Annotated in this window: 84 protein-coding genes, 1 tRNA gene and 1 pseudogene (1 of these 86 cut by a window edge); 51 read left to right on the forward strand and 35 right to left on the reverse strand. The window is 71.2% G+C overall.

The genetic code is table 11. From position 1 onward, the window contains the following. The 5 genes from CG740_RS22370 to CG740_RS22390 form a co-directional block, all read left to right on the forward strand. Positions 1-391: the 3' portion of a TetR/AcrR family transcriptional regulator gene (locus tag CG740_RS22370; protein ID WP_100577013.1), read on the forward strand. 230 nt of this gene lie to the left of the window's left edge; only the last 391 of its 621 coding nucleotides appear in the window; the start codon falls outside the window, past its left edge; it ends in the stop codon at positions 389-391. A gap of 78 nt (positions 392-469) precedes the next feature. Next, positions 470-2,695 (forward strand): molybdopterin oxidoreductase family protein, encoded by a 2,226-nt coding sequence (locus tag CG740_RS22375; protein ID WP_100577014.1) that lies wholly within the window; start codon positions 470-472, stop codon positions 2,693-2,695. A gap of 122 nt (positions 2,696-2,817) precedes the next feature. Further along, the gene (locus tag CG740_RS22380; RefSeq protein ID WP_100577015.1) at positions 2,818-4,200 is read left to right on the forward strand and encodes a CitMHS family transporter; all 1,383 of its coding nucleotides are present in this window, start codon (positions 2,818-2,820) and stop codon (positions 4,198-4,200) included. 91 nt (positions 4,201-4,291) lie between these two features. Beyond that, positions 4,292-5,686 (forward strand): aldehyde dehydrogenase family protein, encoded by a 1,395-nt coding sequence (locus CG740_RS22385; RefSeq protein ID WP_100577016.1) that lies wholly within the window; start codon positions 4,292-4,294, stop codon positions 5,684-5,686. A gap of 47 nt (positions 5,687-5,733) precedes the next feature. Beyond that, on the forward strand, positions 5,734-6,813 hold the full coding sequence (locus CG740_RS22390) for a Zn-dependent alcohol dehydrogenase (protein WP_100577017.1): 1,080 nt from the start codon (positions 5,734-5,736) through the stop codon (positions 6,811-6,813). A gap of 65 nt (positions 6,814-6,878) precedes the next feature. Here CG740_RS22390 and CG740_RS22395 read toward each other — a convergent pair whose 3' ends face one another. Further along, positions 6,879-7,529: a TetR/AcrR family transcriptional regulator gene (locus CG740_RS22395; protein WP_234376455.1), complete on the reverse strand. Its 651-nt coding sequence runs from the start codon at positions 7,527-7,529 to the stop codon at positions 6,879-6,881. A gap of 57 nt (positions 7,530-7,586) precedes the next feature. Here CG740_RS22395 and CG740_RS22400 point away from each other — a divergent pair, with 57 nt between their 5' ends. The 3 genes from CG740_RS22400 to CG740_RS22410 all read left to right on the forward strand — a co-directional run bounded on the left by CG740_RS22400 (position 7,587) and on the right by CG740_RS22410 (position 9,881). Next, the gene (locus CG740_RS22400; protein ID WP_100577019.1) at positions 7,587-8,738 is read left to right on the forward strand and encodes an acyl-CoA dehydrogenase family protein; all 1,152 of its coding nucleotides are present in this window, start codon (positions 7,587-7,589) and stop codon (positions 8,736-8,738) included. Positions 8,739-8,842: 104 nt separating this feature from the next. Continuing rightward, the gene (locus CG740_RS22405) at positions 8,843-9,130 is read left to right on the forward strand and encodes a YiaA/YiaB family inner membrane protein (protein WP_100577020.1); all 288 of its coding nucleotides are present in this window, start codon (positions 8,843-8,845) and stop codon (positions 9,128-9,130) included. A 115-nt stretch (positions 9,131-9,245) separates the two neighbouring features. Next, positions 9,246-9,881: a TetR/AcrR family transcriptional regulator gene (locus tag CG740_RS22410; RefSeq protein WP_100577021.1), complete on the forward strand. Its 636-nt coding sequence runs from the start codon at positions 9,246-9,248 to the stop codon at positions 9,879-9,881. A 55-nt stretch (positions 9,882-9,936) separates the two neighbouring features. On the opposite strand, the gene CG740_RS22415 is transcribed toward CG740_RS22410, so the two are convergent. Beyond that, positions 9,937-10,398 carry a MaoC family dehydratase gene (locus tag CG740_RS22415; RefSeq protein WP_100577022.1) on the reverse strand — a complete coding sequence of 154 codons (462 nt, stop codon included), beginning with the start codon at positions 10,396-10,398 and terminating at the stop codon, positions 9,937-9,939. A 188-nt stretch (positions 10,399-10,586) separates the two neighbouring features. On the opposite strand from CG740_RS22415, the gene soxR reads away from it, so the two are divergent. Next, positions 10,587-11,048 carry a redox-sensitive transcriptional activator SoxR gene (soxR, locus tag CG740_RS22420; protein WP_100577023.1) on the forward strand — a complete coding sequence of 154 codons (462 nt, stop codon included), beginning with the start codon at positions 10,587-10,589 and terminating at the stop codon, positions 11,046-11,048. A gap of 132 nt (positions 11,049-11,180) precedes the next feature. Here the strand turns inward: soxR and CG740_RS22425 are convergent, their stop codons facing one another. Continuing rightward, positions 11,181-11,888, reverse strand: coding sequence for a 3-keto-5-aminohexanoate cleavage protein (locus tag CG740_RS22425; RefSeq protein WP_100577024.1), 708 nt, complete (start codon positions 11,886-11,888; stop codon positions 11,181-11,183). Between the two features lie 104 nt (positions 11,889-11,992). Beyond that, positions 11,993-12,604 (reverse strand): hypothetical protein, encoded by a 612-nt coding sequence (locus tag CG740_RS22430; RefSeq protein WP_100577025.1) that lies wholly within the window; start codon positions 12,602-12,604, stop codon positions 11,993-11,995. A 540-nt stretch (positions 12,605-13,144) separates the two neighbouring features. On the opposite strand from CG740_RS22430, the gene CG740_RS22435 reads away from it, so the two are divergent. After that, a complete protein-coding gene (locus tag CG740_RS22435; RefSeq protein ID WP_100577026.1) occupies positions 13,145-15,979 on the forward strand; it encodes a penicillin acylase family protein in 2,835 nt (944 codons plus the stop codon). 18 nt (positions 15,980-15,997) lie between these two features. Here the strand turns inward: CG740_RS22435 and CG740_RS22440 are convergent, their stop codons facing one another. Both CG740_RS22440 and CG740_RS22445 read right to left on the reverse strand, forming a co-directional pair. After that, positions 15,998-17,314: a serine-threonine protein kinase gene (locus tag CG740_RS22440; protein WP_199846543.1), complete on the reverse strand. Its 1,317-nt coding sequence runs from the start codon at positions 17,312-17,314 to the stop codon at positions 15,998-16,000. A gap of 146 nt (positions 17,315-17,460) precedes the next feature. Continuing rightward, positions 17,461-18,717: an exo-beta-N-acetylmuramidase NamZ family protein gene (locus CG740_RS22445; RefSeq protein WP_100577027.1), complete on the reverse strand. Its 1,257-nt coding sequence runs from the start codon at positions 18,715-18,717 to the stop codon at positions 17,461-17,463. A gap of 597 nt (positions 18,718-19,314) precedes the next feature. Between CG740_RS22445 and CG740_RS22450 the strand changes: the two genes are divergently transcribed. The 3 genes from CG740_RS22450 to CG740_RS22460 all read left to right on the forward strand — a co-directional run bounded on the left by CG740_RS22450 (position 19,315) and on the right by CG740_RS22460 (position 22,419). Further along, positions 19,315-20,088, forward strand: coding sequence for an SDR family oxidoreductase (locus CG740_RS22450; protein ID WP_100577028.1), 774 nt, complete (start codon positions 19,315-19,317; stop codon positions 20,086-20,088). Next, positions 20,085-21,740, forward strand: coding sequence for a class I adenylate-forming enzyme family protein (locus tag CG740_RS22455; RefSeq protein ID WP_100577029.1), 1,656 nt, complete (start codon positions 20,085-20,087; stop codon positions 21,738-21,740). Before CG740_RS22450 ends, CG740_RS22455 begins: the two co-directional genes overlap by 4 nt. Before the next feature lie 82 nt (positions 21,741-21,822). Then, entirely contained in the window at positions 21,823-22,419 is a 597-nt protein-coding gene (locus tag CG740_RS22460) for a TetR/AcrR family transcriptional regulator (protein WP_100577030.1), read from the forward strand. Positions 22,420-22,437: 18 nt separating this feature from the next. Here CG740_RS22460 and CG740_RS22465 read toward each other — a convergent pair whose 3' ends face one another. The 8 genes from CG740_RS22465 to CG740_RS22500 all read right to left on the reverse strand — a co-directional run bounded on the left by CG740_RS22465 (position 22,438) and on the right by CG740_RS22500 (position 28,609). Beyond that, positions 22,438-23,652, reverse strand: a complete 1,215-nt coding sequence (locus CG740_RS22465) for an acyl-CoA dehydrogenase family protein (protein WP_100577031.1) — start codon at positions 23,650-23,652, stop codon at positions 22,438-22,440. 9 nt (positions 23,653-23,661) lie between these two features. Then, on the reverse strand, positions 23,662-24,684 hold the full coding sequence (locus CG740_RS22470) for a phosphotransferase family protein (RefSeq protein ID WP_100577032.1): 1,023 nt from the start codon (positions 24,682-24,684) through the stop codon (positions 23,662-23,664). 165 nt (positions 24,685-24,849) lie between these two features. Next, positions 24,850-25,158, reverse strand: coding sequence for a DUF202 domain-containing protein (locus tag CG740_RS22475; RefSeq protein WP_234376428.1), 309 nt, complete (start codon positions 25,156-25,158; stop codon positions 24,850-24,852). Positions 25,159-25,169: 11 nt separating this feature from the next. After that, positions 25,170-25,562, reverse strand: coding sequence for a YidH family protein (locus CG740_RS22480; protein ID WP_100577397.1), 393 nt, complete (start codon positions 25,560-25,562; stop codon positions 25,170-25,172). A 25-nt stretch (positions 25,563-25,587) separates the two neighbouring features. Continuing rightward, complete coding sequence (locus CG740_RS22485) at positions 25,588-26,103, reverse strand: NUDIX hydrolase (RefSeq protein ID WP_100577034.1); 516 nt, start codon at positions 26,101-26,103, stop codon at positions 25,588-25,590. Positions 26,104-26,165: 62 nt separating this feature from the next. Then, the gene (locus tag CG740_RS22490; protein WP_100577035.1) at positions 26,166-26,930 is read right to left on the reverse strand and encodes a glucose 1-dehydrogenase; all 765 of its coding nucleotides are present in this window, start codon (positions 26,928-26,930) and stop codon (positions 26,166-26,168) included. Further along, positions 26,927-27,625 carry a TetR/AcrR family transcriptional regulator gene (locus tag CG740_RS22495; protein ID WP_100577036.1) on the reverse strand — a complete coding sequence of 233 codons (699 nt, stop codon included), beginning with the start codon at positions 27,623-27,625 and terminating at the stop codon, positions 26,927-26,929. The genes CG740_RS22490 and CG740_RS22495 overlap by 4 nt, the downstream gene beginning before the upstream one ends. 87 nt (positions 27,626-27,712) lie before the next feature. Beyond that, entirely contained in the window at positions 27,713-28,609 is an 897-nt protein-coding gene (locus CG740_RS22500) for a DMT family transporter (protein WP_100577398.1), read from the reverse strand. A gap of 166 nt (positions 28,610-28,775) precedes the next feature. Between CG740_RS22500 and CG740_RS22505 the strand changes: the two genes are divergently transcribed. From CG740_RS22505 to CG740_RS22520, 4 genes are all read left to right on the forward strand, one after another. After that, entirely contained in the window at positions 28,776-30,431 is a 1,656-nt protein-coding gene (locus tag CG740_RS22505) for an FAD-binding dehydrogenase (RefSeq protein WP_100577037.1), read from the forward strand. 255 nt (positions 30,432-30,686) lie between these two features. Further along, positions 30,687-32,249 carry an APC family permease gene (locus CG740_RS22510; RefSeq protein WP_100577038.1) on the forward strand — a complete coding sequence of 521 codons (1,563 nt, stop codon included), beginning with the start codon at positions 30,687-30,689 and terminating at the stop codon, positions 32,247-32,249. Between the two features lie 149 nt (positions 32,250-32,398). Next, on the forward strand, positions 32,399-33,064 hold the full coding sequence (locus CG740_RS22515) for a molybdopterin-dependent oxidoreductase (RefSeq protein ID WP_100577399.1): 666 nt from the start codon (positions 32,399-32,401) through the stop codon (positions 33,062-33,064). Continuing rightward, positions 33,006-33,689 (forward strand): cytochrome b/b6 domain-containing protein, encoded by a 684-nt coding sequence (locus CG740_RS22520; protein ID WP_100577039.1) that lies wholly within the window; start codon positions 33,006-33,008, stop codon positions 33,687-33,689. Before CG740_RS22515 ends, CG740_RS22520 begins: the two co-directional genes overlap by 59 nt. Positions 33,690-33,700: 11 nt before the next feature. On the opposite strand, the gene CG740_RS22525 is transcribed toward CG740_RS22520, so the two are convergent. Both CG740_RS22525 and CG740_RS22530 read right to left on the reverse strand, forming a co-directional pair. Beyond that, positions 33,701-35,107 carry a GntT/GntP/DsdX family permease gene (locus CG740_RS22525; RefSeq protein WP_100577040.1) on the reverse strand — a complete coding sequence of 469 codons (1,407 nt, stop codon included), beginning with the start codon at positions 35,105-35,107 and terminating at the stop codon, positions 33,701-33,703. Between the two features lie 11 nt (positions 35,108-35,118). Beyond that, a complete protein-coding gene (locus CG740_RS22530; protein ID WP_100577400.1) occupies positions 35,119-35,628 on the reverse strand; it encodes a gluconokinase in 510 nt (169 codons plus the stop codon). A gap of 140 nt (positions 35,629-35,768) precedes the next feature. Between CG740_RS22530 and CG740_RS22535 the strand changes: the two genes are divergently transcribed. Both CG740_RS22535 and CG740_RS22540 read left to right on the forward strand, forming a co-directional pair. Beyond that, positions 35,769-36,470, forward strand: a complete 702-nt coding sequence (locus CG740_RS22535; RefSeq protein ID WP_100577041.1) for a FadR/GntR family transcriptional regulator — start codon at positions 35,769-35,771, stop codon at positions 36,468-36,470. A gap of 238 nt (positions 36,471-36,708) precedes the next feature. Further along, positions 36,709-38,172 carry an amino acid permease gene (locus CG740_RS22540; RefSeq protein ID WP_100577042.1) on the forward strand — a complete coding sequence of 488 codons (1,464 nt, stop codon included), beginning with the start codon at positions 36,709-36,711 and terminating at the stop codon, positions 38,170-38,172. A gap of 87 nt (positions 38,173-38,259) precedes the next feature. Here CG740_RS22540 and CG740_RS22545 read toward each other — a convergent pair whose 3' ends face one another. Then, the gene (locus tag CG740_RS22545; protein WP_100577043.1) at positions 38,260-38,967 is read right to left on the reverse strand and encodes a TetR/AcrR family transcriptional regulator; all 708 of its coding nucleotides are present in this window, start codon (positions 38,965-38,967) and stop codon (positions 38,260-38,262) included. Between the two features lie 117 nt (positions 38,968-39,084). Between CG740_RS22545 and CG740_RS22550 the strand changes: the two genes are divergently transcribed. The 4 genes from CG740_RS22550 to CG740_RS22565 all read left to right on the forward strand — a co-directional run bounded on the left by CG740_RS22550 (position 39,085) and on the right by CG740_RS22565 (position 44,103). Beyond that, positions 39,085-40,584, forward strand: a complete 1,500-nt coding sequence (locus tag CG740_RS22550) for an APC family permease (protein ID WP_376214377.1) — start codon at positions 39,085-39,087, stop codon at positions 40,582-40,584. Between the two features lie 98 nt (positions 40,585-40,682). Beyond that, positions 40,683-42,326 (forward strand): amidohydrolase, encoded by a 1,644-nt coding sequence (locus tag CG740_RS22555; RefSeq protein ID WP_100577045.1) that lies wholly within the window; start codon positions 40,683-40,685, stop codon positions 42,324-42,326. Positions 42,327-42,382: 56 nt separating this feature from the next. Next, positions 42,383-43,468, forward strand: coding sequence for an S-(hydroxymethyl)mycothiol dehydrogenase (locus CG740_RS22560; protein ID WP_100577046.1), 1,086 nt, complete (start codon positions 42,383-42,385; stop codon positions 43,466-43,468). Then, positions 43,468-44,103 carry an MBL fold metallo-hydrolase gene (locus CG740_RS22565; protein ID WP_100577047.1) on the forward strand — a complete coding sequence of 212 codons (636 nt, stop codon included), beginning with the start codon at positions 43,468-43,470 and terminating at the stop codon, positions 44,101-44,103. The genes CG740_RS22560 and CG740_RS22565 overlap by 1 nt, the downstream gene beginning before the upstream one ends. 207 nt (positions 44,104-44,310) lie before the next feature. Here the strand turns inward: CG740_RS22565 and CG740_RS22570 are convergent, their stop codons facing one another. Further along, positions 44,311-45,381 carry a pseudouridine synthase gene (locus tag CG740_RS22570; RefSeq protein WP_234376430.1) on the reverse strand — a complete coding sequence of 357 codons (1,071 nt, stop codon included), beginning with the start codon at positions 45,379-45,381 and terminating at the stop codon, positions 44,311-44,313. Positions 45,382-45,577: 196 nt separating this feature from the next. Between CG740_RS22570 and CG740_RS22575 the strand changes: the two genes are divergently transcribed. Further along, positions 45,578-47,104: a beta-ketoacyl-[acyl-carrier-protein] synthase family protein gene (locus CG740_RS22575; RefSeq protein ID WP_100577048.1), complete on the forward strand. Its 1,527-nt coding sequence runs from the start codon at positions 45,578-45,580 to the stop codon at positions 47,102-47,104. 49 nt (positions 47,105-47,153) lie between these two features. On the opposite strand, the gene CG740_RS22580 is transcribed toward CG740_RS22575, so the two are convergent. Further along, positions 47,154-47,241: transfer RNA gene (locus CG740_RS22580), tRNA-Leu, on the reverse strand. A gap of 187 nt (positions 47,242-47,428) precedes the next feature. On the opposite strand from CG740_RS22580, the gene CG740_RS22585 reads away from it, so the two are divergent. The 3 genes from CG740_RS22585 (at position 47,429) to CG740_RS41765 (ending at position 50,226) form a co-directional block, all read left to right on the forward strand. Then, on the forward strand, positions 47,429-48,760 hold the full coding sequence (locus CG740_RS22585; protein ID WP_100577049.1) for a M20/M25/M40 family metallo-hydrolase: 1,332 nt from the start codon (positions 47,429-47,431) through the stop codon (positions 48,758-48,760). Positions 48,761-48,953: 193 nt separating this feature from the next. Beyond that, a complete protein-coding gene (locus CG740_RS22590; protein WP_100577050.1) occupies positions 48,954-49,187 on the forward strand; it encodes a chaplin in 234 nt (77 codons plus the stop codon). Positions 49,188-49,326: 139 nt separating this feature from the next. After that, positions 49,327-50,226 (forward strand): chaplin, encoded by a 900-nt coding sequence (locus tag CG740_RS41765; protein ID WP_100577051.1) that lies wholly within the window; start codon positions 49,327-49,329, stop codon positions 50,224-50,226. 89 nt (positions 50,227-50,315) lie between these two features. Here the strand turns inward: CG740_RS41765 and CG740_RS22600 are convergent, their stop codons facing one another. Next, positions 50,316-50,504, reverse strand: a complete 189-nt coding sequence (locus CG740_RS22600; RefSeq protein ID WP_100577052.1) for a DUF5703 family protein — start codon at positions 50,502-50,504, stop codon at positions 50,316-50,318. Positions 50,505-50,551: 47 nt separating this feature from the next. On the opposite strand from CG740_RS22600, the gene CG740_RS22605 reads away from it, so the two are divergent. Next, positions 50,552-51,220, forward strand: a complete 669-nt coding sequence (locus tag CG740_RS22605) for a hypothetical protein (protein ID WP_100577053.1) — start codon at positions 50,552-50,554, stop codon at positions 51,218-51,220. A gap of 71 nt (positions 51,221-51,291) precedes the next feature. On the opposite strand, the gene CG740_RS22610 is transcribed toward CG740_RS22605, so the two are convergent. Continuing rightward, positions 51,292-53,703 carry a helix-hairpin-helix domain-containing protein gene (locus CG740_RS22610; RefSeq protein WP_100577054.1) on the reverse strand — a complete coding sequence of 804 codons (2,412 nt, stop codon included), beginning with the start codon at positions 53,701-53,703 and terminating at the stop codon, positions 51,292-51,294. Continuing rightward, the gene (locus CG740_RS22615) at positions 53,700-54,683 is read right to left on the reverse strand and encodes an aldo/keto reductase (protein WP_100577055.1); all 984 of its coding nucleotides are present in this window, start codon (positions 54,681-54,683) and stop codon (positions 53,700-53,702) included. Before CG740_RS22615 ends, CG740_RS22610 begins: the two co-directional genes overlap by 4 nt. Positions 54,684-54,852: 169 nt before the next feature. Here CG740_RS22615 and CG740_RS22620 point away from each other — a divergent pair, with 169 nt between their 5' ends. Both CG740_RS22620 and CG740_RS22625 read left to right on the forward strand, forming a co-directional pair. Further along, a complete protein-coding gene (locus CG740_RS22620) occupies positions 54,853-55,908 on the forward strand; it encodes an LLM class F420-dependent oxidoreductase (RefSeq protein WP_100577056.1) in 1,056 nt (351 codons plus the stop codon). Positions 55,909-56,133: 225 nt separating this feature from the next. After that, positions 56,134-56,922: a hypothetical protein gene (locus CG740_RS22625; RefSeq protein WP_100577057.1), complete on the forward strand. Its 789-nt coding sequence runs from the start codon at positions 56,134-56,136 to the stop codon at positions 56,920-56,922. 30 nt (positions 56,923-56,952) lie between these two features. On the opposite strand, the gene corA is transcribed toward CG740_RS22625, so the two are convergent. Continuing rightward, positions 56,953-57,951 (reverse strand): magnesium/cobalt transporter CorA, encoded by a 999-nt coding sequence (corA, locus tag CG740_RS22630; protein ID WP_100577058.1) that lies wholly within the window; start codon positions 57,949-57,951, stop codon positions 56,953-56,955. A gap of 59 nt (positions 57,952-58,010) precedes the next feature. On the opposite strand from corA, the gene CG740_RS22635 reads away from it, so the two are divergent. The 5 genes from CG740_RS22635 (at position 58,011) to CG740_RS22655 (ending at position 65,016) form a co-directional block, all read left to right on the forward strand. Then, positions 58,011-58,697 (forward strand): histidine phosphatase family protein, encoded by a 687-nt coding sequence (locus tag CG740_RS22635; protein ID WP_100577059.1) that lies wholly within the window; start codon positions 58,011-58,013, stop codon positions 58,695-58,697. Positions 58,698-58,765: 68 nt separating this feature from the next. Beyond that, positions 58,766-59,356 (forward strand): DUF3090 domain-containing protein, encoded by a 591-nt coding sequence (locus CG740_RS22640; protein WP_100577060.1) that lies wholly within the window; start codon positions 58,766-58,768, stop codon positions 59,354-59,356. Next, positions 59,320-60,141 carry an SCO1664 family protein gene (locus CG740_RS22645; RefSeq protein ID WP_100577061.1) on the forward strand — a complete coding sequence of 274 codons (822 nt, stop codon included), beginning with the start codon at positions 59,320-59,322 and terminating at the stop codon, positions 60,139-60,141. Before CG740_RS22640 ends, CG740_RS22645 begins: the two co-directional genes overlap by 37 nt. A gap of 444 nt (positions 60,142-60,585) precedes the next feature. Next, on the forward strand, positions 60,586-61,815 hold the full coding sequence (mshC, locus tag CG740_RS22650) for a cysteine--1-D-myo-inosityl 2-amino-2-deoxy-alpha-D-glucopyranoside ligase (RefSeq protein ID WP_100577062.1): 1,230 nt from the start codon (positions 60,586-60,588) through the stop codon (positions 61,813-61,815). 147 nt (positions 61,816-61,962) lie between these two features. After that, positions 61,963-65,016: an NPCBM/NEW2 domain-containing protein gene (locus CG740_RS22655; RefSeq protein ID WP_100577063.1), complete on the forward strand. Its 3,054-nt coding sequence runs from the start codon at positions 61,963-61,965 to the stop codon at positions 65,014-65,016. Between the two features lie 112 nt (positions 65,017-65,128). On the opposite strand, the gene CG740_RS22660 is transcribed toward CG740_RS22655, so the two are convergent. From CG740_RS22660 to CG740_RS22695, 8 genes are all read right to left on the reverse strand, one after another. Continuing rightward, positions 65,129-66,535: an NADP-dependent succinic semialdehyde dehydrogenase gene (locus tag CG740_RS22660; RefSeq protein WP_100577064.1), complete on the reverse strand. Its 1,407-nt coding sequence runs from the start codon at positions 66,533-66,535 to the stop codon at positions 65,129-65,131. Between the two features lie 92 nt (positions 66,536-66,627). After that, positions 66,628-67,611 carry a PAC2 family protein gene (locus CG740_RS22665; RefSeq protein WP_100577065.1) on the reverse strand — a complete coding sequence of 328 codons (984 nt, stop codon included), beginning with the start codon at positions 67,609-67,611 and terminating at the stop codon, positions 66,628-66,630. Between the two features lie 309 nt (positions 67,612-67,920). Further along, positions 67,921-68,589: a FadR/GntR family transcriptional regulator gene (locus CG740_RS22670; RefSeq protein ID WP_100577066.1), complete on the reverse strand. Its 669-nt coding sequence runs from the start codon at positions 68,587-68,589 to the stop codon at positions 67,921-67,923. Positions 68,590-68,654: 65 nt separating this feature from the next. Further along, positions 68,655-69,713 (reverse strand): LLM class flavin-dependent oxidoreductase, encoded by a 1,059-nt coding sequence (locus CG740_RS22675; RefSeq protein ID WP_100577067.1) that lies wholly within the window; start codon positions 69,711-69,713, stop codon positions 68,655-68,657. Between the two features lie 119 nt (positions 69,714-69,832). Continuing rightward, positions 69,833-71,461 carry a glycerol-3-phosphate dehydrogenase/oxidase gene (locus CG740_RS22680; protein WP_100577068.1) on the reverse strand — a complete coding sequence of 543 codons (1,629 nt, stop codon included), beginning with the start codon at positions 71,459-71,461 and terminating at the stop codon, positions 69,833-69,835. Positions 71,462-71,467: 6 nt separating this feature from the next. Beyond that, positions 71,468-72,994 (reverse strand): glycerol kinase GlpK, encoded by a 1,527-nt coding sequence (glpK, locus tag CG740_RS22685; RefSeq protein WP_100577069.1) that lies wholly within the window; start codon positions 72,992-72,994, stop codon positions 71,468-71,470. A gap of 46 nt (positions 72,995-73,040) precedes the next feature. Continuing rightward, positions 73,041-73,823 carry an MIP/aquaporin family protein gene (locus tag CG740_RS22690; protein ID WP_100577070.1) on the reverse strand — a complete coding sequence of 261 codons (783 nt, stop codon included), beginning with the start codon at positions 73,821-73,823 and terminating at the stop codon, positions 73,041-73,043. Positions 73,824-74,215: 392 nt separating this feature from the next. After that, positions 74,216-74,980, reverse strand: a complete 765-nt coding sequence (locus CG740_RS22695; RefSeq protein WP_100577071.1) for an IclR family transcriptional regulator — start codon at positions 74,978-74,980, stop codon at positions 74,216-74,218. Between the two features lie 288 nt (positions 74,981-75,268). Here CG740_RS22695 and metH point away from each other — a divergent pair, with 288 nt between their 5' ends. The 4 genes from metH to CG740_RS22715 all read left to right on the forward strand — a co-directional run bounded on the left by metH (position 75,269) and on the right by CG740_RS22715 (position 83,364). After that, positions 75,269-78,778, forward strand: a complete 3,510-nt coding sequence (gene metH / locus CG740_RS22700) for a methionine synthase (RefSeq protein ID WP_100577072.1) — start codon at positions 75,269-75,271, stop codon at positions 78,776-78,778. Positions 78,779-78,908: 130 nt separating this feature from the next. Beyond that, positions 78,909-79,610 carry an HAD family hydrolase gene (locus tag CG740_RS22705; RefSeq protein ID WP_100577073.1) on the forward strand — a complete coding sequence of 234 codons (702 nt, stop codon included), beginning with the start codon at positions 78,909-78,911 and terminating at the stop codon, positions 79,608-79,610. A gap of 489 nt (positions 79,611-80,099) precedes the next feature. Continuing rightward, positions 80,100-81,701, forward strand: a complete 1,602-nt coding sequence (locus CG740_RS22710; RefSeq protein WP_100577074.1) for an ABC transporter substrate-binding protein — start codon at positions 80,100-80,102, stop codon at positions 81,699-81,701. Positions 81,702-81,771: 70 nt separating this feature from the next. Then, on the forward strand, positions 81,772-83,364 hold the full coding sequence (locus CG740_RS22715; RefSeq protein WP_100577401.1) for an ABC transporter substrate-binding protein: 1,593 nt from the start codon (positions 81,772-81,774) through the stop codon (positions 83,362-83,364). A gap of 283 nt (positions 83,365-83,647) precedes the next feature. Here CG740_RS22715 and CG740_RS22720 read toward each other — a convergent pair whose 3' ends face one another. After that, positions 83,648-84,319 (reverse strand): response regulator, encoded by a 672-nt coding sequence (locus tag CG740_RS22720; protein WP_100577075.1) that lies wholly within the window; start codon positions 84,317-84,319, stop codon positions 83,648-83,650. Positions 84,320-84,446: 127 nt separating this feature from the next. Next, on the reverse strand, positions 84,447-85,304 hold the full coding sequence (locus CG740_RS22725; RefSeq protein ID WP_229892868.1) for a RecB family exonuclease: 858 nt from the start codon (positions 85,302-85,304) through the stop codon (positions 84,447-84,449). Positions 85,305-85,482: 178 nt separating this feature from the next. Here CG740_RS22725 and CG740_RS22730 point away from each other — a divergent pair, with 178 nt between their 5' ends. From CG740_RS22730 to CG740_RS22740, 3 genes are all read left to right on the forward strand, one after another. Beyond that, positions 85,483-86,742 carry a site-2 protease family protein gene (locus tag CG740_RS22730; protein ID WP_100577077.1) on the forward strand — a complete coding sequence of 420 codons (1,260 nt, stop codon included), beginning with the start codon at positions 85,483-85,485 and terminating at the stop codon, positions 86,740-86,742. 82 nt (positions 86,743-86,824) lie between these two features. Further along, on the forward strand, positions 86,825-87,712 hold the full coding sequence (locus CG740_RS22735; protein WP_100577078.1) for a tRNA (adenine-N1)-methyltransferase: 888 nt from the start codon (positions 86,825-86,827) through the stop codon (positions 87,710-87,712). A gap of 185 nt (positions 87,713-87,897) precedes the next feature. Further along, positions 87,898-88,476: a hypothetical protein gene (locus CG740_RS22740; protein ID WP_100577079.1), complete on the forward strand. Its 579-nt coding sequence runs from the start codon at positions 87,898-87,900 to the stop codon at positions 88,474-88,476. A 71-nt stretch (positions 88,477-88,547) separates the two neighbouring features. Here CG740_RS22740 and CG740_RS22745 read toward each other — a convergent pair whose 3' ends face one another. After that, the gene (locus CG740_RS22745) at positions 88,548-88,826 is read right to left on the reverse strand and encodes a ferredoxin (RefSeq protein WP_100577080.1); all 279 of its coding nucleotides are present in this window, start codon (positions 88,824-88,826) and stop codon (positions 88,548-88,550) included. A gap of 240 nt (positions 88,827-89,066) precedes the next feature. Here CG740_RS22745 and arc point away from each other — a divergent pair, with 240 nt between their 5' ends. The 6 genes from arc (at position 89,067) to prcA (ending at position 95,129) form a co-directional block, all read left to right on the forward strand. Then, a complete protein-coding gene (gene arc / locus CG740_RS22750; protein ID WP_100577081.1) occupies positions 89,067-90,833 on the forward strand; it encodes a proteasome ATPase in 1,767 nt (588 codons plus the stop codon). A gap of 234 nt (positions 90,834-91,067) precedes the next feature. Continuing rightward, positions 91,068-92,579, forward strand: a complete 1,512-nt coding sequence (gene dop / locus CG740_RS22755; protein WP_100577082.1) for a depupylase/deamidase Dop — start codon at positions 91,068-91,070, stop codon at positions 92,577-92,579. Positions 92,580-92,699: 120 nt separating this feature from the next. Then, positions 92,700-92,918 carry a ubiquitin-like protein Pup gene (locus CG740_RS22760; protein ID WP_016325855.1) on the forward strand — a complete coding sequence of 73 codons (219 nt, stop codon included), beginning with the start codon at positions 92,700-92,702 and terminating at the stop codon, positions 92,916-92,918. Positions 92,919-92,942: 24 nt separating this feature from the next. After that, entirely contained in the window at positions 92,943-93,518 is a 576-nt protein-coding gene (locus CG740_RS22765) for an endonuclease VII domain-containing protein (protein ID WP_100577083.1), read from the forward strand. Then, positions 93,470-94,315, forward strand: a complete 846-nt coding sequence (prcB, locus tag CG740_RS22770; protein WP_100577084.1) for a proteasome subunit beta — start codon at positions 93,470-93,472, stop codon at positions 94,313-94,315. Before CG740_RS22765 ends, prcB begins: the two co-directional genes overlap by 49 nt. 55 nt (positions 94,316-94,370) lie before the next feature. Continuing rightward, positions 94,371-95,129, forward strand: coding sequence for a proteasome subunit alpha (gene prcA, locus CG740_RS22775; protein WP_100577085.1), 759 nt, complete (start codon positions 94,371-94,373; stop codon positions 95,127-95,129). A gap of 34 nt (positions 95,130-95,163) precedes the next feature. On the opposite strand, the gene CG740_RS22780 is transcribed toward prcA, so the two are convergent. Beyond that, a complete protein-coding gene (locus tag CG740_RS22780) occupies positions 95,164-96,189 on the reverse strand; it encodes a LacI family DNA-binding transcriptional regulator (RefSeq protein ID WP_234376457.1) in 1,026 nt (341 codons plus the stop codon). 186 nt (positions 96,190-96,375) lie between these two features. Between CG740_RS22780 and CG740_RS22785 the strand changes: the two genes are divergently transcribed. From CG740_RS22785 to CG740_RS41090, 3 genes and pseudogenes are all read left to right on the forward strand, one after another. Next, positions 96,376-97,635 (forward strand): MFS transporter, encoded by a 1,260-nt coding sequence (locus CG740_RS22785; protein WP_100577087.1) that lies wholly within the window; start codon positions 96,376-96,378, stop codon positions 97,633-97,635. Positions 97,636-97,644: 9 nt separating this feature from the next. Continuing rightward, positions 97,645-99,006 (forward strand): Pup--protein ligase, encoded by a 1,362-nt coding sequence (gene pafA / locus CG740_RS22790; protein WP_100577088.1) that lies wholly within the window; start codon positions 97,645-97,647, stop codon positions 99,004-99,006. A 136-nt stretch (positions 99,007-99,142) separates the two neighbouring features. Continuing rightward, positions 99,143-99,459, forward strand: a pseudogene (locus CG740_RS41090) (FKBP-type peptidyl-prolyl cis-trans isomerase); the annotation flags it as partial.

Here is a 99,459-nt window from a genome sequence, read left to right on the forward strand (position 1 = left end):
TCTCGACCGCTACGCCGGGATGATCAACGCTCGCCTCGAAGCGATCGAGGCGGCCGACTGGCGCGGGGCCGTCGACGCGGTCCTGGACGAATACCTCGTCCTGAAGCAGACCGTGCCCGGTTTCAACCTGGTCGACTTCGGCGGCCCCCAGCCGGTGCCCGACCCGGACGCGGACGCCAACCACCTGCTGGCCGCCCGCCTCGCCGAACTGCTCCCGGCCCAGTTCGGCCGCACCCTGGACGCGGAGCTGCGCCGGGTGATCCTGGTCGCGGTGGAGGCGGCCGACGCCACGCTGCGCCTCGCCTTCCGCACCGACCCGCAGGGCGACCCGAAGATCGTCGAGGAGACCCGGCAGCTGCTCCACGCCTATCTCGCCCGCACCCTGGACTGACCCCGGCCGGGACCTCCCGGACATGCCTACCGGTCGGTATGCTCCAGGGGCTCGCGCGCCGTCGCCCCGGGAGGACGAATGTCCCGCACCGCCCTGCGTATCTGCCCGCTCTGCGAAGCCACCTGCGGGCTGAGCCTCACCGTGGAGGGCGCGCGCGTCACCGGCGCCCGGGGGGACGCCGACGACGTGTTCAGCCAGGGGTTCATCTGCCCCAAGGGCGCCTCGTTCGGGGAGATCGACGCCGACCCCGACCGGCTGACCACGCCCCTCGTGCGCCGCGACGGCACGCTGGTGCCGGCCACGTGGGACGAGGCCTTCGACCTGATAGCGGCCCGACTGCCCGCACTCGTCGAGGAGCACGGGCCGAACGCGGTCGGCGTGGTCCTCGGCAACCCCAATGTGCACACCATGGCCGGCGCCCTCTACCCGCCCGCCCTGCTCGGCGCGCTGCGCACCCGCAACCTGTTCACCGCGAGCACCCTCGACCAGATGCCCAAGCACGTCTCCAGCGGGCTCCTGTTCGGCGACCCGTTCGCCATCCCGGTGCCCGACCTCGACCGCACCGACCACCTGCTGCTGCTCGGCGCCAACCCGCTGGAGTCCAACGGCAGCCTGTGCACGGCCCCGGACTTCCCCGGAAAACTCCGGGCCCTGCGCCGGCGCGGCGGCAGCCTCACCGTCGTCGACCCGCGCCGCACCCGCACCGCGAAGCTCGCCGACCGGCACGTGGCGATCCGGCCCGGCACCGATGCCCTGCTGCTCGCCGCGATCGCCCAGGTGCTCTTCGCGGAGCAGCTCACCGCCCTCGGCGCGCTCGAAGCGCAGGCCGAGGGAGTGGCCGAAGTGGCGCATGCCATAGGGGAGTTCACGCCCGAGACGGTCGGCCCCGTCTGCGATGTGGAGCCGGACGCGATCCGGGACATCGCCCGGGAACTGGCCGCCGCACCCACCGCCGCCGTATACGGCCGGATCGGCAGCTGCACCGTCGAGCACGGCACCCTGGCCAGCTGGCTCGTCGACGTACTCAACGTGCTGACCGGCAACCTCGACCGGCCCGGCGGCGCGCTCTTCCCGCTCTCCGCCACCGACCGGGCACCGCGCCCGGCCGGGCCCGGCAAGGGCTTCTCGCTCGGGCGCTGGCACAGCCGGGTCGGCGGCCACCCCGAGGTGAAGTCCGAACTTCCGCTCGCCGCGCTCGCCGAGGAGATCGAGACGCCGGGCGAGGGGCGGATCCGCGCGCTCATCGCCTCCGCCGCGAACCCGGTGCTCTCCGCGCCCGACGGGGACCGGCTCGACCGGGCGCTCGCCGGGCTCGACTTCATGGTCAGCATCGACCCGTATCTGAACGAGACCTCGCTGCACGCCGATGTCGTGCTGCCCCCGCCGCCGCCCGCGCAGAGCGCCCACTTCGACTTCGCCTTCAACGGCTTCGCGGTCCGCAACCAGGTCCGCTACACCCGGCCCGCCGTGCCGCTCGCCGAGGGGCGCATGGACGAGTGCGAGATCCACGCCCGGCTCGTGCTCGCCGTCAGCGGACTGCACGGCGCCGAACCCGCCGCCGTGGACGCGATGGTCGTCGAGCGCACCCTGGCCAAGGCCGTCGCCGACCCGCACTCACCCGTGCACGGCCGCGACGCGACGGTGCTCGCCGCCCGACTCACCGGCGCCGGCGGCCCCGAGCGCCGCCTGGACCTCATGCTCCGGCTCGGCCCCTACGGCGACGGATTCGGCGCCGACCCCGAGGGCCTCACCCTGGAACGCGTGCTCTCCCACCCCCACGGCATCGACCTGGGCGAGCTGAAGCCGCGCCTGCCGCAGGTGCTGCGCACCCGCACCGGCCGCATCGAACTGCTCCCCGCGCCCGTCGCCGCCGACCTGCCCCGGCTGCGGGCCGCCCTCGACGAACGGCCCGCGGCCCTGGTCCTGGTCGGCCGGCGCCATCTGCGCTCCAACAACAGCTGGCTGCACAACATCCCCGCCCTGAGCGGCGGTTCCAACCGCTGCACCCTCCAGATCCACCCCGAGGACGCGGCAAGGCTCGGCCTCGCCGACGGCGCCGAGGTGCGGATCACGGCGGAGGGAGGAGCGGTCGCGGCCCCCGTGGAGATCACCGACAGCGTGCGCAGGGGCGTGGTCAGCCTGCCGCACGGCTGGGGCCACAGCCGCCCCGGCAGCCGGCTCGCGGTCGCCGTCGACCGGCCGGGAGTCAACGTCAACCAGCTCCTCGACGGCTCGCGGTTCGACCCGCTGTCGGGCACCGCCGTGCTCAACGGCTTCCCCGTCGAACTCGTACCCCTGTCGTGACCTGGAGTTTTGCTCTTATTGCTCAGGTGTCAACATCTTGTTAAGGATGGAAACGGCGACCTAACGTCATCCGCACCGCCGGCCCCCGGCGCCAGTTCAAGGGTGAACGTTAGGTGTTCTGAATGCTGACCATCCTCGGCTTCGGCATGATCGCGACCTTCCTGGTCCTGATCATGCTGAAGAAGATGTCGCCCATCGCGGCGCTGGTTCTGATCCCCGCTCTCTTCTGCGTCTTCGTCGGCAAGGGAGCCCACCTCGGCGACTACGTCATCAAGGGCGTCGGTTCGCTCGCGCCGACCGCCGCGATGCTCATGTTCGCCATCATCTACTTCGGCGTGATGATCGACGTGGGCCTCTTCGACCCGGTCGTGCGCGGCATCCTGCGCTTCTGCAAGGCCGACCCGATGCGGGTCGTCGTCGGCACCGCCGTGCTCGCCGCGATCGTCTCGCTCGACGGCGACGGCTCCACCACCTTCATGATCACCGTCTCCGCGATGTACCCGCTCTACAAGCGGCTCGGCATGAGCCTGGTGGTGATGACCGGAGTCGCCGCGACCGCCAACGGCGTGATGAACACGCTCCCTTGGGGCGGCCCCACCGCCCGCGCGGCGACCGCCCTGAAGCTGGACGCCTCCGACATCTTCGTGCCGATGATCCCCGCGCTCGCGACCGGCCTGGTCGCCGTCCTCGTCCTGTCGTACGTACTCGGCATGCGCGAGCGCAAGCGCGTGGGCTACCTGTCCCTCGACAAGGTCCTGGAGCCGGAGACCGAGACGGTGCTCGTCGGGGCCGGGGGTTCCGGCGAGACCCCGCGCGCCTCGGGCGGCGGCGCCGCAGCGGACGCACCCGAGGGCGACGACGACTTCCCGGGTCTCGACCCCGCACGCGAGACCCTGCGGCCCAGGCTGTACTGGTTCAACGCGCTGCTCACCGTCGCGCTGCTCACCTCCATGATCATGGAGTGGCTCCCGATCCCGGTCCTGTTCCTGATCGGCGCGGCCCTCGCGCTGACCGTGAACTTCCCGCACATCCCGGCCCAGAAGGCCCGGATCGCCGCCCATGCCGACAACGTCGTCAACGTCTCGGGCATGGTCTTCGCGGCCGCCGTCTTCACGGGCGTCCTCAACGGCACCGGCATGGTCAAGCACATGGCGGACTGGCTGGTCGGCGTGGTGCCGGACAGCATGGGCTCGCAGATGGGCCTGGTGACCGGCGTGCTCAGCCTGCCGCTCACCTACTTCATGTCGAACGACGGCTTCTACTTCGGCGTCGTGCCCGTCCTCGCCGAGGCGGGCGCCGCCCACGGTGTCTCCCCGCTGGAGATCGCCCGTGCCTCCCTGGCCGGCCAGGCCCTGCACATGTCCAGCCCGCTGGTTCCGGCCGTGTACGTGCTGGTCGGCATGGCCAAGGTGGAGTTCGGCGACCACACCCGGTTCACCGTGAAATGGGCGGCCCTGACCTGTCTGGTGGTGCTCGGCTCGGGCATTCTGTTCGGCATCATCTGAGCCGGCTCCGCCGGGGGCCCTGGCGCCAGAAAACTAACGGCGCTAGTTTGAGCGGCGGACGACCACGGCGGCACTGCTCGGGAGGATTGTGATGAACGCCCACGACGGCATGTACATCGACGGCGACTGGCGGGCCGCCGCCGGCGGCGACACCATCGCGGTGCTCAACCCGGTCGACGAGCAGGTCATAGGCCACGTCCCGGCAGGCACGTCCGAGGACGTCGACGCCGCGGTACGCGCCGCCCGCGCGGCCCTGCCGGGCTGGGCCGCGACACCGCCCGCCGAGCGCGCGGCCAGGCTCGCGGCCCTGCGTGACCAACTGGTCGCCCGCAAGGACGAGATCGCCGCGACCATCAGCGCCGAACTGGGCGCCCCGCTCCCGTTCGCGCAGGCCGTGCAGACCGGCCTGCCGATCGCGATCGCCGGTTCCTACGCGGAGCTGGCCGCCACCTACTCCTTCGAGGAGAAGGTGGGGAACTCCACGGTCTACCAGGAGCCGGTCGGCGTCGTCGGGGCGATCACGCCCTGGAACTATCCGCTGCACCAGATCGTCAACAAGGTAGCTCCCGCACTGGCGGCGGGCTGCACGGTCGTCCTCAAGCCCGCCGAGGACACGCCCCTGACCGCGCAGCTCTTCGCCGAGGCGGTGCATGAGATCGGCCTGCCCGCAGGGGTGTTCAACCTGGTCACCGGGCTCGGCCCGGTCGCGGGCCAGGCGCTCGCCGAGCACGAGGGGGTCGACCTGGTCTCCTTCACCGGCTCGACGGCCGTCGGCAAGAAGATCGGTGCCACGGCCGGCGCCGCCGTCAAGCGGGTCGCCCTGGAGCTGGGCGGCAAGTCCGCCAACGTCATCCTGCCCTCCGCCGACCTCGCCAAGGCCGTCACCGTGGGCGTCGCGAACGTGATGGGCAACTCCGGCCAGACGTGCAGCGCCTGGACGCGGATGCTGGTCCACACCGACCGCTACGACGAGGCGGTCGAGCTGGCATCGGCCGCCGCGGCCAAGTACACGGTCGGCGACCGCATCGGCCCGCTCGTCAACGCCAAGCAGCTCGCGCGCGTGCGCGGCTACATCGAGAAGGGCGTCCAGGAGGGCGCGCGCGTCGTCGCGGGCGGCGCCGATGCGCCCCTGGAGCAGGGCTACTACGTCTCGCCCACGATCTTCGCGGACGTCACCCCCGAGATGGCCATCGCGCAGGAGGAGATCTTCGGCCCGGTCGTCTCGATCATCCGGTACGAGGACGAGGACGACGCCCTGCGCATCGCGAACGGCACCGTGTACGGATTGGCCGGCGGGGTCTGGGCGGGCGACGACGCGGAGGCCGTGGCCTTCGCCCGCCGCATGGACACCGGCCAGGTCGACATCAACGGCGGACGCTTCAACCCCCTTGCCCCCTTCGGCGGTTACAAGCAGTCGGGGGTCGGCCGCGAGCTCGGCGTGCACGGTCTGACCGAGTACCTCCAGACCAAGTCGCTCCAGTTCTGAGACCCTCTCCGTCCGCCCTCTTCCCCCGCTCAGGAGTCACGCACGCCATGGTTCGCGCCGCCGTACTGCCCGCCGTCGGCTCTCCGCTGGAGATCACCGACATCGATCTGCCCGCGCCGGGCCCCGGCCAGGTGCGGGTCCGCCTGGCCGCCGCCGGGGTCTGCCACTCCGACCTCTCCCTCACCAACGGCACCATGCGGGTCCCGGTCCCGGCCGTCCTCGGCCATGAGGGCGCGGGCACGGTGGTCGCCGTCGGCGAGGGCGTCACCTCCGTCGCGCCCGGCGCCGAGGTCGTCCTCAACTGGGCGCCTTCCTGCGGAAGTTGTCACCCCTGCTCGCTCGGCGAGGTGTGGCTCTGCGTCAACGCGCTGAACGGCGCGGGCTCGGTGTACGCGCGCACCGCCGACGGCACCGAGCTGCACCCGGGCCTGAACGTGGCCGCGTTCGCCGAGGAGACCGTCGTCGCGGAGAACTGCCTGATCCCGCTCCCCGCGGGCATCCCGCTCACCGAGGCCGCGCTGCTCGGCTGCGCGGTGCTCACCGGGTACGGGGCGATCCACCACTCGGCGCAGGTGCGGCCGGGCGAGACGGTCGCGGTGTTCGGCGCGGGCGGCGTCGGCCTGGCCACGCTCCAGGCCGCCCGGATCGCGGGAGCGGGGCAGATCATCGCCGTCGACGTCTCCCCGGACAAGGAGGGACTGGCCCGCGAGGCCGGGGCGACCGACTTCGTGGTCGCGTCGGAGACCACGGCCAAGGACATCCGCAAGCTGACCGGCGGCCAGGGCACGGACGTGGCCGTCGAGTGCGTGGGCCGCGCGGTGACGATCCGTACCGCCTGGGAGTCGACCCGGCGCGGCGGCCGCACCACGGTCGTCGGCATCGGCGGCAAGGACCAGCAGGTCACCTTCAACGCCCTGGAGATCTTCCACTGGGGCCGCACCCTCGCGGGCTGCGTCTACGGCAACTGCGACCCCGCGACCGACGTCCCGGTCCTGGCCGACCACATCCGGGCCGGCCGCCTGGACCTCGACTCACTGGTCTCCGAACGCATCGCCCTGGACGGCATCCCGGCCGCCTTCGACAACATGCTGGCGGGCAAGGGCGGCCGGGCGCTGGTGGTGTTCTAGCCGGGCCCCGGGGCCCGGCCTCCCAGCACCTTCGAGGCCCCTACGGGTAGCGGGGCGGGGCCGTGCTACCCGTCCAGGGCCTCGTACTGGAGGTCGAGCCCGTCGAGCAGCGCCCGAAGGCCCGTCTCGAAGGCCCCCTCGTCGATCTCCTGCTGGCGCTCGGCGAGCAGGTGCGCCTGCCCCAGGTGCGGATAGTCCGCCGGGTCGTACGCCGCCTCGTCGTCCACGAAACCCCGGGCGAACGAACCGAGCGCCGAGCCCATGATGAAGTACCGCATCAGCGCGCCGATCCGGGTCGCCTGGGCCGGCGGCCACCCCGCCGCGACCATCGCGCCGAACACCGCGTCCGCGAGCCGGAGCCCGGCCGGCCGGCGGCCGGGCCCCTGGGCGAGCACCGGCACGATGTTGGGGTGCCGGGTGAGCACCGAGCGATAGGCCAGCGCCCAGTCGTGCAGGGACGTACGCCAGTCGCGCCCGTCATCCGCGTCGAACATCGACAGGTCGACCTGGGCCGAGGTGGCGTCGGCCACGGCCTCCAGGATCTCGTCCTTGGTGCGGAAGTGGTTGTAGAGCGAGGGCCCGCTGACCCCGAGCTCCGCGGCGAGCCGCCGGGTCGAGACCGCCGCGAGGCCCTCCGTGTCCACGAGCGCGCTCGCCGCCGCGACGATGCGGTCGGTGCTCAGGAGGGGCTTGCGCGGTCGGGCCATGCGGCACATAGTAGGGCCTGCCAACCAAAAACTAGCAGTGGTAATTAAATCTGGGGTGCAGCGAACATGAACCTGGAGCTGAGCGAGGAACAGACGGCGGTCCAGCAGCTCGCCGAGGAGTTCGTCGAGCGCGAGATCACCCCACACGTCATCGAGTGGGACCGCGCCGAGGATGTCGACAGGTCGATCGTGAAGAAGCTGGGCGCGCTCGGCTTCCTCGGGCTCACCATCGACGAGGAGTACGGCGGCTCGGGCGGCGACCACCTCGCGTACTGCCTGGTCACCGAGGAGCTGGGTCGTGGCGACTCGTCGGTGCGCGGCATCGTCTCGGTCTCGCTGGGCCTGGTCACCAAGACCATCGCCTACTGGGGCAGCGAGGAGCAGAAGCGCGCCTGGCTGCCCCGGCTCACCTCGGGCGACGCCATCGGCTGCTTCGGCCTCACCGAGCCCGGCACGGGCTCGGACGCGGGCAACCTCGTCACCAGGGCGGTCGCGGACGGCGGCGACTACGTCATCAACGGCACCAAGATGTTCATCACCAACGGCACCTGGGCCGATGTGGTGCTGCTCTTCGCCCGCACCAACGACACCCCGGGCCACCGCGGCGTGTCCGCCTTCCTGGTCCCCACCGACACCCCCGGCCTCACCCGCCGGACCATCCACGGCAAGCTCGGCCTGCGCGGCCAGGCCACCGCGGAGCTGGTCCTGGAGGACGTACGGGTCCCGGCGGCCGCGCTGCTCGGCCCGGAGGGCAAGGGCTTCTCGATCGCGATGTCGGCGCTCGCCAAGGGGCGGATGTCGGTCGCGGCCGGCTGCGTCGGCATCGCCCAGGCCGCCCTGGACGCGGCGGTCCGGTACGCCGGAGAACGCGAGCAGTTCGGCAAGTCCATCGCGCACTACCAGCTCGTCCAGGAGCTGATCAGCGACATCTCGGTGGACGTGGACGCCGCCCGGCTGCTGACCTGGCGGGTCGCCGATCTCATCGACCGGGGCCGGGACTTCGCGACCGCCGCGTCCAAGGCGAAGCTGTTCGCCTCCGAGGCCGCGGTACGGGCCGCCAACAACGCCCTCCAGGTCTTCGGCGGCTACGGGTACATCGACGAGTACCCGGTAGGCAAGCTGCTGCGGGACGCCCGCGTGATGACCCTGTACGAGGGCACGAGCCAGATCCAGAAGCTCATCATCGGCCGTGCGGAGACCGGGATTTCGGCCTTCTGAAGCCGCGGACCGCCCGGATGCGGCACCAGCGCCCCGGCCTTCTGAGTACGTCCTGAGTACGAGAGCGGATGTGGCGCGTGCCACATCCGCTCCATGCTGTCGCCATGAGTGAGACACAGGTCAAGCAGCAGAACACCGCGGCGTACTACGGCCAGGCCGTCGCCGCCTTCGCGATCGCGCTGGTCGCCACCGCGATCGGCATCCTCCGCCTCCAGGCCGACGCCTGGGTCCGCGCCTTCCTCGCGATGGCGGTCCTCTACCTGGTCACCTCCGCCTTCACCCTGGCCAAGGTGATCAGGGACCGCCAGGAGGCCGGCCAGATCGTCAGCCGCGTCGACCAGGCCCGCCTGGAGAAGCTCCTCGCCGAGCACGACCCGTTCCAGAAGCTCTAAGGGCCGGTCCGGCCGGAACCGGACCCGCCGGACAGGCTCTAAGCGCTTGCTCACCTTCGGGGTATGGTGTTCGTCCCGCTGAACACAGAGCGCCGACGGACGGAAGGGGCGAGCGATGGGTACGGCTGACGTGACCGAAGAGACGGCCAACGGCGAGGAAAAGCCCTGGGGCGAAGTCACGCCCGAGGCCGCCAGGAGACTGCTGGTCGCCGCCGTCGAGGCGTTCGCGGAGCGCGGCTACCACGCCACCACGACCCGGGACATCGCGGGCCGGGCCGGCATGAGCCCGGCCGCGCTCTACATCCACTACAAGACCAAGGAAGAACTGCTCCACCGGATCAGCCGGATCGGGCACGACAAGGCCCTGGAGATCCTGCGGTCCGCCGCCGAGGCCGAGGGAAGCGCGGCCGAGCGGCTCTCCGCCGCCGTACGCTCCTTCGTCCGCTGGCACGCGGGGCACCACACGACGGCCCGCGTGGTCCAGTACGAACTCGACGCGCTCGGTGCCGGGCACCGCACCGAGATCGTGGAACTGCGCCGGCAGAGCGACGCCGCGGTGCGCCGCATCCTCAACGAGGGCGTGGCGGCGGGCGAGTTCGACGTCCCGGACGTGCCCGGCACCACGCTCGCCGTGCTCTCCCTCTGCATCGACGTGGCCCGCTGGTTCAACACCGAGGGCCGCCGCACGCCCGACGAGGTCGGCGCGCTCTACGCCGACCTCGTGCTGCGGATGGTGGGGGTCCAGAAGTAGTGGATCCGGCCTCGCAGGCCGAAGCCCGGAAGACCGCTCGAAGCCGGGGCCGCGCTCAGAAGAAGTAGCGCGAGACCGACTCCGCCACACACACCGGCTTGTCGCCGCCCTCGCGCTCGACGGTGACCTTCGCGGTGACCTGCACCCCGCCGCCCGCCTCCACGACCTCCGTCAGCTCGGCCGTCGCCCGCAGCCGCGAGCCGACCGGTACGGGGGAGGGGAAGCGGACCTTGTTGGTGCCGTAGTTGATGCCCATCTTCATGCCCTCGACGCGCAGCACCTGCGGCACCAGGGTCGGCAGCAGCGACAGCGTCAGATAGCCGTGCGCGATCGTCGTGCCGAAGGGGCCGGACGCGGCCCGCTCCGGGTCGACGTGGATCCACTGATGGTCGCCGGTGGCGTCCGCGAACAGGTCGATGCGCTTCTGGTCGATCTCCAGCCAGTCGCTGTGCCCGAGCTGCTCGCCGACCCCGGCCTTCAGCTCCTCGGCGGACGTGAAGATCCTCGGCTCTGCCATGTCCCTGGTCCCTGCCTCTCGCGACGCTCTCGCCGTCATGAACAAGCGCCTGAGCAAGCACCTGTACAAGCGCTTGCTCAGCTAGCTCAGCATGGTTCGGGCCGCCGGTCCTGTCAACGACGTACGGCGCTGGCAGCGGGCGGAAGGCGGCACCGGGGCGGAGGGGCGGGGACAGTAGGGTTCGAGGGGTGCCGCAGATTCCAGAGAAGATCCACGAGCTCACGGTCGGGCAGCTGGCCGCGCGCAGCGGAGCCGCCGTGTCCGCCCTGCACTTCTACGAGTCGAAGGGCCTGATCGTCAGCCGCCGCACCTCCGGCAACCAGCGGCGCTACGGCCGCGACACCCTGCGCCGGGTGGCCTTCATCCGGGCCGCGCAGCGCGTCGGCATTCCGCTGGCCACGATTCGCGACGCGCTGGCCGAACTCCCCGAGGAGCGCACGCCCACCAAGGAGGACTGGGCCCGCCTCTCCGAGAACTGGCGGACCGAACTCGACCGGCGCATCAGCCAGTTGGGCCGCCTGCGCGACCACCTCTCGGACTGCATCGGCTGCGGCTGCCTGTCCCTGGACAACTGCGTCCTGTCCAACCCGGACGATGTCTTCGGCACCACCCGGGTCGGCTCCCGGCTGCTCGCCGAACGCGAGGGCTGAGGGCGGGGAGTGATCGTACGGGCCGACGCGGGCCACCGTCCTCAGGCGCAGGCCGGCCCGCTCCTCTCGCGCACACGGGCCCGCCCTCACGCGCAAGCCCGTGCCACCCTCACGCTCAAGCCGGCGTCGCTCTCACGCGCAAGCCAGCGCCGCCCTCACCAACTCGGCGTTGGACGCGGCCCGTTCGCCGTCCGGCAGCACCAGTACGTCCTCCAGGCCTATGCGGGTGTCGAGGCCCAGCGAGCGCGCCAGGCGCAGCACCGGCCAGGCGCCGGCGTCCTGGCCGTGCAGCAGCACGGGCCTGCCGTGTGCCGTGCCCAGCTCGGCCAGCAGGGCGCGGGCCGTCGACTCGGCTTCCCCCGGTGTCGGATCGGCCACCTCGGCCAGGATGCGCAACACCCTTGATGCGTACGGCGAACCGAGGAAGCGGCGAGCCGCGTCCGTGCCGGACCGGATGCCCGCCTCGATGCCCACGCCCCGCTCCAGCAGGGCGGCCGCCACCTCGTCGGCGCCGTCCTCGTGCCAGTTGACCGAGGCGTGGTCGGGCAGCACCGTCCAGGACCGGACGCGCTCCACCCGGCGTATTGGATCCGGCTCGGCCCAGGCGCCGGTGGTCACCCCGACCGGCACGTCCACCGCCGCGCGTATCGCCTCGACGGCAGGGCCCACCACGCGCGGTGACAGCGAGTCGCCGCCGCACGGTGTCTTGGGATGTACATGGACCTCGGCCGCGCCCGCTGCCACCGCGGCCGCCGCGGACTCGGCGAGGGCGGCCGGGGACAGCGGCACCGCCGTGCCGTCGCCCGCACCGCGTGCGCCGTTCAGACAGACCTGCATCATGCGTTCGATGGTGCCAGGGCCCACTGACAACCGCCCCGGAATCGCCTTGGGCGCACCACGGTCTCCTGGCAACGCGGGGGAGAGTCGGCTCGCCCCCGCGCCGCTCACGCCACCGATGCCAGCTCTCCGTGCCGTGCCGCCTTGGCCCGCATCAGTGCCTCTGTGGTCAGCACGGGGCGCGGGACCAGAATGCCGCAGCCCGAACAGACCGGCCCGAACCACGGTTCGTGGGACAGGTCCTGGCTCCACACCAGCCGCCTTCCCCCGCACACCGGGCACCCCGCGCCGGGTGTGGTCCGCAGTGCCGCGATCATGCGGCCGAGCACCTCGGCCAGCGGCTCGGTGGGATGCGTGCGTGGATCGTCGCACCAGGCCACCCCGAAACCGCCCCAGGTGCGCCGGTGCCAGTCGTCGAAGGAGCCCGGGCGCCGCAGCCCCGCGTGCTTCTCGCGCTTCCGGCGCGCCGCGAACTCCACTTCGTAGGCGAGCCAGACGGTCCTGGCCGCCTCCAGTTCCTCCAGCGCGGCCACCAGCCGCGCCGGATCGGGGGCCCGGTCCTCGGGCCCGATGCGGTGCCTGCCGCACAAATGGTCCCAGGTCGCCCGGTGCCCGTAGGGGGCGAACCTCTCCAGACACTTGCGCAGCGAATAGCGCCGCAACGCGAGGTCGTTCCTCGGGTCGCGCACCTGTCTCGCCAGACTGCGGAAACCAGCCATGGCCCTGCCACCTCCGTCGCTCGTACTTCGGCGTCGAGGAATGGACGTACCGGACGACGATCCGGCTCCATCGAAATTCCGATGGAGTCCATTACGGGGGATTCGCCTACCCTGTCCCAAGGGTTGGAATCCGATTCTCAGGAACTCCTCACAACGTGGCCCGTATGTGCCGGTTACCCCGGCGACCTGCGGTAACACGCAAAGTGCCTGGCCGCGGGCGGGTCGGGGAAGGGGCCGCGCTGGCCGCGGGCGGAGTTGATCCGCGCCTCGGGAATCCCGGCAACCCATCCGGTCCCTCAAGGCACTTGTGCGCCTCCGGCCCGACCCGCGTCCGTCCGCCCCGCACAACCCTGCGAAGGCCGGAAGGAATACGCGCTCCGACGGAGGCCGAAAGGGCACAGCCTCCGGTGGTACGCCGCCGCGCTCGCGAAGCCGATCGGGCGAGCGTGTGGGGATTCGGAGAAGGTGACGCATGTTCACCTTACGGCGTGCCGTACCCCCCAGTAGCCTCCCGCGCATCGGCCCCCACTAGGAGCGCGCATGCGACGACGCACCGCAAGGCTCGCAACACCCGGCAAAATCAGCAGACTTCGACGTACGGCGGACATCGGACGCGGCAGAGCCGCCGCGTGCGCCGTCACCGTCATCGCCCTCTCCGCGGCCCTGCTCGGCCCCGCCGTCCCGGCCGGCGCCGCCGAGCCCGCCGACGGCGACCACTGCCAGGGGCAGTGCTCCGACATCCTGCCGCCCGGAGCCAACGGCAACGCCACCCTCGTCGAGATCCTCGGCAACAAGGTGTTCGGGACCCACCCCGCACACAGTGACGACGAGCTCGGCAAGTACGACGCGCTGGTGGCGGGGCAGTCCTCGCTCACCGACGACAAGCTCAACTCCTTCTTCAACGACGCCTCCTTCGGGGTGCCGAACGGGCAGGAGCAGTCGACCAGTTCGCCCCGCCCGGACGTCACCATCACCCGGGACAAGGCGACGGGCGTACCGCACATCAAGGGCACCACGCGGTACGGAACCGAGTACGGTGCCGGATACGCGGCCGGGCAGGACCGGCTCTGGCTGATGGACCTGTTCCGGCACATCGGGCGCGGCGAGCTGACCTCCTTCGCGGGCGGCGCCCTCGCCAACCAGGGCCTGGAGCAGGAGTTCTGGCCGCAGGCCCCGTACACCGAGGCCGATCTCCAGGCGCAGGTCGACCGGATCCGCACCACCAACGGCGCCCGCGGCGAGCAGGCCATGGCCGACGCGCAGGCCTACGTGGACGGCATCAACGCCTACGCCAAGCAGTCCAAGGACGGCCGGTACTTCCCCGGCGAGTACGTCCTCACCGGCAAGATCGACTCCATTACGAACGTGGGGGAGATCCAGCCCTTCAAGCTGACCGACCTGATCGCGCTCGCCTCCGTGGTGGGCGGGCTGTTCGGCGGCGGGGGCGGCGGTGAAGTCCAGGCCGCGCTCTCGCTCCAGGCCGCGCAGGCCAAGTACGGCGTCGCCGAGGGCACCAAGGTCTGGGAGTCCTTCCGCGAGCGCAACGACCCCGAGGCCGCCCTGACCGTGCACGACGGCACCAGCTTCCCGTACGCGGGCAAGCCCGCCAACGCCCAGGGCGCGGCGATGCCCGACCCGGGCTCGGTCGTCCCCGAACAACTGGTCTACGACCGCACCGGCTCGGCGAACACCCGGGCCAAGGCCGACGTGAAGGTTCCGCAGAAACTCAAGCCGTTGAAGGGCATGTACGACAACGGGGCGCTGCCCGGCGTCGACCTCGGCAAGCCGCGCGGCATGTCCAACGCCCTCGTGGTGTCGGGCTCGCGCACGGCGAGCGGCAACCCGGTGGCCGTCTTCGGCCCCCAAACCGGCTATTTCGCGCCGCAGTTGCTGATGCTCCAGGAGATCCAGGGGCCCGGCATCAGCGCCCGGGGCGCCTCCTTCGCCGGGGTCGGCATGTATGTCCAGCTCGGCCGCGGCCAGGACTACGCCTGGTCGGCCACCTCCGCGGGCCAGGACATCACCGACACCTATGCGGTGGAGCTCTGCCAGGACGCCACCCACTACGTGTACCGCGGGGTGTGCACCCCGATGGAGAAGCTGGAGAAGACCAACAGCTGGAAGCCGACCGTCGCCGACACGACCGCGGCCGGTTCCTACCGGATGCAGGTGTGGCGCACCAACTACGGCATCGTCACGGCCCGCGCCACCGTGGGCGGCAAGCCCGTCGCGTACACCTCGCTGCGCTCCACCTACCGTCACGAGGCCGACTCGATCATCGGCTTCCAGATGATGAACGACCCCTCGTTCGTGAAGGACGCCAAGACCTTCCAGGAGGCGGCCCAGGCCGTCGACTACACCTTCAACTGGTTCTACGCGGACTCACGGACGGCCGCGTACTACAACAGCGGTCTGAACCCGGTCCGCAACCCGGACGTCGACCCTTCGCTGCCGGTCAAGGCGGAGCAGGGCTATGAATGGCAGGGCTTCGACCCCGCCGCCAACACGGCCGCCTACACCCCGTCCGCCCAACACCCCCAGTCGGTCGGCCAGGACTACTACGTGTCCTGGAACAACAAACAGGCCAAGGACTACTCCACGGCCGGGTTCGGCGACGGATCCGTGCACCGGGTGAACCTCCTCGACGACCGGGTGAAGGCCCTGGTCGCGCAGGGCGGTGTGACCCGCTCCTCGCTCACCCGGGCCATGGCCCAGGCCGCCGTCACGGACCTGCGCGGCGAGGACGTGCTGCCCGAGCTCCTCAAGGTGCTGCGCAGTGCACCCGTCACCGACCCCCAACTCGTCACCGCAGTGCAGCAATTGGAGGCATGGCAGGCCGACGGGAGCCAGCGCCGCGAGACCTCGCAGGGTTCGCACACCTACACCCATCCCGACGCGGTGCGGCTGATGGACGCCTGGTGGCCGCTGCTGGTCGAGGGTGAGTTCCGGCCCGGTCTCGGCGACCCGCTCTACAGCGCCCTGACCACCAACCTCGGCATCGACGAGGCACCCTCGGCCGGGCACGGCCCGACCGGCGCGCACGCCGGGTCCGCCTTCCAGTACGGCTGGTGGAGTTATGTCGACAAGGACCTGAGGACGGTCCTGGGCGAGAACGTGCAAGGTCCGCTGGCCCGCGCCTACTGCGGCGGCGGGCAGCTCGCCGCCTGCCGCGACAGCCTGCTCGGCACGCTCAAGCAGGCCGCCGCCAAGACCCCGGCCCAGGTCTACCCGGGAGACGCCGGCTGCTCGGCGGGTGACCAGTGGTGCGCCGACAGCATCACGCAGCGCCCGCTCGGCGGCATCACCCAGTCCACCATCAACTGGCAGAACCGGCCCACCTATCAGCAGGTGGTCGAGTTCCCCAGCCACCGATAGGGAACGGACGGCCGCGGGTCAGGGTCCGACGATCCGGCCCGCGGCCAGCACCACCCGGGCCAGCTCCGGGTGGCAGATGTCGCTGTGCGCGCCCGAGGGCGGGCCGCCGTCCTTCACCACCGTGGCCGCGTCCACGCTGACACAGCCCGAGTCCGGCACCCCGTGGCGCAGCGCCTCGGCGAGCGTGAGCGTGGTGCAGGGGCTGACCGCCTGGATGCCGTCGTGGCCGATCGCCCACCAGCGCCGGTCGAGACCGGGCAGCTCGCTCGCGTAGTCCCCCGCCAGCGCCGAGGCCAGCGGGTAGAGCACGCCGAGCGCGGTGTCGAAGTGCGAGTAGCAGGACACGACCGGGCCGTCGACCCGGCCCTGCGCGTCGCTCAGGGCGCCCGCCCCCGGGAGTCCCTCCGGCAGCCGCTCCGCGAACGCGTAGTGCGAGAAGGCGCCTTCGAGCAGGGTCACCGACTTCACGTTGTGCGCCGTGCCCGGCAGTCCCTTCAGCGCGAAGGCGACCAGGCGCGCGCCCTGGCTGTGCCCCACGAGATGGATGCGCAAGTCCGGCCGTGCGGTGGCGAGTTGCCCGACCAGCGGGCCGAGGCCGCGCTGGCCGACCGTGCCCGCCCGGTGCTTCATCTCGTAGTACGTCGTCTGGCGGAGCACCTCCTTGGCGCCGTCCCAGAGGTGCTTGAGGGAGCCGCCGATCGAGAACGAGGGCCCCGGCGGCCCCGGTTGCACGGCCATGCCGGTGTCGGCGAGGGCGGCCGTGAACCGCTGGCACAGGCCGAGGATGTCGTCGGTCAGGAGCGCGGGCGCGGCGCCGGGCCCGTCCTCCGGCGCCAGGTCCCCGGGCGTCCACGGCGCGGTCGTGGGAGCCGTCACCAGCTGCCGGGTCAGCCGGGCGAAATCGGTGAACGCGGCCTCGTCGTCCGGGCGTTGCTCCAGGTGGCCGGCGATCCCGTCGATCGCGGCGTCCTGGCCGGGGAAGAACCCCTTGAGCGCGGCGACGGTCGCGCCGTCCAGTCCGGGCCCGGTCGGGGCGGCCGCCGCGGCGGCGTGCGGGAAGTTCGGGATGGTCTCGTCCGTGAAGCGGATCGACGGCCAGATCACCCCGCCGTAGCCGAGGCGCACCCCGGCCGACCCGGCGGCCAGTGCGGGGAACGCCGCGAAGAACGCCCGGAACAGACTCCTCGCGTTGTCGGGGGTGTTGTTCCAGCCGTGCGCGAACAGCACCAGGTCGGTGGCGTCCACGCCGGTCAGGGCCGTGCGTTCGGCGGGATCGGCGTCGCCGTCCGCGTCGAAGGTGATCTCCCGGTACGGCTCGACTCCGATGTCCGTCATGCCCCGACCTCCGGTCCGCTCGACGATGAGCGTCCTCCATCGTCCCGCCGCGCCGTGGACCTGGCCATATGCGGGACGGGGCGGAGTGGTGGGATCCCGGACTTCCTGCTGCGGCTCGGCGGTGCATCAGGTGCTGCACAGGTGGGTCAGCCATACATCAGGTACGTGCGGCGTATGGTGCGGAACGCTTCGAGCCCCGGCTGCCAGGCGGCGACGATCTCGTCCGTGGTGGCGCCGGCGTCGATCATCGTCCGTACCAGGGTGGAGCCCGTCAGCTTGTCGATCCAGTGGTCCGACCGCCAGGCGAAGCCGCTCCACAGCCGTTTGGCGGTCACGAGTAGGGCGATGCCGGTGCGTACCGGATCGAACAACTCCCTTTCGTGGACGTGTAGTTGTACGCCACCGATGGTCTTCCCCGCGAATTTGGAGAACGTCGGCGCGAAGTACGCCTCGCGGAACCGGACCCCGGGCAGGGCGAGTTGTTCCAGCGCGGCCGCCCAGCGGCCGTCGATGCCCTCGGCGCCGAGGAGCTCGAACGGCCGGGTCGTGCCGCGTCCCTCCGACAGGTTGGTGCCCTCGAAGAGGCAGGTGCCGGAGTAGACGAGGGCGGTGTCCGGGGTGGGCATGTTGGGGCTCGGCGGCACCCAGGGCAGGGCGGTGCGGTCGTAGAAGTCGGTGCGGCGCCATCCGGTCATGCCGACGGTCGTCAGGCGGACCTTCCCGCCGAGGAACTCGGCGTTGAAGAGCCGGGCGAGTTCGGCCGCCGTCATCCCGTGGGCCTGGGCGATGGGCCTGCGCCCGACGAAGGTGGCGAACGCCGGGTCCAGGACCGGGCCGTACGCGGCCCGGCCGGTCGCCGGGTTGGGCCGGTCCAGGACGACGAACCGCTTGCCGGCGAGGGCGGCGGCCTCCATGCAGTCGTAGAGCGTCCAGATGTAGGTGTAGAAGCGGGCGCCGACGTCCTGGATGTCGAAGACGACGGTGTCCACGGCGGAGGCGGTGAAGATGTCGGCGAGGGGCCGGCCGCTCTTCGTGTACGTGTCGTAGACGGGCAGCCCCGTCGCCGGGTCGTCGTGGCGGCCCTCGGATCCGCCGGCCTGGGCGGTGCCGCGGAAGCCGTGTTCGGGGCCGAAGACGGCGGTGAGGTGTACGCGGGGGTCGGCGTGCAGGACGTCCACGATGTGGTGGACGTCCTGGGTCACGCCGGTGGGGTTGGTGACGATGCCGATGGCCTGGCCGGCCAGGGGGGTGTAGCCGTCGGCTGCGAGCCGGTCGAATCCGGTACGGGTGGGGGTTTCCGGGGCGGCGGCCGGGTGGGCTCCCGTGCGGGTTCCCGTGCGGGGCGCTCCGGCGGCGAGGGCGCCGGTGACGCCGGTGAGTACGCCCCGTCTGGTCATCGTCATGCTGCGGACGCTAGCGGTGGGGGCGGGGTTTCGGAACGTCCCATGCCGTGGCCCTCCGGGGGAGTGGGGAGGGGAGGCGCAGGTTTCGCCTGGTGCGGGCTCCCCGGGGGCTCTGCCCCCAGACCCCCGTTCGCGCCTAAAGGGCGCTCGTCCTCAAACGCCGGACGGGCTGAGGATGCCGATGCGGGCCAGCACCGAGGCATTCCGGGTCACCTACAGGGGCGCGGGGAACTGCGCGAGAAGGGGGCACGGTCCGCAGTCGGAAAGGGGGTTGGGGGGTAGGGACGCGGGGCTGTGTCGTTTGTGCGGCTCTGCCGCGGTGGGCGCGACCGGGGGGTTCCGGGTCACCTACGGGGGCGCGGGGAGCTGCGCGAGAAGGGGGCACGGTCCGCAGTCGGAAAGGGGGTTGAGGGTAGGGGCGCGGGGAACTGCGCGAACCGTCGCGTGCGGTGTGAGGGTGAAGGGGGTCGGCGGGCCGGCGAAGCGCGCCGCACGGGGCGGGGGCCGTGGCCCGCGAGGGTGGCGGCGGGGGTTCCCCCGGGACATACCGACTGGTTAGTCTGTCGGGGCATTCGGCACGCAGAGAGGCGGGTCCAGATGAGTACGGGACAGCCGGGGCACAGCCCCGCGGTCGTCGTCACCGGCGCGGGCGGCGGCATCGGAGCCGCCCTCGCCCGCAGATTCGCGGCGGAGGGCGCCCGCGTCGTCGTCAACGACCTCGACGCGGACAAGGCCCACCGCACCGCCGAAGCGATCGGCGCGATCGCCGTGCCCGGCGACGCCTCGGCGATCGTCGGCCCCGCCCGCGACGCGCTCGGCGGCACCATCGACGTCTACTGCGCCAACGCGGGCCTGGGATCGGGGGGTTCGGAGGCCGCCCCCGAGGACATCTGGGCCGCGGCCTGGGACGTCAACGTCATGGCCCACGTACGCGCGGCCAAGGAACTGCTGCCCGACTGGCTGGAGCGCGGCGAGGGCCGCTTCGTGTCCACCGTCTCCGCCGCCGGGTTGCTCACCATGATCGGCGCGGCCCCGTACAGCGTCACCAAGCACGGCGCGCTCGCCTTCGCCGAGTGGCTGTCGCTGACCTACCGCCACCGGGGCGTGAAGGTCCACGCCATCTGCCCGCAGGGGGTCCGCACCGACATGCTGGCCGCCACCGGAACGGCCGGCGACCTCGTGCTCAGGCCCACCGCGATCGAGCCGGACCAGGTGGCCGACGCCCTCTTCGCCGCGATGGCCGAGGACCGTTTCCTGGTGCTGCCCCACCCCGAGGTCGCCGACTACTACACGGCCCGGGCCGCCACCCCCGACCGCTGGCTGACCAGCATGAACCACCTCCAGCAGAAGTGGGAGGCCAACACCGAATGACCTCGATCTACGCGGCCAAGCCCTGGCTCGCCCAGCTCAGCGCGGCCCAGCGGGCCGACATAAGCCCGCCCGAGACGGTGCTGCACTCCTTCCGCGCCGCCGTCGCCCGCGCCCCCCAGCACACCGCGCTCGCCTACTTCGACGGCCGGCTCAGCTACGCCGAGACCGACGCGCTGTCCGATTCCGTGGCCGGCCATCTCGCCGCCCGGGGCCTGGTCCGCGGCGACCGCGTCGCGCTGATGCTCCAGAACACCCCGCACTTCGTCATCGCCCTGCTCGGCGCCTGGAAGGCCGGCGCCACCGTCGTCCCGCTGAACCCGATGTACAAGTCGGGCGAGGTCGCGCACGTCCTGCGCGATGCCGAGGTCACCGCTCTGGTGTGCTCCGATCGCGCCTGGGAGGGGTATCTGCGGGACACCGCCGCCGACTCGACGGTCCGCATCGCGCTCACCGCCTGCGAGCTCGATCTCCAGAGCCTCGACGACGAGAGGGTGTTCGGCGGGTACGAGCGGCTCCCCGTACCGACCGACACCGACGATCTCGTCACCGTCGCACGCCAGGGACTGAAAGCTCCCTCGGACCGGGAACTGTCGTCCGCCGACACGGCGTTGATCAGTTACACCTCCGGCACCAGCGGGACCCCCAAAGGCGCGATGAACACCCATCGCGGCATCACCTACAACGCGGAGAGGCAGCGCACTGGACATCCGATAGCAGAAGGCGCGGGCTACTTCGCGCTCGCGCCGCTCTTCCACATCACCGGCATGGTCTGCGAACTCGCCGCCTGCGTCGCCAACGCGGGCACCCTGATCCTGGCCTACCGCTTCCACCCGGGCGTCGTCCTCGACGCGTTCGCCGAACACCGCCCCGCCTACACGGTCGGACCCTCCACGGCCTTCATGGCGCTCGCGGCCACCCCCGGCGTCACCCGGGAGCACTTCGCCTCCTTCGAGGTCATCTCGTCGGGCGGCGCGCCCCTGCCGCCGGCGCTCGTCGAGAAGTTCCGCGCGGGCTTCGGGCCGTACATCCGCAACGGCTACGGCCTGACCGAGTGCACCGCCCCCTGTGCCTCGGTGCCGCCCGAGAAGGAGGCGCCCGTCGACCCGGTCTCCGGCACGCTCTCGGTCGGCGTGCCCGGGCCCGAGACCGTGGTGCGGATCGTCGACCTCGAAGGCAACGACGTGCCGTTCGGCGAGCAGGGCGAGATCGTGGTGCGCGGCCCCCAAGTGGTGCCCGGCTACTGGCGCCGCCCCGAAGCCACCGCCGAGGCGTTCCCCGGCGGGGAGCTGCGCACCGGAGACATCGGCTTCATGGACCGCGACGGCTGGCTCTACGTGGTCGACCGGATGAAGGACATGATCAACGCGTCCGGCTTCAAGGTCTGGCCGCGCGAGGTCGAGGACGTCCTGTACACCCACCCCGCCGTCCGCGAGGCGGCCGTCGTGGGCATCCCCGACGCCTACCGGGGCGAGAGCGTCAAGGCGTACGTCAGCCTGCGCCCGGGCGCCGAGGCCGATCCCGCCGAACTCGCCGCGTACTGCAAGGAGCGGCTCGCCGCCTACAAGTACCCGCGCGAGGTGGAGGTCCTGGCGGAGCTTCCCAAGACCACGAGTGGGAAGATCCTCAGGCGGGAACTGCGCACTCAGGCGTAGCGCCCGGCGCAGCGACACAGCAGGACCGGAACAGGGCGAGGGGCCGCGGCCCCCGCGCACGTACGAGAGAAAGGTGGCGGCGATGGCCAAGGCGACGGACACGAGCGGCACCACCCCCGTCCCCCAGCGGCTGCTCGCCGCCGCCACCCGCCTGTTCGCGGAGAACGGCTACGACCGCACCTCCGTACAGGAGATCGTCGAGGCCGCCGGCGTCACCAAGGGCGCGCTCTACCACTACTTCGGCTCCAAGGAGGACCTCCTCCAGGAGGTCTACGCCCGGGTGCTCCGCCTCCAGCAGGAGCGGCTCGACGCGTTCGCCGGTGCGGACGCGCCGATCGAGCAGCGGCTGCGCGAGGCGGCCGCCGACGTGGTGGTGACCACCATCGACAACCTCGACGACGCGGCGATCTTCTTCCGCTCGATGCACCAGCTGAGCCCGGAGAAGAACAAGCAGGTGCGCGCCGAGCGCCGCCGCTACCACGAACGGTTCCGGGCGCTGATCGAGGAGGGCCAGGCCGCCGGGGTGTTCTCCACCGCGACCCCGGCCGACCTGGTGGTCGACTACCACTTCGGCTCGGTCCACCACCTGTCCACCTGGTACCGGCCGGACGGGCCGCTCACCCAGCAGCAGGTCGCCGATCACCTCGCCGACCTGCTGCTCCGCGCGCTGCGGCCCTGAACCCGAACTACCGCGCCGCTAGAGGTACTTCTTCAGTTCGCGGCGGGCGAGCGAGCGCTGGTGCACCTCGTCGGGGCCGTCGGCGAGCCTCAACGTCCTTGCCGCGGCCCACAGTTCGGCCAGCGGGAAGTCCTGGCCGACGCCGCCCGCGCCGTGCAGCTGCACCGCGTCGTCGATGATCCCGACCACTGTGCGCGGGGTGGCGATCTTGATGGCCTGGATCTCGGTGTGCGCCCCGCGGTTGCCCACGGTGTCCATCAGCCAGGCCGTCTTCAGGACGAGCAGCCGCAGCTGCTCGACCGCGACCCGGGCGTCCGCGATCCACTCCTGCACCACGCCCTGCTGGGCGATCGGCTTGCCGAACGCCGTGCGGGACACGGCCCTTCGGCACATCAGCTCGATCGCCCGCTCGGCCATGCCGATCAGGCGCATGCAGTGGTGGATCCGGCCCGGCCCCAGGCGCGCCTGCGCGATGGCGAAACCGCCGCCCTCCTCACCGACCAGGTTGCTCACGGGCACCCGGGCCCCGTGGAAGACGACCTCGGCGTGGCCGCCGTGCGAGTGGTCCTCGTAGCCGTACACCTGCATGGCACGCCGGATCTCGACGCCCGGGGTGTCGCGCGGGACCAGGACCATCGACTGCTGGCGGCGCACATCGGCGTTGGCGGGATCGGTCTTGCCCATCACGATGAAGATCTTGCAGTCCGGGTTCATCGCCCCGGAGATGTACCACTTGCGGCCGGTGATGACGTAGTCGTCGCCGTCCCGCTCGATGCGCGTCTCGATGTTGGTGGCGTCGGAGGAGGCGACCTCCGGCTCGGTCATCGCGAACGCCGAGCGGATCTCCCCGGCGAGCAGCGGCTCAAGCCACTGCTTCTTCTGCTCGTCCGAGCCGAACTGCGCGAGCACCTCCATGTTCCCGGTGTCCGGGGCCGCGCAGTTGAGGGCGGTCGGCGCCAAGTGCGGGGAACGGCCGGTGATTTCGGCCAGCGGCGCGTACTGGAGGTTGGTGAGCCCCGCACCGTACTCGGCGTCCGGCAGGAACAGGTTCCACAGGCCCTGGCGGCGTGCCTCGGCCTTGAGGTCCGCCACCACCTGCGGGGTGTCCCAGGGCGAGGCGAGCAGGGCGCGCTGCTCGTCGGCGGTGGCCTCGGCGGGGTGGACGTAGGCGTCCATGAAGGCGAGGAGTTTGGTGCGCAGTTCTTCGGTGCGGGCGTCGAATGCGAAGTCCATGACGGGCGTTCAGCCTTCCTGGAGGGTCGTGAGGCCGTGCTCGATGAAGACCGGGACCAGCTCGCCGATGCGGTCGAACCCGGCGCCCACGGTCTGGCCGAGGGTGTAGCGGTAGTGGATGCCTTCGAGGATCACGGCGAGCTTGAACCAGGCGAACGCCGTGTACCAGGAGATGGCGGAGGTGTCGCGCCCCGAGCCCGCCGCGTAGCGCTCGATCAGCTCGGCGGGGGAGGGGTGTCCGGCGGCGCCGGCCGTGGTGGACACCGGCGAGTCGGCGACCTCCAGCTTCGCGCTGTACATCACGAGCAGGCCGAGGTCGGTCAACGGGTCGCCCAGGGTGGACATCTCCCAGTCGAGCACCGCCCTGATCCGGTCGTCGTCGCCGATCAGCACGTTGTCCAGACGGTAGTCGCCGTGCACGACGGTGGGGGCGGGCGAGACCGGGAGGGCGCGCCCGAGTGACGCGTGCAGCTCGTCGATGCCGGCGAGGTCGCGGTTGCGGGAGGCGTCGAGCTGCTTGCCCCAGCGGCGCAGCTGCCGGTCGAGGAAGCCCTCGGGCCGCCCGAAGTCACCGAGCCCGACCGCCTCGGGATCCACGGCGTGCAGCTCGACGAGCGTGTCGACCAGCGCGAGCACGGCCGCCCTGGTCCGCTCGGCGCCGAGCGGGGCGAGCTGTTCGGCGGTGCGGTACGGCGTCCCGGCGACGTACTCCATGACGTAGAACGGCGAGCCGAGCACCGACTCGTCCTCGCAGAGCAGCACCGGCTCGGGCACCGGCACGGCCGTGGGGTGCAGGGCGCTGATGACCCGGTGTTCGCGCTTCATGTCGTGCGCGGTGGCCAGCACATGGCCGAGCGGCGGCCGTCGCACGACCCACTGTCCGGCCCCGTCCGTGACGACGTACGTCAGGTTCGACCGGCCCCCCTCGATCAGCCGGGCCTTGAGCGGTCCGCGCACGAGCCCCGGCCGCACCCGGTCGAGGTGGGCCCGCAGCTGCTCCGGGTCGAGGCCTGGCGGGGGGACTGTGCTCATCTGCGGCACCTCCGGAACGGGTCGGGCGTCCTGTACGCAGACACGCTACCGACCAGTCGGTATGCAGTCCAGGGCGGTTCCCGAATTCCGGCGCGCGGCGAGTGGCCCCGCTGTTCGCGCCGTCCCCCCGTCCGCGCTGTCCGGGAGAAGGGCAAGGGGCCGGGTTCAGAAAAGGGTGGCGACGGCGAAGCAGGCCAGGGCCACCGTGCAGCCGGCCGCCGCGAGGGCGGCGCGCACCCCGAGCACCCGGGGCCGCGCACCCCCGCTCAGGGTCTGGATACGGCGGTGCGCCACGGCCAGGAAGCCGAGCCATACGAGCCCGCTGAGCGTCACCGCGACCAGCGCGAGGGGTGAACTCCCTTGGTGCAGCGCCTGTTTGGCGGCGAGCACCGCCGCCACCGTGCACGACAAGGTGGTGCGCCGCCAGGCGAGCCGGGTGCGCTCCGGCTGGAGGCCGGGGTCGCGGGCGGGCACCGGCGGGGGCATCAGCCGGCCCAGCCGAAGACCACGACCACCACCATCACGACGGCGACCACCGCGACGGCGAGGCTGAGCAGGGTGGGGAAGCGCGAGACCGGCAGGTCCTCGCCGCGCCGCATGGCCCGCTCGCAGCGCACCCAGTGGTTCACCGCCCGCAGCGCGCACAGCACCCCGGCGGCCAGCAGCGCGAGGGCGAGCGCGACCCGGACGCCCCAGCGCAGGTCCGGCAGGAACTGATCGACCGCGAAACCGCCCCCGACCAGCGCCAGCGACGTCCTGATCCAGGCCAGGAACGTCCGCTCGTTGGCGAGCGAGAACCGGTAGTCGGGGGTCTCGCCCTCCTCGCCGATGCGCTGGGGCGCGAACCACAGCCGCAGGGTCTGCACGATCGTGATCACCCGCCGCACCCTACCCGGCGGCCCCTCAGGACAGGCCGAGCCCCGAGGCGCGCAGCCGCTGCCAGGCCGCGAGCCCGTCCGGCACCCACTCCCAGGTGTCGATACGCGCCTCCAGTTCGGCGAGCGGCAGGAAGTCGTGCCAGGCGACCTCCTCCACCTGAGGGTTCACCGGCAGCTCGCAGCGCACCTCGTACACCGACGACCACCAGCTCTGTTCGCCGTTGTCGTAGCGGAACTTGAACACCGGCTCGGGGCGCGGCAGTCCGGACACGCCGAGTTCCTCCTCGGCCTCGCGCAGCGCCGCGTCGTCGTACGACTCGCCCGCCCCGACCACCCCGCCGACGAACATGTCGTGGAGGGAGGGGAAGACGAGCTTGTCCGGGGTGCGCCGGTGCACGAAGATCCGGCCCGCCGCGTCGCGGGCCAGGACGAACACGCAGCGGTGGCGCAGATTGCGGGCGTAGGCGTCGGCGCGCCGGGCCTGCCCGGTCACGTTGTCGTGCTCGTCGACTATGTCCAGGATTTCGTCAGCCGGATTCATGGGCCCATGAAAACACCGGCCGCCCCGGCGATGCCGTCAACGGCAGGGGCGACGGGCTCGGCTCACTGGCCCATCACGTACTTCACGGTCGGCCCGGTGGTCCAGCCGCCGTCCACGGCCAGCTCCGCGCCGGTCACATAGGACGCCGCGTCCGAGAGCAGGAAGACGACCGCGCCCGCTATCTCGTCGGGCTCGCCGACCCGCCCCATCGGGGTGTTCGGGTAGTTGCCCTCGCCCTTCTGGATGCCGACCGCCGCGGTCATCGGGGTGTACGTCATGCCCGGGTGGACCGAGTTGACCCGGATCCGGGCGGTGCCGAGCTCGACCGCGCCGATCTTCGTCAGGCCGCGTACGCCCCACTTGGAGGCGCCGTAGCCGGCCGTCAGGGCCAGGCCCATCAGGCCGGCGGCCGAGGAGATGTTGACGATCGAGCCGCCGCCGCTCTCCTTCAGCGCCGGGACGACCGTCTTCATGCCGATGAAGACGCCGGTGAGATTGATGTCGAGGACCTTCCGGAAGTAGTCGACGGACTCGGCCTCCAGGAGGCTGCCCGCGGCTATGCCCGCATTGTTGACCAGGCCGTGGAGCGCGCCGAATTCCGCGACGGCGAACTCGGCGGCCCGCGCCCAGTCCTGCTCGGAGGTGACGTCGTGGTGCAGGAAGCGGGCGTTCGCGCCGAGGGCATCGGCGGTGGCCCGGCCCTCCTCGTCCAGGACGTCCGTGATCACTACCCGGGCGCCGGCCGCCACGGCCTGGCGCGCGGCCTCGGCGCCGAGGCCGCGGGCGCCGCCCGTGATGATCACTGTCTTGCCGGTGAGGTCGTTCATCTCATGTCCTTCGGGGTGTCGAGTGTGGGCGGGGGAGCCGTGAGCAGGGCGTTCGTGGTCGCCACCAGATCGGCGCGGAACAGCTCCTCGCCGGTCAGCGGCGCGGTGCCGGACAGGTACTGACGGGCCCGGTCGGCCATTGCGGCGCCGACGAGGGTGAGCGCGAGATCGATCCGCTCCAGGCGGACCGGCTCGGGCAGCAGCTCGGTCAGGCAGCCCTCGATCCGGCCGATGAGGTGCCAGTAGGCCGTGCCGGCCAGGGTGGGGTGCGGAGTCCGGGTACGCACCCCGCTCTCGTGGCTGAGCTGGGCCGAGATCCGCAGACAGCGCCGCCCGCGCCCGGAGCGCAGCTCGCTGGCCTCCGCGCCGATGAGCGCCGCGAGCAGGGCAGGCAGATCCTGCGTGCCGGGCGTACCCGGTGTGCCCGGTGCGTTCTGGGGTGCGGCAGGGTTTTCGAGGCGCGCCGAGAGCAGCGCTTCGAGGACTCCCTCCGTGCGCCGCTGGCGCCCGGCCATCACCGCGTCGAGCAGCCCGGCGCGCGAGCCGAAGTGGTACTGCACGGCCGAGGGATTGCTCTGGCCGGCCAGCTTGACGATGTCGCGCAGCTGGGCGCCGTCGACGCCCTGGGCCGCGAAGACCTCCTCGGCCGCACGGATCAGCTTCTCCCGGGTCTCGGGTCCCGACGTCCTTGCCATGACGCCATAGTAATGCTGGACATTATTAAAAAGCCAGCACCACCCCTTGGGCCGAACGCGGTACGTCCCCGTGCGGCGCGGGAGGTTCTAGTGCGGCTGGAGGTCCCGGCTCGCTTCCTTCGTCGCCGTGCCCGACGGCATGGCCGGGTGCAGTCCGAGCAGCACGATGCCCGCCACGATCGCGGCGAGACCGGCCGCCTCCCAGGCGAGCGCGCCCGTGTCCGTACGCAGCCGGTCCCCGAGGAAGCCGACCCCGCAGGCGATCCCGGCCAGTGGCTGGGCGGCGGTCAGGGCGGGCAGCGACATCCGCAGCGGGGCCGTCTCGAAGGCGCTCTGCACCAGGACGAGTCCGGTCACCCCGAGCGCGATCACCCCGTACGGCTGCCAGCTCGACATCAGTTCCGACCAGCCGCCGGCCGACAGGCGCTGGCCGCTGATCCGGGTCAGGGCGTCCTGGAGGCCGTAGAGCAGGCCCGCGGCGATGGCCAGCATGACCGGGGCCGCCACGCTGAGCCGATCGTGTTTGGCGAAGGCCGCCAGGAGCAGCGCCGTGCCGACCACCACACCCACGATCAGCCAGTGCCGCAGCGCCCCGGCCTCCGAGACGCTGCCGTGCGGCTGGCCCGCCACGATGAACGCGGTGACCCCGCCGGCGAGCAGCGCGAGCCCCGCCCAGCCCTGGCGGCCCAGCGGCTGGCGCGTCCAGAGCCGGGACAGCCACATGGCGAAGAACAGATTGGTGGCCACCAGCGGCTCGACCAGGGAGACCTCGCCCCAGCCGAGGGCGAGCGCGCTCAGCACCATGCCCGCCACCATCAGGCCTATCCCGGCCAGCCAGCGCGGCATGCGCATCAGGTCGAGCAGCAGCCGCGGCGACAGGAAGTCGCCGATCGGGGCCTGCTGCGCCGCGTTCTGCTGTAGCACGAAGCCCGAGCCCAGACAGCACGCTGCGCTCACGGCGAGGACGAGGACCAGAACCGACACGACGTACACCTCAAGTACGGCCGGGGGAAGCCGACTTGGCCGACCCTAGCGCCCCCGGGGCCCGGCCGCCTCCCGGGCGGCGGGAGCCTGACGGTTGACGCCGGGTGGTGGCCCGCCCAAGATCGGACGCACGGGTAACTTGGCGGACGAGCGGAGTGAGCGGCCGATGGCGTACGACGCCGATGTGATCGTGATCGGAGCGGGGCTCGCGGGGCTCGTGGCCACGGCGGAGCTGGCGGACGCCGGCAAGAAGGTGATCCTGCTCGACCAGGAGCCCGAGCAGTCCCTCGGCGGACAGGCCCACTGGTCGTTCGGCGGGCTCTTTCTGGTGGACTCGCCCGAGCAGCGCCGCATGCGGATCAAGGACAGCCGGGCGCTCGCCCTCCAGGACTGGTACGGGACGGCCGGTTTCGACCGGGCCGAGGACCACTGGCCGCGCAAGTGGGCCGAGGCCTACGTCGATTTCGCGGCCGGCGAGAAGCGGGCGTGGCTGCACGCCCAGGGGGTCCGGTTCTTCCCCGTGGTGGGCTGGGCCGAGCGGGGCGGGTACGACGCCAACGGGCATGGCAACTCCGTTCCCCGCTTCCACATCACCTGGGGCACCGGGCCCGGCATCGTGGCCCCGTTCGAGCGGAGGGTGCGGGAGGCCGCCGCCCGGGGGCTGGTCCGGTTCGCGTTCCGGCACCGCGTGACGGGTCTTGGGCGCAGTGCGGGGTCCGTCGACACCGTGACCGGCGAGATCCTGGAGCCGTCCGGCGCCGGGCGCGGGACGGCGTCGACCCGGACCGTCACCGGATCCTTCGAGCTTACGGCGCAGGCGGTCATCGTGACCAGCGGCGGCATCGGCGGAAACCACGACCTCGTACGAGCCCAATGGCCCGAGCGGCTCGGCACGCCGCCCGAGCACCTGCTCTCCGGTGTCCCCGCCCATGTCGACGGCCTCATGCTCGGCATCACCGAACGGGCCGGGGCCCACCACATCAACCGCGACCGCATGTGGCACTACACCGAGGGCATCCAGAACTGGAACCCCATCTGGGCCAAGCACGGCATCCGCATCCTGCCCGGCCCCTCCTCGCTCTGGCTGGACGCGCGCGGCAACCGGCTGCCCGTCCCGCTCTTCCCCGGCTTCGACACGCTCGGCACCCTCGACCACATCATGAGGACCGGGTACGGCTACACGTGGTTCGTGCTCGACCAGAAGATCATCGGCAAGGAGTTCGCGCTCTCGGGCTCCGAGCAGAACCCCGATCTGACCGGCAAGTCCGTACGCGGTGTCCTCGGGCGGGCCCGGGCCGATGTGCCGGGCCCGGTGAAGGCGTTCATGGACCACGGGGCCGACTTCGTCGTCGAGAAGGACCTGGCCGCGCTCGTGCGCGGCATGAACGCGCTCACCGACGAACCCCTCATCGACGAGGCCGCGCTGCGCCGCGAGATCGTGGCCCGCGACCGGGAGATCGCCAACCCCTTCACCAAGGACCTCCAGATCACCGCGATCCGCGGGGCGCGCAACTACCTCGGCGACAAGCTGATCCGCACCGCGCCGCCGCACCGCATTCTCGACCCCGGGGCCGGCCCGCTGATCGCGGTCAAGCTGCACATCCTGACCCGCAAGTCGCTCGGCGGCCTGGAGACCGACCTGTCCTCGCGCGTGCTCACCGAGGGCGGCGAGCCGCTGCCGGGCGTGTACGCGGCGGGCGAGGCGGCCGGGTTCGGCGGCGGAGGCGTGCACGGCTACCGCTCCCTGGAAGGCACCTTCCTCGGCGGCTGCATCTTCTCGGGCCGCGCCGCGGGCCGTGCCGCCGCGCAGGCGGTGTCCTAGACGCGCGCGGTCCGGCCGGTCCTCGACTCCCGCGGGTACCCGTGGTCCGGCCGGTCCCCGATCCCCTTGCGCGGGGGCCGCGTTCGCTGCCCGCGGCGGGGGCCGAACGGCCTTGACGGGCGGCGGCGACCGGCGATTTGCTGGCGGTGACCATCGCGCATGCGTTCAGCGCGCATTCATGCTCCGGCGATCTTTCCGTGCGGGCGATGCCGTAAGTGTGGTCTGACCGGAAATCACCGAAAGGGCCAACCTCGCATGCCGAGCCGGACCAGCGAACCCGAGACCAGCACGTACGAGGAACCGGAACGGGCCCTGCGCGCCGGCCGGCTCGGCACCCCGGGAGTGCTGCTTCCGGTGCTCGCGGCGAGCGCGCCCCTGATGGTCGCGGTCGGGGTGATGCCCACCACCTTCGCCGAGACGGGCGTCGTCGGACAGCCGCTGCTCTTCCTGGTCCTCGGCGCGGTGCTCGCCCTGTTCGCCGTCGGGTACGCCGAGATGAGCCGGCACATGAGTCACTCGGGCGCCTTCTACGCGTACATCGCGCGAGGGCTCGGGCCGACCGCGGGCGCCTCGGCCGCCTACGGAGCGCTCGCCGCCTACAGCGCGTTGCAGGTCGGCATCTACGGCATGTTCGGTTTCGAGGTGTCCGGGCTGCTCGACACCTACCGCGGCGTCACCATCGACTGGTGGGTGCCCGCGCTGCTCGCGGTCGCCCTGGTGGGCGCGCTCGGCCGGCTGAGGATCGACCTGAACGCCAAGGTGCTCGGGGTGCTCCTGCTCGTCGAGGTGGCGCTGGTCGTCGTCTTCGACCTCGCCGCGCTCGCGGACCCGGCCACCGGCCGCCTCTCGCCGCACGCCTTCAACCCGCGCGCCCTGGCCCACGGCAGCGCCGGCATCGCCCTGTGCTTCTGCGCCGCCGCCTTCATCGGCTGTGAACAGGCCCCGGTGTACGCCGAGGAGACCCGGCGTCCCCAGGCCGTCGTCAGACGCGTCCTGTTGCTCGCGGTCGGCCTCGTGACCGCCCTCCTCGCGCTCAGCTCCTGGGCCCTCACCCTCGCGGCGGGCCCGCAGGACATCGTGGACTCCGCACAGAAGCAGGGCCCCGGCCTGCTGTTCGCGCTCGCCGAGAAGAACCTGGGCACCACCTTCGCCGACGTCCTCCATGTCGTGTTCGTGACCGGCATGTTCGCGGCGCTGCTCAGCCTGCACAACGTGGTCGCCCGGTACGTCTTCGCCATGGGCCGCGAGGGGCTGCTGCCCGCCGGGTTCGGCCGGACCAGCCCCATCAGCGGGGCGCCGGCGGCCGGCTCGCTGTTCCAGACCGTGGTCTCGGTGGCCGTGGTGGCCGCCTTCGCGCTCACCGACCGCTGGCCGGCCGGCGACCCGACCGCCCCCGTCACCCACCTGTTCACCTGGACGGGCAACGCCGGCGTGCTCGGCGTGCTGCTCCTCATGGCCGCCTCGTCCCTCGCCGTGATCGTCTTCTTCGTCCGCCGGGGCGAGGCCGGTGCCCAGCGGTGGCGGCTGCTCGCCGCGGCCGCCGCAGGCGTCGCGCTGCTGGGCATTGCCGCCTACAGCGTCCGGCAGTTCCAGCTCCTTGTCGGGGCGGGGCCGAACGACACGCTCGCCTGGATGCCGCCCGGGATCGTCGTCCTCGCCCTGCTCGTGGGCCTCGGGTACGGGCTCGTGCTGCGGGCGCGCAGGCCCGGGACGCACGCGGGGATCGGCCGGGGCGACGAGCCCTCGCCGGCGCCCGGGGCACTGCCGGGTCCGGGTGGCCCCGGGACGCGGGAGTCGGGGCACGGCACCCTGCTGTGAGCCGGCTGGGGAATTCCTGACGGAACGGTGACGTACGGCCGTGGCCCCTGGCAGGACCGGCCGCCGGGTGTTCGAATCGTCGGGTGACACCAGAACCAACACCGCCGCCCGCGCGGGGCACTCCCGTGGGGCGCCGGCTCGTGCTCGGCATGCTCGGACTCGGCGTGGCCGGGGTCGCGTCGGCGCGCTATGTCCAGGGCGGCCTCGAATCCTTCCTCGGCGCCGCCGCCGACAAGGACCCCACCGGGCTCACCAGTCTGCTGCCCAACGGCGGCGGCTTCCGCTACTACTCGGTCACCTCCTCGGTGCCCGACAGGAGCGCCGCCGACTACCGGCTCACCGTCGACGGCCTGGTCACCCGGCCCGCCACCTACACCCTGGACGCACTGCGGGCGCTGCCGCAGACCCGGCTGGTGCGCGATGTGCAGTGCGTGACCGGCTGGCGGGTGCCCGGCACCCCCTTTGCCGGGGTCCAGCTGTCCCGCCTCCTGGACGCTGCCGGGGTGCGGCCGGGTGCCGGAGCCGTCCGCTTCACCTGCTTCGACGGCGCGTACAGCGAGAGCCTCACCCTCGAACAGGCGCGCCGCGACGACGTGTTGATCGCGCTGAGCATGCAGGACAAGCCGGTCAGCCATGCGCACGGCGGCCCGGTCCGTCTGTACGTGGCTCCCATGTACTTCTACAAGTCGGCGAAATGGCTGTCCGGGATCACCGTGACACAGAAGGTCGAGCGGGGATTCTGGGAGGAGCGGGGCTATGACATCGACGCCTGGGTCGGCCGGTCCAACGGACGCGAGGACCACCCCACCTCCTGAACTCCCGCACACGGTACGGCGGTTCACGCCGGGGGAGCGGTGGGTGCACCGGGCCGCGGCCTGGCTGATGGGCGCCTGTGTGGTGACCGCCGCGGTCCTCTACGTCCCGCAGTTCGCCGAGGCGGTGGGCCGGCGCGAACTCGTGGTGCGGGTGCACGAGATCTGCGGGGTGCTGCTTCCGGTGCCGGTCCTGCTCGGCCTGGCCTCGCGCGCCTTCCGCGCCGACCTGGGCCGCCTCAACCGCTTCCACCCGTACGACCGGACCTGGCTGCGCACCGCTCTGCGGCGGGAGCGGGAGCCGCGGCCTTCGGGCAAGTTCAACGCGGGGCAGAAGCTGTACGCGGGCTGGATCGCGGGGGCCGCCCTGGTGATGCTGGGGACGGGGCTGCTGATGTGGTTCACGCACCTGGCGCCCATCGGGGTGCGGATCGGGTCCACATTCGTGCACGACTGGCTGTCGCTCGCCGTCGGCATCGTGATCGCCGGGCATGTGTGGATGGCGATCGGCGACCCGGTGGCACGCCGTGGCATGCGCACCGGGTCGGTCGACCGGCCGTGGGCGAAACGCGAACACCCCTTGTGGGAGCCGGAGTCGGACGCCGCACCAGCGGGCGAGGACGAGTGACCGCAGGCCGGCTAGACGACCAGTGACAGGAGCAGGACGAAGCCGAGCGACACCACGGAGATGATCGTCTCCATCACCGACCAGGTCTTGATCGTCTGGCCGACGCTCATCCCGAAGTACTCCTTCACCAGCCAGAACCCGGCGTCGTTGACATGGCTGAAGAAGAGCGAACCGGCGCCGACCGCGAGCACGAGCAGCGCCGCGTGCGCGGTCGACATGTCGGCCGCCAGCGGTGCCACCAGGCCCGCGGCCGAGATCGTCGCCACGGTCGCGGAGCCCGTCGCGAGCCGGATCGCCACCGCGATCAGCCAGGCGAGCAGCAGCGAGGGGATCGCCCAGTCCTTGGAGAAGTCCAGGATCATCTGGCCGACGCCCACGTCGATCAGCGTCTGCTTGAAGCCGCCGCCCGCGCCCACGATCAGCAGGACGCCGGCGATCGGGGCGAGCGACTTCTCGACGGTCGTCGAGATCCGCTCCTTGGTGAACCCGGCGGCCCGGCCCAGGGTGAAGATGGCGACCAGGACCGCGGCGAGCAGGGCGATCAACGGCGAGCCGATGACGTCGGTGACCCGCTGGACGTGGTTCTTCGGGTCGTCGACCACGATGTCCACCAGCGCCTTGGCCAGCATCAGGACCACCGGGAGCAGCACCGTGACGATGGTCGCGCCGAAGCTGGGGCGCTTCTCCAGGTCCTCCGAGGGGCGGGCGGGGACCATCTTGTCCGGAGCCGGGATGTCGACCCAGCGGGCCGCGTACTTCGAGAACACCGGGCCCGCGATGATCACCGTGGGGATGGCGACGACCACGCCGAGCGCGAGGGTCACGCCGAGGTTGGCGCCGATCGCGTCGATGGCGACGAGGGGCCCCGGGTGCGGCGGGATGAGGCCGTGCATCACGGACAGGCCGGCCAGCGCCGGAATGCCGATGCGCATCAGCGAGTAGTTGCCGCGCTTGGCGACGAGCAGCACCACCGGGATCAGCAGCACGATGCCGACCTCGAAGAACAGCGGAAGACCGATGATCGAGGCGATGGCCACCATCGCCCACGGCATCGCCCGGCCGCCGGACTTCCCGGCCTTGGCCAGGATGGTGTCGACGATCTGGTCGGCGCCGCCGGAGTCGGCGAGCAGCTTGCCGAGGATCGCGCCGAGCGCGATCAGCACGCCCACGCCGGCGACCGTGCTGCCGAGGCCCGCGCTGAAGCTGGTGATGACCTTGTCGAGCGGGGCGCCCGCGAAGGCGCCGAGCGCCAGCGAGCCGATGGTCAGGGACAGGAAGGCGTGCAGCTTGAACTTGGTGATGAGCAGGACGATGACGGCGATGCCCGCGAGTACGGCGATGCCCAGCTGGGCGTGGCCGGCCGAGGTGATCGGCTGCGTGGCGTCCGCTGCCAGGAACTCGACGCTGAGTCTGGTCACGGTGGGATTCCTTACTTGGTGAGCGTTCGCAGCGCGGTGGCGGCCCGCTCCGCGATGTCCTCGGGGGTGCCGGACACGTCGACGGCGACGCCTGCCTCGTCGGGGCCCAGCGGCTGAAGGGTGGCGAACTGCGAGTCGAGCAGCGCGGTCGGCATGAAGTGCCCCTTGCGCTCGGCCATCCGGTGCTCGATGAGCGCGCGGTCGCCGGTCAGATGCAGGAAGACGACTCCGGGGGCGGCCGCGCGCAGCCGGTCGCGGTAGCTCCGCTTGAGCGCGGAGCTGCTCACCACCCCGCCGCGTTCGGCCCGGCCGTGGGCCCAGACGCCGATCGCGTCCAGCCAGGGCCAGCGGTCGTCGTCGTCCAGGGGGATGCCCGCGGACATCTTGGCGACGTTGGCCTGGGGGTGGAAGTCGTCGCCCTCGGCGTAGGGGACGCCGAGCCGTGCTGCGACCAGCGGCCCGATGGTGGTCTTGCCGGTTCCGGCAACGCCCATCACGACGACGGTCAGGGGGGTGTTCATGGCGGGTGGTGCCTCGCTGTCCTCATCGACATCGATGTCCTTCGCGGACACTCAAACCCATTAGGTACGACATATTCAAGAGGTCGTGATTTAAAAGTCATACTTTTGTGGACCTCCAGGAGGGCCCGTAGGCTTGGTCCATGACGACTCGGGCCCGGGGCCTCCATACGCATGTGCTCGAAAGCCTGGGTCTGGCGATCACCGCGGGCGAGTACCCGCCCGGCAGCGTCCTTCGCACCGACGAACTCGCCCAGCGCTTCGACGTGTCGCGCACGGTGGTGCGCGAGGTGATCCGGGTCCTGGAGTCCATGTACCTGGTCGAATCCCGGCGCCGGGTCGGCGTGACCGTCCAGCCGGCCGAGCAGTGGAACGTCTACGACCCGCAGGTCATCCGCTGGCGCCTGGCCGGCGCCGACCGCCCGCGCCAGCTGCGCTCGCTGACCGTGCTGCGCTCCGCCGTGGAGCCGGTCGCGGCCGGCCTCGCGGCGCTGCGGGCCACCCCCGCCCAGTGCGCGGACCTCACCGAACAGGCCCTCGGCATGGTCGCGACCTCGCGCGGGCGCCAGCTGGAGGCGTACCTCGTGCACGACGTGGCCTTCCACCGGATCGTGCTCAACGCGTCCGGCAACGAGATGTTCGCCCGGCTCGGCGATGTGGTGGCCGAGGTCCTCGCCGGCCGCACCCACCACCAGGTGATGTTCCCCGACCCCGATCCGGCCGCCGTCACTTTGCATGTGCGGGTGGCCGAGGCGGTCCGCGCGCGGGACACGGCGGAAGCCGAGCGGCTGACCCGGGAGATCGCGGTGGGCGCACTCCAGGAGCTGGACGTTCTCGCGCCATAGGTACCCTGAGCAACGAATTCCGCTCGCCGGATGCCTTCCCGTTACCTCGGATACCTCAGAAACATCTCAAATCTGTCTCTACGTGACATTGGCCACTGCCAAACTGTGCCGCCAGGCGGAACTATGGGCCGCTGGTCCGTGCCATGGTGACGCTAGTCCCCGCCACGGTGACGACCTGCGTCACCGGCACGACCGGTCCCGCACGACCGCATGACCCCTCACAAAGGCGAACTACTCCATGAGTGACCGCATGCCTGCGGCCGAGACCCAGAGTGCCCCCGCGGGGGCGACGACGGGCACCCCCCACATCGACGCCGGTGACGCCGGTTACAGCAAGGACCTCAAGTCCCGCCACATCAACATGATCGCCATCGGCGGCGCGATAGGCACCGGGCTCTTCCTCGGCGCCGGTGGCCGGATGGCGGGCGCGGGCCCCTCCCTCGCGATCGCGTACGCGGTCTGCGGCGTGTTCGCCTTCTTCGTCGTACGGGCCCTCGGTGAGCTCGTGCTCTACCGCCCCTCCTCGGGCGCCTTCGTCTCCTACGCCCGTGAGTTCATGGGCGAGAAGGGCGCCTACACGGCGGGCTGGCTGTACTTCCTGAACTGGTCGACCACCGCCGTCGCCGACATCACCGCGGCCGCGACCTACGCCCACTTCTGGGCCATGTTCAGCAGCGTCCCGCAGTGGGTCTGCGCGCTCGTCGCGCTCGCGGTCGTCCTCACCGCCAACCTCATCTCGGTGAAGTACTTCGGCGAGATGGAGTTCTGGTTCGCGATCATCAAGGTGGTCGCGCTGGTCGCCTTCATGCTGGTCGGCATCTACCTCGTGGTCACCCAGCACGACGTGGACGGCTCCACGCCGGGCTTCGCCAACATCACCAGCCACGGCGGCATCTTCCCGATGGGCATGCTGCCCATGCTGCTCGTCATCCAGGGCGTCGTCTTCGCCTACGCCTCGGTCGAGCTGTGCGGCGTCGCCGCCGGCGAGACGGAGAACCCGCAGAAGATCCTGCCCAAGGCGATCAACTCGATCATGTGGCGCGTCGCCGTCTTCTACGTCGGCTCCGTGGTGCTGCTCGCGCTGCTGCTGCCGTACACCGAGTACTCCGAGAACCAGAGTCCGTTCGTCACCGTCCTCGACAAGATCGGCGTGCCGGGTGCGGCCGGCGTGATGAACCTGGTGGTGCTCACCGCGGCCCTCTCCAGCCTCAACTCCGGCCTGTACTCCACCGGCCGCATCCTGCGCTCGATGTCGCTCGCGGGCTCGGCGCCCAAGTTCGTCGGCGTCATGAACAAGGGCAAGGTGCCCTACGGCGGCGTTCTGTTCACCGCCTTCTTCGGCGTCCTCGGCGTCGCCCTGAACAAGGTCGTGCCGGACGACGCCTTCGAGATCGTGCTGAACTTCGCCTCCATCGGCATCCTCGGCACCTGGGCGATGATCATGGTCTGCTCGCTGCTCTTCTGGCGCCGCGCACAGCAGGGCCATCTGGAGCGCCCCTCCTACAAGCTGCCCTGGGCGCCCTACACGCAGATCGTGACGCTGGTCTTCCTCGCGACCGTCGCCTTCCTGATGTGGTACGGCGGCGGCGTCGGCCGCACCACGATCTACTGCCTCCCGATCATCGCGGCGCTGCTCGTCGGCGGCTGGTTCGTCGTCCGCAAGCGGGTCGGCGCCATCGCGGCGACCAAGCCCCAGCCGTAACCCCGGCGCCATGAAAGGGCGGCACCCCGGACCACGGGGCGCCGCCCTTCTTCACGCCCTGCCGCGCCCGGCTCACCCCCGCCCGGCTCACGCCCGCACATGCCGCAGCCGGGCCTCGGCCGCGGCCAGCATCATCTCCAGGGCCGCCGGATAGGCGCTGCGGCCCATCTCCGCCACCAGGGTCGGCGCGGTGGCGGCCACATGCGGATGGGTGTCCGCGCCGAGCCGCGCGTACCGCTCCCGCCAGGTCCGCTCCTCCAGGATCCGGGACTCCTTCGGCAGGGTCAGCACGGTCGCGTCGAGCGCCGCGAACGCCAGGGTCTGGTCCACGAACACGTGGTAGATCCGCACCGCCTCGGCATCCGGGAACCCGGCCCCGCGCAGGATGCCGAGGATCGTCTCCACCGAGCGCATCTCGTGCACCCGGCCGGTCACCCGCGTACACGTCAGCACCGCCGCCTGCGGATGGGCCTGGTAGTCGGCGTGGATGCGCAGCCCGAGCGAGCGCAGATCCGCCCGCCACTCGCCGCTCGGCCGCCAGGCGCGCAGGGTGCGGCCGATCAGCTCGTCCGCCACCGCGAGCAGCAGGTCGTCGGTGTCCTGGAAGTACCGGTACAGCGCGCTCGGATCCGCGCCGAGCGCCGTGCCGAGCCGCCGCACGGTCAGCGCCGCCGCCCCGTGCTCGCCGATCAGGCGCAGCGCGGTCTCGACGATCAGCGCCTCGGAAAGCACCGTGCCCCGCTTGGTGGGCCGCCGCCGGCGCCGCTCCCCGTCCGCCACGACTCGCTCGCTCATGCGCCGCACCCTACGGACCGGCGCACCTTATGACAACGCCGTTGACGCATCGGCTCCACCCGGAGTTCCATGTGCCGCCATCGGGGCCGAAAAGCGCCCCTCGGCGAAGGAGCGACCGTGCGCACTCCCTACGGCAGTGACCCACCCGTTCTGCGCAAGAGCCTCGGCGTCCTGGACGGCGTCGCCATCGCCGCCTCCTCCACGGCGGCCACCACCAGCATCGGCATCGGACTGGGTGTCACCGCGGGCGCGGTGGGACTGCACCTGCCGATCGTGATGCTCCTCGCGTTCATTCCGATCCTCGGCATAGCGAGCGCGTACACCCGGCTCAACAAGGTCGAGCCCAACATGGGCAGCGGCTATGTGTGGGTGGGCCGCTCGCTCAGCCCCTGGCTGGGCTTCCTGACCGGCTGGATCGGCATCGTCTCCACCGTCGTCTTCCTCGCCTACACCACCGCCGTCACCGGTTCCGCCCTGATCCAACTGGCAGGCGAGGCAGGCCTGGTGAGCCTCGGCGGACTGCGCTTGGACCCGGACTCCACGGCCCAGTCCACCGCGATCGGCATCGTCGTCCTGGTCGCCGTCACCTTCACCGCGGTGATCGGCACCCGCTCGGCCGCCGCCCTCCAGAAGTGGCTCCTGGTCTTCGAGTACGCCGTGCTCCTCGGCTTCTGCGGCTACGGACTCGTCAAGGGCCCGCACCCCTTCAGCCTGGACTGGCTGAACCCGTTCACCATCCCCTCGGGCCAGGCCCTGGCCCAGGGACTGCTGCTCTCCGTCTTCTGCTACTGGGGCTTCGAGTCGACCTTCAGCGTGAACGAGGAGATCAAGGACCCCGAGGACGCCTCCAGGGCCGGACTCATCACCCTGTTCACCATGCTCGGCCTGTTCCTGCTCGGCTCGTTCGCCTTCCAACGGGTGCTCTCCGCCGATGAGTTGGTGGGCCACGGCGCCCAGGGCCTCACGTTCTTCGGCGACCGGCTCGCCACCCAGCCGCTGGCCGCCCTGCCCCTGGTCGCGCTGACCTTCTCGGCGATCGCCTCGCTCCAGTCCGGTGTCATCCCCACCGTGCGCGGCATGTTCGCGATGAGCCGCGACCGCACGCTCGGCCCGCTCTGGCTCAAGGTCAGCCCCCGCTACGGGACCCCGGCGGCCGGCACCGTCGCGATCGGCTGCGTCGCGGCCGGCATCGCCGTGCTCTCGCTGCTCATCCCCAAGATCGGCGACCTGATCCTCGCCTCCGTCAACGCCATCGGGGTCGTGGTGTCCCTCTACTACGCGCTGACCGCCCTGGCCGCGGCGAGCCGCTTCCGCGGGGCGCTGCGCGAGAGCGCCGGCGAGGCGATACGTGCCGTGGTGATCCCCGTCCTGAGCGCCCTGTTCCTGCTCGGCCTCGGCGGCTACCTCGCCTGGACCTTCTACACCTCCGCCGACCACTTCGAAGTCAGCCCCGACAACGGCTGGTTCATGCTCGCCTGCCCCGCGGCGATGCTGCTCAGCGGTGTGGGGGCCGCCGCCTGGGCCAAGTGGGTAAGGAAATCACCGTACTTCGTCACCGGCCGCTCCAGCACGGAAGCGGATGCGGCACCGCTCGGCGCCGCATCCGAACCCGCCTGAACCCCCGCCCCGGCAACCCTCCTCAGCACTCCTGCCTCACAACTCCTGCCTCACAATTCCTCCCACACAAACCCCTCCCTCACAGAACGGACGCACGCATGCGCCACGACCCCGCCGACCTCGTCTTCACCGGCGGCCCGGTCCTCACCCTGGACGCCGCCCGCTCCCGCGCCACCACCGTGGCCGTCACCGGGGACCGCATCACCGCCGTCGGCCACGACGAGGTGCGCGAACTGATCGGCCCGAAGACCCAAGTCATCGACCTGGCGGGCAAGTTGCTGATCCCCGGCTTCCAGGACGCCCATGTCCACCCCGTCTCGGCCGGCATCGAATTGGCCCGCTGCGACCTCACGGGCCTGCGCACGGCGACCGAGACGCTGGACGCGGTACGCGCCTACGCCGACGCCCATCCCGAACAGGAGTGGATCACCGGGGGCGGCTGGTCGATGGAGGCCTTCGAGGGCGGCAGCCCGACGCGCGACCTGCTCGACCGGGTCGTGCCCGACCGGCCCGTCTACCTGCCCAACCGGGACCACCACGGAGCCTGGGTCAACTCCCGCGCCCTCGCCGCCGCAGGCCTCACCCGGGACACCCCCGACCCGGCCGACGGCCGCATCGAACGCGACGCCACCGGCGAGCCGACCGGGCTGCTCCAGGAGGGCGCCATGGACCTCGTCGGCCGGCTCACGCCCCGCTCGACCCCCGCCGAACGCCTCGCCGCCCTGCTGCGCGCCCAGGCCCACCTCCACTCGTACGGGATCACCGCGTGGCAGGACGCGATCGTCGGGAACTTCGGCTCGATGGACGACCCCGCCGACGCCTATGTGACCGCGGCGCGCGACGGCTCGCTGACCGCACGGGTCGTCGGCGCCCTGTGGTGGGACCGCGAGCGCGGCGCCGAGCAGATCCCCGAACTGGTCGCGCGGCGAGCACAGTTGAGCAAGGGCCGGTTCCGCGCCGGATCGGTGAAGATCATGCAGGACGGGGTCGCGGAGACCGGCACCGCCGCCCTGCTCGGCCCCTACCTCGACGCCTGCGGCTGCGCGACCGCCAACACCGGGACCAGCTTCGTCGATCCGGCCGAACTGCGCTGCTATGTAACCCAATTGGACGCCCTCGGCTTCCAGGCCCACTTCCACGCGCTCGGCGACCGGGCGGTGCGCGAGGCGCTCGACGCGGTGGCGGCCGCCCGCGAGGCCAACGGACGGACCGACACCCGGCCGCACCTGGCCCACCTCCAGATCGTCCACCCCGACGACATCGACCGCTTCCGCGCGCTCGGCGCCACCGCGAACATCCAGCCCCTGTGGGCCTCCCACGAACCCCAGATGGACGAGCTGACCATCCCCTTCCTCGGTGCCGAGCGCGCCGGACAGCAGTATCCGTTCGCGGCGCTGCTGCGCTCCGGGGCGACCGTGGCGGCCGGCTCGGACTGGCCGGTCAGCAGCCCCGACCCGATGCAGGGCATCCACACCGCGGTCAACCGGGTCGCTCCCGGCGAGAAGGGCCCGGTGTTCCTGCCGGAGCAGCGCATCACCCTGACCGCGGCCTTCGCCGCGTACACCGCGGGGACGGCGTATGTGAACCACCTCGACGACACGGGTTCGATCCGGCCCGGCGCGCTCGCCGACCTCGCGGTCCTCGACCGGGACCCGTACGCGGGGCCGCCCGAGGAGATCGGTGCGACCCGGGTGCTCGCCACCTATGTCGGCGGCCGACGGGTGCACGAAGCCACCTCATAAGGTGTATTCCTGATACACCCGAACACAGCCGACGGTACGAAGCAGGGAGTGGCGGCATGTCGCAGCAGGTCCAAGGGGTCATCGCACCGGGCAAGAACCAGCCCGTGCGGGTGGAGACCATCGTGGTACCGGACCCGGGCCCGGGCGAGGCGGTGGTGAAGATCCAGGCCTGCGGCGTCTGCCACACCGATCTGCACTACAAGCAGGGCGGCATCAACGACGACTTCCCGTTCCTGCTCGGCCACGAGGCCTCCGGCATCGTGGAGTCGGTCGGCGAGGGCGTCACCGATGTCGCGCCCGGCGACTTCGTGATCCTCAACTGGCGTGCGGTGTGCGGCAGTTGCCGGGCCTGTCTGCGGGGCCGTCCGCAGTACTGCTTCAACACGCACAACGCGCAGCAGAAGATGACGCTGCTCGACGGTACGGAGCTGTCCCCGGCGCTCGGCATCGGGGCGTTCGCCGAGAAGACCCTGGTCGCGGCGGGCCAGTGCACCAAGGTCGACCCGGCGGTCTCCCCGGCGGTGGCGGGGCTGCTCGGCTGTGGGGTCATGGCCGGCATCGGCGCGGCCATCAACACGGGCAACGTCGGCCGGGGCGACTCCGTCGCCGTCATCGGCTGCGGCGGCGTGGGTGACGCGGCGGTCGTCGGCGCCCGGCTCGCGGGCGCGGCGAAGATCATCGCGGTCGACATCGACGACCGCAAGCTGGCCACGGCCAGGACGATGGGCGCGACGCACACCGTCAACTCCCGCAGCCAGGACGCCGTCGAGGCGATCCGCGAGCTGACCGGCGGCAACGGCGCGGACGTCGTCATCGAGGCGGTGGGCCACCCCGAGACGTACAAGCAGGCGTTCTACGCGCGCGATCTGGCGGGCACGGTCGTCCTGGTCGGCGTGCCGACCCCGGACATGACCCTGGAACTGCCGCTCCTGGACGTCTTCGGCCGGGGCGGCGCCCTGAAGTCCTCCTGGTACGGCGACTGCCTGCCCTCGCGGGACTTCCCGATGCTGGTCGACCTGCATCAGCAGGGCCGGATCGACCTCGGGGCGTTCGTCACGGAGACGATCGCGCCCGACGAGGTCGAGCAGGCCTTCGCGCGGATGCACGAGGGTGACGTGCTGCGTTCGGTGGTGGAGTTCTGATGGCGGTCCGCGCACGCATCGACCATCTGGTCACGTCCGGCACGTTCTCCCTCGACGGCGGTACCTGGGACGTCGACAACAACGTATGGATCGTCGGGGACGACGAGGAGGCCGTCGTCATCGACGCCGCGCACGACGCGGAGGCCATCCTCGCGGCGCTGGGCGGCCGCACCCTGCGGGCCATCCTGTGCACGCACGCCCACAACGACCACATCGACGCGGCACCGGCCCTGGCGGAGGCCACGGGTGCGCCGATCCTGCTGCATCGGGACGATCTTCCGCTGTGGAAGCAGACGCATCCCGAGCGGCTGCCGGACGGTGAACTGAGCGATGGGCAGCGGGTGTCGGTCGCGGACGTGGAGTTCGAGGTGATCCACACCCCGGGGCACGCGCCGGGTGCGGTCTGCCTCCACGGGCCGGCCCTCGGCACGGTCTTCACCGGCGACACGCTGTTCGCCGGGGGGCCCGGGGCGACGGGGCGGTCCTTCTCCGACTTCCCGACGATCATCGACTCGATCAGGGACCGGGTGCTGACGTTGCCGTCGGACACGGTGGTCCGTACGGGGCATGGTGACGCGACGACGATCGGGGCGGAGGCCCCCCACCTGGCCGAGTGGCTGGCCCGGGGCCACTGACACCCCCAACCGGGGGCACGCCCCAGTCCCCTTTCCGGCCGGGGCCCCAACCGGCTCGCGGTGCGGCTGGCCCCGGGTCCCAACGCCTTGCGGTCCGCCTGGGCTGGTCGGCTGGTTTCTCCCCGCCCCGCCCCTTCCCGAGACCCTCCGGGGGAGCGTTCGTCTAGTGCGGACCGTGCGGGGCTGGTCGCGCAGTTCCGCGCGCCCCTAAAAGCCTTGGTGCTGGTCCGCATTGGGCATTTCAGCCCGTCCGGCGTTTGAGGACGAGCGCCCTTGAGGCGCGAACGGGGTCTGGGGCGGAGCCCCAGGGTCCTTAGGGAAGGGGCGGGGTGGGGTGGGGCGACTCCCGGGGCCCCAGGCCTCTAGTCGCAGCCCGCTCTCGAACCGGCGGGCCCGCCCGTCCACCGGATCGGTGAACTCCAGGACCCTGGCGAGCAGTTGGAGCGGCTCCTCGAAATCACCCGCCTCGGCCTCCGGCAGCACCACCGGATACACCGGATCGTGGAGGATCGGCAGACCGAGCCGGTTCATGTGGACCCGCAGCTGATGCGTGCGGCCGGTCACGGGCAGCAGACGGTACCGCCCGAGGCCCCCACGCCGCTCGGCCAGCTCGATCCGGCTCTCGGCATTGGGCTCGCCCGCCTCCTCGCGTGCGGCGATGACCCCGCGCTCCTTCACGATCCGGCTGCGTACCGTCGCGGGCAGGCCGACCCCGGGATCGTACGGCGCGACCGCCTCGTACTCCTTGCGCACCCGGCGCCCGCTGAACAGATTCTGGTACGTGCCCCGGTCCTCGGGCCGCACCACGAACAGCACCAGGCCCGCCGTCAGCCGGTCGAGTCGGTGGGCGGGCTGGAGTGCCGGCAGCGACAGGTCCCGGCGCAGCCGCGCCACCGCCGTCTCGGTGATGTGCCGTCCGCGCGGGGTGGTCGCGAGGAAGTGCGGCTTGTCCGCGATCACGATCCGCTCGTCGCGGTACACGATCCCGATCTCGAACGGCACCGGCACCTCCGGCGCGAAATCCCGGTGGAACCACACGAACATCCCCGCCCGGTACGCCTCCGCCCCGCTCAGCGCCCCCTCGGCTCCGACGAACCGCCCCTCGCGCAGCATCGCGCCCACCCGCTCCGCGCCGATCGCTCCCTCGAACCGGTCCCGAAGATGATCGCCGACCGTCGCCCAGGACCCGTCCGGGTCGGCCGGCAGCCGCACACGTACCGGGTCGATGCCGTCGCGCTGCGCGAGCGGGGCGCCGGGAGTCCTGGATCTGCGTCTCACGGAACCAGAGAACCCCATCGGACCCGTCAGGGGCAAGAGAATCCCAGGTCAGCGCCGTGCGAGCGGACGGCGGTGGGGGAGCGCGGCGGCGCGACGGATTCCCCTGGCCTGCGGACGTCCCCGCCGGGAGGCATGCTGCCTGGGGGGATTACGTCCGCCATGGCGGCTTCTATGGCGAATAGGGCAAGGGTCCAGCATGAGCGAAGAGCCGGTCATGGGCGGGAAGTGCCTGCTGCTCACCACGGGCGAACTGGCGCCCGGCGACGTCATCGCGACGGACCCCGACGGCCCCTGGCTCGTGGTCGTGCGCACCGCGCCCGCGACCGAGACGAAGACCCGGCTCCATCTGCGTCCGCTGACCGGCGGCCCCGACGTGGAACGCGTCCTGCCGCGCTATGAACGCCAGGTCGTGCGCACCACCCGCGTGGACCCGGCCGAGCTGCCCGACCCCGCGCAGTGGGCCGTACCCCGCCGCCGCCGGGTCGTGGTGACCGGCCTCGGCGCGGTCACCCCGCTCGGCGCGGACGTGCCCGAACTGTGGCAGGGCCTGCTCGACGGCCGCTGCGGGGTCACGCTCGTGGAGGGGGCCGAATTCGACGGGCTTCCGGTACGCATCGCGGCCCGGGCCGCCGTCGACCCCGCGCGGCTGTTGCCGAGACATCTGGCCCGGCGGATGAACCGGTCCACCCAGCTCGCGCTCGTCGCGGCCCGCGAGGCCTGGCGGGACGCGGGGCTCGACCCGGGGGGAACGGTGGCGAGCGGGCTGCGTCCGACCCGTACCGGAGTGTCCATGGGCACGATCATCGGCGGCGCGCCCGTCATGGTCGAGAGCCGGCTCGCGCTCATCGAGCGGGGCCCGAGGGCGGTCTCCCCGCACACCTCTCCCATGACCGTGCCGTCCGCCTCCGCCGCGCAGATGTCCAAGGACCTGGACATCCGCGGCGAGGCACGCACCTTCGTGTCCGCCTGTGCCTCCGGTACGGAGGCGATCGGGCAGGCCGTCGAGGCCATTCGCGCCGGCCGGCTCGACCTCGTCGTCGCGGGCGGCACCGAGGCCGTGATCACCCCGGAGATCCTCGCCGCCTTCGCCGCGATGCGGGCCGTCTCGCGGCGCAACGACCAGCCCGAGCACGCGTCCAGACCGTTCGACGACGCGCGCGACGGATTCGTCCTGGGCGAGGGCGCCGGCGTACTGGTCCTGGAGGACGAGGAGCACGCCCGTGCGCGCGGCGCCCGCATCTACTGCGAGGCGGCCGGCTGGGGCCTGTCCGCGGACGCCTTCCACATGGCGGCCCCCGAACCCCACGGCCGCGGCGTCGAGGCCGCGCTGCGCTCCGCCCTCGCGGACGCCGGAGCCACGCCCGACGACGTGGCCCACGTCAACGCGCATGCCACGGCGACCGTCGAGGGCGACCGCACGGAGGCGCTCGCGCTCGGCCGGCTCTTCGGCAGCCAGATCCGGGACATCCCCGTCACCGCGAACAAGGGTGCCCTCGGGCACCTCCAGGGCGGTGCGGGCGGCGTCGAGGCCATCGCCTCGGTCCTCACCCTGCGGGACGGCCTGATCCCCCCGACCGTCGGCTGCGACCACCCGGAGGAGGGCCTGGGCCTGGACGTCGTCCGCGACACCCCCCGCCCCCTGCCGCCGTGCGGCGACCTGGTCCTGAGCGATTCCTTCGGCTTCGGCGGCCACAACGCGGTCCTGGCCCTCCGCCGACTCTGAGCCCTCCGCCCGGAAACGCAAAAAACCCCAGATGAACTGGGGTTTTCGCTGGTGTCCGAGGGGGGACTTGAACCCCCACGCCCGATAAAGGGCACTAGCACCTCAAGCTAGCGCGTCTGCCATTCCGCCACCCGGACAAGGTGTCTGTCTCGCGGGCCGTGCCCGTTCCGACGTGGAAAACAATAGCAAACATCCGGGGGTGCTCGATCACCCCCCTGGCCTGCGTGAACTCCGGATGTCGACGGGAAGCCGCCCTTGGGTGCCGAGGGGGGCCGGGGGGAGGATGGGGGAGTACCGAGCGGAGCGACAGCGGGAGGAAGCAGCGTGAGCGAGTCGAGCACGACCCGGACCGGCGGCGTGACCGGTGAGGACGAGGTCGTCGACCTCTGTCGCGATCTGATCAGGATCGACACCAGCAACTACGGAGACCACTCCGGGCCCGGTGAGCGTGCGGCCGCGGAGTACGTCGCGGAGAAGCTCGCGGAGGTCGGCCTGGAGCCGAAGATCTTCGAGTCCCACAAGGGCCGGGCCTCCACCGTGGCCCGGATCGCGGGCGAGGACCCGTCCCGGCCCGCCCTGCTCATCCACGGCCACACCGATGTCGTACCGGCCAACGCCGACGACTGGACCCACGACCCCTTCGCCGGCGAGATCGCCGACGGCTGTGTGTGGGGCCGCGGCGCGGTCGACATGAAGGACATGGACGCGATGACCCTCGCGGTCGTGCGCGACCGGCTGCGCAGCGGCCGCAAGCCCCCGCGCGACATCGTGCTCGCCTTCCTCGCGGACGAGGAGGCGGGCGGCACGTACGGGGCGCGCTTCCTCGTCGACAAGCACCCCGAGCTGTTCGAGGGCGTCACCGAGGCGATCAGCGAGGTCGGCGGGTTCTCCTTCACCGTCAACGAGAAGCTCCGGCTCTATCTCGTCGAGACGGCCCAGAAGGGCATGCACTGGATGAAGCTGACCGTGGACGGCACCGCCGGACACGGCTCGATGATCCACAAGGACAACGCCATCACGGAGCTGTCCGAGGCGGTCGGGCGTCTTGGCCGGCACAAGTTCCCGGTGCGGGTGACCAAGACGCTGCGGCACTTCCTCGACGAGCTCGGCGACGCGCTCGGCACCGAGCTGGACCCCGAGAACATGGACGAGACCCTCGCCAAGCTCGGCGGCATGGCCAAGCTCATCGGCGCCTCCCTCCAGAACACCGCCAACCCGACGCAGCTGGGCGCCGGTTACAAGGTCAACGTCATTCCGGGGCAGGCCACCGCGCATGTCGACGGGCGGTTCCTGCCGGGCTACGAGGAGGAGTTCCTCGCCGACCTGGACCGGATCCTGGGCCCGCGGGTCAAGCGCGAGGACGTGCACGCGGACAAGGCCCTGGAGACCTCGTTCGACGGCGCCCTGGTGGACGCGATGCAGACCGCGCTCCAGGCCGAGGACCCGATCGCCCGGGCCGTGCCGTACATGCTCTCGGCCGGAACCGACGCCAAGTCCTTCGACGACCTGGGCATCCGCGGCTTCGGCTTCGCGCCGCTGAAGCTGCCGCCGGAGCTGGACTTCGCCGGGATGTTCCACGGCGTCGACGAGCGGGTCCCGGTCGACGGCCTGAAGTTCGGCGTACGCGTCCTGGACCGGTTCATCGACGCCTCCTGAGGCCGGGGGCCTGCGGGGCCCCACGAGCGGCGGTCACCACGCGTCGGGGTGTCGCTCCGCTAATCGTTTGAACGTACGTATACGACTGAAAAGAGTGAATGCACTCATATGCTCGTAGCCCCATAACTTCCCCCTCGTTACAGGGTGTGCGGTCCGCGGCTGGGACCGCACATATGCCAACAAGGAGGAAGTAATGATCAAGAAGGTCGTCGCTGCTGCGGCTGTCACTGGTGGTCTGGTTCTCGCGGGTGCGGGTCTGGCTGTCGCGGATGCCGGTGCCCAGGGCGCCGCTGTGAACTCCCCGGGTGTCGCGTCCGGCAATGTCATCCAGGTTCCCGTGCACATCCCCGTGAACCTGTGCGGCAACACGGTCTCCGTGATCGGGCTGCTGAACCCCGCCTTCGGCAACACCTGCGTCAACAAGTGACGTTGTGCCCCAACCCGTGAGGGTCTGAGCCGGGCGGCCCCGGAGTGCGCGCCATGCACTCCGGGGCCGCCCGGCATTTCAGCCCGGGCGCAACGGCGCAGCCGGGCTTTCCGGAAGGCAGAAGGCAGGGAACGAATCTATGCGACAGGTCACCCGCAAGTCTCTGATCACCATGGCCGCCGCCGGCGGGGTCATCGCCATGGGCAGCGGGGCGGCGCACGCCGACTCGGCGGCCCAGGGCAGCGCCGCGAACTCGCCGGGCGCGCTGTCCGGCAATGCCGTCCAGCTCCCGGTGCACGTGCCGGTCAATGTCTGCGGCAACACCGTGAACGTGGTCGGCCTGCTCAGCCCGGCGTTCGCCAACGGCTGTGCCAACCAGGGACACCAGGGACACCCGGGGCGCCAGGGCGCCGGTGCGGACGCACACGGCAGGGCGGTCGACTCGCCCGGCGTGGGCTCCGGCAACCACGTCCAGGCCCCCATCGACGCGCCCGTGAACCTCTGCGGGAACAGCGTGAGCGTGATCGGCATCGGCAACCCCGCGTTCGGCAACGACTGCGCCAACGACGAGGGCGGCCGCCCCGGCACTCCGCAGCACCCGGGCCACCCCCAGCACCGGGGCCAGCCACACCACCCGGGCAAGCCGCAGCACCCGGGCAAGCCGCAGCACCCCGGCCACCCCGGCCACCCGGGCGGCCACCAGCAGCCCTGCCCGCCGCACCACCCGGGACAGCCGGGCCACCCCGGGCACCCCGGCCAGCCGCAGCACCCGGGGCAGCCCGGTCAGCCGGGGCACCCCGGTGTGCCGCAGCACCCGGTCAGCCCGGTCGCGCACCAGCCGGCCACGCCCGCGGGGCCTGCCGCGCCCGTCCGGGCCGGTGTTCCGGTCACGCACGCCGTGACCGCCACGGGCCCCGGGGCCACGGCCCCGCAGCTCGCGCACACCGGCTCGCAGGGCATGGGCTTCGCCGTTCCGGCCGCGGCGGGTCTGCTGCTCGGCGGCGCGGTGCTCTACCGCCGCGGGCGCGCGGCGCAGTAGCCGCAGCGGTCCCGGCAGGCCGTCCCGCACGGCTGTCATGACGGAGCGGGCCCCGCACGTGCGGGGCCCGCTCCGTCATACGCCCACGTTCACCACGTGGCTCGCACCTGGCGGATGATCCGCCTGCGCAGCCGCACTCGGCGGCTGCCGTCCCGGTGCAGACTCAGTCGGTCCAACTCCCAGTGTCCGTACTCGGCATGGTCGGTCAGCAGCCGTGTCGCCTCCTTGCGGGACACCCCGCGGGGGACGTACACGTCGACAAATTCGTATTCCACCATCGCATCTATTGTGCGGGCACCGGCCCGGTACGGATAGCGTCTGCACTATGTCTGATGCTGCGCAGCCCACCGCTGCCGAGGTACGTGCCGCCGCCGAGGCGGTCAAAGCCGCGCTGGACCGTCACCTCGATGCGGTGGAACGCCGCACGGGGGACGACGATCCCGATGTGTACGAGGCCTTCAACGCGCTCGCGGCGGCCGCCGAGGCGTACGACGAGCGGCTCTACGACCGCTACGACGAGGTGACCCCCTTCGAGATCCCCGGCGCCGACGACTCGCTGCCGCCCTACGCGGGCCCCGAGGAACCCAACGCCCTGAGCGTCCTCATCCGCCGCGACTACGCGGTGGCCGAGCCCCAGCGGCTGCTCGCCCAGGCCCAGCGGATCACCGACCTCGACCCCGAGTCGGACGAGGGCGAGCGCACGGCCCCGGTCGTCGGCAGCAGTGTGCACGCCGCGCTCGGGGTGCTCTTCGGCGAGTACGAACCCGATGAAATCGCCTCCCGGCACAAGGAGTTCGGCCTGGAGGAGGGCGACTCCACGCTGTGGGTGTCGGCCGCCGAGGAACTGCCCGAACCCGGCGAGTGGCTGAGCACCCCCTTCGACCACGCGGACCCGCAGTACGTGGTGTGCCGCTTCGATGTGAGCGCGGTCTTCGACGAGGAGGAGCTGGAGGACGACCTCGACGAGGAGGACGGCCCCCACGCCGCCCCCTGACCCGGCCAGGTACGGCAGCGGCCGCGCACCCCGCGACCCCGGGGTGCGCGGCCGCTGCCGTGTGCGCCGTCCTACTGTTCCGCGGGCTTCACCAGGCCGTGCAGCAGCGGCGTGAGGCGCGTCGTGCGCGGGGCCGGAAGGATCTCCGCCACGGCGCGTGGCAGCGCCTGGTCGACGCCGTGGACAACGGAGAGATGCCGCTCGGCGCGGCCGAACGCGGTGTACACCCAGGCCCGGTTGAGCCCCTGCGCCGCGTCTCCCGGCAGCACCGCGACCACCGCGGGCCAGCGCATCCCGATCGCCTGGTGCGCGGTGAGCGCCCAGCCGTGCCGCAGCGCGGACTCGACCCGCTCCTTCGGCACGAGCACGGGCGTGCCCGCACAGTCGAGCCGCAGGCCCTCCGCGTCCGCCTCCACGACGGTGCCGACGACCGTACGCCCCAGATCCTTGGCGTACGCCGCCCGGTCACCGGGGTCGAAGCCGCCGAAGCGGCCGGGGCCGGGGTTGAGGCGCTGCTTCAGGGCCGCGTTCAGGGCGCGGGTGCCCGCGGAGCCGCCGTGGCCGACCGTGATGACCTGGGCCTGCTCCACCGGGATGCCGAAGGCCCGGGGGATGGAGTCGGCCAGGAGCTGCACGGAGCGGTGGACCGCCTCGCCCGCGTCCCGCACCGGCACGATCACGACTTCCTTGCCGGGCGCCTCGACCTGGTTCAGCTCGCCGATGCCGATGCCCGAGACCAGCTCGCCGACCGGCCCGGGGTCGGGCAGCCGCGACGCCACGACGGGGCAGACGCGGGCGGCCAGCACGTCCTGGAAGACCTGGCCCGCGCCCGCCGGGCCGAGCACCCCCGGGTCACCGCTCAGGACCAGACGGCAGCCGTCGGCCAGTGACTCCACCAGGATCGCCGCGGTCTCCACGTCGACCTGGCCCGCGTCCTGCACCACCAGGACATCGAGCGCCAGTGTGCCGTCCGCGTCCCGGCCGGGGCCCTCGCCGGACAGCAGGCCGGCGAGCGTGAACGCGGCCAGCGGACCGGTCAGTTCGGCCAGGCGGCGCTGTCCGTCCAGGGTGTGCGCCGCGCCCGCGGCGCGCAGTCCGGCCGCGGCGGCCGCGGTCACCACCGCCGCCGACTCGGCCCGCGCGGCTTCGCCGCCGGTGTGCGCCACCAAGCCGCTGCCCGCGACCGCGCGGGCCAGCTCACTGCCCTCCGGCCACACCGAACCGTCGTTCCCCACCGGGGAGTTGAGCAGCCGGGCGAGCCCATCGGCCAGGCTCTCCTCGGCCAGCGCGTACCGGTCGAGCCCCAGCAGTACCTCGACCGGCTCGGCGGGCTCCGCCGCCTCCTCGGCCCCGTCGATGTCCGCGGCGTCCGCCGTGTTCTCGGCGCTCCCGGTGTTCTCGGCGTTCTCGGTGGAATCCGGCTCCTCGGCCAGACCGTCCTGGAACACCAGCACCACGCCCTCGGCGATGGCCTGTTGGACCGCCTCGTCGGGATCGGGCACGGACCGCCCGGCCAGGGCCTTGCGCACGTCGTCGGCGGCCAGCGCCGTGTGTCCGCGTACCGCCGCCTGTTCCAGGATCCAGCCGACCAGGGCGGCCGCCCTGCGCTCGTCGTCCGGGCGGCACTCGGCGCCGAGCAGCGCCCGCGCGAAGCCGTCGGCCTGCTCGGGGCGCACCCCGGGCACGGCCAGGAGCTGCCAGGGATCCGCGTCGAGCCGCTCGGCCGCCTGCTCGCCGAGGGCGCCGGTGACCTGTGCGGCCAGCGCCTCGGGGGCACCGCCCCTGCGCAGCACGCCCCGGACGGCGTCGAGGGCCTCGGCCGAAGTGGCGGGCGCCTGCGCGGGTTCGTGCGCGCGGGGCCGTGCCGGAGCCGTCTCCTGGGCGGGCCCGGAGACGGGCTTGCGCGGGGCGGGCGGCGGGCCCGCGAAGAACGCCGCGCCCGACTTCTCGCCGCTCTCCACCGCCCGTACCGCCGCGAGGAGGTCGGCCGCCGTTCCGCTCAGCTTGGTGCCGGCCGGGATCGGCGCCTCCTTCTCGGCCTTGCGCGCCGCGATCCTGGCCCGCAACTCCCGCTGGGCCGCGAGCTCGGCCGCGGCCTCGGAGACCTGCGCAGCCTCGGTCGCCTCGGCGTCGGTGGTGTCGGGCTGAGCCTCGTGCTCGGCCTCTGCGGCACCGGCCTCAGAACCGTCGGCCTCAGAACCGCCGACCTCATCGGGCCCGGCCGCCTCGCCGGCAACCGGATCAGCGGGCCCGGCTTCCTCGCCCGCGGCCGCATCAGTCGTTCCGGCTTCCTCGCCCGCGGCCGCATCGGCAGGTTCGCCGTCCTCGGCCGCGGCCCGCGCCCCTCCCTCGCCGCCGGGCCCGGCACCCTCGGGGGACCCGGGCTCCTCGGCGGGCGCCTGAGCGGTCTCGGGCGCCACCTCCGCCTCGGCGGATTCGTCGGCCGTGGATCCAGGGGCCGAGCCCTGGGGAAGCGCAGTCACAGCGTGCTCCAGTCCTGATCGGGATAGCGGTGCACGGGCGCCGACACATCGTCGAGCGCCTGGCAGATCTCGTCAGGAAGACTAAGGGCCTCCACTGACAATGCCGCCGCGAGCTGCTGCGCGTTGCGCGCGCCGACGATCGGCGCCACCACTCCCGGCCGGTCCCTCACCCAGGCCAGCGCCACCTGAAGGGGTGTCGCGGCGAGTCCGTCGGCCGCTATGGAGACCGCGTCGACGATCCGGCTCGCCGCGTCGTCCAGATAGGGCGCGACGAACGCCGAGAGGCCGTCGGACGCGCCCCGCGAGTCCGACGGCGTCCCGTGCCGGTACTTGCCGGTCAGTACGCCCCGGCCCAGCGGCGAGGACGGGAGGAGCCCGAGGCCCAGGTCCAGGGCGGCGGGCAGGACTTCGCGCTCCACCCCGCGCTGGAGCAGCGAGTACTCCATCTGGGTGCTGGCGAGCCGGGTGCGCACACCGGGCGCGGCGAGTTGCCAGGTCGCGGCCTTGGCGAGCTGCCAGCCGCTGAAGTTGGAGATGCCCGCATAGCGCGCCCGGCCGCTGCTGACCGCGATGTCGAGGGCCTGGAGCGTCTCCTCCAACGGCGTTCCGCAGTCGAAGGCGTGCACCTGCCACAGGTCCACGTAGTCGGTGCGGAGGCGTTCGAGCGAGGCGTCCAGCGCGTTCAGGAGGTGGCCGCGCGAGCCGTCGAAGCGGCGGTCGGGGTCGGGCACGCTGCCCGCCTTGGTCGCCACGACCAGGTCCCTGCGCGGCACGAGCCGCTCCATCAACTGGCCGAGCAGATACTCCGCGTCCCCGCCGCCGTACACGTCCGCCGTGTCGATCAGGGTGCCGCCCGCGTCCCAGAACGCCTTCAGGAGATCGGCGGCGTCCTGCTCGCCGACGTCCCGGCCCCATGTCAGGGTGCCGAGCCCGATCCGGGATACACGCAGGCCCGTGCGGCCGAGATGCCTCTGCTCCATGGGCGCGAGATTACTGGCCAAGGGCCTGCGGGGAGAGAGCCTGTGGACAACTCGACCCTGCCGCATCACGGCCACGCGCGCTAGAGTCCCCGGCACAGGAACGTTACTCATGAGTAAGACGCGGGAGTGGGCGCGTGCGTACGCGTCCCGACGAGTAAGGGGATCGGCCATGCGGCTCGGCATCAACCTCGGCTACTGGGGCGCCGGAATGGACGGCGACAACCTCGCCGTCGCCAAGGAGGCGGACAAGCTCGGCTACGACGTCTGCTGGGCGGCCGAGGCCTACGGTTCGGACGCGCCCACGGTGCTCGCCTGGGTCGCCGCGCAGACCGAGCGCATCGACGTGGGCTCGGCGATCCTCCAGATCCCGGCCCGCCAGCCCGCCATGACCGCGATGACGGCCGCCACCCTCGACTCGCTGTCCGGCGGCCGCTTCCGCCTCGGCCTCGGCGTCTCGGGGCCGCAGGTCTCCGAGGGCTGGTACGGCGTCAAGTTCGACAAGCCGCTCGCCCGCACCCGCGAGTACGTCGAGATCGTCCGCAAGGCGATGACCCGCGAGCGGCTCTCCTACGAGGGCGAGCACTGGACGCTGCCGCTGCCCGGCGGCCCCGGCAAGCCCATCAAGCTGACCGTGCACCCCGAGCGCGAGCACATCCCGCTCTACATCGCCGCGATCGGCCCGAAGAACCTGGAGCAGACCGGCGAGATCGCCGACGGCGCGCTGCTGATCTTCCCGGCCGCCGAGCACATCGAGGCCACCGCGATCTCCCACATCCGTACGGGCCGCGAGAAGGCCGGCCTCACCATGGACGGCTTCGACGTCTGTCCCACGCTGCCGATCGCGCTCGGCGCCGACGCGGACGTCTCGGCCCTGGCCGACATGTTCCGCCCGTACACCGCGCTGTACGTCGGCGGCATGGGCAGCCGCAAGCAGAACTTCTACAACCAGCTGGCGCAGCGCATGGGTTACGAGAAGGAGGCCGCCGAGATCCAGGACAAGTACCTGGCCGGCGACAAGGCGGGCGCCGGAGCCGCGGTGCCGCAGCAGCTCATCGACTCGACGACGCTGCTCGGCTCGGTGGAGCGGATCGCCGACCGGATGCAGGCGTACGCCGCGGCCGGTGTCACCACGCTGACCCTGGCCCCGGCCGGCTTCACGCTCGACGAGCGGCTCGCCTCGCTGCGCGCGGGCACCGAGGCGCTGGAGCGCGCGGGCGTGGCATAGGCCCGAGAGGGCCGAAGAGGTTCTGCGGCCGTGGTGGGGGCTCGGGGGTCTTCCCCGCCACGGCCGTCATGACGCACAACGCCCGCCCCCGCCGCCCGGTTACGGCGCCGGGGGCACCGCACATTCCTTCGTTCGGCCCAGTGGGGCCCGATCCCTGTTGCCGCGGCCGGTGCGGCGCATTTGACTCGGTTCGGCAGAGTCCTGTGCGCACCCGGAGGTACGGCGATGCTCTCGGCCAAGAGCCTGTTCCAGGAGATCCTCGACAACGACGAGTCGTACCGGCTCTTCTGCTCCATCGCCGCCAGCGGCGAGGCCCAGGGCGGCTGGGAGAACGGCCGGATCGCGGCGCTGCTGCCGGACGAGTACCGCGCCCTGGCCCCGAAGGTGGCCCGGCACGGCGCCGACGAGGACAAGCACGGGCGGATCTTCCAGGCGCTCCTGAAGAAGCGCGGCCTGCGCCCGGTCGACGTACCGCACGAGACGAACTACACGATGCTGCTCGAACGGCAGGGCATCGGGCTCGGCCATGCCCAGCTGCGGGGCGAGGAGCCGCTCACCGCGCGGGACGTCGTGGTCTACCTCGCACACAGCCGGGTCACCGAGCAGCGCGCCGCCGAACAGATGCGGCTGCTGTGCCGGCACTTCGGCGACGACCCGGACCTCGGGCGCGCGATGCGGATGATCTCCGCCGACGAGGACAACCACCTCGCCTACTGCCACGAGGAGTTGCTGCGCCTGGCCCGCGCCGGACACGGGCGCCTCATCCAGCGGGTGCTGCGCCACAGCGCGCTCGCCGAGATCCGGGTCCACCGTGATGTCAGCCTCGCCGTGACGGCCCGCATGGGAGCCATCCTCGGCTGGCCGGGCTCCAGGGCCGCCGCCCTCACCGCGGGCATCCACGCGGTGTACGCCTACGAACGGCTCGCCGGGTGGCGGCGGATGGTCGGCCTCGCCATGCCCGAGCGGCGCGACGCGCTGGGCGGCCCCGCCCTCGCCGCACCCGAATTCGCCTAGCGCACCCGGATTCGCCGAGCCACCGGCCCGCTAGAGCCAGCCGCGTCGCTTGAACAGGCGGTACAGGCCGAACTCCAGGAGCACCATCAGGACGATCAGGGCCGGATAGCTCCACGCCCAGTGGAGTTCCGGCATGTGGTCGAAGTTCATGCCGTAGACGCCGGCCAGCATCGTGGGGACCGCCGCCATCGCGGCCCACGCCGAGATCTTCCGCATGTCGTCGTTCTGGCGGACGCTGACCTGGGCCAGATGCGCCGACAGGATGTCCGAGAGCAGCCGGTCCAGGCCCTCCACGGCCTCGTTGGCCCGCATCAGGTGGTCGTCCACGTCCCGGAAGAACGGCTGGGACTTGGCGTTCACGAACGGCACGCCCGCGCTCGCCAGGCGCTGCACGGGCTGGGCCAGCGGACCGGTCGCCCGGCGGAACTCCAGCAGCTGCCGCTTGAAGGTGTAGATCCGCGACGCGGTGTCCTTGGTGTCGCGGCCGCCCGTGGTGGGCGAGAAGATCTGTGCCTCCAACTCCTCCAGGTCCGTCTGGAGCTCGGCCGCCACGTCCGTGTAGTGGTCGACGACGGCGTCGCTCACCGCGTACAGGACGGTCGTGGGCCCGTGCGCGAGCAGCTCGGGCTCCGCCTCCAGGCGCTGCCGTACCGCCTTGAGCGGTGCTCCCTCGCCGTGCCGGACGGTCACCACGAAGCAGTCGCCCACGAAGAGCATCAGCTCGCCGGTGGACACGGTGTCGCTGTCCGGCTCGTACACGACGGGCTTGAGGACCATGAAGAGCGAGTCGTCGTAGACCTCAAGCTTGGGGCGCTGATGCGCCTTCAGGGCGTCCTCCACGGCCAGTTCGTGCAGCCCGAACTCGGTGCTGACCAGGTCGAACTCCTCCTCGGTGGGCTCGTGGAGGCCCACCCACAGGAAGCTGTCCCCTTCGGCTCGGGCCCGGGCGAGGGCCTCGGAGAAATCCTGGGGCCCCTCGGTGCGGCGGCCCTCGTGGTAGATGGCGCAGTCGACGATCATCGCGTGCATTCTCCCGTGAACGGGAGCCGCCCGCACCCGAGGGGCACGGGCCGCTTAGGCTGGCGCCCATGGCCACGCTGATCCTCGTACGCCACGGACGTTCCACCGCCAACACGGCGGGGGTGCTGGCCGGCTGGACGCCGGGTGTCGCCCTCGACGAGCGCGGCAACGCCCAGGCCGCCGCCCTGCCCGCCCGGCTCGCCGGAGTGCCGCTCGCCGCCGTCGTCACCAGCCCGCTCCAGCGCTGCCGGGAGACCGTGCAGCCGCTCCTGGACGCCCGCCCCGGACTGCCGCTGCACCCGGAGGACCTGATCGGCGAGTGCCACTACGGAGACTGGTCGGGCCGCAAGCTCGCCGAGCTGTCCCCCGACCCGCTCATGGAGGTCGTGCAGCAGCATCCGTCCAACGCGGCGTTCCCCGGCGGCGAGTCGATGCGCGCGATGCAGGCCCGGGCCGTGGGGGCCGTACGGGACTGGAACGAGCGGATCGAGACCGAGCACGGTCCCGACGCGGTCTACGCCATGTGCTCGCACGGCGACATCATCAAGTCCGTCGTGGCGGACGCCCTCGGCATGCATCTCGACCTCTTTCAGCGCATCTCGGTGGAACCGTGTTCCCTGACCGTGATCCGCTACACCCGGCTGCGGCCCTACCTCGTACGCCTGGGGGACACCGGGGATCTCGCCTCGCTGATGCCGCGCGAGAAGCCGGCGGACGAACAGGCCGAGGTCGGTGGCGGTGCGGGAGCACCGTGATCGCCGGGCACAGTAGGGTGGACGCGCCGAAAACCGCCGCTCCAACTCCGAACTAGGGAGACCAGAACGTGTCCCGTCAGGTGTTCTTCTACGACCCGCCGGACCGTTTCGTGGCCGGCACGGTCGGGCTCCCCGGGCGCCGGACGTTCTTCCTCCAGGCGTCCGCGGGCAGCCGCACCACCAGCGTCGCCCTGGAGAAGACCCAGGTGGCGGCGCTCGCCGAGCGGATCGACGAGCTGCTCGACGAGGTCGTGCGCAGGACCGGAGGAAACGCTCCTGTGCCCGCCGTGGCCCCGCCGGACGTGACCGACACCGCGCCCCTCGACTCGCCGGTCGAGGAGGAGTTCCGGGTCGGCACCATGGCGCTGGCCTGGGACGGTGACGAACAGCGCATGATCATCGAGGCGCAGGCCCTGGTCGAGCTGGACGCCGAGACCGAGGACGACCTCGCCGAGGCCGAGGAGCGGATGCTCCAGGACGAGGAGAACGGCCCGCCGATGCTGCGGGTGCGACTGACCGGGGCCCAGGCCCGGGCCTTCGCCAAGCGGGCCCTCGATGTCGTGAACGCGGGCCGCCCGCCGTGCCCGCTGTGCAGCCTGCCGCTCGACCCGGAAGGACACGTATGCCCGCGCCAGAACGGATACCGCCGCGGAGCCTGACCTCCGTCGAGCTCCTGACCCGGGGCGAGCTGACCGTCCTCGGGCAGATCCGCGAGGCGTCCAACGCGGTGCTCTACTGCTCCGTCGCGTACGGGGACGAGAGCGCCGAGTGCGTCTACAAGCCCGTCGCGGGGGAGCGGCCGCTGTGGGACTTCCCCGACGGCACGCTCGCCCAGCGCGAGGTCGCGGCGTACGAGGTCTCGCAGGCGACCGGGTGGGATCTGGTACCGCCCACCGTGCTGCGGGACGGCCCCTACGGCGAGGGCATGGTCCAGCTGTGGATCGAGCCGGTGGAGGGCGACTCCGGGCTGCTCGCGCTCGTCGAGGACGAGGAGCCGGCCGAGGGCTGGAAGGCGGTCGCGCTCGCGGAGGTGGGCGAGGGGCGGACCGCGCTGCTCGTGCACGCGGACGACGCCCGGCTGCGGCGGCTCGCCGTGCTCGACGCGGTCATCAACAACGGCGACCGCAAGGGCGGGCATCTGCTGCCCGCGCCCGACGGGCGGCTGTACGGGATCGACCACGGGGTCACGTTCCACGTGGACGACAAGCTGCGGACGCTGTTGTGGGGGTGGGCGGGCGAGCCGCTCACCTCGGAGGCGGTGGGCGCTCTGAAGGGCCTGGCCGAGGCCCTTCTACCCCTGGGGGACCTGGGCGTGCGGCTGTCCTCGCTCATCACCGAGGCCGAGCTGGACGCCCTCCGCGCGCGGGTGGCCTCCCTCCTGGACTCGGGCCTCCACCCCGCCCCCTCGGGCGAATGGCCCGCGATCCCCTGGCCCCCGGTCTGACCCCGCGCCCCGTCCCGCCCCCTGGGGCTGCGCCCCAGACCCCCTGTCACGCCTGAACGGCGCTCGTCCTCAATCGCCGGACGGGCTGAAAACGCCCGATGCGGGCCAGCACCGAGGCCCTCAGGGCCGCGAGAAACGGCGCGACCAACCCCGCACGGCCCGCAGCCGAAGGCGGGTGCAGGGGCGCGAGGAACTGCGCGCCCAGCCCCGCACGGCCCGCAGGCGCAACGAGGCTTTGAGGGGCGCGGGGAACTGCGCGAGCAACCCCGCACGGTCCGCGGACGGACCACGGGGCCCGGGGGGGGGCAGGCCCGAAGGTTCGGGTGGCTTCTTTGGTCCCGGAGGGTTGCGGGAAGGGGCGGGGTGGGGGATCCAACACCCCCGATTCGGCCAAGAGCGGGATCCGGTTCGTATCCGGAACGTGCGTCCGGTTACGCTCAAGACATGCATGCCTGGCCCGCTTCTGAGGTCCCCGCCCTGCCTGGCAAGGGCCGCGACCTCCAGATCCACGACACCGCGACCGGCGGACTCGTCTCCCTCGACCCCGGTCCCGTCGCCCGTATCTACGTCTGCGGGATCACCCCGTACGACGCGACCCACATGGGTCACGCGGCGACCTACAACGCGTTCGACCTCGTTCAGCGCGTGTGGCTCGACACCAAGCGGCAGGTTCACTACGTCCAGAACGTGACGGACGTGGACGACCCCTTGCTGGAGCGAGCCATCCGCGACGGCAAGGACTGGGTGGAGCTCGCCGAGGGCGAGACCGCGCTGTTCCGCGAGGACATGACCGCCCTGCGGCTGCTCCCCCCGAAGCACTACATCGGCGCGGTCGAGGCCATACCCGGCATCGTTCCGCTGGTCGAGCGGCTCCGGGACGCGGGCGCGGCGTACGAGCTCGAAGGGGACGTCTACTTCTCCGTCGAGAGCGACCCGCACTTCGGCAACGTCTCGCACTACGACGCCGCGGCCATGAAGGCGCTGTCCGCCGAGCGCGGCGGCGACCCCGAGCGGCCCGGCAAGAAGAACCCGCTCGACCCGATGCTGTGGATGGCGGCCCGCGAGGGCGAGCCGAGCTGGGACGGCGCCTCGCTCGGGCGCGGCCGTCCCGGCTGGCACATCGAGTGCGTCGCCATCGCGCTCGACCACCTCGGCATGGGCTTCGACGTGCAGGGCGGCGGCTCCGACCTGGTCTTCCCGCACCACGAGATGGGCGCGTCCCACGCCCAGGCGCTGACCGGCGAGTACCCGTTCGCCAAGGCGTACGTGCACGCCGGCATGGTCGCCCTGGACGGCGAGAAGATGTCCAAGTCCAAGGGCAACCTCGTCTTCGTCTCGAAGCTGCGCCGCGACGGCGTCGACCCGGCCGCCATCCGCCTCGCGCTGCTCGCCCACCACTACCGGGCCGACTGGGAGTGGACCGACCAGGTGCTCCAGGACGCCGTCGAGCGTCTCGGGCGCTGGCGGGCCGCCGTGTCGCGGCCCGACGGGACCTCGGCCGACGCCCTGGTCGAGGAGGTCCGCGAGGCCCTGGCCAACGACCTGGACGCCCCCGCCGCTCTCGCCGCGGTGGACCGCTGGGCCGCGCGCCAGGACGCGGAGGGCGGCACGGACGAGGCCGCTCCCGGTCTCGTCTCGCGTACGGTCGACGCTCTGCTCGGCGTCGCCCTCTAGCCCGGAGGAACGTCGGGATCACCCCCGGGACCGCCCCAACGGGCAAGCCCCGAACCGCCCTTGGACTCCACGCGAGTCCGGGGGCGGTTTCGTTTTTCCTGGGCCCGCCCCATGGTCCCATGCTCGTTTGTGCGCTAAACACGCTCTATGCAATCACCAATACGCACGAGAGTGGCGCTCGCGGGAGCGGCCGTGCTCGGTCTGCTCGCGGTGTTCGCCGGGCCCGGCAGCGCCCAGGCCGACGCCCTGGGCGCCCCGGCGGGCGACGGCGACACCTCCGTAGGCAATGTGACCGGCTTCGAGGCGGCGGGCGGCTCCGTCTTCACGCTGCACGCCGGCGCGGCCGAGGCCCGCGTCAGCTTCGTCGCCGCCGACACCTTCCGCATCGAGCTCGCCCCCGACGGGAAGTTCACCGATCCGACCGGGACCGACATCGTCCTGCCGCAGGGCAAGCCGCCGGCCGCCCGCTGGAAGGACAGGGGCGACCGCTACGAGCTGAGCACCGACAAGGTCACCCTGCGCGCCTTCAAGTCCCCGCTGCGCTTCGCCCTCTACAAGGCGGACGGCACCCAGCTGTGGTCCGAGACCAAGCCGCTCAGCTGGACCAAGGACACCACCACCCAGACCCTGTCCCGCGGCGCCACCGAGCAGTTCTACGGCGGCGGCATGCAGAACGGCCGCGGCAACACCTCGCACCGCGACCAGACCGTCCAGGTGAGCGTCGACGACAACTGGAACGACGGCGGCCACCCCAACTCCGTGCCGTTCTACCTCTCCACCCGCGGCTACGGCGTCTTCCGCAACACGTACGCCCCCAACACGTACGTCTTCGGACAGCCCGTCACCGCGAGCGCCAAGGAACAGCGCTTCGACGCCTACTACTTCGCTGGCGACCCCAAGCAAGTCATCGGCGACTACACCCAGTTGACCGGTAAGCCGTTCCTGCCGCCGGTCTACGGGCTCGAACCCGGCGACTCCGACTGCTATCTGCACAACGCCAACCGGGGCGAGCGCCACACCCTCGACGCGCTGAAGATCGCGGACGCGTACAAGGCCAACGACATGCCCAACGGCTGGATGCTGGTCAACGACGGCTACGGCTGCGGCTACGAGAACCTGCCCGAGACCGCCAAGGGCCTGCACAGCGACTCCATGCAGATGGGCCTGTGGACCGAGGACGGGCTCGACAAGCTCGCCGACCAGGTCAAGGCGGGCCAGCGCGTCGCCAAGCTGGACGTCGCCTGGGTCGGCGACGGGTACAAGCACGCGCTCGACGGCTGCAAGGCCGCCTACCAGGGCATCGAGGCCAACAGCGACGCCCGCGGCTTTACCTGGGCGCCCGAGAGCTGGTCCGGCGCCCAGCGCTGCGGCGTCCAGTGGTCCGGCGACCAGTCGGGCAGCTGGGACTACATCCGCTGGCAGATCCCGACCTACGCGGGCGCGACCCTCTCCGGGCTCGCCTACACCAGTGGCGACATCGACGGCATCTTCGGCGGCAGCCCCAAGACGTACACCCGCGACCTCCAGTGGAAGTCGTTCCTGCCCGCCGTGATGACCATGGACGGCTGGGCCGCCAGCGACAAGCAGCCCTACCAGTACGGGGAGCCGTACACCTCCATCAACCGCGACTACCTCAAGCTCAAGGAGTCGCTGCTTCCCTACATGTACTCCTACGCCCACGAGGCGACGAAGACCGGCATCGGGCCGGTCCGGCCGCTGGCGCTGGAGTACCCCGACGACCCGAAGGCCGCCACCGACGCGGCCAAGTACGAGTTCCTGTCCGGCGAGGACTTCCTCGTCGCGCCGGTCTACCAGGACACGACCGTGCGCGACGGGATCTACCTGCCGAAGGGCACCTGGATCGACTACTGGAGCGGGCGCACCTACCAGGGGCCGACCACCGTCGACCACTACAGCGCACCGCTCGACACCCTGCCCCTGTTCGTGAAGGCCGGCGCCGCCGTCCCGATGTGGCCCGGCATCCGCTCCCACCAGGACCGCACCGCGAACTCGCCGCTGGCCTGGGACATCTACCCGCAGGGCCGCTCCTCCTTCCAGCTGTACGAGGACGACGGCGTCACCCGCGCCAACCGGACCGGCGCCTACGCCACCCAGCGTGCCGACGTCTCGGCCCCGCAGCGCGGCTCGGGCGATGTGACGGTCCAAGTGGGCGCCAGCAAGGGCGAGTTCAAGGGCAAGCAGACCGCCCGGCCGTACCAGCTGACCCTGCACACCGGCAGCGCGCCCTCGAAGGTCGAGGTCCAGGGCCGCCCGCTCGCCCGGCTCGGCTCGAAGGCCGCGTACGACAGGGCCACCACCGGGTGGTTCTACGACGCGGGAGACCGGGGCGGGGTGGTCCTGGTGAAGACCGCGACCCTGCGCACCGACCGGGCCTTCGAGGTGAAGCTCAAGGACACCAGCGCCGTCGGCGGCAGGGCGCCCGGCTCCCCGGTCACGCCGAGCGCGCCCGCCGGGCAGGAACTCGGCGCGGGCGCTCCCGGCAAGGTGGCCGTGGACGTCACCGCCGGAAGCAAGGACGCCCGGGACGTCCGGGTTTCCGTCGCGGCGCCGGCCGGGTGGACCGTGACCCCGGCCCCCGCGCTGGACCGTGTGCCGGCCGGCACCACCCGGCGGGTCGAGGTCGGCGTCACACCTGCCAAGGACGCCAAGCCCGGAGAAGTCACGCTCACCGTCAACACCGGCTCGCGGAGCGGCAGTTCACAGCAGCGGATCGCGGTGTCCGTGATGCCCGCGCCGCCGTCGGCGGACACCTGGGCCAGCGATATGGCCTGGCTGACCTCCGTCAACGGATACGGGCCGCCCGAACGCGACCGCTCCAACGGCGAGTCGGGCGCGTCCGACGGTCACACCCTCACGCTCGCGGGCACGACCTACGCCAAGGGCATCGGCGCACACGCCGACTCCGACATCGAGGTCTACACCGGCGGCCGGTGCACCGCCTTCACCGCCGACGCAGGCATCGACGACGAGATCAACGGCTACGGGGAGGTGGCCTTCTCCGTCGAGGCGGACGGCAAGGTGCTGTGGACCTCGCCCAAGGTGACCGGTGCCTCGGCGACCGTCCCGGTCGACGTCCCGCTCGCCGGGGCACGGCACGTCCATCTGAAGATCACCGACACGAACAACTCCAAGTCCGGTGACCACGGGGACTGGGCGGCGGCGAAGTTCAGCTGCGCCTAGCCGCGGGCGGGCGCCGGGCGGGGCCGTCCCCACCCGGCGCCCGCTGTGCGGGAGGTGGCCCACCGGCGGCGAACGGAGTTCGAAAGCAAGCTGATCGGGCAGTCCCCGCACTTCAGGACTCCGAGGGTTCCGCCCCGTGCCACACCGTCGTCACATTGCAGAACTCGCGGATGCCGTGGCCGGACAGCTCGCGTCCGTACCCGGAGCGCTTCACGCCGCCGAACGGCAGCGCGGGGTGCGAGGCGGTCATCCCGTTGAAGAACACGCCGCCCGCCTGGAGGTCGCGTACGCAGCGGTCGACATCGGTGCTCTCGCGGGTCCAGACGTTGGAACTCAGCCCGAACGGCGTGTCGTTGGCGACCGCGATGGCCTCGTCCAGGTCGCGCACCCGGTACAGCGTGGCCACCGGCCCGAAGGTCTCCTCGTGGTGGATCCGCATGTCGGCGGTGATGCCGGCGAGGATCGTGGGCCGGTAGAACCAGCCCCCGTCGAGGCCCTCGGGGCGGCTCCCGCCGCACAGCGCGGTCGCCCCCTTGCGTACGGCGTCCTCGACCAGCTCCTCCAGATCGGTGCGGCCCTGCTCGCTGGCGAGCGGGCCGATGTCCGTCTCGTCGTCGAGCGGGTCGCCCACCCTCAACTCCCGCATGCCGGCGGTGAATTGCTCGGCGAAGGCGTCGTAGACCCCGTCCTGGACGATGAAGCGCTTCGCGGCGATGCAGGACTGGCCGTTGTTCTGCGTCCGGGCGGTCACCGCGGTCCGCGCGGCCCGCTCCACATCGGCGGAGGCGAGCACCAGATAGGGATCGCTGCCGCCGAGTTCGAGGACCGTCTTCTTGATCTCGTCGCCGCAGATCGCCGCGACCGAGCGGCCGGCCGGTTCGCTGCCGGTCAGCGTCGCCGCCGCCACCCGCGGGTCGCGCAGCACCTTCTCGACGCCGTCCGAGCCGATGAGCAGCGTCTGGAAGCAGCCGTCGGGGAAGCCCGCCCGGCGGAACAGGTCCTCCAGATACAGCGCGGTCTGCGGCACGTTCGAGGCGTGCTTGAGCAGCGCCACGTTCCCCGCCATCAGGGCGGGCGCCGCGAACCGTACGACCTGCCAGAGCGGGAAGTTCCACGGCATCACCGCGAGGACCACGCCCAGCGGCCGGTAGTGGACCCGGGCCCGCTCGGCGCCCGAGTCGCGCACGTCGTCCTCGGCGGGCTCCTCGTCGGCCAGCAGCTCGGCCGCGTGCTCGGCGTACCAGCGCAGGGCCTTCGCGCACTTCGCCGCCTCGGCGCGGGCCGCCACGACCGGCTTGCCCATCTCCAGGGTCATGGTGCGTGCGATGTCGTCCCGGTCGGCGTCGAGCAGATCGGCCGCGCGCAGCACCAGGCGGGCACGCTGCTCGAAGGCAGTCGTGCGGTAGCCGGCGAACGCGGTCCCGGCCGTGGCGAGCCGCCGCTCGACCTCCTCGGGACCCATGGCACCGAAGCTCTTGAGCGTCTCACCGGTAGCCGGGTTCACCGTGGCGATGGGCATGACCTACGACACCTCCTGAAGGCACTGGTCCTTCGACCTTCCCGCGCGGAAGGAGGCGCCGCAAGGCGAACCGGGGCCACCCGGCGGGCCCCCTACTCCTCGGGGCTCTCCTCGCCGGGCTCGTCGGTCTTCGGGGGTTTCGGCGGCCGGGTGCGGCCGCTGGAGGTGTCCCGCAGATAGGACCCGTCCGCCTCGGTGGCGTGACCGCCCGCGGTGGCCTGGCCGGGGCCGGGGCCGCCGTCCCGCCTGCGCAGGTACCGCTCGAACTCGCGGGCGATGGCCTCGCCGGACGCCTCGGGCAGGTCCGCGGTGTCCCGCGCCTCCTCCAGGGTCTGGACGTACTCGGCCACCTCGCTGTCCTCGGCGGCCAGTTGGTCCACGCCGAGCTGCCAGGCCCGGGCGTCCTCGGCGAGCTCGCCGAGCGGGATGCGCAGGTCGATGAGGTCTTCGAGGCGGTTGAGCAGGGCGAGTGTGGCCTTCGGGTTGGGCGGCTGGGACACGTAGTGCGGCACGGCGGCCCACAGGCTGACCGCCGGGACGCCGGCGTGCGTGCAGGCCTCCTGGAGGATGCCGACGATGCCCGTGGGGCCCTCGTAGCGGGTCTCCTCCAGATCCATGGTCCGCGCCAGGTCCGGGTCGGAGGTCACGCCGCTGACCGGCACCGGCCGGGTGTGCGGGGTGTCGCCGAGCAGCGCGCCCAGGACCACCACCATCTCGACGCCCAGCTCATGGGCGAAGCCCAGGATCTCGTTGCAGAACGACCGCCAGCGCATGGACGGCTCGATGCCGCGCACGAGGACCAGATCGCGCGGCTTGTCGCCGCCGACCCGGACCACGGAGAGCCGGGTGGTGGGCCATGTGATCTTGCGGACCCCGCCGTCCAGCCACACGGTGGGCCGGTTGACCTGGAAGTCGTAGTAGTCCTCCGCGTCCAGCGCGGCGAAGACCTCGCCCTTCCAGACCCCGTCCAGGTGCGCGACAGCGGAGGAGGCGGCATCGCCCGCGTCGTTCCAGCCCTCGAACGCGGCGATCATGACCGGGTCGACCAGCTCGGGAACGCCCTCCAGCTCGATCACCCAGTGCCTCCCTCCGAAGTTCCCTTGCGTACATCCCAACCTTACGGCTTCAGACCTACCCAGCCGCAGCCCCCGTGCACGGTCCGGCACTGCCGGGAGTGACACGGGAATGAAGGTGGGGCAGGCGGGGCAGCGGTGTGTTCCGGTGCGGATTCATCCGAGCTGTGGAGCGCGCTCCGGGGGAGTATGGACGGCACCTGCGGCGTGGCGGGGATATACGTCCGATCTCCGACAGAGATCCGATGTTCGCACCGACATTCCCGTGAACGTTTCTGCGGACGTTCGTCCAAGGGTTCATCCGGCCGTTGATCAGGACGCCCCGACCTGGTCCTCCACGCTCGCGATGTGGACCGTGGCCCAGGCCCGGGCCGCCTCGGCGTCCCGGGCCCGCAGCGCCGTCAGGATCGCCCGGTGTTCGCGCTGTGCGCGGCCGACCGCGTCCTTTTCGACCAGGCCCCGCCAGCTACGGGCCCGGGTGGCCGGCCCGGAGAGACCGTCCAGCAGGGAGCAGAGCACCGCGTTCCCCGCCCCCGCCGCGATCCCCCGGTGGAACGCGAGGTCCGCCGACACCAGCTCGTCCACCGAGGAGGCTTCCTCCAGCGCGTCCAACCGCGTCGACAGCGAATCGAGTTCGGCCTCGGTGAGCCGGGTTGCGGCCAGCGCCGCCGCGGCCGGCTCCAGAATGCGGCGTACCGCGAGGAACTCCAGGACCGTGTCGTCCCGGTGGACGTCCACGACGAAGCCCATCGCCTCCAGGAGCAGCTGCGGGTCCAGACTGGTGACGTAGGTGCCGTCCCCCTGGCGGACGTCCAGGATCCGGATCAGGGACAGCGCCCGCACCGCCTCCCGCAGGGAGTTGCGGGACAGGCCCAGCTCGGCCGCGAGTTCGCTCTCCTTGGGGAGCCGGTCGCCCGGCCGCAGCGCGCCGGAGACGATCATTGCCTTGATCTTCTCGATGGCCTCGTCGGTGACAGCCATGGGGCGACCTCCATACATCCGATGTATCGAGCCCCAGTATGCGCGCGCCGCGCCGCCTCCGGTGCTCACTCCCACAGAGTGCTCGGCGCCTCCTTCCGCACCACCGGCGCGATCTCCTCCGCGAACCGCGCAAGCGTCTCGGTCTGTTCGGCGGTCGAGAGCCCGAACCCGTCGACCGTCACGGACTGGAGGTCGTGCCCGTACGCCTCGTGGAAGCCGAGGATCTTGTCGATGATCTGCTGCGGGGAGCCGATGAGCGCCGGGCCGTCGGCGATGGCGTCCTCGATGGTGCGGAACGGGGTGTTGTAGCCCGCCTTCCCCTCCAGGTGCGGCTTGAAGGACTGCCGCACGCGCGCCTCGTACACCTCCCGGTAGCGCGAGACCGCCTGCTCGGCGGTGTCGGCGATCAGCAGGCCGCCCGAGCCGGCCGCGACATGGGCCCGCGCCGGGTCGTGCCCGTACTCCTCGAACTTCTCCCGGTAGTGGGCGATGAGCCCGCGGTACGCGGCGCGCGGCTGGATCGCGTTGGCCGTGAACAGCGGGTCGCCGTGCCGGGCCGCGAGTTCGGGGGAGTTGAGGGAGGTCGCCGAGCCGTGCCAGATCCGCGGCACCCCGGCGTACGGCCGCGGCACGGTCGTGACGTCGCGCAGCGGCGGACGGAACTCGCCCTCCCAGTCGACGCCCTCCTCGCTCCACAGCCGGCGCAGCAGCTCGTACTTCTCCCGCTGGAGGTCCCACTGGCGGGCCTCGTCGAGCCCGAACAGATCGAAGTGGCCGGCCTCCGCGCCCTTCCCGATGACCAGCTCGATCCGGCCGCGCGATATCTGGTCGAGCGTCGCGTAGTCCTCGGCGACCCGCACCGGGTCGAGGATCGCGACCACGGTCACGCCGGTGAGCAGCCGGATGCGCCGGGTGCGGGCGGCCAGCGCACCCAGCAGCACGGTCGGGCTGGACGAGAGGAACGCGCCGGCGTGCCGCTCGCCGATGGCGTACGCGTCGAAGCCGAGCCGTTCGGCTGCCTCACCGACCTCCAGCACCTGCGCCAACCGGTCGGCGGCGGAGGGGAGTTCACCCGTCAGGGGATGGGGGGCATGGCCGACGATGGAAAGCACCTGGAACTTCATGCCTCCACTCTCGCCGCGCCGTGTTGCGGCCGGATGTACGGCGTATGGCAGCGGTCACGGGGACGCCGGAGGGGCGGCCCCTTCCGGGAGCCGCCCCTCCGGCGTGAGTTGACGTACCGTCAGTTCTGCTTCTTCAGCAGGTCGTCCACCTTGCCCCGGATCTCGTCCGTGGCCAGACCCCGGATCGTCAGGGTCGTACGGCGGCGCAGCACGTCGTCCGCGGTCTCGGCCCACTCGTGGTCGCGGGCGTAGGCGACCTGGGCCCAGATCTCCGGGGCGTCCGGGTGGATGCGCTCGGCGAGGGCCGCGTCCTCGTTGGCCAGGCGCGCGATGTCGAAGGACAGCGAACCGTAGTGCGTGGCCAGGTGCTTGGCCGTGTCGGCCGCCATGCTCGCACCGGGTGCCTGGGCGTCCACCATCAGGCGGTGGGCGACGGCACGCGGGTTGGCGATGCCGGGCAGCGGCATCTTGCCGGGCAGCTCGGAGATGGGCTCGAAGTCGTTGCCGAGCGGGTGGCCGGGCAGCTGCTCCAGCTTCTTCATCACCGTGCGGCCGATGTGGCGGAACGTGGTCCACTTGCCGCCGGCCACCGACAGCATGCCGCCGCGGCCCTCGGTGACGACCGTCTCGCGCTTGGCCTTCGAGGTGTCGCCGGGCCCGCCGGGCAGCACGCGCAGACCCGCGAAGGAGTACGTGATCAGATCGCGGGACAGCTGCTGGTCGCGGATCGAGAACGCGGCCTCGTCGAGGATCTGCGCGGTGTCCGCCTCGGTGACCGCGACGTCCGCCGGGTCGCCCTCGAACTCCTCGTCGGTGGTGCCGAGCAGGAGCATGTCCTCCCACGGCAGCGCGAACGTGATGCGGTACTTGTCGATGGGGGTCGCCAGCGCCGCCTTCCAGGGGGCGGTGCGCTTGAGGACCAGGTGCGCGCCCTTCGACAGGCGTATGGAGGGAGCCGAGGCCGGGTCCTCCATCTTGCGCAGGTGGTCGACCCAGGGGCCGGTCGCGTTGAGCACGAGCCGGGCGTCGACGCCGAACTCCTCGCCGTCCATGCGGTCCTTGAGGTCCGCACCCGTCACCCGGCCCTTGGTGAAGCGCAGCCCGGTGACCTCGGCGTGGTTGAGCACGACCGCGCCGGCCTCGACGGCGGCCCGGACCGTCATCAGGGCCATGCGGGCGTCGTTCATCTGGTCGTCGCCGTACACGGCCACGGCCTTCAGGTTCTCCGTGCGCAGCTCGGGCACGTCGGCCGACGCCTTGGCGGGGGAGAGCAGGTGGCCGACGCCGTCGCCGAAGGCGGACAGCGCCGAGTAGGCGAAGACGCCCGCGCCCAGCTTGGCGGCGCCGTGCGGGCCGCCCTTGTACACGGGCAGGTAGAACGTGAGCGGGTTGGCGAGGTGCGGGGCCACCTGACGGGACACCGCACGCCGCTCGAAGTGGTTCTCCGCGACGAGCTTCACCGCGCCGGTCTGCAAGTAGCGCAGACCGCCGTGGAGCAGCTTGGAGGAGGCGGAGGAGGTGGCGCCGGCGAAGTCGCCGGCGTCCACCAGGGCCACCCGCAGACCGGACTGCGCGGCGTGCCAGGCGGTGGAGATGCCCAGGATGCCGCCGCCGATGACCAGGAGGTCGTACGTCGCCTTGGACAGTTGCTCCCGGGTCTCGGCACGGCTCACTGCCTTGAAGGAAGACACGGGGGAGCCGGAAGCCGGATGCGTCCCGAGGGCAGGGACGCTCTGCAGGGTGGTCATGTCGAATTACTCCTCGTCCTCGATCCAGCCCATGGTCCGCTCTACGGCCTTGAGCCAGCTCTTGTACTCGCTGTCGCGCCTGTCCGCGTCCATGCGAGGGGTCCATTCCGCCGCCCGGCGCCAGTTGGCGCGCAGCGCGTCGGTGTCCGGCCAGAAGCCGACGGCCAGGCCGGCGGCGTAGGCGGCGCCGAGGCAGGTGGTCTCGGCGACCATCGGACGCACGACCGGCGCGTCCAGGAAGTCCGAGAGGGTCTGCATCAGCAGGTTGTTGGAGGTCATGCCGCCGTCGACCTTCAGCGCGGTCAGCTCGACGCCGGAGTCCTTCGTCATGGCGTCGCTGATCTCGCGGGTCTGCCAGGCGGTGGCCTCCAGGACGGCGCGCGCGATGTGCGCCTTGGTGACGTACCGGGTCAGACCGGCGATCACGCCGCGGGCGTCGGGGCGCCAGTACGGGGCGAACAGGCCGGAGAAGGCCGGCACGAAGTAGGCGCCGCCGTTGTCCTCGACGGAGGAGGCGAGCGTCTCGATCTCGGCGGCGGTCTTGATCATGCCCATCTGGTCGCGCATCCACTGGACGAGCGAGCCGGTGACGGCGATGGAGCCTTCGAGCGCGTAGACCGGCTTCTGGTCGCCGATCTGGTAACCGACCGTCGTCAGCAGGCCGTTGTAGGAGTTGACGGGCTTGTCACCGGTGTTCATCAGCATGAAGGTGCCGGTGCCGTAGGTGGACTTGGCCTCGCCCTCGGAGAAGCAGGTCTGGCCGAACAGCGCCGCCTGCTGGTCGCCGAGCGCGGACGCGACGGGGATGCCGTCCAGGACGCCGCCCTTGGCGTGCCCGTACACCTCGGCGGAGGAGCGGATCTCGGGCAGCACGGCCGCCGGGATGTCCATGGAGTGCAGGATCTTCTCGTCCCACGCCATGTCGTGCAGGTTCATCAGGAGCGTGCGCGAGGCGTTGGTGACGTCGGTGACGTGCACACCGCCGTCGGTGCCGCCGGTCAGGTTCCAGATGACCCAGGAATCCATGGTGCCGAAGAGGATGTCGCCCCGCTCGGCGCGCTCGCGCAGCCCCTCGACGTTGTCGAGCAGCCAGCGCACCTTCGGGCCCGCGAAGTAGGAGGCGAGCGGCAGACCGGTCTGGCGGCGGAAGCGGTCCTGGCCGACGTTGCGGCCGAGCTCGCGGCAGAGCGCGTCGGTCCGGGTGTCCTGCCAGACCAGCGCGTTGTGCACGGGCTCGCCGGTGTTCTTGTCCCACATCAGCGTGGTCTCACGCTGGTTGGTGATGCCGATCGCCTTGACGTCGGCGGCGGTGATGCCCGCCTTCTCGATCGCGCCGGCCACGACCTCCTGGACGTTGGTCCAGATCTCGTTGGCGTCGTGCTCGACCCAGCCCGGCTTCGGGAAGATCTGCTCGTGCTCCTTCTGCTCGACCGAGACGATCCGGCCGTCCTTGTCGAAGACGATGCAGCGGCTGGAGGTGGTGCCCTGGTCGATGGCCGCGATGAAGGGGCCGGTGGAGTGGATGTCGCTCATGGGTGCTCCTGGAAAAGTCCGAAGGGGGGCGTCGCGTCGTGTCTCGTCAGGCGAAGGCGATGTTGTAGAGGCCACCGGCGATCGCGCCGCCGATCAGCGGGCCGACGACCGGGATCCACGCGTAGCTCCAGTCCGAGCCGCCCTTGTTGGGCAGCGGAAGCAGGGAGTGCACGATGCGCGGGCCGAGGTCACGGACCGGGTTGATGGCGTAGCCGGTCGGGCCACCGATCGAGAGGCCGATGCCGACCACGACGAGCGCGGTGATGAGGACACCGATCACACCGAGGCCCTTGCCGTCGCCGTTCAGGCCCTGGGTCAGGATCGCGAGCACCAGGACGAACGTGGCGATGATCTCCGTGACGAGGTTCTGCACCACGTTGCGGATCTCCGGACCGGTCGAGAAGACACCGAGCACGGGGCCCGCCGCGTTCTCACGGGCCTCGACGGACTTGCCCTCGCCCTCGCCGACGATCTCGGGGTCGGTCAGATGGGCGTGGAACTGGCCGTAGTAGGCGAGCCACACGAGCACCGCGCCGATCATGGCGCCGAGGATCTGTCCGCCGAGGTACACGGGGACGTCGCTCCACTTGGTGCCGCCCTCGATCGCGAGACCCAGGGTCACCGCGGGGTTGAGGTGGGCGCCCGAGAGCGGGGCCGAGATGTAGGCGCCGGTCAGCACCGCGAAGCCCCACCCGAAGGTGATCGCGAGCCAGCCGGCGTTACGGGCCTTCGAACGCTTCAGGGTGACGGCGGCACACACGCCACCGCCCAGCAGGATCAGTATGGCGGTACCGATGGTCTCGCCGATGAAGATGTCGTGGCTGGACATCCGCGACTCCTTTGTCCTTCGTCCAGGGGGGAAACCCCAACAGGCAGAGCACCGGGTCCCTCCGGTGTTCCGCGCCCTCAAGGTTGAGAGCTGCCGGCCCTTGGCGTTGTCACACTCTAACTCGTATTGCCGGTAGGTGTTCGACAATGCCGACCGCTGAACGGCAGTTTTGCCCTCGGGTTAACTGCACGTCAATACTTGTGTGACTGGAATCCCGATCGTTACCAGGTGGTACGAACCACCAAACGCCGACCCGGGCCCAGGGGCAACTTGAGGTGCTCGCGCAGGCCCCGGACGGGGCTCGTCGGCGGTGCGGCACCGGGGCGGGCCCTCCGGGTCGTGCGGGGGCCGGCAGTGCGTCGTGCGGCCCACCGGGCGCCCCGGGGGAGGCGCTAGAAGCGCCCGGCGCCCAGGTCGCGCGAGACCGCGCGGGCGCAGTCGCGTACCGCGGCCACCAGGTCCGGCCGCACCTCGCCCTCCTTGCAGACGCGCTCCACCGCGCCCGTGACGCCCACCGCGCCGACCGGCATCCTGCGGCGGTCGTGGATCGGGGCGGCCACCGAGGCGACGCCCACCCAGGTCTCCTCGACGTCCGCGCCCCAGCCGCGCGCCCGGGTCAGCGCCAGCAGCTCCTCGAAACCGTCGGCCGAGGTGACCGTGCGCGGCGTGAACGCCTCGTGCGCGTTGTCCACGGCCTCGGTGTGCGCCACCGGGTCGTACGCGGAGAGCACCTTGCCCAGCGCCGTGGAGTGCAGCGGCTGCATGGCGCCCACCTCCAGCACCTGGCGGCTGTCGTCGGGCCGGAAGACGTGGTGCATGATCAGCACGCCCTGCTGGTGCAGCACCCCCACGTACACGCTCTCGCCACTGGACCGCGCCAGGTCGTCCGTCCACACCAGGGCGCGGGCCCGCAGCTCATGGACGTCCAGATAGCTGTTGCCCAGGCGCAGCAGCTCGGCGCCCAGCTGGTAGCGGCCGGAGGCCGGGTCCTGCTCCACGAAGCCCTCGGCCTGAAGGGTGCGCAGGATTCCGTGCGCGGTGCCCTTGGCCAGGCCCAGCGAGGAGGCCACGTCGGACAGGCCGAGCCGCCGCTCGCCCCCCGCGAGCAGCCGCAGCATGGCCGCCGCCCGTTCGAGCGACTGGATGTTGCGCGCCATCGCGCTCCCTCCCTTTCGGCACTGCTGAACCGGCTGCCGCTTCTCGCGCGGCCGGTTCCGACATGACTGGTTCGACAATGCTGAACAGTATCGGCCGTTGTCGACCTCGTGTCACCGTGGCCGCTGCCCCTCCCGCCCGTTCGGGACGGGTGCGCGCGGGCCGCTCCCGAACGTCCGCCCCCTGATACACCCGCGCGCGGCCCGGGGCCGCCCGGTTAGGCTGGCCGCGTGCGCCCTCCTGCCGGACGGCGCAAAGCCGACAGCCGTCGCACTCCAGGGAGTACATCCATGGCCTCGTTGCCGACCCCTTCCGCTGACAGCCGGACCCGAATCGACGCCCTCCGTGAGGCGCTCGCCACCCGGGTGGTGGTGGCCGACGGTGCGATGGGCACGATGCTTCAGGCGCAGGATCCCACCCTGGAGGACTTCCAGGACCTTGAGGGCTGCAACGAGGTCCTGAACGTGACCCGCCCCGACATCGTGCGCACGGTCCACGAGGCCTACTTCGCGGTCGGTGTGGACTGTGTGGAGACCAATACCTTCGGCGCCAACCACACGGCGATGAGCGAGTACGACATCCCCGAGCGGGTGCACGAGCTGTCGGAGGCGGGCGCCCGCATCGCCCGCGAGGTGGCCGACGAGTTCACCGCTTCCACCGGGCAGCAGCGCTGGGTGCTCGGCTCCATCGGCCCCGGCACCAAGCTGCCGACCCTGGGCCACATCGGCTACCCCACGCTGCGCGACGGCTTCCAGGCGAACGCCGAGGGCCTGATCGCGGGCGGCGCGGACGCCCTGATCGTCGAGACCACCCAGGACCTGCTCCAGACCAAGTCCGCGATCCTCGGCGCCCGCCGCGCCATGGCGGCGGCCGGCGTCGACATGCCCCTCGTCGTCTCCCTCGCCTTCGAGACGACCGGCACGATGCTGCTCGGCTCCGAGATCGGCGCGGCGCTGACCGCGCTCGAACCCCTCGGCGTGGACATGATCGGCCTGAACTGCTCGACCGGCCCCGCCGAGATGAGCGAGCACCTGCGCTATCTGACCCGGCACTCGCGGATCCCGCTGCTCTGCATGCCCAACGCCGGTCTGCCCGTCCTGACCAAGGACGGCGCCCACTTCCCGCTCGACCCCGAGGGCCTGGCGGACGCGCAGGAGAACTTCGTCCGCGACTACGGCCTGTCCCTGGTGGGCGGCTGCTGCGGTACGACCCCGGAGCACCTGCGGCAGGTCGTCGAGCGGGTGCGCGGCAGCGTGCCCGGCGAGCGGAACCCGCGCCCGGAGCCGGGCGCGGCCTCGCTCTACCAGACCGTGCCGTTCCGCCAGGACACCTCGTACCTGGCCATCGGCGAGCGCACGAACGCCAACGGCTCGAAGAAGTTTCGCGAGGCCATGCTGGAGGGCCGCTGGGACGACTGCGTGGAGATGGCCCGCGACCAGATCCGCGAGGGCGCCCACCTGCTCGACCTCTGCGTCGACTACGTGGGCCGCGACGGGGTGGCCGACATGGCCGAGCTGGCCGGCCGCTTCGCGACCGCCTCCACCCTGCCCATCGTGCTCGACTCGACCGAACTCCCGGTCATCCAGGCCGGGTTGGAGAAGCTGGGCGGGCGCGCGGTCATCAACTCCGTCAACTACGAGGACGGCGACGGACCCGAGTCGAGGTTCGCCAAGGTCACCAAGCTCGCCGTCGAGCACGGCGCCGCGCTGATCGCGCTGACCATCGACGAGGAGGGCCAGGCCCGCACCGTCGAGCACAAGGTCGCCATCGCCGAGCGGCTGATCGCGGACCTGACCGGGAACTGGGGGGTGCACGAGTCGGACATCCTCATCGACACCCTGACCTTCACCATCTGCACCGGCCAGGAGGAGTCGCGCGGCGACGGCATCGCCACCATCGGGGCGATCCGCGAGCTCAAGCGCCGCCACCCCGACGTGCAGACCACGCTCGGCCTGTCCAACATCTCCTTCGGCCTCAACCCCGCGGCCCGGGTCGTCCTCAACTCCGTGTTCCTCGACGAGTGCGTCAAGGCGGGCCTGGACTCGGCCATCGTGCACGCCTCCAAGATCCTGCCGATCGCGCGCCTGGAGGAGGAGCAGGTCAAGGTCGCCCTCGACCTGATCTACGACCGCCGCGCCGAGGGCTACGACCCCCTGCAAAAGCTCATGGAGCTCTTCGAGGGCGTCAACATGAAGTCGATGAAGGCCGGCAAGGCCGAGGAGCTCCTGGCGCTGCCGCTGGACGAGCGGCTCCAGCGCCGCATCATCGACGGCGAGAAGAACGGCCTGGAGGCCGACCTCGACGAGGCGCTCGGGACCACCCCCGCCCTCGACATCGTGAACAACACCCTGCTCGAAGGCATGAAGGTGGTCGGCGAGCTGTTCGGCTCCGGCCAGATGCAGCTGCCGTTCGTGCTCCAGTCCGCCGAGGTCATGAAGTCGGCGGTGGCCCATCTGGAGCCGCACATGGAGAAGTCGGACGCGGAGGGCAAGGGCACGATCGTGCTGGCCACCGTGCGCGGCGACGTCCACGACATCGGCAAGAACCTCGTCGACATCATCCTGTCCAACAACGGCTACAACGTCGTCAACCTCGGCATCAAGCAGCCCGTCTCCGCGATCCTGGAAGCCGCCGAGGAGCACCGCGCCGACGTCATCGGCATGTCCGGCCTCCTGGTCAAGTCGACCGTGATCATGAAGGAGAACCTGGAGGAGCTGAACCAGCGCAAGCTGGCGGCCGACTACCCGGTCATCCTCGGCGGCGCGGCCCTGACCCGGGCCTACGTCGAGCAGGACCTGCACGAGATCTACGAGGGCGAAGTCCGCTACGCCCGCGACGCGTTCGAGGGCCTGCGGCTCATGGACGCCCTGATCGGCGTCAAGCGCGGCGTGCCCGGAGCCGTACTGCCCGAGCTCAAGCAGCGCCGGGTGCCCAAGCGGGACACACCGGTCCTGGAGGCCGAGGAGCCCGAGGGCTCGGTGCGCTCGGACGTGGCCGTCGACAACCCGGTGCCCACCCCGCCGTTCTGGGGCACCCGCGTCGTCAAGGGCATCCCGCTCAAGGAGTACGCGTCCTGGCTGGACGAGGGCGCCCTCTTCAAGGGCCAGTGGGGTCTGAAGGAGGCCCGCAAGGGCGGGCCCAGCTACGAGGAGCTGGTGGAGACCGAGGGCCGTCCGCACCTGCGCGGCTGGCTCGACAAGCTGCACACCGAGGGCCTCCTGGAGGCGGCCGTCGTGCACGGCTACTTCCCGTGCGTGTCCAAGGGCGACGACCTGATCCTGCTCAACGAGGACGGCAGCGAGCGCACCCGCTTCACCTTCCCGCGCCAGCGCCGCGGCCGGCGCCTGTGCCTGGCGGACTTCTTCCGCCCGGAGGAGTCCGGCGAGGTGGACGTGGTCGGCCTCCAGGTCGTCACCGTCGGCTCCCGGATCGGCGAGGAGACGGCCAAGCTGTTCGAGGCCAACGCCTACCGCGACTACCTCGAACTGCACGGCCTGTCCGTCCAGTTGGCCGAGGCGCTCGCCGAGTACTGGCACGCGCGGGTGCGCTCCGAACTCGGCTTCGCGGGCGAGGACCCCGCCGAGGTGGAGGACATGTTCGCGCTCAAGTACCGCGGCGCGCGCTTCTCGCTCGGCTACGGGGCCTGCCCCGACCTGGAGGACCGCGCCAAGATCGCCGAGTTGCTGCAACCGGAGCGGATCGGCGTCCACCTCTCCGAGGAGTTCCAGCTCCACCCCGAGCAGTCCACCGACGCCATCGTCATCCACCACCCCGAAGCCAAGTACTTCAACGCCCGATGACCAAGCGCCCCGGTTAATTCAGCGCACGTTCAGCGGACCGGACGTACACTGGTCGGCCCAGTAAAAGGCCGGTCGCTTCTCCCCACTGGGGAAGGCGACCGGCCTTCTCGTCCCTTCAGGAGGTGTGCCGATGACCAGTACGGTCCCCACAGCCATGACTCTGACGGCCGAAGGCTCCGCGCTCCAGGCCGTCTTCCTCGACATGGACGGCACGCTCGTCGACACCGAGGGCTTCTGGTGGGACGCCGAGCGCGAGGCCTTCGCGGCCCTCGGGCACGTCCTGGACGAGTCGTGGCGGGACATCGTGGTGGGCGGGCCCATGACGCGCAGCGCGGGCTTCCTCATCGAGGCCACCGGCGCCGACATCACCCTGGCCGAGCTGACCGTACTGCTCAACGACCGCTTCGAGGCCCGGATCTCCCGTGGGGTGCCGCTGATGCCGGGCGCCGCCCGGCTGCTCGGCGAGCTGGCCGAGCACGGCATCCCCACCGCCCTCGTCTCCGCCTCGCACCGCCGCATCATCGACAAGATCGTGCACTCGCTCGGCCCGTCCCACTTCGCCCTGACCGTCGCCGGCGACGAAGTTCCCCGCACCAAGCCGCACCCCGACCCGTACCTGGTCGCGGCCCGCGGGCTCGGCGCCGACCCGGCCCGCTGCGCCGTCGTGGAGGACACCGCCACCGGCGTCGCCGCCGCCGAGGCGGCCGGCTGCCGGGTGGTCGCGGTGCCCTCCGTCGCCCCGATCGCCGCCGCCGAGGGCCGGGTCGTGGTCGGCTCGCTCGAAGAGGTCGACCTGGCTTTTCTCCGCACTTTGATCACACGCCTGAACTGATCTGTTCACCTAGCGTGTGCCGTTGAATACGGTAGAAACTCATCGCAGCCGCGCGTTCATTTTCCGTGACCTCCGAGATCGAATTCACGCCCCGTCAAAGAGGCCCACGGGGTGACGTTCGTCACCCGGCGGACGGCTCCCGACGGCCCCGTCCGGGCACTCCAGGGCCCCTGAGGGCGCCCTTGTGTCCCGATTGGTGATCCGGTGTACGAAACATTCCGGCACCTCGATATCGGTGGGCCGCTATTGGTGCGGACGGATTGATTCCCCGTGCACCAGAGCCAGTTCCAGCTTTACGGGCGGCGAGCACTAATCTCGTCCGAGAACTTCGCCGCATCCTCATCTGCCCCGCCGCACACCCAGTGGACGGGAAGCGCAGGTCCGATCGCACAAACCCGGCCCGATCGCCCCGCCCCGAACGGGCGGACGCGGCGGAGTGTCCCGTACAGAGCCGTACCCCAAAGTGCCGGACAAGGGAGATCGTCCAGGATGAACCGCAAGACTTTGGTGCTGCCGGCCGTAGTGGGCCTGCTCGCTCCCGTACTCGCCGCCTGCGGCGGATCGGAGAGCGGGGGAAGCGGCGGGAAGACCATCGTCGTGGGCACCACGGACCAGTTCGTGGCGACCAAGGACGCGCCTGCTCCCTTCGACCCGGCCCACGCCTACGAGACCGGCATCTGGAACGTGATGCGGCAGACCACGCAGTCGCTGGTCCACGTGCCGCGCGGCGGCGGTCTGCCCGTCCCGGACGCCGCCTCGGCGTGCAACTTCACCGACAAGGAGAACGAGAGCTACCGCTGCACCCTGCGCAGCGGGCTTGAGTTCGCCGACGGCACCAAGATGACCGCCAACGACGTGAAGTACTCGATCCAGCGCGTGCTCGACATCAAGGACGACAACGGCCCCTCCGGTCTCCTGGACAACATCGACACGATGGAGACCAAGGGCGACGCCGAGATCGTCTTCCACCTCAAGACGCCGGACGCCACCTTCCCGTACAAGCTCGCGACGCCCGCCGCGGGGATCGTGCAGAAGGACAAGTACCAGCCCAAGAAGCTCCGCGACGGCTTCGAGATGGACGGCTCCGGGCCGTACACGATGAAGGCGGACGTCAAGGGCGAGCAGGTCGAGAAGTTCACCTTCACCAAGAACCCGAACTACAAGGGCGATGTGAAGCTCGCGAACGACAAGGTCGAGCTGCGCTCCTTCCCGACCGCCGAGGCCATGGGCACCGCGCTCGCCAAGGGCGACATCGACCTGATGGCGCGCGCCATGACGCCCGGGCAGATCCAGCAGATGCAGGTCAGCCCGAGCAAGGACGTCAACCTGGTCGAGATGCCCGGCCTGGAGATCCGCTACCTCGCCTTCAACACCGACGACCCGTCGGTGAAGAACAAGGCGGTGCGCCAGGCGATGGCCCAGGCCATCGACCGCAACCAGCTGGTGAGCAAGGTGTACGGGCAGACCGCCGAGCCGCTCTACTCGCTGATCCCGACCTCGATCGCCGGTCACACCAACTCGTTCTTCAACAAGTACGGCGAGGCCAGCAAGGCCAAGGCGCAGAACATCCTGAAGAGCGCCAACATCTCGACGCCGGTCAAGCTCACCCTCAACTACACCAAGGACCACTACGGTTCGATCACCGAGGAGGAGTTCAAGAACCTCTCGGCGCAGCTGAACGCCACCGGCCTGTTCAGCACGACGATCCAGGGCACCGAGTGGTCCAAGTTCCGCCCCGCGCAGAAGAAGGGCGAGTACGCGGTCTACGGCCTCGGCTGGTTCCCCGACTTCCCGGACCCGGACAACTTCGTCGCCCCGTTCTTCGGCAAGGACAACTTCCTCAACACGCCGTACGTCAGCACCGACATCCGCAACACCCTGATCCCGCAGTCGCGGGTCGCCGCCGACCGCAACCAGGCGGCGAAGCCGTTCGAGCAGATCCAGGACATCGTCGCGAGCGACGTCCCGGTCATCCCGCTGTGGCAGGGCAAGCAGTACGTCGCGGCCCGCACCGACATCACCGGCACCGAGTGGGCCATCAACTCCTCGTCCGACCTACAGCTGTGGGAACTCGCGCGCGGCAAGAAGTAACGCAGGACCCGGGCGCGGTTCCTTGGCGCGCCCGGACATTTCCATCAGCAGGACTGTGAGGCACGTGCAGGTGAAGATACGAAACCGATGGCTGACCGCCCCGCTCGCGGCGGGGGTGGCAGCCGGTCTCGTGAGTGGCTGTGGGACGCAGCAGAGCGGCGGGGCCGCCTCCGGCGGCGGCGGTTCCGTGGTCATGGGGATGTCCGACGACATCCTGGCCACCGACCCGGCCTCCGGCTACGACCCGGGCTCGTGGCTGCTTTTCAACAACGTCTTCCAGTCCCTGCTCAGCTTCCCCAAGGGCAGCACGACGCCGCAGCCCGAGGCGGCGCAGAGCTGCGGCTTCGACCGGGGCGGCTCCACGGTCTACCGCTGCACCCTGCGGCCCGGGCTCAAGTTCAGCAACGGTGACCCGCTGACCTCCGCGGACGTCAAGTACTCCTTCGAGCGCGTGCTGAAGATCAACGACGCCAGCGGACCGGCGCCGATGCTCGTCACGCTCGGCAAGGTCGACACCCCGGACGCGAAGACGGTCGTCTTCCACCTCAAGGTCCCGGACGCCACCTTCCCGAGCAAGATCGCCTCGGGTGCCGGCTCGATCGTCGACCACAAGGAGTACCCGGCCGACAAGCTGCGCACCGACGGCAAGGCGGTGGGCTCCGGCGTCTACAAGCTGGACTCCTTCGGCGAGCAGCAGGCCGTCTTCTCGGTGAACTCCTCCTACGAGGGCACGGTCAAGGCCAAGAACTCCGGCCTGACCCTCAAGCTGTTCCACGGCGACCAGAAGGGCCTGGCCGCCGCCCTGAACAAGGGCGACATCGACCTCGCCTACCGAGGCCTCACGGCGAAGGACACGGCCGCGCTCCAGACCGCGGCGACCTCGGGCAAGCAGGGCATCAACGTCATCGAGGGCTCCAGCGCCGAGGTGCAGGACCTGGTCTTCAACATGAAGGACCCGGTCGCCGGCAAGCTCGGGGTACGCAAGGCCATCGCCTACCTCGTCGACCGCGAGGCCCTGGTCCGCGATGTGTACTCGTCCACGGCGACCCCGCTGTACTCGGTCGTCCCCAGCGGCATCACCGCCCACACCACGGCCCTGTTCGACCAGTACGGGGGCAGCCCCGACCCGGTCAAGGCGAAGGCGGCACTGCACTCGGCGGGCATCAGCGGCAAGGTGAAGCTGACCCTGTGGTCCACCCCGAGCCGCTACGGCCCGGCCACGGACGACGAGTTGAAGGCGATCGCGGGCCAGCTCAACGCGAGCGGCCTGTTCGACGCCGATGTGAAGTCGGTCGAGTTCAAGCAGTACGAGAAGGACATCGAGGCCGGCAAGTACGGCGTGTACGTGAAGGGCTGGATCCCGGACTATCCGGACCCGGACAACTTCACCCTGCCGTTCTTCGGCAAGGGCAACGTGCTGTCCAACAACTACACGAACAAGCAGATCACCGACGAGATCCTGCCGGCGACCGCCGCCACCGCCGACCGCGCCGCGACCGAGGGCGAGTTCGCCAAGCTCCAGGACATCGTGGCCGACGAACTCCCGGTCCTCCCGCTGTGGCAGGGCAAGCAGTACGCGGTCGCCCGCACCGGCATCACCGGCCTGGAGTGGACCCTGGACGCGTCAACGGTCTTCCGCTTCTGGGAAATCAAGAAGGGCTGAGGCGGCCTGCCCCGCCGGGGGCGCGGGGCAGCGGCATCGGCTGCCCCGCCGCGCGGTCGCGCGGGCAGCTGTCGTCAGCCTCGCCCAGGGGTGCGGGGCTGTGTCATGTGCGGCTCTGCCGCGTGGGCGCGACGGTGGCTGCTGTCAGCCCCGCCAAGGGGCGCGAGGAACTGCGCGACCAGCCACGTACAACCTGCGGTGGACGCACAGAGGAAGCCCCTCCGGCGTTTTGAGGAGCCGGGGTCGAGGGGCGGAGCCCCGGTGCCTCGGGGAGCCACCCCCCTCACTGTGCGCCGGGCCGAACCAACCCACTCTCGTACGCGTAGACCGCCGCCTGCACCCGGTCCCGCAGCCCCAGCTTCGTCAGCACATGCCCCACATGCGTCTTGACGGTGGTCTCGCTGACGAACAGATCCGCCGCGATCTCCGCGTTGGACAGCCCGCGGGCGACCAGCTTCAGGACCTCGACCTCGCGGTCGGTCAGCGTGTGCAACGTGTCCGGCACCGGCTCCTCGCCGGACGGCAGATGGTCGGCGTACTTGTCGAGCAGCCGCCGTGTGATCGACGGTGCCAGCATCGCCTCGCCGGCCGCGACCACCCGGATCGCCTGCACCAGTTCATGGGCGGGCGCGTCCTTCAGGAGGAAGCCGCTGGCCCCCGCCTTGAGCGCCTCCACCACATACTCGTCCAGGTCGAACGTGGTCAGGACCAGCACCTTCGCCGGGCCGTCCTTGCCGGGCCCGCTGATCTGCCGGGTCGCCTCCACCCCGTCCATGCGGGGCATCCGGATGTCCATGAGGACCACATCGGGCTGGAGCGCCCGCACCTGATCGAGCGCCTGGAGACCGTCACCGGCCTCACCGACCACCGCGATGTCCTGCTCGGCTTCCAGGATCATGCGGAAGCCGGTGCGCAGCAGCGGCTGGTCGTCGACCAGTAGGACGCGGATCGCCACGGGTACTCCTCATCAGATTGCTGGACCGGGCCCATTCTGCCCTGCTCACCGATGCCGGACACGGCCGGGCGGGGACCCCCGGCGGACGCCGGCCCGGGAGCACCCGGGCCGGCGTCCGCAGCGCGACTCAGCCTGCCGACTCCGAAGCCACCGTGATGGACAGCGGGTATACCGGGGGAGTCCCACCGAATTCCGGACAGACCGCCTGATGGTCGCACCAGCCGCACAGCTTCGTGGGCCGCGGCCGCCAGTCGCCCGTCTCGGTGGCGAGCCGGATCGCCTCCCACAGCGCGAGCAGCTTCCGCTCCACCTGCACCAGGTCCGCCTCGACCGGGTCGTACGTCAGCACATCACCGCTGCCCAGGTACACCAGCTGGAGCCGGCGCGGCACGACCTGCTTGAGGCGCCACACCACCAGCGCGTAGAACTTCATCTGGAAGAGCGCGCCCTCCGCGTACTGCGGCCTGGGTGCCTTGCCCGTCTTGTAGTCGACGATGCGCACCTCGCCGGTCGGCGCCACATCCACCCGGTCGATGACCCCGCGCAGCCGCAGCCCCGACTCCAGCTCCGTCTCGACGAAGAACTCCCGCTCCACCGGCTCCAGGCGCGTGGGGTCCTCCAGCGAGAACCAGCGCTCCACCAGCCGCTCGGCCTCGCCCAGCCACTGCGCCAGCCGCTCGCCCTCGGCATCCTCCGCGAACAGCTCCGTGAGCTCCGGCTTCGATTCGAGCAGCCGGTCCCACTGGCCCGGGATCATCGACTTGGCGCGCGGCGCGGTGCGCTCGGCCGCCGGATCGTCGAAGAGCCGCTCCAGAACGGCGTGCACCAGGGTGCCGCGCGTGGCGGCCTCGCTCGGCTTCTCGGGCAGCCGGTCGATCACCCGGAACCGGTAGAGCAGCGGGCACTGCATGAAGTCGTTCGCACGCGACGGCGACAGCGACGTCGGCTGCTGTGCGGCCGCGGCCCCACCGGTACTCGTACTCATGACACAGACCCTACGACCCGCCACTGACAGCGAGCGGAATACCATCGACGACAGGCGCCCTCACCCTGCATGATCGTGACATCGCACCATGCAGCGAACATTCGGCGGACGAAGTGAGTCCGGCCGGGGCCCCGGGTCAGGTTCCCCGGAGCAGGCATCGTACCGACGAAGGGAACCCGTGGAAGACAGCGGCGAGAGCGGCGAGAGCGGACGGCCGCAGTCCGGCGCGGCGGGCAAGAGCCCCCGAGGCGGTGGTCCGGGCAACGGCAAGCAGCCGCGCCCCGGCCCCGGCGGGGGGATCCTGATGGGCCGCCCCTTCGGCGTGCCCGTCTACGTCGCCCCCAGCTGGTTCCTGGTCGCGGCCCTCATCACCTGGGTCTTCGGCGGCCAGCTCGACCGGGTCCTGCCCGAACTCGGCGCGGCCCGCTACCTCGTGTCGCTCTTCTTCGCCGTGGCCTTCTACGCCTCGGTCCTGGTCCACGAACTCGCCCACACCGTCGCGGCCCTCCGCTTCCAGCTGCCCGTGCGCCGCATCCAGCTCCAGTTCTTCGGCGGCGTCTCCGAGATCGAGAAGGAGACCGAGACCCCCGGCCGCGAATTCGTCCTCGCCTTCGTCGGCCCGCTGCTCTCGCTCGTCCTGTCCGGCGTCTTCTACCTCGGCATGAAGACCGTCGAACCCGGCACCGTCCCCGGCGTGCTGCTGGCCGGCCTGATGGTCTCCAACCTCATCGTGGCCGGATTCAACCTGCTGCCGGGCCTGCCCCTCGACGGCGGCCGCATGCTCCGCGCCGTCGTGTGGAAGCTCACCGGCAAGCCCATGAGCGGCACCATCGCCGCCGCCTGGGTCGGCCGGGCGCTCGCCGTCACCGTCCTCATCGGACTGCCCCTGCTCACCCAGACCGGGGCGCTCGGCAACTCGCCCGACCAGGTCAGCGGCATGGACACCGTCACCGACGCGCTGCTCGCCGCCATCCTCGCCGCGATCATCTGGACCGGCGCGGGCAACAGTCTGCGCATGGCCCGGCTGCGCGAGCACCTCCCCGAACTGCGGGCCCGCACCCTGACCCGGCGCGCCGTCCCCGTCGAGTCCACCACCCCGCTCTCCGAGGCACTGCGCCGCGCCAACGAGGCCGGCGCCCGCGCCCTGGTCGTCGTCGACGGGCACGGCGACCCCACCGCCCTGGTCCGCGAGGCCGCCATCGTCGGCGTCCCCGAACACCGCCGCCCCTGGGTCGCCGTCAGCGGCCTCGCCCAGGACCTCACCGACGGCATGCGCGTCCCCGCCGAACTCGCCGGGGAACCGCTCCTGGACCTCCTGCGCGCCACGCCCGCGACCGAGTACCTCGTCATCGAGGAGACCGGGGAGATCTACGGAGTGCTCTCCGCGGCCGACGTGGAAAAGGCCTTCGTCGCGGCCATGGCACGCCCCGGCTCCTAGCACCCGGGCACGGCCCGGCCCCCGGCACCACGGCCCGGCCGCCGTGGCGTTCGAGACCTGGAACGGCCGGTACTCTGGTCGTATGTCCGAACCGACCGGTGCCGCCCGCCGTCGCGGGCCCTTCAAGGTCGGGGACCAGGTCCAGCTCACCGACCCCAAGGGACGCCACTACACGTTCACGCTCGAAGCCGGGAAGAATTTCCACACCCACAAGGGTTCCTTCCCGCACGACGAGCTGATCGGTGCTCCCGAGGGCAGTGTTGTCCGTACCACGGGAAACGTCGCCTACCTCGCGCTGCGCCCCCTGCTCCCCGACTTCGTCCTGTCCATGCCCCGCGGCGCCGCCGTGGTCTACCCCAAGGACGCGGGGCAGATCCTGGCCTTCGCCGACATCTTCGCCGGCGCCCGCGTCGTCGAGGCCGGCGTCGGCTCGGGCTCGCTGAGCGCCTTCCTGCTGCGCGCCATCGGCGACCACGGAATGCTGCACTCCTACGAGCGCCGCGAGGACTTCGCCGAGATCGCCACGCAGAACGTGGAGCGCTACTTCGGCGGACCGCACCCCGCCTGGCAGCTCACCGTGGGCGACCTCCAGGACAACCTGTCGGACACCGAGGTCGACCGTGTCATCCTCGACATGCTCGCGCCCTGGGAGTGCCTGGACGCCGTCTCCAAGGCGCTCGTCCCCGGCGGCATCCTGTGCTGCTACGTGGCCACCACCACCCAGCTCTCGCGCACCGTCGAGTCCATCCGCGAGATCGGCTGCTTCGCCGAGCCGCAGCCGTGGGAGTCGATGATCCGCAACTGGCACGTCGAGGGCCTGGCCGTACGCCCCGACCACCGGATGATCGGCCACACCGGCTTCCTGGTGACCGCCCGCCGCCTCGCGGACGGCGTGGAACCCCCGATGCGCCGCCGCCGCCCCGCCAAGGGCGCGTACGGCGACGACTACGAGGGCCCCAACAAGGACTGACGACCGTCCTGGGGCCAGGCCTCGTACAACGAACCGGCGCCGCCGCCGAGTTCCCGGACCGACACGGGAACTCGGCGGCGGCGCCTTTACGTTGAGCCTGATGCCCCGGTATTCCGCCCACCTGTGACGTGTGGCACGATGCTGGCCACCCCCACCCGCACCGCCCTCCACAGGAGACCTCCCGCGTGCAGAATGCCGCCGTCCCTGAGCTCGCGCACACCCACGCCCGCCCCGTGCACTGGATCGCCACCGCCGCCGCGATGGCCGCCGTGGTCGCCCTCGCCGGCCTCCTGACGCCCGACGCGGCCAAGGCCTCCGGCGCCCCGGACAAGCGGGACCCACAGCTCACGACGGCGGCGGCGCCCGACCCGGGCGCGGTGACGTTCCCTCTGGACTGCGGGCCCCTGGGCTCGGTGGTCGAGAAGAAGGCCTCGGGCGACCTCGACGGCGACGGCGTACCGGAGACCGTGGCGGTCGTCCACTGCCGGGCCGGCGCCGGCACCCCGCCCAGCGGCGTCTACGTCCTGACGCGGCCGGCGGCCGGCGGAGCCCCGCCCCGCGTGGTGGCCACGCTCGTCGACCCCAGGAGCAAGCAGACCGTCACCGACTTCGCGATACGCGGCGGCACAGTGGCGGCGACCCTGCTCGGCTACTCGTCCGACGACGTGCCGCGGTACGAGCCCGACGTGCGCCAGGAAGTCAAGTGGCGCTGGCAGGGCGGGAAGTTCGTCCGCTCCACCGGCGCCGACGCGCTGGGCATCTGAACCCCCGCGTGGAAGGGGCGGAGGAAGCGGATGAAGCGGGCCGGCCCGCGTAGCCGCCGGTCACCCCGCGCTCACTCCGCGTCCGGCCCGTAGACCTCGACGCTGTCCGAAACCCGACGTACGTGAATGCAGTCGCCCGGGCACTCCTTCGCGGAGTCCACGACGTCCTGGAGGAGCGGCAGCGGCACCGGCGTGGTGGCCCTGGGCGTCTGCAACAACTCGTCGTCGGCGCTCTTCACATATGCGAGCCCGTCGATATCCAGCTCGAAGACCTCGGGCGCGTACTGGACGCAGATGCCGTCGCCGGTGCACAGGTCCTGGTCGATCCAGACTTCGAGAGCCTCGTTCATGTCCCTGCCGTTCCTGCGCGAGTGAATCAATCGGTGCCAGCCCTGACGGGTGTTGACCCCATCGACGATAACAACCGCCCGCTTTCCGATGTTGTTGGGTGGGTATCCCCCTGACGTGAGGGAGAGCGCAAGGGTGAAGATCGGACACACCCCAGAGTCTTTGTGATCTAGGGGTTTCAATCACCACCAGCCCAGGTAGGGTCAGGAAGCGTCCAGCTCCCCTTGGAGGAGGTGAGGACCGTGGCAGCCCACGACGACGACATCAACCGCGGCATCCGGCCCGGGCGGGGGTCTGAGGACCCAGCCGGCCAGGTTGCCTATCTAGAGCAGGAAATCGCCGTCCTGCGACGCAAGCTCGCCGACTCGCCGCGTCATACGAGGATTCTCGAAGAGCGGATCGTCGAGTTGCAGACCAGTCTGGCGGGCGTGTCCGCGCAGAACGAGCGGCTCGCCAACACCCTCCGTGAGGCCCGCGACCAGATCGTGGCCCTCAAGGAGGAGGTCGACCGGCTCGCACAGCCGCCGGCCGGCTTCGGTGTCTTCCTGCAGTCCAACGAGGACGGCACCGCCGACATCTTCACCGGGGGCCGCAAGCTCCGGGTGAACGTCAGCCCCAGCGTCGAACTCGACGACCTGAGGCGCGGCCAGGAAGTCATGCTCAACGAGGCGCTCAACGTGGTCGAGGCCATGGAGTTCGAGCGCGCCGGGGACATCGTCACCCTCAAGGAGATCCTGGAGGACGGCGAGCGCGCCCTGGTGGTCGGGCACACCGACGAGGAACGGGTGGTGAGGCTCGCCGAGCCCCTCCTGGACATCACCATCCGCCCCGGCGATGCGCTCCTGCTGGAACCCAGGTCCGGTTACGTCTACGAAGTGGTCCCCAAGAGCGAGGTCGAGGAACTCGTCCTCGAAGAGGTCCCGGACGTCGACTACGACAAGATCGGCGGTCTGGGCAACCAGATCGAGCTGATCCGCGACGCGGTCGAACTGCCCTACCTCTACCCCGACCTCTTCAAGGAGCACGAACTGCGGCCGCCGAAGGGCATCCTGCTCTACGGCCCGCCGGGATGCGGCAAGACGCTGATCGCCAAGGCGGTCGCCAACTCCCTTGCCAAGAAGGTCGCCGAGGTGACCGGCCAGCCCGCGGGGAAGAGCTACTTCCTCAACATCAAGGGCCCCGAGCTCCTCAACAAGTACGTCGGTGAGACCGAGCGGCACATCCGCCTCGTCTTCCAGCGTGCCCGGGAGAAGGCGAGCGAGGGCACCCCCGTCATCGTCTTCTTCGACGAGATGGAATCGCTCTTCCGCACCCGCGGATCCGGCGTCAGCTCGGACGTGGAGAACACCATCGTCCCCCAGCTGCTCGCCGAGATCGACGGCGTGGAGGGCCTGGAGAACGTCATCGTCATCGGCGCCTCCAACCGCGAGGACATGATCGACCCCGCGATCCTGCGCCCAGGCCGACTCGATGTGAAGATCAAGATCGAGCGTCCGGACGCGGAGGCGGCGAAGGACATCTTCGCCAAGTACCTCAGGTCCTCGCTGCCGCTGCACGCCGACGACCTCGCCGAGCACGGCGGCGACAAGGACGGCACCACCCACGCGATGATCCAGTCCGTGGTGGAGCAGATGTACGCGGAATCCGAGGAGAACCGCTTCCTCGAAGTCACGTACGCCAACGGCGACAAGGAAGTCCTGTACTTCAAGGACTTCAACTCCGGCGCCATGATCCAGAACATCGTGGACCGGGCCAAGAAGATGGCCATCAAGGCCTTCCTCGACCAGAACCAGAAGGGTCTCCGGATCTCCCACCTCCTCCAGGCCTGCGTGGACGAGTTCAAGGAGAACGAGGACCTGCCGAACACCACCAACCCGGACGACTGGGCCCGGATTTCCGGAAAGAAGGGCGAGCGGATCGTATTCATCCGCACCCTTGTCACCGGAAAGCAGGGCGCGGACACCGGACGTTCCATCGACACGGTGGCCAACACCGGTCAGTACCTGTAAAAGGCAGGCCGGCTGCGGGTGCCCGGGCGGGCATCCGCAGCCGACTGCTTTTCAGGCCACCAACAGAGCAAGAGCAATGACGGAATTGATCTCCCCACCAGCGCAAAGGCGTTCTAGGCTCTTCGGTACCGCCGAGTCGCGCAGTGCGGGGACGGGCACCGCACACGCACCGGAACACCAGCGGTACTTGAGCGCCGCTCCCGCGGGGGAGCGCCGCCGGGCAAGGAGGGCCGCATGACCGTACGGCGAGTAATGGGCATCGAGACGGAGTACGGGATCTCCGTCCCCGGCCACCCCAACGCCAATGCCATGCTCACCTCGTCCCAGATCGTCAACGCCTACGCGGCGGCGATGCACCGGGCGCGCCGCGCCCGCTGGGACTTCGAGGAGGAGAACCCGCTGCGGGACGCCCGCGGCTTCGACCTCGCCCGCGAGGCCGCCGACTCCAGCCAGCTCACCGACGAGGACATCGGCCTCGCCAACGTCATCCTCACCAACGGGGCGCGCCTCTACGTCGACCACGCCCACCCCGAGTACAGCTCGCCGGAGGTCACCAACCCCCGGGACGCGGTCCTGTGGGACAAGGCCGGCGAGCGCATCATGGCCGAGGCCGCCGAGCGCGCGGCCCAACTGCCCGGCGCCCAGCCGATCCACCTCTACAAGAACAACACCGACAACAAGGGCGCCTCGTACGGCACGCACGAGAACTACCTGATGAAGCGGGAGACCGCCTTCTCGGACATCGTGCGCCACCTGACCCCGTTCTTCGTCTCGCGCCAGGTCATCACCGGCGCCGGACGCGTCGGCATCGGCCAGGACGGCCATGAGCACGGCTTCCAGATCAGCCAGCGGGCCGACTACTTCGAGGTCGAGGTCGGCCTGGAGACGACCCTCAAGCGCCCGATCATCAACACCCGCGACGAACCGCACGCGGACGCCGAGAAATACCGCCGCCTGCACGTCATCATCGGCGACGCCAACCTGTCGGAGATCTCGACCTACCTCAAGCTGGGCACCACCTCCCTGGTCCTGTCCATGATCGAGGACGGCTTCATCAACGTCGACCTGGCCGTGGACCAGCCGGTCCGCACCCTCCACCAGGTCTCGCACGACCCCACCCTGCGACAGCTGGTCACCCTGCGCAGCGGCCGCACGCTGACGGCCGTCCAGCTCCAGATGGAGTACTTCGAGCTGGCGCGCAAATACGTCGAGGAGCGGTTCGGGGCGGACGCCGACGAGCAGACCAAGGACGTCCTGGTCCGCTGGGAGGACGTCCTGAACCGCCTGGAGAACGACCCGATGAGCCTCTCGGGAGAGCTCGACTGGATCGCCAAGCGCGAGCTGATGGAGGGCTACCGGCGCCGGGACGGCCTGGACTGGGACGCGGCCCGGCTGCACCTGGTGGACCTCCAGTACGCGGACGTGCGGCCCGAGAAGGGCCTGTACAACCGTCTGGTGGCCCGCGGCAAGATGAAGCGCCTCTTGGACGACCCCGGCATCCTGCGGGCCCAGACGCAGCCGCCGGAGGACACCAGGGCCTACTTCCGCGGCCGCTGCCTGGAGCAGTACGCGGACGACGTCGCGGCGGCGTCCTGGGACTCGGTGATCTTCGATCTCCCGGGCCGGGACTCGTTGCAGCGGGTGCCAACCCTGGAACCCCTTCGCGGAACGCGTAATCACGTGAAGGCGCTGCTCGACCGGTGCCGGACCGCCGAAGATCTGGTGCGGGTGCTCTCGGGCGGCTGAAAGACCGCAGGTGTGGGAAACACAGTGGTAGGCCCCGTACGTTCCAGAAACCGCGGGGCCGATGTCGGACCCTGCTTGTAGGGTCTGATCAAGGACATCGAACCGAGCGGGGTGAGGTAGATGGCGACCAAGGACACCGGCGGCGGACAGCAGAAGGCGACGCGCTCCACCGAGGAGGTCGAGGAGCAGGCGCAGGACGCGCAGGCTTCGGAGGACCTCAAGGAGCGCCAGGAGAAGCTGTCGGACGACGTCGACTCCGTGCTGGACGAAATCGACGACGTGCTAGAGGAGAACGCAGAGGATTTCGTGCGAAGCTTCGTTCAGAAGGGTGGGCAGTAGTCCACGGATGTGAACACGTCGGGGATGAAGCGGTGTTCACGCTGCGAACGGATGCTGTCGTGGGAAGCCTTCGCAAAGAACAGGGCTTCCCGCGACGGGTACCAGGTCTACTGTCGCGAATGCTCGGCCGCATATCACCAGCAGCGTCAGGTGGCTCGCGGCAAAAACGTGCGGCCCAGGGTGAAGGCCCCGGAAGGCCACAAGTTCTGCCGCACTTGCGGAACAATCGAGCCGCACAGTGAGTGGTCCCGGAACCGCCGGGCGTCAGACGGCTTCGCAACGCTCTGCAAGTCGTGTAAGGCCGCGAAGGGCCGTGCGAGGCACCTTCAGCGCTCATACGGTCTCACTGAAGCCGATCGCGATTCGCTGGTCGAGTCCCAGATGGGCCTCTGCGTAATCTGCCTCTCCGCTCCCGCCGTTCATGTGGATCACTGCCACCAGACGGGTAGGGTCCGGGGCGTACTCTGCTTCAACTGCAATTCGGCCATCGGCAAGTTGGGAGACGATCCCGACACCGTCCGTCGCGCTGCCGCCTACTTGGAAGGAAACTCGTGGAAGCCAACACTCGTGGCACCGGGCGTCTACCAGCTGCCTTCCTGACGCCTGGGTCCTCCTCATTCATGGACTTCCTGTCCGACCACTCGCCGGAGATGCTCCCCGGCAAGCGCGTCCTGCCGCCCGTGCAGGGCCACGTCGAAGCCCCGCACGGCACGACGATCGTGGCCGCGACGTTCCCCGGCGGGGTCGTCCTGGCCGGCGACCGGCGGGCCACGATGGGCAACATGATCGCCCAGCGCGACATCGAGAAGGTCTTCCCGGCCGACGAGTACTCGGCGGTCGGCATCGCGGGCACCGCGGGCCTCGCGGTGGAGATGGTCAAGCTCTTCCAGCTGGAGCTGGAGCACTTCGAGAAGGTCGAAGGCGCCACGCTCTCCCTGGAGGGCAAGGCCAACCGGCTCTCCACGATGATCCGCGGCAACCTGGGCATGGCCATGCAGGGCCTCGCCGTGGTCCCGCTCTTCGCGGGGTACGACGTGGACCGCGAGAAGGGCCGCATCTTCTCCTACGACGTCACCGGCGGCCGCTCCGAGGAGCACGGCTTCGCCGCCACCGGCTCCGGCTCGATCTTCGCCCGGGGCTCCATGAAGAAGCTCTACCGCGACGATCTGACGGAGCAGGAGACGACCACGCTCGTCATCCAGGCGCTCTACGACGCCGCCGACGACGACTCGGCGACCGGCGGCCCGGACATGGCGCGCCGGATCTTCCCGATCGTCACCGTCATCACCGAGGACGGCTTCCGCCGGCTCACCGAGGCGGAGTCCTCCGAACTCGCCCGCTCCATCCTGGAACGGCGGCTGGAGCAGCCCGACGGCCCCCGGGCCTCCCTCCTCTGAGGCCCGCGCAGGCCCCGAGATGACCCAGCCACTGACAGAAAGGGACGGTTAGCCGGTGTCGACCCCGTTCTATGTCTCACCCCAGCAGGCCATGGCCGACCGTGCGGAGTACGCCCGCAAGGGCATCGCCCGCGGCCGCAGCCTGGTCGTGATCCAGTACGCCGACGGCATCGTGTTCGTCGGTGAGAACCCGTCCCGCGCGCTGCACAAGTTCAGCGAGATCTACGACCGGATCGGCTTCGCGGCCGCCGGCAAGTACAACGAGTACGAGAACCTCCGCATCGGCGGCGTCCGTTACGCGGATCTGCGCGGATACACCTACGACCGTGACGACGTGACGGCCCGTGGGCTCGCCAACGTCTACGCGCAGACGCTGGGCACCATCTTCTCCAGCGTCGGCGAGAAGCCGTACGAGGTGGAGCTGGTGGTCGCCGAGGTCGGCAGCACTCCCGAAGAGGACCAGATCTACCGGCTGCCGCACGACGGTTCGATCGTGGACGAGCACGGCTCGGTCGCGGTCGGTGGCAACGCCGAGCAGATCAGCACGTTCCTGGACCAGCGTCACCAGGAGGGCATGTCGCTCGCGGAGGCGCTGCGGCTGGCCGTGCAGGCCCTCTCCAACCAGACGAACGGCGCGGACCGGGAGATTCCCGCCGAGCGTCTGGAGGTCGCGGTTCTGGACCGGACGCGGCCGCAGCAGCGGAAGTTCAAGCGCATCGTGGGCCGCCAGCTCTCCCGGCTGCTCCAGGCCGATGTGGCCAAGACCGAGCCCACCGAGGCCCCTTCGGATCTGGAGGAGACGGAGGACGAGTAGTCCCCGCCCGCTCTGACCGCGCCCCGGTTCCGCCTCAGGCGGGCCGGGGCGCGGCCGTTGAGCCCCGTACGGCCAGCGTCACGGGCAGGTCCCCGGTTTCCGCGGGCCGTCCCTCCAGAACCGCGAGCAGGGCCGCCATGCCGCGCGCGCCGACCTGCTCGGCGGGCAGGGTGAGGGTGGTCAGTTCCGGTTCGAGGGCCGTGGCGAGGGTGAGGCCGTCGAACCCGGTGACGGACACGTCGTCGGGGACGCGCAGGCCGAGCCGGTGGGCGGCCTTGCAGGCGCCGGCCGCCAGGAAGTCGTCGTCGCAGACCAGTGCGCTCGGGCGCGGGCCGGGGGAGCCCAGGGCGGCTTCGGCGGCCCGCCGGCCGCCGTCCACGCTGAGCTCGGCCCGTACCGTGCGCAGCTCGGCGTCCGGCACGTCGGTGAGCGCGTCGGCCAGTGCCCGGGCGCGTACGACGAAGGTCCAGGAGTCGACGTCGGCCGCGATGTGGGTGAACCGGCGGTGGCCGAGGCCGAGCAGATGCTCCGTCAGGCGCCGTACGCCGTCGGCGATGTCGAGGTTGACGTGGGCCGCGGGGCCGGTCTCGGCGGGGTCGCTGTCGAGCATCACCAGGGGGAGGTCGCTGCCGCGGATCGAGGCGAGCGCGTCCGCCGCCATCGAGGAGGCGATGACGCCGTCGAGGGCGGTGCGCGCGGAGTCGAAGGGGTCGCGGGCGGGGCCGATGCCCTCGGGGGAGGGGTAGAGCACCACGCCGAAGCCGTGTTCGGCGGCGACCTTGGCCGCGCCCGTGTAGACCTGGGCGAAGAACTCGCTGGTCATGGCGGGCACGACGAGCAGTGCGGTCCTGGTGCGGCCGAGGCGCAGGCTGCGGGCGGCGAGGTTGGGCCGGTAGCCGAGGTCCTGCGCGGCCTCCCGGACCAGGCCCGCGGTCCGTTCGGAGACCCGGCCACGCCATTTGTCGCCCAGGACCAGCGAGACGGTGGCCTGTGACACCCCGGCCGCGCTCGCCACGTCCCGGCTGGTGGGCGGGCGTGCCCCGGGGGCCCGTCCGGACAGCGCGGCGCGGGCGGCCCGTACCCCGGCGCGGGCGGCCACGGGTGCGGGCTCCGCTGCGGATTCCGGGCTGTCCGGGCTGGTCAAGGGGCCTCCAGGGCGAGGTGCGGGCGGGCGCGGGGTGGACCCGTGCACTCGCCACATGGTACGTATGACCTCGGACGTTATACGTAACACTAAGGAGTGGCCATGGCGGCCGGATACGCGGAGATCCTTCGGACCCGGCACGCCGCGCGGCTGCTCACGGGCACCCTGACCGGCCGGCTGCCGAACGCGACCGCCGCCATCGCGGTCGTCTTCTTCGTCCGGGCCGAGGGCGGCAGCTACTCGCTCGCCGGGGCCCTGACCGCCGTGTACGGCGTGGCCACCGCCGTCGGCCAGCCGCTGCTCGGACGGGCCGTCGACCTGTACGGCCAGCCGCGCGTGATGCTGCCCGCCGCCGTCCTGTCCGCCCTCGGCATGGTCCTGCTGGCCGTCGCCGGCATCGAGCCGGTGGCCGTGGCGTACGCGGCGGTCCTCGTCGCGGGACTCGCCACACCGCCCCTGGAGGGCGGCCTGCGGGCGCTGTGGCCCAGCGTCCTGAAGCGCGAGGACCAGGTGCACACCGCGTACGCCATGGACGCGATAGCCCAGGAGGTGATGTTCACGGTCGGGCCGCTGCTCGTCACCGTCTCGATCGCCCTCTGGTCGCCCGCCACCGCGCTGGTCCTGATCAACGCGCTCGGGGTGCTCGGCGCGCTCAGCGTCGTCCTGTCCCGGCCGTCCAGGAGCTGGCGCTCGGCGCCCCGCGAGGCGCACTGGCTCGGCGCGCTGCGCTCACCGGGGCTGCTCGCGCTGCTCGGCTCGTTCTTCTTCGTCGGGCTCGCGCTGGGCGCGATCATCGTGGCCGCGTCCGCCTATGCGGACGACCACGGCAGCGACACGATCTACGGCTGGCTCATGGCCGCCAACGGGCTCGGCGCGCTGCTCGGCGGGCTCGTCTACGGGGCCCGCCGGTGGAGCGGCGCTCCCGAGAAGCGGCTGCGGATCCTGGTCGCGCTGCTCGCCGTCGGCTATCTGCCGCTGACGCTGGTCCCGGGCGTCCCCGCGATGGCCGCGCTCACCGTCGTCTCCGGGCTCTTCCTCGCGCCGTCCATCGCCTGCGCGTTCATCGTCGTGGACCGGCACGCCCCGCGCGGCACGGTGACCGAGGCGTTCTCCTGGCTGGTGACCGCCTTCGGCGTGGGCACGGCGCTCGGCACGGCGGCGGCCGGACCCGCGGTCGAACTCGGCGGGACCGGTGCGAGTTTCGCGGTCGCGGGCGGCGGCGGAATCGCGGCGCTCGTGGTGCTGCTCACGACGCAAAGGGTGCTTGCGGCCCCCGAGCGTCCGCGCCCTGTCGGGGGAGTTGACGAAAATGATCGAAACCGTGCTGTCGAACCCGGTTTCAGCTCAGGCCATCAGGCGTAATGTTCACTCATGGACCGCCGCATTTTCGGGCTGGAGAACGAGTACGGCGTCACGTGCACGTTCAGGGGACAGCGCCGACTGTCTCCTGACGAAGTGGCGCGCTACCTCTTCCGCCGTGTTGTGTCATGGGGCCGCAGCAGCAACGTCTTTCTGCGGAACGGCGCCCGCCTCTACCTCGACGTGGGATCGCATCCGGAATACGCGACACCCGAATGCGACAACCTGACCGAACTGGTCACCCACGACAAAGCCGGTGAGCGCATTCTCGAAGGCCTGCTAGTCGACGCCGAACGCCGCCTGCACGAGGAGGGAATCGCGGGCGACGTCTATCTCTTCAAGAACAACACCGACTCGGCGGGAAACTCCTACGGCTGCCACGAGAACTATCTGGTCGCCCGTCACGGAGAGTTCTCCCGGCTCGCGGACATCCTCATCCCGTTCCTCGTCACCCGCCAGCTGATCTGTGGTGCCGGCAAGGTGCTCCAGACCCCGCGCGGCGCGGTCTACTGCGTCAGCCAGCGTGCCGAGCACATCTGGGAGGGCGTCAGCTCCGCCACCACCCGCTCTCGTCCCATCATCAATACGAGGGACGAGCCGCACGCTGACGCCGAGCGCTACCGGCGCCTGCACGTCATCGTCGGCGACTCGAACATGTCCGAGACGACCATGCTCCTGAAGGTCGGCGCCACCGACCTCGTGCTGCGCATGATCGAGGCCGGCACGGTCATGCGCGACCTCACCCTGGAGAACCCGATCCGGGCCATCCGCGAGGTCTCCCACGACATCACGGGCCAGCGCAAGGTGCGCCTGGCCAGCGGGCGCGAGGCATCCGCCCTCGAAGTCCAGCGCGAGTACTACGAGAAGGCCGTCGACTTCGTGGAGCGCCGGGGCATCCGCACCGGCACCGTCGACCAGGTCCTCGAACTGTGGGGCCGCACCCTGGACGCGATCGAGGCCGAGGACCTCGACCGGATCGGCACCGAGATCGACTGGGTCATGAAGTACCAGCTCATCGAGCGGTACCGGGCCAAGAACAACATGACCATGTCGCACCCGAGGGTCGCGCAGATAGACCTCGCCTACCACGACATCCACCGTCGGCGGGGCCTGTACTACCTCCTGGAGCGCAAGGGCCAGGCGGCCCGGATCTGCAACGACCTGAAGATCTTCGAGGGCAAGTCGGTGCCCCCGCAGACCACCAGGGCGCGGCTGCGCGGCGACTTCATCCGCCGGGCGCAGGAACAGCGACGGGACTTCACGGTCGACTGGGTGCATCTGAAGCTCAACGACCAGGCGCAGCGCACCGTGTTGTGCAAGGACCCGTTCCGGTCCGTGGACGACCGGGTGGAGAAGCTGATCGCCGGTATGTGAGACGACGTCAGCCGTGTGATCCGGGGGCCCCGTGCGCTGTTGCGTACGGGGCCCCCGGGCATGCCGCACCCTTGTGGTGGCGTAGTGGGGCCGTAGAGTGGCCGCTCCGACCGTTCCAGCTACCCCGAGGACCACTGTGCGACGCCGACTTGCTGCCGCGCTCATCGTGCCGGCCCTGATGCTCACCGCGGCCTGCGGAGGAGGTGACGACGCAGCGAAGAAGAAGGACGCGTCCGCTTCTCCCTCGGACTCGGCGTCGCAGCCGCCCGCGGCTCCCAAGCCGGTGTCCGACGCCTCGCCGATGCCCACCGTCGCCGGTGACGCGGACAAGAAGCCCACGATCACCATCCCCAAGGGCGACCCGAGCGGGAAGTTCGTCGTCAAGACGCTGACCGCCGGCACCGGCCCCGAGGTCAAGAAGGACGACCTCGCGGTGACGAAGTACACCGGGAA

Source organism: Streptomyces sp. CB01201 (genome assembly GCF_002803085.1).
Classification (GTDB): domain Bacteria; phylum Actinomycetota; class Actinomycetes; order Streptomycetales; family Streptomycetaceae; genus Streptomyces; species Streptomyces hundungensis.

What these genes read in the sequence shown, in the direction of transcription:
- CG740_RS22375 (WP_100577014.1), top strand. Translation starts at nt 470, where the DNA reads ATGTCCCGCACCGCCCTGCGTATCTGCCCGCTCTGCGAAGCCACCTGC.
- CG740_RS22380 (WP_100577015.1), top strand. Translation starts at nt 2,818, where the DNA reads ATGCTGACCATCCTCGGCTTCGGCATGATCGCGACCTTCCTGGTCCTG.
- CG740_RS22385 (WP_100577016.1), top strand. Translation starts at nt 4,292, where the DNA reads ATGAACGCCCACGACGGCATGTACATCGACGGCGACTGGCGGGCCGCC.
- CG740_RS22390 (WP_100577017.1), top strand. Translation starts at nt 5,734, where the DNA reads ATGGTTCGCGCCGCCGTACTGCCCGCCGTCGGCTCTCCGCTGGAGATC.
- CG740_RS22395 (WP_234376455.1), bottom strand. Translation starts at nt 7,529, where the DNA reads ATGTGCCGCATGGCCCGACCGCGCAAGCCCCTCCTGAGCACCGACCGC.
- CG740_RS22400 (WP_100577019.1), top strand. Translation starts at nt 7,587, where the DNA reads ATGAACCTGGAGCTGAGCGAGGAACAGACGGCGGTCCAGCAGCTCGCC.
- CG740_RS22405 (WP_100577020.1), top strand. Translation starts at nt 8,843, where the DNA reads ATGAGTGAGACACAGGTCAAGCAGCAGAACACCGCGGCGTACTACGGC.
- CG740_RS22410 (WP_100577021.1), top strand. Translation starts at nt 9,246, where the DNA reads ATGGGTACGGCTGACGTGACCGAAGAGACGGCCAACGGCGAGGAAAAG.
- CG740_RS22415 (WP_100577022.1), bottom strand. Translation starts at nt 10,398, where the DNA reads ATGGCAGAGCCGAGGATCTTCACGTCCGCCGAGGAGCTGAAGGCCGGG.
- CG740_RS22425 (WP_100577024.1), bottom strand. Translation starts at nt 11,888, where the DNA reads ATGATGCAGGTCTGTCTGAACGGCGCACGCGGTGCGGGCGACGGCACG.
- CG740_RS22430 (WP_100577025.1), bottom strand. Translation starts at nt 12,604, where the DNA reads ATGGCTGGTTTCCGCAGTCTGGCGAGACAGGTGCGCGACCCGAGGAAC.
- CG740_RS22435 (WP_100577026.1), top strand. Translation starts at nt 13,145, where the DNA reads ATGCGACGACGCACCGCAAGGCTCGCAACACCCGGCAAAATCAGCAGA.
- CG740_RS22440 (WP_199846543.1), bottom strand. Translation starts at nt 17,314, where the DNA reads ATGACGGACATCGGAGTCGAGCCGTACCGGGAGATCACCTTCGACGCG.
- CG740_RS22445 (WP_100577027.1), bottom strand. Translation starts at nt 18,717, where the DNA reads ATGACGATGACCAGACGGGGCGTACTCACCGGCGTCACCGGCGCCCTC.
- CG740_RS22450 (WP_100577028.1), top strand. Translation starts at nt 19,315, where the DNA reads ATGAGTACGGGACAGCCGGGGCACAGCCCCGCGGTCGTCGTCACCGGC.
- CG740_RS22455 (WP_100577029.1), top strand. Translation starts at nt 20,085, where the DNA reads ATGACCTCGATCTACGCGGCCAAGCCCTGGCTCGCCCAGCTCAGCGCG.
- CG740_RS22460 (WP_100577030.1), top strand. Translation starts at nt 21,823, where the DNA reads ATGGCCAAGGCGACGGACACGAGCGGCACCACCCCCGTCCCCCAGCGG.
- CG740_RS22465 (WP_100577031.1), bottom strand. Translation starts at nt 23,652, where the DNA reads ATGGACTTCGCATTCGACGCCCGCACCGAAGAACTGCGCACCAAACTC.
- CG740_RS22470 (WP_100577032.1), bottom strand. Translation starts at nt 24,684, where the DNA reads ATGAGCACAGTCCCCCCGCCAGGCCTCGACCCGGAGCAGCTGCGGGCC.
- CG740_RS22485 (WP_100577034.1), bottom strand. Translation starts at nt 26,103, where the DNA reads ATGAATCCGGCTGACGAAATCCTGGACATAGTCGACGAGCACGACAAC.
- CG740_RS22490 (WP_100577035.1), bottom strand. Translation starts at nt 26,930, where the DNA reads ATGAACGACCTCACCGGCAAGACAGTGATCATCACGGGCGGCGCCCGC.
- CG740_RS22495 (WP_100577036.1), bottom strand. Translation starts at nt 27,625, where the DNA reads ATGGCAAGGACGTCGGGACCCGAGACCCGGGAGAAGCTGATCCGTGCG.
- CG740_RS22505 (WP_100577037.1), top strand. Translation starts at nt 28,776, where the DNA reads ATGGCGTACGACGCCGATGTGATCGTGATCGGAGCGGGGCTCGCGGGG.
- CG740_RS22510 (WP_100577038.1), top strand. Translation starts at nt 30,687, where the DNA reads ATGCCGAGCCGGACCAGCGAACCCGAGACCAGCACGTACGAGGAACCG.
- CG740_RS22515 (WP_100577399.1), top strand. Translation starts at nt 32,399, where the DNA reads ATGCTCGGACTCGGCGTGGCCGGGGTCGCGTCGGCGCGCTATGTCCAG.
- CG740_RS22520 (WP_100577039.1), top strand. Translation starts at nt 33,006, where the DNA reads ATGACATCGACGCCTGGGTCGGCCGGTCCAACGGACGCGAGGACCACC.
- CG740_RS22530 (WP_100577400.1), bottom strand. Translation starts at nt 35,628, where the DNA reads ATGAACACCCCCCTGACCGTCGTCGTGATGGGCGTTGCCGGAACCGGC.
- CG740_RS22535 (WP_100577041.1), top strand. Translation starts at nt 35,769, where the DNA reads ATGACGACTCGGGCCCGGGGCCTCCATACGCATGTGCTCGAAAGCCTG.
- CG740_RS22540 (WP_100577042.1), top strand. Translation starts at nt 36,709, where the DNA reads ATGAGTGACCGCATGCCTGCGGCCGAGACCCAGAGTGCCCCCGCGGGG.
- CG740_RS22545 (WP_100577043.1), bottom strand. Translation starts at nt 38,967, where the DNA reads ATGAGCGAGCGAGTCGTGGCGGACGGGGAGCGGCGCCGGCGGCGGCCC.
- CG740_RS22555 (WP_100577045.1), top strand. Translation starts at nt 40,683, where the DNA reads ATGCGCCACGACCCCGCCGACCTCGTCTTCACCGGCGGCCCGGTCCTC.
- CG740_RS22560 (WP_100577046.1), top strand. Translation starts at nt 42,383, where the DNA reads ATGTCGCAGCAGGTCCAAGGGGTCATCGCACCGGGCAAGAACCAGCCC.
- CG740_RS22565 (WP_100577047.1), top strand. Translation starts at nt 43,468, where the DNA reads ATGGCGGTCCGCGCACGCATCGACCATCTGGTCACGTCCGGCACGTTC.
- CG740_RS22575 (WP_100577048.1), top strand. Translation starts at nt 45,578, where the DNA reads ATGAGCGAAGAGCCGGTCATGGGCGGGAAGTGCCTGCTGCTCACCACG.
- CG740_RS22590 (WP_100577050.1), top strand. Translation starts at nt 48,954, where the DNA reads ATGATCAAGAAGGTCGTCGCTGCTGCGGCTGTCACTGGTGGTCTGGTT.
- CG740_RS41765 (WP_100577051.1), top strand. Translation starts at nt 49,327, where the DNA reads ATGCGACAGGTCACCCGCAAGTCTCTGATCACCATGGCCGCCGCCGGC.
- CG740_RS22600 (WP_100577052.1), bottom strand. Translation starts at nt 50,504, where the DNA reads ATGGTGGAATACGAATTTGTCGACGTGTACGTCCCCCGCGGGGTGTCC.
- CG740_RS22605 (WP_100577053.1), top strand. Translation starts at nt 50,552, where the DNA reads ATGTCTGATGCTGCGCAGCCCACCGCTGCCGAGGTACGTGCCGCCGCC.
- CG740_RS22615 (WP_100577055.1), bottom strand. Translation starts at nt 54,683, where the DNA reads ATGGAGCAGAGGCATCTCGGCCGCACGGGCCTGCGTGTATCCCGGATC.
- CG740_RS22620 (WP_100577056.1), top strand. Translation starts at nt 54,853, where the DNA reads ATGCGGCTCGGCATCAACCTCGGCTACTGGGGCGCCGGAATGGACGGC.
- CG740_RS22625 (WP_100577057.1), top strand. Translation starts at nt 56,134, where the DNA reads ATGCTCTCGGCCAAGAGCCTGTTCCAGGAGATCCTCGACAACGACGAG.
- corA (WP_100577058.1), bottom strand. Translation starts at nt 57,951, where the DNA reads ATGCACGCGATGATCGTCGACTGCGCCATCTACCACGAGGGCCGCCGC.
- CG740_RS22635 (WP_100577059.1), top strand. Translation starts at nt 58,011, where the DNA reads ATGGCCACGCTGATCCTCGTACGCCACGGACGTTCCACCGCCAACACG.
- CG740_RS22645 (WP_100577061.1), top strand. Translation starts at nt 59,320, where the DNA reads ATGCCCGCGCCAGAACGGATACCGCCGCGGAGCCTGACCTCCGTCGAG.
- mshC (WP_100577062.1), top strand. Translation starts at nt 60,586, where the DNA reads ATGCATGCCTGGCCCGCTTCTGAGGTCCCCGCCCTGCCTGGCAAGGGC.
- CG740_RS22655 (WP_100577063.1), top strand. Translation starts at nt 61,963, where the DNA reads ATGCAATCACCAATACGCACGAGAGTGGCGCTCGCGGGAGCGGCCGTG.
- CG740_RS22660 (WP_100577064.1), bottom strand. Translation starts at nt 66,535, where the DNA reads ATGCCCATCGCCACGGTGAACCCGGCTACCGGTGAGACGCTCAAGAGC.
- CG740_RS22670 (WP_100577066.1), bottom strand. Translation starts at nt 68,589, where the DNA reads ATGGCTGTCACCGACGAGGCCATCGAGAAGATCAAGGCAATGATCGTC.
- CG740_RS22675 (WP_100577067.1), bottom strand. Translation starts at nt 69,713, where the DNA reads ATGAAGTTCCAGGTGCTTTCCATCGTCGGCCATGCCCCCCATCCCCTG.
- CG740_RS22680 (WP_100577068.1), bottom strand. Translation starts at nt 71,461, where the DNA reads ATGACCACCCTGCAGAGCGTCCCTGCCCTCGGGACGCATCCGGCTTCC.
- glpK (WP_100577069.1), bottom strand. Translation starts at nt 72,994, where the DNA reads ATGAGCGACATCCACTCCACCGGCCCCTTCATCGCGGCCATCGACCAG.
- CG740_RS22690 (WP_100577070.1), bottom strand. Translation starts at nt 73,823, where the DNA reads ATGTCCAGCCACGACATCTTCATCGGCGAGACCATCGGTACCGCCATA.
- CG740_RS22695 (WP_100577071.1), bottom strand. Translation starts at nt 74,980, where the DNA reads ATGGCGCGCAACATCCAGTCGCTCGAACGGGCGGCGGCCATGCTGCGG.
- metH (WP_100577072.1), top strand. Translation starts at nt 75,269, where the DNA reads ATGGCCTCGTTGCCGACCCCTTCCGCTGACAGCCGGACCCGAATCGAC.
- CG740_RS22705 (WP_100577073.1), top strand. Translation starts at nt 78,909, where the DNA reads ATGACCAGTACGGTCCCCACAGCCATGACTCTGACGGCCGAAGGCTCC.
- CG740_RS22710 (WP_100577074.1), top strand. Translation starts at nt 80,100, where the DNA reads ATGAACCGCAAGACTTTGGTGCTGCCGGCCGTAGTGGGCCTGCTCGCT.
- CG740_RS22725 (WP_229892868.1), bottom strand. Translation starts at nt 85,304, where the DNA reads ATGAGTACGAGTACCGGTGGGGCCGCGGCCGCACAGCAGCCGACGTCG.
- CG740_RS22735 (WP_100577078.1), top strand. Translation starts at nt 86,825, where the DNA reads ATGTCCGAACCGACCGGTGCCGCCCGCCGTCGCGGGCCCTTCAAGGTC.
- CG740_RS22745 (WP_100577080.1), bottom strand. Translation starts at nt 88,826, where the DNA reads ATGAACGAGGCTCTCGAAGTCTGGATCGACCAGGACCTGTGCACCGGC.
- dop (WP_100577082.1), top strand. Translation starts at nt 91,068, where the DNA reads ATGACCGTACGGCGAGTAATGGGCATCGAGACGGAGTACGGGATCTCC.
- CG740_RS22760 (WP_016325855.1), top strand. Translation starts at nt 92,700, where the DNA reads ATGGCGACCAAGGACACCGGCGGCGGACAGCAGAAGGCGACGCGCTCC.
- CG740_RS22765 (WP_100577083.1), top strand. Translation starts at nt 92,943, where the DNA reads ATGAAGCGGTGTTCACGCTGCGAACGGATGCTGTCGTGGGAAGCCTTC.
- CG740_RS22785 (WP_100577087.1), top strand. Translation starts at nt 96,376, where the DNA reads ATGGCGGCCGGATACGCGGAGATCCTTCGGACCCGGCACGCCGCGCGG.
- pafA (WP_100577088.1), top strand. Translation starts at nt 97,645, where the DNA reads ATGGACCGCCGCATTTTCGGGCTGGAGAACGAGTACGGCGTCACGTGC.